General features: G+C 69.2%; 101 protein-coding genes, 1 tRNA gene, 6 pseudogenes and 1 riboswitch (2 of these 109 cut by a window edge). Of the genes and pseudogenes, 39 read left to right on the top strand and 69 right to left on the bottom strand.

What is annotated here, in order from left to right; genetic code table 11:
• Window positions 1–1,578, top strand: partial view of an amidohydrolase gene (locus tag AC07NG_RS05355; protein ID WP_494592635.1) — the 3' portion only. It extends 69 nt beyond the left edge of the window; only the last 1,578 of its 1,647 coding nucleotides appear in the window; its start codon lies beyond the left edge, outside the window; it ends in the stop codon at window positions 1,576–1,578.
• A 36-nt stretch (window positions 1,579–1,614) separates the two neighbouring features.
• Here the strand turns inward: AC07NG_RS05355 and AC07NG_RS05350 are convergent, their stop codons facing one another.
• From AC07NG_RS05350 to AC07NG_RS05335, 4 genes are all read right to left on the bottom strand, one after another.
• Window positions 1,615–4,773, bottom strand: a complete 3,159-nt coding sequence (locus AC07NG_RS05350) for a TonB-dependent receptor (RefSeq protein WP_494592634.1) — start codon at window positions 4,771–4,773, stop codon at window positions 1,615–1,617.
• Between the two features lie 575 nt (window positions 4,774–5,348).
• Entirely contained in the window at window positions 5,349–6,116 is a 768-nt protein-coding gene (locus tag AC07NG_RS05345) for a sulfite exporter TauE/SafE family protein (protein WP_494592633.1), read from the bottom strand.
• 4 nt (window positions 6,117–6,120) lie between these two features.
• Complete coding sequence (locus tag AC07NG_RS05340; protein ID WP_492853770.1) at window positions 6,121–6,654, bottom strand: rhodanese family protein; 534 nt, start codon at window positions 6,652–6,654, stop codon at window positions 6,121–6,123.
• Window positions 6,623–6,982, bottom strand: a complete 360-nt coding sequence (locus AC07NG_RS05335) for an ArsR/SmtB family transcription factor (protein WP_199228528.1) — start codon at window positions 6,980–6,982, stop codon at window positions 6,623–6,625. The genes AC07NG_RS05340 and AC07NG_RS05335 overlap by 32 nt, the downstream gene beginning before the upstream one ends.
• A gap of 72 nt (window positions 6,983–7,054) precedes the next feature.
• Between AC07NG_RS05335 and AC07NG_RS05330 the strand changes: the two genes are divergently transcribed.
• A complete protein-coding gene (locus AC07NG_RS05330; protein ID WP_494592632.1) occupies window positions 7,055–7,909 on the top strand; it encodes an MBL fold metallo-hydrolase in 855 nt (284 codons plus the stop codon).
• A gap of 3 nt (window positions 7,910–7,912) precedes the next feature.
• Here the strand turns inward: AC07NG_RS05330 and AC07NG_RS05325 are convergent, their stop codons facing one another.
• Both AC07NG_RS05325 and AC07NG_RS05320 read right to left on the bottom strand, forming a co-directional pair.
• The gene (locus AC07NG_RS05325) at window positions 7,913–8,437 is read right to left on the bottom strand and encodes a hypothetical protein (RefSeq protein WP_494592631.1); all 525 of its coding nucleotides are present in this window, start codon (window positions 8,435–8,437) and stop codon (window positions 7,913–7,915) included.
• A 208-nt stretch (window positions 8,438–8,645) separates the two neighbouring features.
• Window positions 8,646–10,481 carry a beta-L-arabinofuranosidase domain-containing protein gene (locus AC07NG_RS05320; protein ID WP_494592630.1) on the bottom strand — a complete coding sequence of 612 codons (1,836 nt, stop codon included), beginning with the start codon at window positions 10,479–10,481 and terminating at the stop codon, window positions 8,646–8,648.
• 134 nt (window positions 10,482–10,615) lie between these two features.
• On the opposite strand from AC07NG_RS05320, the gene AC07NG_RS05315 reads away from it, so the two are divergent.
• The 3 genes from AC07NG_RS05315 (at window position 10,616) to AC07NG_RS05305 (ending at window position 14,448) form a co-directional block, all read left to right on the top strand.
• The gene (locus tag AC07NG_RS05315; protein ID WP_494592629.1) at window positions 10,616–13,189 is read left to right on the top strand and encodes a helicase-related protein; all 2,574 of its coding nucleotides are present in this window, start codon (window positions 10,616–10,618) and stop codon (window positions 13,187–13,189) included.
• Window positions 13,186–13,503, top strand: coding sequence for an RNA-binding S4 domain-containing protein (locus tag AC07NG_RS05310; protein WP_494592628.1), 318 nt, complete (start codon window positions 13,186–13,188; stop codon window positions 13,501–13,503). The genes AC07NG_RS05315 and AC07NG_RS05310 overlap by 4 nt, the downstream gene beginning before the upstream one ends.
• A gap of 117 nt (window positions 13,504–13,620) precedes the next feature.
• Window positions 13,621–14,448 (top strand): hypothetical protein, encoded by an 828-nt coding sequence (locus AC07NG_RS05305; RefSeq protein WP_494592627.1) that lies wholly within the window; start codon window positions 13,621–13,623, stop codon window positions 14,446–14,448.
• A 150-nt stretch (window positions 14,449–14,598) separates the two neighbouring features.
• On the opposite strand, the gene AC07NG_RS05300 is transcribed toward AC07NG_RS05305, so the two are convergent.
• On the bottom strand, window positions 14,599–14,904 hold the full coding sequence (locus AC07NG_RS05300) for a hypothetical protein (protein WP_494592626.1): 306 nt from the start codon (window positions 14,902–14,904) through the stop codon (window positions 14,599–14,601).
• Between the two features lie 121 nt (window positions 14,905–15,025).
• Between AC07NG_RS05300 and AC07NG_RS05295 the strand changes: the two are divergent.
• A pseudogene (locus tag AC07NG_RS05295) lies at window positions 15,026–15,164 on the top strand (hypothetical protein); the annotation flags it as partial.
• 25 nt (window positions 15,165–15,189) lie between these two features.
• Here AC07NG_RS05295 and AC07NG_RS05290 read toward each other — a convergent pair.
• A complete protein-coding gene (locus tag AC07NG_RS05290) occupies window positions 15,190–17,268 on the bottom strand; it encodes a putative bifunctional diguanylate cyclase/phosphodiesterase (RefSeq protein ID WP_494592625.1) in 2,079 nt (692 codons plus the stop codon).
• 273 nt (window positions 17,269–17,541) lie between these two features.
• On the opposite strand from AC07NG_RS05290, the gene fdxA reads away from it, so the two are divergent.
• Both fdxA and AC07NG_RS05280 read left to right on the top strand, forming a co-directional pair.
• On the top strand, window positions 17,542–17,883 hold the full coding sequence (gene fdxA, locus AC07NG_RS05285) for a ferredoxin FdxA (RefSeq protein WP_487288018.1): 342 nt from the start codon (window positions 17,542–17,544) through the stop codon (window positions 17,881–17,883).
• A gap of 316 nt (window positions 17,884–18,199) precedes the next feature.
• Complete coding sequence (locus tag AC07NG_RS05280; RefSeq protein WP_487288017.1) at window positions 18,200–18,706, top strand: CarD family transcriptional regulator; 507 nt, start codon at window positions 18,200–18,202, stop codon at window positions 18,704–18,706.
• 42 nt (window positions 18,707–18,748) lie between these two features.
• On the opposite strand, the gene AC07NG_RS05275 is transcribed toward AC07NG_RS05280, so the two are convergent.
• Complete coding sequence (locus tag AC07NG_RS05275) at window positions 18,749–18,949, bottom strand: hypothetical protein (RefSeq protein WP_494592624.1); 201 nt, start codon at window positions 18,947–18,949, stop codon at window positions 18,749–18,751.
• A gap of 95 nt (window positions 18,950–19,044) precedes the next feature.
• Between AC07NG_RS05275 and AC07NG_RS05270 the strand changes: the two genes are divergently transcribed.
• Complete coding sequence (locus AC07NG_RS05270; protein WP_494592623.1) at window positions 19,045–19,458, top strand: DUF1801 domain-containing protein; 414 nt, start codon at window positions 19,045–19,047, stop codon at window positions 19,456–19,458.
• Between the two features lie 4 nt (window positions 19,459–19,462).
• On the opposite strand, the gene AC07NG_RS05265 is transcribed toward AC07NG_RS05270, so the two are convergent.
• Both AC07NG_RS05265 and AC07NG_RS05260 read right to left on the bottom strand, forming a co-directional pair.
• Complete coding sequence (locus AC07NG_RS05265; RefSeq protein ID WP_492853780.1) at window positions 19,463–20,788, bottom strand: PepSY-associated TM helix domain-containing protein; 1,326 nt, start codon at window positions 20,786–20,788, stop codon at window positions 19,463–19,465.
• Window positions 20,789–20,905: 117 nt separating this feature from the next.
• A complete protein-coding gene (locus tag AC07NG_RS05260; RefSeq protein ID WP_494592622.1) occupies window positions 20,906–22,999 on the bottom strand; it encodes a TonB-dependent siderophore receptor in 2,094 nt (697 codons plus the stop codon).
• Between the two features lie 287 nt (window positions 23,000–23,286).
• Between AC07NG_RS05260 and AC07NG_RS05255 the strand changes: the two genes are divergently transcribed.
• Complete coding sequence (locus AC07NG_RS05255) at window positions 23,287–25,497, top strand: WD40/YVTN/BNR-like repeat-containing protein (protein WP_494592621.1); 2,211 nt, start codon at window positions 23,287–23,289, stop codon at window positions 25,495–25,497.
• A 178-nt stretch (window positions 25,498–25,675) separates the two neighbouring features.
• Here AC07NG_RS05255 and AC07NG_RS05250 read toward each other — a convergent pair whose 3' ends face one another.
• From AC07NG_RS05250 to AC07NG_RS05240, 3 genes are read right to left on the bottom strand one after another with little or no spacing between them, the layout of a single operon-like run.
• Window positions 25,676–26,593, bottom strand: coding sequence for an alpha/beta hydrolase (locus tag AC07NG_RS05250; protein ID WP_494592620.1), 918 nt, complete (start codon window positions 26,591–26,593; stop codon window positions 25,676–25,678).
• Window positions 26,594–26,639: 46 nt separating this feature from the next.
• Entirely contained in the window at window positions 26,640–26,999 is a 360-nt protein-coding gene (locus AC07NG_RS05245; protein WP_058349276.1) for a response regulator, read from the bottom strand.
• The gene (locus AC07NG_RS05240) at window positions 26,996–28,138 is read right to left on the bottom strand and encodes a sensor histidine kinase (RefSeq protein WP_487288010.1); all 1,143 of its coding nucleotides are present in this window, start codon (window positions 28,136–28,138) and stop codon (window positions 26,996–26,998) included. Before AC07NG_RS05240 ends, AC07NG_RS05245 begins: the two co-directional genes overlap by 4 nt.
• 297 nt (window positions 28,139–28,435) lie before the next feature.
• Here AC07NG_RS05240 and AC07NG_RS05235 point away from each other — a divergent pair.
• From AC07NG_RS05235 to AC07NG_RS05200, 8 genes and pseudogenes are all read left to right on the top strand, one after another.
• A tRNA-Arg gene (locus tag AC07NG_RS05235) sits at window positions 28,436–28,512 on the top strand.
• A 242-nt stretch (window positions 28,513–28,754) separates the two neighbouring features.
• A complete protein-coding gene (locus AC07NG_RS05230) occupies window positions 28,755–29,234 on the top strand; it encodes a hypothetical protein (protein ID WP_494592619.1) in 480 nt (159 codons plus the stop codon).
• A gap of 5 nt (window positions 29,235–29,239) precedes the next feature.
• Window positions 29,240–30,625, top strand: a complete 1,386-nt coding sequence (locus AC07NG_RS05225) for a metallophosphoesterase (protein ID WP_494592704.1) — start codon at window positions 29,240–29,242, stop codon at window positions 30,623–30,625.
• A complete protein-coding gene (locus tag AC07NG_RS05220) occupies window positions 30,622–31,644 on the top strand; it encodes a GTPase-associated system all-helical protein GASH (protein WP_494592618.1) in 1,023 nt (340 codons plus the stop codon). The genes AC07NG_RS05225 and AC07NG_RS05220 overlap by 4 nt, the downstream gene beginning before the upstream one ends.
• A gap of 29 nt (window positions 31,645–31,673) precedes the next feature.
• Window positions 31,674–32,750 carry a TRAFAC clade GTPase domain-containing protein gene (locus AC07NG_RS05215; RefSeq protein WP_494592617.1) on the top strand — a complete coding sequence of 359 codons (1,077 nt, stop codon included), beginning with the start codon at window positions 31,674–31,676 and terminating at the stop codon, window positions 32,748–32,750.
• The gene (locus AC07NG_RS05210) at window positions 32,747–33,619 is read left to right on the top strand and encodes a TRAFAC clade GTPase domain-containing protein (protein ID WP_494592616.1); all 873 of its coding nucleotides are present in this window, start codon (window positions 32,747–32,749) and stop codon (window positions 33,617–33,619) included. Before AC07NG_RS05215 ends, AC07NG_RS05210 begins: the two co-directional genes overlap by 4 nt.
• A gap of 2 nt (window positions 33,620–33,621) precedes the next feature.
• A complete protein-coding gene (locus AC07NG_RS05205) occupies window positions 33,622–36,183 on the top strand; it encodes a GAP1-N1 domain-containing protein (RefSeq protein WP_494592615.1) in 2,562 nt (853 codons plus the stop codon).
• Window positions 36,184–36,243: 60 nt separating this feature from the next.
• Window positions 36,244–36,414 (top strand): annotated as a pseudogene (locus AC07NG_RS05200) (integrase); the annotation flags it as partial.
• A gap of 310 nt (window positions 36,415–36,724) precedes the next feature.
• Here the strand turns inward: AC07NG_RS05200 and AC07NG_RS05195 are convergent.
• Entirely contained in the window at window positions 36,725–37,087 is a 363-nt protein-coding gene (locus AC07NG_RS05195; protein ID WP_494592614.1) for a hypothetical protein, read from the bottom strand.
• Window positions 37,088–37,115: 28 nt separating this feature from the next.
• Window positions 37,116–37,826, bottom strand: coding sequence for a hypothetical protein (locus AC07NG_RS05190; protein ID WP_494592613.1), 711 nt, complete (start codon window positions 37,824–37,826; stop codon window positions 37,116–37,118).
• Window positions 37,827–37,918: 92 nt separating this feature from the next.
• Here AC07NG_RS05190 and AC07NG_RS05185 point away from each other — a divergent pair, with 92 nt between their 5' ends.
• From AC07NG_RS05185 to AC07NG_RS05165, 5 genes are all read left to right on the top strand, one after another.
• On the top strand, window positions 37,919–38,350 hold the full coding sequence (locus AC07NG_RS05185) for a hypothetical protein (protein WP_494592612.1): 432 nt from the start codon (window positions 37,919–37,921) through the stop codon (window positions 38,348–38,350).
• Window positions 38,350–39,333, top strand: a complete 984-nt coding sequence (locus tag AC07NG_RS05180; RefSeq protein ID WP_494592611.1) for a serine hydrolase domain-containing protein — start codon at window positions 38,350–38,352, stop codon at window positions 39,331–39,333. Before AC07NG_RS05185 ends, AC07NG_RS05180 begins: the two co-directional genes overlap by 1 nt.
• Window positions 39,334–39,839: 506 nt before the next feature.
• Window positions 39,840–43,484, top strand: a complete 3,645-nt coding sequence (locus tag AC07NG_RS05175; RefSeq protein WP_494592610.1) for a TonB-dependent receptor — start codon at window positions 39,840–39,842, stop codon at window positions 43,482–43,484.
• Between the two features lie 105 nt (window positions 43,485–43,589).
• Window positions 43,590–45,764: a galactocerebrosidase gene (locus AC07NG_RS05170; RefSeq protein WP_494592609.1), complete on the top strand. Its 2,175-nt coding sequence runs from the start codon at window positions 43,590–43,592 to the stop codon at window positions 45,762–45,764.
• A complete protein-coding gene (locus AC07NG_RS05165; protein ID WP_494592608.1) occupies window positions 45,761–46,480 on the top strand; it encodes a FadR/GntR family transcriptional regulator in 720 nt (239 codons plus the stop codon). The genes AC07NG_RS05170 and AC07NG_RS05165 overlap by 4 nt, the downstream gene beginning before the upstream one ends.
• A 244-nt stretch (window positions 46,481–46,724) precedes the next feature.
• Here AC07NG_RS05165 and manD read toward each other — a convergent pair whose 3' ends face one another.
• The gene (gene manD, locus AC07NG_RS05160; RefSeq protein ID WP_487288180.1) at window positions 46,725–47,933 is read right to left on the bottom strand and encodes a D-mannonate dehydratase ManD; all 1,209 of its coding nucleotides are present in this window, start codon (window positions 47,931–47,933) and stop codon (window positions 46,725–46,727) included.
• 137 nt (window positions 47,934–48,070) lie between these two features.
• On the opposite strand from manD, the gene AC07NG_RS05155 reads away from it, so the two are divergent.
• From AC07NG_RS05155 to AC07NG_RS05145, 3 genes are all read left to right on the top strand, one after another.
• Window positions 48,071–48,814, top strand: a complete 744-nt coding sequence (locus AC07NG_RS05155; protein WP_494592607.1) for a FadR/GntR family transcriptional regulator — start codon at window positions 48,071–48,073, stop codon at window positions 48,812–48,814.
• A 214-nt stretch (window positions 48,815–49,028) separates the two neighbouring features.
• A complete protein-coding gene (locus AC07NG_RS05150; protein WP_492853788.1) occupies window positions 49,029–49,574 on the top strand; it encodes a hypothetical protein in 546 nt (181 codons plus the stop codon).
• A gap of 122 nt (window positions 49,575–49,696) precedes the next feature.
• Window positions 49,697–50,644 (top strand): polysaccharide deacetylase family protein, encoded by a 948-nt coding sequence (locus tag AC07NG_RS05145; RefSeq protein WP_492853789.1) that lies wholly within the window; start codon window positions 49,697–49,699, stop codon window positions 50,642–50,644.
• 177 nt (window positions 50,645–50,821) lie between these two features.
• On the opposite strand, the gene aceB is transcribed toward AC07NG_RS05145, so the two are convergent.
• The 3 genes from aceB to AC07NG_RS05130 form a co-directional block, all read right to left on the bottom strand.
• Entirely contained in the window at window positions 50,822–52,402 is a 1,581-nt protein-coding gene (gene aceB / locus AC07NG_RS05140) for a malate synthase A (protein ID WP_494592606.1), read from the bottom strand.
• A gap of 268 nt (window positions 52,403–52,670) precedes the next feature.
• Window positions 52,671–52,901 carry a hypothetical protein gene (locus tag AC07NG_RS05135; protein ID WP_408611073.1) on the bottom strand — a complete coding sequence of 77 codons (231 nt, stop codon included), beginning with the start codon at window positions 52,899–52,901 and terminating at the stop codon, window positions 52,671–52,673.
• Window positions 52,902–52,954: 53 nt separating this feature from the next.
• The gene (locus tag AC07NG_RS05130; protein WP_487288003.1) at window positions 52,955–54,568 is read right to left on the bottom strand and encodes an isocitrate lyase; all 1,614 of its coding nucleotides are present in this window, start codon (window positions 54,566–54,568) and stop codon (window positions 52,955–52,957) included.
• Between the two features lie 160 nt (window positions 54,569–54,728).
• Between AC07NG_RS05130 and AC07NG_RS05125 the strand changes: the two genes are divergently transcribed.
• Entirely contained in the window at window positions 54,729–56,153 is a 1,425-nt protein-coding gene (locus AC07NG_RS05125; protein ID WP_494592605.1) for a helix-turn-helix domain-containing protein, read from the top strand.
• A 140-nt stretch (window positions 56,154–56,293) separates the two neighbouring features.
• On the opposite strand, the gene AC07NG_RS05120 is transcribed toward AC07NG_RS05125, so the two are convergent.
• From AC07NG_RS05120 to AC07NG_RS05110, 3 genes are all read right to left on the bottom strand, one after another.
• Window positions 56,294–56,848 carry a hypothetical protein gene (locus AC07NG_RS05120; protein ID WP_494592604.1) on the bottom strand — a complete coding sequence of 185 codons (555 nt, stop codon included), beginning with the start codon at window positions 56,846–56,848 and terminating at the stop codon, window positions 56,294–56,296.
• Between the two features lie 77 nt (window positions 56,849–56,925).
• On the bottom strand, window positions 56,926–57,834 hold the full coding sequence (locus AC07NG_RS05115; protein WP_487288000.1) for a M56 family metallopeptidase: 909 nt from the start codon (window positions 57,832–57,834) through the stop codon (window positions 56,926–56,928).
• On the bottom strand, window positions 57,824–58,192 hold the full coding sequence (locus tag AC07NG_RS05110) for a BlaI/MecI/CopY family transcriptional regulator (protein ID WP_110120712.1): 369 nt from the start codon (window positions 58,190–58,192) through the stop codon (window positions 57,824–57,826). The genes AC07NG_RS05115 and AC07NG_RS05110 overlap by 11 nt, the downstream gene beginning before the upstream one ends.
• Window positions 58,193–58,288: 96 nt before the next feature.
• Between AC07NG_RS05110 and AC07NG_RS05105 the strand changes: the two genes are divergently transcribed.
• Complete coding sequence (locus tag AC07NG_RS05105) at window positions 58,289–61,177, top strand: bifunctional [glutamine synthetase] adenylyltransferase/[glutamine synthetase]-adenylyl-L-tyrosine phosphorylase (RefSeq protein ID WP_494592603.1); 2,889 nt, start codon at window positions 58,289–58,291, stop codon at window positions 61,175–61,177.
• Between the two features lie 148 nt (window positions 61,178–61,325).
• Here the strand turns inward: AC07NG_RS05105 and AC07NG_RS05100 are convergent, their stop codons facing one another.
• Window positions 61,326–61,703 carry a hypothetical protein gene (locus AC07NG_RS05100; protein WP_494592602.1) on the bottom strand — a complete coding sequence of 126 codons (378 nt, stop codon included), beginning with the start codon at window positions 61,701–61,703 and terminating at the stop codon, window positions 61,326–61,328.
• A gap of 214 nt (window positions 61,704–61,917) precedes the next feature.
• On the opposite strand from AC07NG_RS05100, the gene msrP reads away from it, so the two are divergent.
• Complete coding sequence (gene msrP / locus AC07NG_RS05095; protein WP_494592601.1) at window positions 61,918–62,838, top strand: protein-methionine-sulfoxide reductase catalytic subunit MsrP; 921 nt, start codon at window positions 61,918–61,920, stop codon at window positions 62,836–62,838.
• Entirely contained in the window at window positions 62,838–63,551 is a 714-nt protein-coding gene (gene msrQ, locus AC07NG_RS05090; RefSeq protein WP_494592600.1) for a protein-methionine-sulfoxide reductase heme-binding subunit MsrQ, read from the top strand. The genes msrP and msrQ overlap by 1 nt, the downstream gene beginning before the upstream one ends.
• 142 nt (window positions 63,552–63,693) lie before the next feature.
• Here msrQ and AC07NG_RS05085 read toward each other — a convergent pair whose 3' ends face one another.
• From AC07NG_RS05085 to AC07NG_RS05075, 3 genes are all read right to left on the bottom strand, one after another.
• Entirely contained in the window at window positions 63,694–64,938 is a 1,245-nt protein-coding gene (locus AC07NG_RS05085; protein ID WP_494592599.1) for a dipeptidase, read from the bottom strand.
• Between the two features lie 99 nt (window positions 64,939–65,037).
• Window positions 65,038–65,781 carry a RadC family protein gene (gene radC, locus AC07NG_RS05080; protein ID WP_494592598.1) on the bottom strand — a complete coding sequence of 248 codons (744 nt, stop codon included), beginning with the start codon at window positions 65,779–65,781 and terminating at the stop codon, window positions 65,038–65,040.
• Window positions 65,782–66,039: 258 nt separating this feature from the next.
• A complete protein-coding gene (locus AC07NG_RS05075; protein WP_492853797.1) occupies window positions 66,040–66,843 on the bottom strand; it encodes a MetQ/NlpA family ABC transporter substrate-binding protein in 804 nt (267 codons plus the stop codon).
• A 161-nt stretch (window positions 66,844–67,004) separates the two neighbouring features.
• On the opposite strand from AC07NG_RS05075, the gene AC07NG_RS05070 reads away from it, so the two are divergent.
• Complete coding sequence (locus tag AC07NG_RS05070) at window positions 67,005–67,460, top strand: hypothetical protein (protein WP_494592597.1); 456 nt, start codon at window positions 67,005–67,007, stop codon at window positions 67,458–67,460.
• 6 nt (window positions 67,461–67,466) lie between these two features.
• Here the strand turns inward: AC07NG_RS05070 and AC07NG_RS05065 are convergent, their stop codons facing one another.
• The 9 genes from AC07NG_RS05065 to AC07NG_RS05025 form a co-directional block, all read right to left on the bottom strand.
• Window positions 67,467–67,829, bottom strand: a complete 363-nt coding sequence (locus AC07NG_RS05065; RefSeq protein ID WP_494592596.1) for a hypothetical protein — start codon at window positions 67,827–67,829, stop codon at window positions 67,467–67,469.
• A gap of 36 nt (window positions 67,830–67,865) precedes the next feature.
• On the bottom strand, window positions 67,866–68,348 hold the full coding sequence (locus AC07NG_RS05060; protein ID WP_494592595.1) for a GNAT family N-acetyltransferase: 483 nt from the start codon (window positions 68,346–68,348) through the stop codon (window positions 67,866–67,868).
• Window positions 68,345–69,007 carry a methionine ABC transporter permease gene (locus tag AC07NG_RS05055; RefSeq protein WP_487287991.1) on the bottom strand — a complete coding sequence of 221 codons (663 nt, stop codon included), beginning with the start codon at window positions 69,005–69,007 and terminating at the stop codon, window positions 68,345–68,347. Before AC07NG_RS05055 ends, AC07NG_RS05060 begins: the two co-directional genes overlap by 4 nt.
• Window positions 69,004–70,005: a methionine ABC transporter ATP-binding protein gene (locus AC07NG_RS05050; protein WP_492853802.1), complete on the bottom strand. Its 1,002-nt coding sequence runs from the start codon at window positions 70,003–70,005 to the stop codon at window positions 69,004–69,006. The genes AC07NG_RS05055 and AC07NG_RS05050 overlap by 4 nt, the downstream gene beginning before the upstream one ends.
• Window positions 70,006–70,018: 13 nt before the next feature.
• Window positions 70,019–72,496: a S9 family peptidase gene (locus AC07NG_RS05045; RefSeq protein ID WP_494592594.1), complete on the bottom strand. Its 2,478-nt coding sequence runs from the start codon at window positions 72,494–72,496 to the stop codon at window positions 70,019–70,021.
• Window positions 72,497–72,599: 103 nt separating this feature from the next.
• Window positions 72,600–74,117, bottom strand: coding sequence for an esterase-like activity of phytase family protein (locus tag AC07NG_RS05040; protein WP_494592593.1), 1,518 nt, complete (start codon window positions 74,115–74,117; stop codon window positions 72,600–72,602).
• A 76-nt stretch (window positions 74,118–74,193) separates the two neighbouring features.
• Complete coding sequence (locus AC07NG_RS05035; protein WP_494592592.1) at window positions 74,194–76,542, bottom strand: TonB-dependent receptor; 2,349 nt, start codon at window positions 76,540–76,542, stop codon at window positions 74,194–74,196.
• 141 nt (window positions 76,543–76,683) lie between these two features.
• A complete protein-coding gene (locus AC07NG_RS05030) occupies window positions 76,684–77,961 on the bottom strand; it encodes a Xaa-Pro dipeptidase (RefSeq protein ID WP_494592591.1) in 1,278 nt (425 codons plus the stop codon).
• A gap of 90 nt (window positions 77,962–78,051) precedes the next feature.
• Window positions 78,052–78,888, bottom strand: coding sequence for an alpha/beta fold hydrolase (locus tag AC07NG_RS05025; RefSeq protein ID WP_487288178.1), 837 nt, complete (start codon window positions 78,886–78,888; stop codon window positions 78,052–78,054).
• Window positions 78,889–79,196: 308 nt separating this feature from the next.
• On the opposite strand from AC07NG_RS05025, the gene AC07NG_RS05020 reads away from it, so the two are divergent.
• Entirely contained in the window at window positions 79,197–79,667 is a 471-nt protein-coding gene (locus AC07NG_RS05020) for a hypothetical protein (RefSeq protein WP_494592590.1), read from the top strand.
• A 7-nt stretch (window positions 79,668–79,674) separates the two neighbouring features.
• Here the strand turns inward: AC07NG_RS05020 and AC07NG_RS05015 are convergent, their stop codons facing one another.
• The 6 genes from AC07NG_RS05015 to AC07NG_RS04990 form a co-directional block, all read right to left on the bottom strand.
• Window positions 79,675–81,081: a sensor histidine kinase gene (locus AC07NG_RS05015; protein ID WP_492853808.1), complete on the bottom strand. Its 1,407-nt coding sequence runs from the start codon at window positions 81,079–81,081 to the stop codon at window positions 79,675–79,677.
• A gap of 4 nt (window positions 81,082–81,085) precedes the next feature.
• A complete protein-coding gene (locus AC07NG_RS05010) occupies window positions 81,086–81,382 on the bottom strand; it encodes a type II toxin-antitoxin system RelE/ParE family toxin (protein WP_494592589.1) in 297 nt (98 codons plus the stop codon).
• Between the two features lie 10 nt (window positions 81,383–81,392).
• Window positions 81,393–81,608, bottom strand: a complete 216-nt coding sequence (locus AC07NG_RS05005) for a hypothetical protein (RefSeq protein WP_492853810.1) — start codon at window positions 81,606–81,608, stop codon at window positions 81,393–81,395.
• A gap of 33 nt (window positions 81,609–81,641) precedes the next feature.
• Window positions 81,642–82,313: a response regulator transcription factor gene (locus tag AC07NG_RS05000; protein WP_487287981.1), complete on the bottom strand. Its 672-nt coding sequence runs from the start codon at window positions 82,311–82,313 to the stop codon at window positions 81,642–81,644.
• Between the two features lie 190 nt (window positions 82,314–82,503).
• Window positions 82,504–84,081: a Do family serine endopeptidase gene (locus tag AC07NG_RS04995; RefSeq protein ID WP_487287980.1), complete on the bottom strand. Its 1,578-nt coding sequence runs from the start codon at window positions 84,079–84,081 to the stop codon at window positions 82,504–82,506.
• A 146-nt stretch (window positions 84,082–84,227) separates the two neighbouring features.
• Window positions 84,228–84,668, bottom strand: coding sequence for a cytochrome c-type biogenesis protein (locus AC07NG_RS04990; protein WP_492853999.1), 441 nt, complete (start codon window positions 84,666–84,668; stop codon window positions 84,228–84,230).
• 21 nt (window positions 84,669–84,689) lie between these two features.
• Here AC07NG_RS04990 and AC07NG_RS04985 point away from each other — a divergent pair.
• Window positions 84,690–84,820: pseudogene (locus AC07NG_RS04985) on the top strand (hypothetical protein); the annotation flags it as partial.
• Here the strand turns inward: AC07NG_RS04985 and AC07NG_RS04980 are convergent.
• From AC07NG_RS04980 to AC07NG_RS04950, 7 genes are all read right to left on the bottom strand, one after another.
• Window positions 84,818–86,800, bottom strand: a complete 1,983-nt coding sequence (locus tag AC07NG_RS04980; RefSeq protein WP_494592588.1) for a heme lyase CcmF/NrfE family subunit — start codon at window positions 86,798–86,800, stop codon at window positions 84,818–84,820. The pseudogene AC07NG_RS04985 and the gene AC07NG_RS04980 sit on opposite strands and share 3 nt — an antisense overlap.
• Window positions 86,797–87,291: a cytochrome c maturation protein CcmE gene (gene ccmE / locus AC07NG_RS04975; protein ID WP_494592587.1), complete on the bottom strand. Its 495-nt coding sequence runs from the start codon at window positions 87,289–87,291 to the stop codon at window positions 86,797–86,799. Before ccmE ends, AC07NG_RS04980 begins: the two co-directional genes overlap by 4 nt.
• Window positions 87,288–88,409: a c-type cytochrome biogenesis protein CcmI gene (ccmI, locus tag AC07NG_RS04970; protein WP_494592586.1), complete on the bottom strand. Its 1,122-nt coding sequence runs from the start codon at window positions 88,407–88,409 to the stop codon at window positions 87,288–87,290. Before ccmI ends, ccmE begins: the two co-directional genes overlap by 4 nt.
• Window positions 88,410–88,482: 73 nt before the next feature.
• The gene (locus AC07NG_RS04965; protein WP_494592585.1) at window positions 88,483–89,817 is read right to left on the bottom strand and encodes a hypothetical protein; all 1,335 of its coding nucleotides are present in this window, start codon (window positions 89,815–89,817) and stop codon (window positions 88,483–88,485) included.
• A 173-nt stretch (window positions 89,818–89,990) separates the two neighbouring features.
• Window positions 89,991–91,382, bottom strand: a complete 1,392-nt coding sequence (locus AC07NG_RS04960) for a sensor histidine kinase (RefSeq protein WP_492853815.1) — start codon at window positions 91,380–91,382, stop codon at window positions 89,991–89,993.
• Window positions 91,383–91,404: 22 nt separating this feature from the next.
• Complete coding sequence (locus tag AC07NG_RS04955; RefSeq protein ID WP_487287973.1) at window positions 91,405–92,082, bottom strand: response regulator transcription factor; 678 nt, start codon at window positions 92,080–92,082, stop codon at window positions 91,405–91,407.
• A 126-nt stretch (window positions 92,083–92,208) separates the two neighbouring features.
• Window positions 92,209–92,526, bottom strand: coding sequence for a PepSY domain-containing protein (locus tag AC07NG_RS04950; protein WP_110133196.1), 318 nt, complete (start codon window positions 92,524–92,526; stop codon window positions 92,209–92,211).
• A 156-nt stretch (window positions 92,527–92,682) separates the two neighbouring features.
• Window positions 92,683–92,897: riboswitch (cobalamin riboswitch) on the top strand.
• A gap of 114 nt (window positions 92,898–93,011) precedes the next feature.
• Between AC07NG_RS04950 and metE the strand changes: the two genes are divergently transcribed.
• The gene (gene metE, locus AC07NG_RS04945; protein ID WP_494592583.1) at window positions 93,012–95,354 is read left to right on the top strand and encodes a 5-methyltetrahydropteroyltriglutamate--homocysteine S-methyltransferase; all 2,343 of its coding nucleotides are present in this window, start codon (window positions 93,012–93,014) and stop codon (window positions 95,352–95,354) included.
• Window positions 95,355–95,477: 123 nt separating this feature from the next.
• On the opposite strand, the gene AC07NG_RS04940 is transcribed toward metE, so the two are convergent.
• The 6 genes from AC07NG_RS04940 to AC07NG_RS04915 form a co-directional block, all read right to left on the bottom strand.
• Complete coding sequence (locus AC07NG_RS04940) at window positions 95,478–95,762, bottom strand: hypothetical protein (protein WP_494592581.1); 285 nt, start codon at window positions 95,760–95,762, stop codon at window positions 95,478–95,480.
• A gap of 129 nt (window positions 95,763–95,891) precedes the next feature.
• Window positions 95,892–96,815: a DnaJ C-terminal domain-containing protein gene (locus tag AC07NG_RS04935; RefSeq protein ID WP_492853818.1), complete on the bottom strand. Its 924-nt coding sequence runs from the start codon at window positions 96,813–96,815 to the stop codon at window positions 95,892–95,894.
• An 88-nt stretch (window positions 96,816–96,903) separates the two neighbouring features.
• Window positions 96,904–100,659: a baseplate multidomain protein megatron gene (locus AC07NG_RS04930; RefSeq protein WP_494592579.1), complete on the bottom strand. Its 3,756-nt coding sequence runs from the start codon at window positions 100,657–100,659 to the stop codon at window positions 96,904–96,906.
• The gene (locus AC07NG_RS04925; protein WP_494592577.1) at window positions 100,659–101,090 is read right to left on the bottom strand and encodes an NlpC/P60 family protein; all 432 of its coding nucleotides are present in this window, start codon (window positions 101,088–101,090) and stop codon (window positions 100,659–100,661) included. Before AC07NG_RS04925 ends, AC07NG_RS04930 begins: the two co-directional genes overlap by 1 nt.
• Complete coding sequence (locus AC07NG_RS04920; RefSeq protein ID WP_494592575.1) at window positions 101,087–101,737, bottom strand: phage/gene transfer agent baseplate hub protein; 651 nt, start codon at window positions 101,735–101,737, stop codon at window positions 101,087–101,089. The genes AC07NG_RS04925 and AC07NG_RS04920 overlap by 4 nt, the downstream gene beginning before the upstream one ends.
• Complete coding sequence (locus AC07NG_RS04915; protein WP_494592573.1) at window positions 101,737–102,369, bottom strand: phage distal tail protein, Rcc01695 family; 633 nt, start codon at window positions 102,367–102,369, stop codon at window positions 101,737–101,739. Before AC07NG_RS04915 ends, AC07NG_RS04920 begins: the two co-directional genes overlap by 1 nt.
• 69 nt (window positions 102,370–102,438) lie before the next feature.
• Between AC07NG_RS04915 and AC07NG_RS04910 the strand changes: the two genes are divergently transcribed.
• From AC07NG_RS04910 to AC07NG_RS04900, 3 genes are all read left to right on the top strand, one after another.
• Complete coding sequence (locus AC07NG_RS04910) at window positions 102,439–102,927, top strand: hypothetical protein (RefSeq protein WP_494592571.1); 489 nt, start codon at window positions 102,439–102,441, stop codon at window positions 102,925–102,927.
• Window positions 102,928–103,025: 98 nt separating this feature from the next.
• A complete protein-coding gene (locus AC07NG_RS04905; protein WP_492853824.1) occupies window positions 103,026–103,484 on the top strand; it encodes a DUF805 domain-containing protein in 459 nt (152 codons plus the stop codon).
• A gap of 169 nt (window positions 103,485–103,653) precedes the next feature.
• Complete coding sequence (locus AC07NG_RS04900) at window positions 103,654–103,995, top strand: endonuclease domain-containing protein (RefSeq protein WP_494592569.1); 342 nt, start codon at window positions 103,654–103,656, stop codon at window positions 103,993–103,995.
• 61 nt (window positions 103,996–104,056) lie between these two features.
• On the opposite strand, the gene AC07NG_RS04895 is transcribed toward AC07NG_RS04900, so the two are convergent.
• From AC07NG_RS04895 to AC07NG_RS04840, 12 genes and pseudogenes are all read right to left on the bottom strand, one after another.
• Window positions 104,057–104,554, bottom strand: a complete 498-nt coding sequence (locus tag AC07NG_RS04895) for a phage tail tape measure protein (RefSeq protein ID WP_494592703.1) — start codon at window positions 104,552–104,554, stop codon at window positions 104,057–104,059.
• Between the two features lie 14 nt (window positions 104,555–104,568).
• Entirely contained in the window at window positions 104,569–104,754 is a 186-nt protein-coding gene (locus AC07NG_RS04890) for a phage tail assembly chaperone (RefSeq protein WP_492853826.1), read from the bottom strand.
• Window positions 104,751–105,032: a GTA-gp10 family protein gene (locus AC07NG_RS04885; protein WP_492853827.1), complete on the bottom strand. Its 282-nt coding sequence runs from the start codon at window positions 105,030–105,032 to the stop codon at window positions 104,751–104,753. The genes AC07NG_RS04890 and AC07NG_RS04885 overlap by 4 nt, the downstream gene beginning before the upstream one ends.
• Before the next feature lie 14 nt (window positions 105,033–105,046).
• Window positions 105,047–105,463 carry a phage major tail protein, TP901-1 family gene (locus AC07NG_RS04880; protein WP_494592566.1) on the bottom strand — a complete coding sequence of 139 codons (417 nt, stop codon included), beginning with the start codon at window positions 105,461–105,463 and terminating at the stop codon, window positions 105,047–105,049.
• A 34-nt stretch (window positions 105,464–105,497) separates the two neighbouring features.
• Complete coding sequence (locus AC07NG_RS04875) at window positions 105,498–105,893, bottom strand: DUF3168 domain-containing protein (protein ID WP_494592564.1); 396 nt, start codon at window positions 105,891–105,893, stop codon at window positions 105,498–105,500.
• A complete protein-coding gene (locus AC07NG_RS04870) occupies window positions 105,890–106,162 on the bottom strand; it encodes a head-tail connector protein (RefSeq protein ID WP_494592562.1) in 273 nt (90 codons plus the stop codon). The genes AC07NG_RS04875 and AC07NG_RS04870 overlap by 4 nt, the downstream gene beginning before the upstream one ends.
• Before the next feature lie 18 nt (window positions 106,163–106,180).
• Window positions 106,181–106,357 (bottom strand): annotated as a pseudogene (locus tag AC07NG_RS04865) (hypothetical protein); the annotation flags it as partial.
• Complete coding sequence (locus AC07NG_RS04860) at window positions 106,354–107,577, bottom strand: phage major capsid protein (protein WP_494592560.1); 1,224 nt, start codon at window positions 107,575–107,577, stop codon at window positions 106,354–106,356. The pseudogene AC07NG_RS04865 and the gene AC07NG_RS04860, both read right to left, overlap by 4 nt.
• 161 nt (window positions 107,578–107,738) lie before the next feature.
• Window positions 107,739–108,149 carry an HK97 family phage prohead protease gene (locus AC07NG_RS04855; protein ID WP_494592702.1) on the bottom strand — a complete coding sequence of 137 codons (411 nt, stop codon included), beginning with the start codon at window positions 108,147–108,149 and terminating at the stop codon, window positions 107,739–107,741.
• On the bottom strand, window positions 108,146–108,394 hold the full coding sequence (locus tag AC07NG_RS04850) for a hypothetical protein (protein WP_492853832.1): 249 nt from the start codon (window positions 108,392–108,394) through the stop codon (window positions 108,146–108,148). Before AC07NG_RS04850 ends, AC07NG_RS04855 begins: the two co-directional genes overlap by 4 nt.
• Before the next feature lie 10 nt (window positions 108,395–108,404).
• Window positions 108,405–108,559: pseudogene (locus tag AC07NG_RS04845) on the bottom strand (hypothetical protein); the annotation flags it as partial.
• A gap of 13 nt (window positions 108,560–108,572) precedes the next feature.
• Window positions 108,573–109,770, bottom strand: a pseudogene (locus AC07NG_RS04840) (phage portal protein).
• Between the two features lie 51 nt (window positions 109,771–109,821).
• Between AC07NG_RS04840 and AC07NG_RS04835 the strand changes: the two are divergent.
• Window positions 109,822–110,265, top strand: a complete 444-nt coding sequence (locus AC07NG_RS04835; RefSeq protein WP_494592557.1) for an endonuclease domain-containing protein — start codon at window positions 109,822–109,824, stop codon at window positions 110,263–110,265.
• A 20-nt stretch (window positions 110,266–110,285) separates the two neighbouring features.
• On the opposite strand, the gene AC07NG_RS04830 is transcribed toward AC07NG_RS04835, so the two are convergent.
• Window positions 110,286–111,500, bottom strand: coding sequence for a DNA-packaging protein (locus AC07NG_RS04830; RefSeq protein WP_494592555.1), 1,215 nt, complete (start codon window positions 111,498–111,500; stop codon window positions 110,286–110,288).
• On the bottom strand, window positions 111,454–111,903 hold the full coding sequence (locus tag AC07NG_RS04825; protein WP_494592553.1) for a hypothetical protein: 450 nt from the start codon (window positions 111,901–111,903) through the stop codon (window positions 111,454–111,456). Before AC07NG_RS04825 ends, AC07NG_RS04830 begins: the two co-directional genes overlap by 47 nt.
• A 109-nt stretch (window positions 111,904–112,012) precedes the next feature.
• Between AC07NG_RS04825 and AC07NG_RS04820 the strand changes: the two genes are divergently transcribed.
• A protein-coding gene (locus AC07NG_RS04820; protein ID WP_494592551.1) for a DUF7684 family protein crosses the window boundary here: on the top strand, window positions 112,013–112,090 show its start. Its footprint extends 354 nt past the window's final position; 78 of the gene's 432 nt are visible here — the first part of the coding sequence; it begins with the start codon at window positions 112,013–112,015; the stop codon falls past the right edge of the window.

Here is a 112,090-nt window from a genome sequence, read left to right as displayed (position 1 = left end):
GCCGGCGACATCCTGGTGCACGGCGGGCCGATCCATACCGGGGTCGCCGCCGCGCCTACGGCCGAGGCGGTGCTGATCCGCGACAAGACCATCGCCTTCGTCGGCCCACTGGCCGCCGCCCGCGCCAAGACCGCCCCCGGCGCCCGCGATATCGACCTCAAGGGCGCCGCCGCCTATCCCGGCTTCGTCGACGCCCACGCCCACCTGACCGGCATCGGCCTGCGCGAACTGACCCTCAACCTCGACCAGACCGACTCCGTCGAGGCCCTGGTCGCCGCCGTCCACGCCTACGCCCAGGCCCATCCGGGCGACGCGCCGATCTACGGGCGCGGCTGGATCGAAACCCATTGGCCGGAGAAACGCTTTCCCGCCCGCGCCGACCTCGATCGCGCCGCCCCCGGCCGCATCGTCGTGCTGGGCCGGGCCGACGGCCACGCCGTGGTCGCCTCCAGCGCCGCCCTGGCCAAGGCCGGCGTCACCCGCGACACCGCCTCCCCGGCCGGCGGCCAGATCCTCAAGGACGAGACCGGCGAGCCCACCGGCATGCTGGTCGACCACGCCCAGGCCCTGGTCGAGGGGGTCATCCCGCCGCCCTCCCCCGCCCTCAAGCGCCAGGCGCTGGAGACGGCCGGCAGGCTTTACGCCAGCCGCGGCTGGACGGGCCTTGGCAACATGAGCGTCGACGTCGAGGACCTGGAGATCCTGCGCCAGCTGGCCGCCGAGGGCCGCTTTTCCCTGCGCGTCGACAACTACATGGACCCGTCCGGCGCCGCCCAGGTGCTGAAGACCGGCCCCAGCGCCGATCCCACCGGCCTGATCCGCCTGCGCGGGATCAAGCTCTACATGGACGGCGCCCTGGGCTCGCGCGGCGCGGCCCTGCTGGCGCCCTACAGCGATGCCGAGGGCCAGGGCCTGATCCTCACCCAGCACGACCAGGGCCTGGCCCTGATGCGACGAGCCAAGGCCGTGAACGCCCAGGTCGCCATGCACGCCATCGGCGATCGCGGCAACCGCATGGTGCTGGACTGGTTCGGCGAAGTGCTGGGCAGCGACGCCGACCGCCGCTGGCGCATCGAGCACGCCCAGGTGGTCGACGCCGCCGACCTGCCGCGCTTTTCCAGGCTGGGGATCATCGCCTCGATGCAGCCCAGCCACGCCATCGGCGACCTCTATTTCGCCCCCGCCCGCCTGGGCAAAGACCGGCTGAAGGGCGCCTATGCCTGGGCCGACATGCTGAAGAGCGGTGCGGTCGTCGCCGCAGGGTCCGACGCGCCCGTCGAGGTCGGCGACCCGCGCATCGAGTTCTACGCCGCCGTCTATCGACACAGCCTCTCGGGCTTCGCGGGCGCCGACTGGCATCTGGAAGAGGCCGTCAGCCGCGACCAGGCCCTGCGCATGCTGACCTGGGCGCCCGCATACGCCGCTTTCGCCGAGCAGCAGCGCGGCGTGCTGGAGGCCGGCAAGGCCGCCGACCTCACCGTCTTCGACCGCGACCTGATGGCCATCGCCCCGGCCGACATCCTCAAGGCGCAGGCCCTGCTGACCATCGTCGACGGCAAGGTGGTGTTCGAGAAATAGGCCGCCCCGCCGGAGCGGAGCGGCCTTGGCCCAACCCTAGTACTTGTAGGTGAAGCCCATGAAGAAGCGGCGGCCGAAATAGCCCTGCTCGATCAGGCGGATGTCGCCGGCCGTCGAGACCTCTTCTTCCTTGGTCAGGTTCTTGCCTTCGACGAAGAACTGCAGGCCCTGCGGACCCGGCTTCCAGGTGATCTTGCCGTCCAGATAGCCGGTCGGCTCCTTGAACACCGGCTGGCCCGAGGTGTCGGCGGCCGAAGACAGGTACTTGGAGCGGTAGTTGTAGGCCAGGCGGGCGTTCACCGGGCCCTTGTCATACCAGACCGTCAGGTTGGCGCTGCTCTTGGACAGCCCCGGGAACGGCAGCGGCGAGCCGTCGAGGGTGGAATAGAGCTCGACGTCCTTGGCCTCCTGGTAGGTGTAGTTGGCGTCGACGCCGAAGCCGGAGAACACCCCCGGCAGCCAGGTCAGGGCCGTCTTGCCGGTCAGCTCGACGCCCGAGATCTTGGCCCCATTGCCGTTAATGTAGGTGTTGTAGTTGTAGAGCACCCCGTCGCCATAGACGTCGACCTTGCCGATCAGGGTCCGCGACGACAGGTAGAACGACTTGATGTCCTTGTAGAACAGGCCGAGCGACAGCTGGGTGTCGTTGTTCGGGTACCACTCGAACGACAGGTCGTACTGGTTGGCGCGATACGGTTTCAGGTTCGGGTTGCCGGCCGTGCAGCTCGGCTCGTCGAACTCGCCGTTGGCGTCGGGCGAGTTGTCGGTGGTGCAGCTGACCGTCGGCATCAGGTAGTCCATCCGCGGACGGGCCATCAGCTGGGCGAAACCGGCGCGGGCCGACAGCTTGTTGGGCTGCAGCCACAACCCGATGTTGAAGCTCGGAAGCCAGACCGTGTAGTCCTTCTCCATGCTGGCCTGGGTGTTGCTCAGCACATAGGTGGTCGAGGTGCCGCCGTTGGTCGAGGCATAGGTCTCGCTGCGCGTCTGGGCGCCCGAAGCCACGGTCTTGGTATGCACCCGGCGCCAGCCGAAGTTGCCGTTCACGTCGTAGTCGAACAGCGGGAAGGCGTAGTTGAACTTCAGGTACAGCGCGTCGGTCTGCTCGGCGATCCGATAGGGGATCTGCTCGTAGGTGTTGCCGTCGCTGCCGGTGGTGGTCACCAGGTTGTTCAGGTTGAAGTGCGAGGTGTCGAGGTACTGCGCCACCTTGGCGAAGTTCGGATAGAGCCAGGTCGAGGGCAGCGACCCGCCGCCGTAGTAGAAGGCGCTGGGCAGGGCCGTCATGGCGTTGGCGAACACGGCGTTGGAGAACGCCCGCGACCAGGTCTCGGTCGTCGACCAGTAGCCGGTGGTATAGGCGGCCGAGGCGGCGGTCGCGCTCGTCTGGTCAGCGGTCTGGCTGTTGCTGACCGTCGCCGTCGAATTGACCGCGTTGCTGTAGATCACGACGTCGTCGGTGGTCGAATAGAGGTTGTCGCCGCCGTCGATGATGTAGCCGCCGTAGCCGTAGCCCGAGGTCGAGAAGTCGGTGGCGCGGCCGCCGAACTCGATCTTCTTGAGGAACGGCAGGTCGGTCTCGTAGTCGAAGTCGAGCTTGTACTGCTTCTCCTCGGACTGCGAGTTCGACGGGCGGTACTGGATCTGCCACTGGCGGATCGCCGAGGCGTCCGAGGGGCTGTAGCCGCTGGCGAAAGTGAACGAGGGCGCGCCCGTGGTCGGGTTCAGCGTCACGGTCATGCCGGGGGTGTCGAAGCTGACGCTGACGTTGTTGGTCTGCGAAACGGTCGAGGTCTCGGCGTTCGAGCCCTGGAAGTCGATCTGCAGGCGCTCGCCGCGATAGGTCCCGCCGAAATTGTAGTAGTCGCTCGACGAGTCGTAGGCGAAGTCGCGCGAGCTGATGCTGAAGCCGTTGTAGCCGCCGCTGCCCGACGTGGTGAGGCAGTTGCCCAGGGTGTACTGGATGACGTTGTGGTTCTTGTCGACCACGACGGAGCTGGCCGTGGTGTCGGTCGACGAGCACGACGCGCCGCTGGCGGCGGTGTTGCGCAGACGGGTCGCCGAGGTGAAGTCGGTGCCGTAGTTGATGTCGTTCAGGCGCTGGCTGCGCTCATTGCGGTTGTAGCTGGCCCAGATGTCGATCCGGTCGCTGACCTTGTATTGCACCGTGAACTCGGCCGACAGGCGCTCGTCCTCGCGGGTCCAGACACCGTAGCGGGCCACGCGCGGGGCGTAGTCGTACCACTGGCTCTGGCAGGCCGTGCGCAGGTTGCTGGTCGAGATCTGGCTGGTGTCGGGCGAGGTCAGGCTGGAGCAGCCGGCATAGGTGCTGACGCCGCTGGCCAGGTCGTTGATCTCCTGGCTGTAGGCGGTCGAATAGTAGTCGACGGTCTTGTCGGCCGAACCGTCGAAGTCGGCGAACCGGCCCCACGACGAGTTGCGGACGTAGTCGCCGCGGGTGTTGACCTTGTCGTAGGTGACATTGGCCATCAGGCCCAGGCGCCCGTCGAACAGCTGGGTGGCGGCGAACAGGTTGCCGCGCGGCTTCCAGCCCTTGGCCGTGTCGAGGTTCTGCATCGAGCCGGTCAGCGACAGAGTCGGCTTCTTGAAGTCCAGCGGCTTGCGGGTGGTCACCGAGACCGTGCCGCCGACGCCGCCTTCGGTCATGTCGGCCGTGAAGCCCTTGAACACGTCGATCGACTTGACCAGCTCGGAGGCCAGCTCGCGGAAGTCGTTGGCGCGGCCGCCGCCGCCATAGACGTTGATGTTGCCGGCCGTCGACAGCGTGCTCATGCCGTTGATCTCGACCCGGTTCAGGTCGGGCTCGACACCGCGGATCGACACCGCGTTGCCTTCGCCGAAGTCACGGGCCAGTTGCACGCCGGTCACCCGGCCCAGGGCCTCGCCGACGTTCTTGTCGGGGAACTGGCTGATATCCTCGGCGACGATCGAGTCCGAGATCGTGCCCGCCCGCTTCTTGCGGCCCATGGCCGACTGCAGGCTGGCGCGGGTGCCGACGACCACGATCTCCTCGACCTTGTTCTCGACCGTGCTCTCCGGAGAGGCCTTGGCCGTTTCGGTCGTCTGGGTCGCTTGCGCCAGGGCGATCGACGAGCTCGAGCCCAGGATGGCGGCGGCCAGGCCCGTGGTGATCAGCAGCCGGTTGTCCCGGCGCGCTTTGTGGTTGGTCGACATGGTTTCCCTCCGAGAGACAGGCGGTGACCGCCCTTGTCGTCGCGGCGCGTGGGCCGCGGTTTGTTGACTGAAGATGCGGACAAGCCCGTCGCGGCGGCGGTCACGACCAGCGACCTGGCGTGGCGAGACGATCTGGGCGGGCTTGCAGGGGACGCCGAAGAAACCCGGGCCGAAGACCCCGCGCAGAAGCGCGGCGGGCCTCAGGCCAGGCGACGGTCGCCATGAAGCGGCGCCGGCGTTTCGGTGTCGTCGCCCAAGGCGCGGGGGTTGCGCGCCACGGCGAATGTTCGAGCGATCTTCAATAGCGCCGCGGATCTTTGATCTCTGCGACCCTGAAAAACTTCATCGAGACGACGATGTTGTCAACATGAGTCGAGGCAATGAAGGCAAAATAACGCCACATTCCAAAGATGTTACATCCATCTCTGATTTGTATTTGAACATACGGTCGAGCTTATCGACGATCACAACAATAACGATGTTCAAGATTTCGATATTTATCTTCTAACGGCGATATCTTTCATGCTCGCCATCTTGCACCACCCAGGCGCGCCGCGCCGTGACCGCTCGCCTGTTCAGGCAAGCGCGCGCCACAGCACATAGGCGGCCGTCGCCACAACCATGGCGGCGAACAGCCGGCGCGCCAGCAGGACCCGCGAGGCCAGGTGCGGCGCCAGGCGCGTCCCCGCCAGCACCCCGACGCCGCCGCCCGCGACCAGGGCCAGCAACAGGCGCCCGTCCACGAGGCCCGAGGCGGCGTAGCTGACGCTGGTCGCCGCGCCGAACAGCGCCACCGACACCAGGGACGAGGCCGCGGCGTTGGCCAGGGTCATGCCGGCCGCCGCCATCAGGCCCGGCGCGATCAGGAAGCCGCCGCCGATGCCGAAGAACCCCGCCGCCAGCCCGGTCGCCGCCCCGGCCGGAACCAGCCGCGCGGCCTTGCCCGGGTCGATGCGGACGTCCGGATCGCCCGGCGAGCGCGGGGCGCGGAACATCGAAAGCCCGACGGCCGCCATGGCCAGGGCGAACCAGGCCAGCAGGTGGCCGCCCGGCAAGGCCTTGGCCACATGGGCCCCGACCAGCGAGCCGACGAGGCCGGGCGCGCCGAAGGTCAGGGCGCAGGGCCATTTCACCCGGCCGGCCCGCGCCTGGGCGGCCAGGCCGACGGCGGCGTTGACCGCCACGGCCGCCGCCGAGGTGCCGATCGCCACATGGGCGTCGCTCACCCCGACGACATAGAGCAGCAACGGCGTGGCCAGCACCGAACCGCCGCCGCCGAACAGCGTCAGCAGCAGCGCGACCACCGCCCCGCTGAGGGCGGCGGCGACAAGGCTCGCGTCCATGACTTCACGCCGACGCCGGACGGTTCCAGGGCGCCAGGGCCAGGAGTCTCGCCATGCCGCAGAAGCCGGTGACCCCGGCGAAGGTCAGCCCCGCCCCGACGAAGCCCGCCACGCCCAGGAGCCAGGGCGAGACGGTCAGGCCCAGGACCACGCCCGACAGCACCAGCAGCCCGGCGACGATCTGCACCTGGCGCATCATCTCCAGCGGCGCCTTGCGGTCGGTCTCGACGGGCAGGCCGGCCCGGTCCCAGGCGTCGAGGCCGCCCTCCAGCACGTGCGCCGCCCCCGCGCAGGCCGCCGCCAGGCGCTGGCCGTTGGCGGCCGTGCGCAGGCCCGAGCGGCAGGTGAAGATCACCTCGCGCCCGTCGGCCGGGTCGAGACCCGCCGCGTCCAGCGTCGACAGCGGGCGCGACAGCGCGCCCCTGGCCCGCCGCCGGGCGAATTCGTCGGGTTCGCGGATGTCGATCAGCACGGCGCGGCCCTGCGCCAGGCGCCGGGCCGCCTCGTCAGGCGTCAGGGGATCGAGGATCGTGGTCATGGGCGGCGGTCTCCGCTGGAGGGCAGAAGATCTCCGCGAGCGTGCCGACCACCTTGAGGGCGGCCGGATCGGCGATCCGGTACCAGAGGCTCGTGGCTTCGCGGCGCGCGGCCACGATCCCCTCCTCGCGCAACACCGCCAGGTGCTGCGAGAGGGCCGACTGCGACAGGCCGACCAGGGGCTGGATCTGCCCCACCGACCGTTCGCCGTCCGCGAGCTGGCACAGGATCATCAGCCGCCGCTCGTTGGCCAGGGCGCGCAGGAGCTTGGCGGCCTGCGCGGCGCTGGCCTCGAACTGGCTGACGTCGAAACGCGAGAGATCGAACATGACCGCCATATATTAGCTTGATCTAATTTAGCAAGCACTAATATAAAACGCCTGCCACCGGAGGCTCCAGCCATGCGACCCGACGTTCAAGCGTTTTTCGATCCCGCCACCTTCACCGTCAGCTACGTCGTCGCCGATCCGGCGACGCGCACGGCCGCGATCATCGACCCGGTGCTGGATTTCGAACCCAAGGCCGGCAAGCTCTCGACCGGTTCGGCCGACGCCCTGCTGGCCGCCGTCGAGGCCCGGGGCCTGACCCTGGCCTATGTGCTGGAAACCCACGCCCACGCCGACCACCTGTCGGCCGCAGACTACATCCGCGGCAGGAGCGGCGCCAAGATCGTCATCGGCGCGCGGATCGTCGAGGTGCAGAAGACCTTCATCCCCGTGTTCGAGGCCGACCTCGCCGCCGACGGGGCGGCCTTCGACGTGCTGATGAACGAGGGCGACGTCCTGCCCCTGGGCGACCTGTCGATCGGCGCGCTGCACACGCCCGGCCACACCCCGGCCTGCCTGACCTATCTGATCGGCGACGCCGCCTTCGTCGGCGACACGATCTTCATGCCCGACTACGGCACCGCCCGCGCCGACTTCCCCGGCGGCGACGCGCGGACCCTGTACCGCTCGATCCGCAAGGTCCTGGCCCTGCCGCCGGAAACCCGCGTCTTCGTCGGCCACGACTACCTGCCGCAAGGCCGGTCGGACTATCGCTGGGAAACGACCGTCGCCGAGGAGCGGGCCCGCAACATCCATGTGCGGGACGGCAAGGCCGAGGACGACTTCGTCGCCCTGCGCGCGGCGCGGGACGCGACCCTGCCGGCCCCGACCCTGATCCTGCCGTCCCTGCAGGTGAACATCCGCGCCGGCGCCCTGCCCGCGCCGACCGCGGCCGGGAACCTGTTCCTGAGGATCCCGGTCGCGTCCTGACCGTCAGGACCCGCGACGAACGAGTTCCGGCAGCGACAGGCCGCTGACCCGGTGGTCGCCGGGCAGGCGGCAGGCGTGGTCGGCGATGGCGATCGCCGCCGCGTCGGCCCGGCGCAGCTTGCCGTCGGCCGTGCCCAGGTGGGTGAAGTCCTTGTCGAAGTCGCGCGCCTGGACGACCAGTTCGCCGGTCTTCGAGCAGTCGATCCGCGAGGTCACCTCGGTGAAGCCCTCGTTCCGATCGGACCAGACGAAGTACGTAACCCGCAGCGCCTTGCCGACGCGGTCGATCGAGTTGATGTCCACGGCGACCTTGGAGCGCCCGGCGCGCCCGATGCCGGAATAGTGCTGCGTCGGCCCCGACAGCAGGGGATTGGGCGGCGCCCAGCCGGTGGCGTGGGCGTCCAGCACCCGCAGCTGCTCGGTCGAATAGGGCACGTCGAACACATACCAGTCCTGCTTGCCCCACGGCTCGGCGAGGGCGGGTCCAGCGGCCGCCAGGGCGGCCAGGGCCAGAAGGGTCGCGCGCATCCATTCCTCCACTTTTGGTTCTTTGCTGCCTAAAAGCGTATGAGACGATCAGAGCGCGATCAATACGTATTCACGAGTCCATATTAAGAAATCGCCTCGACCCCCCATCGAACAAGTCTGGAAATATTTGGAAATAATCCAGATCATGGGACGACAGCGCTGACAGTTTGCTTTGATAGCGAACCTATAGACTTGAAATACCAACCATCTAAGCCAGCCGCCCGTACAGCCGGTAGCGCTCGTCGCCGATGGCCATGAACGGCTTGAACACCACCTCGCCGCTCGCCGAGGCCGCCGTCCAGTCGTCTCCCCGCCGGCGCGCCGCCAGCCACTGGGCCTTCGTCAGCTTCACCTCGCCGGGACCGATCGGCAGCAGCACCAGCGGCCCGGTCAGCAGCGCCACCACCTCGGGATGGGCGGCGTTCAGCGGCTCCAGCCGCGGGGTCATGTCGAAGGCGACCTCGACCTTGTCGCCCGGCCGCCACAGGCGCTCCAGCGCCACGAACGTCCCCGGCCGCGCCGCCACCTCCGCCGGACGGCCGTTGACCAGGATGCGGGTTCCCGCCCACGCCCACTCCGGAACCCGCAGCATCAGCGAAAACCGCGTCGGACGGGCCGGATCGACGGCGATCGCGATCGTCGGCTCCAGCGGATAGCGGGTCTCCTGGCGCAGCGACACCGCCGAGCCGTCCACGCTGGCCGACAGGGTCGAGGGGACGTAGAGGTTCACATAGAGCTTCGCCCCGTCCTGCAGATAGGCGCTGATCCCGTAGTCGGCCGCCAGCTGGATGAAGGTCCCCGAGCAGCAGGGCCACAGCTCGTCGCGATAGAACTTCGAGGCCGCGTCGCTGTAGTCGGAATAGTAGAAGGTCTCGCCCTTCGGCGTCGTGTCGCGCGCGCCGAGGATGGTGTTGTAGAGCACCCGCTCCATGCTGTCGCCGTAGCGGCTGTCCTTGGTGATCTGCAGCAGCGAGCGGGCGATCTTGAAGTGGCCGTAGGCCCCGCACGGCGTCTCGAAGCTGCGATGGGTTTGCGTCAGCGACTTCAGCAGGGTCTCGCTGTCGCCCGCGCCCAACAGCTCCTCATTGGGACCCCAGCCGCCGGTGGCGAACGACTGGGCGAGCACGAAGTCGAAGCCGTTGCGGGCGGCCTTCAGGTACTTGTCCTGCCCTGTCGCGTACCAGGCCTGGATCGCCGAGTTCAGGGCGTTGACGTGGCTGTAGGCGTGCTTGCCGGCCAGCGGGCTCTGCCCCCGCGCCAGCGGATCGAACAGCGCCTCGTCCTGCATGTAACGCAGGGCCAGCGTGCGGTAGCGCTCGCCCAGGCCCAGCCGCCAGGCCAGGAACAGGTTCTCGGGCAGGGTGTAGGGCTCGTCCCAGATCTCGGCCTCGCTGGAATAGGGCCGCTGCCGGCGCTCCTCCCGCGTCAGGGCCTTTTCCGGCAGCACCGGCAGGACGGCGTCGGTGACGCTGTCCAGCGCCGGGCCCGCCTCCTTCACGCCGGCGTAGCGCCAGGCGTCGATCAGGCCGATCACCACCTTGTCGTAGGTGTAGGCCGGCAGGGTGTAGCCTTCGAAGAACCGCGGCGAGATCGTCTGGGCGTACTTCACGACCAGCCCCCGCACCTTCTCCCGCGTGGCCGCATCGTCGGTGATGGCGACATAGCGCGACAGGCCCGAGACGTACTGGCCGAAGCTGTGGCCGGGGATGTAGCCGTGCCAGTCAGCCGTGCTCCAGTCGTTGACGTCGATGTGGAAGTCGGCGCTGTCATCGTACCAGCCGCCCATGTCCTCGCCCGGCGCGGGCAGGCCGGCGCGCTGGCGGAACGGCTTCAGCAGCCGGTCGTCGTCGAGCCCCATGAACAGCCGGTGCTGCCAGTCCAGCTGGTCGCGCATCTTCCCCGGCCCCAGCCGCACGCGGTCGTAAGGGAAGGTTTCCAGCGCCGGGCCTCTGGCCGGAGCGACGCCCTTGCCCACCCCTTCGGCCCAGGCCGTCGGCGCGCAGGCCGCGCAGCAGCCGGCCATGAACATGCGGCGAGACACCATGGTCGCGTCACCTCCCCCGGGAAACGCCTCTTTCATCCTACAATTCGCCGGCGGCGGGTAGGGCGCATAGCCGCGCCCACAATTCCAAGCCCACGCTTGCCTCGCCCCGAATCCCGTCCCACTTTCGGGGGGTCATGAGCGACCGTTCCACCGGCCTCGCCCCGTCGCGGCTCACCGCGGTCCTGGGGCCCACCAACACCGGCAAGACCCACCTGGCGGTCGAGCGCATGCTCGGTCACGCCTCGGGGATGATCGGCCTGCCGCTGCGCCTGCTGGCGCGCGAGATCTACGACCGCATCGTCAAGCTGCGCGGCAAGGCCAGCGTCGCCCTGATCACCGGCGAGGAGAAGATCGTCCCGCCGCGCGCGGCCTATTTCGTCTGCACGGTCGAGGCCATGCCGCTGGGCCGCGAGGTCGACTTCGTGGCCATCGACGAGATCCAGCTGTGCGCCGATCCCGAGCGCGGCCACATCTTCACCCACCGCCTGCTGCACGCCCGGGGCCGGTTCGAGACCATGCTGCTGGGCGCCTCGACCATGGCCCCGCTGGTCCGCCGCCTGCTGCCCGACGCCGAGATCGTCGGCCGCGAGCGGTTCTCCAACCTGTCCTACGCCGGCTCCAAGAAGCTGACCCGCCTGCCCCGGCGCACGGCGGTCGTGGCCTTCTCCACCGACGCCGTCTACGCCATCGCCGAGCTGATCCGCCGCCAGCGGGGCGGGGCGGCCGTGGTCATGGGGTCCTTGAGCCCCCGCACCCGCAACGCCCAGGTCGCCCTCTACCAGAGCGGCGAGGTCGATTTCCTGGTGGCCACCGACGCCATCGGCATGGGCCTGAACATGGACGTCGACCACGTGGCCTTCGCCGGCCTGCGCAAGTTCGACGGCCGCCGCACCCGCTGGCTGCACCCGCAGGAGGTGGGCCAGATCGCCGGCCGCGCCGGCCGCTACACCCGCGACGGCACCTTCGGCGTCACGGGCGACTGCGAGGAAATGGACGAGGATCTCGTCCAGGCCGTCGAGGAGCACGCCTTCCAGCCGGTGATGGCCGCCGAGTGGCGCAGCGCAAAGCTCGACTTCGGCAACCTGCCCGGTCTGCTGCGCTCGCTGTCCGAGCCGCCGAACCGCAACGGCCTGACCCTGTCCCAGGAAGCGCTGGACGAGCGCACCCTGCGCAAACTGGCGACGCATGAAGACGTCGTCGCCCGCTGCAAGTCCGACCGCTCGGCCCTGCTGAAGCTGTGGGACGTCTGCCAGACCCCCGACTTCCGCAAGACCACCGACGACGACCACCAGCGGATGGTCAAGACGCTGTTCGACGACCTGACCACCGGTCGCAAGCGCCTGCCGGAAGACTGGATCAACGGTCAGTTCAAGGCCCTGGACCGCACCGACGGCGAGATCGACAGCCTGGCGGCGCGCCTGTCGGGCGTGCGCACCCTCTCCTACATCGCCAACCGTCCCGACTGGCTGGCCAACCCCGTCCACTGGCAGGGCCGCACCCGCGAGCTGGAAGACAAGATCAGCGACACCCTGCACGAAAAGCTGATGGCGCGGTTCATCGACCGCCGCACCAGCGTGCTGATGAAGCAGCTGGGCGAGCGCGAGACGATCCTGGCCGGCGTCGCCGCCGACGGCGAGATCAGCGTCGAGGGCCATGTGGTCGGCCGGCTGACCGGCGTCACCTTCATCGCCGAGAAGGGCTCCAGTCCGCTGGAGGAGAAGGCCCTGCGCAACGCCGCCCAGCGCGCGGTGGGGCCGGAGATCGCCCGCCGCCTGGGTCTCTTGGCCGCCGAGCCGGACGAGGCCTTCGCCCTGACGCCCGACGGCATGATCCTGTGGCGCGGCGAGGCGGCCGGGGCCGTGCGCGCCGGCGGCGACCTGCTGTCGCCCCGCGCCCGCCTGCTGGGCGAGCTTGGTCCCCTTCCGGCGCGCGAGCGGGCCGAACGGCGGCTCGACGCCTTTCTGGCCTCCGAGGTCGACCGGCATCTGGCGCCCCTGCGCAAGCTGCAGCAGGCCCTGGCCGGCGGCGAGCTTCGCGGCCTGCCGCGCGGCGTCGCCCACCGCCTGCTGGAGGCCGGAGGCGTGCTCGACAAGCGTCCGCTCGATCCGGAACTGAAGGCGCTCAGCCAGGCCGAGCGCCGCACGCTCAAGAGCCTGGGTGTCCGCATCGGCGCCTTCTCGCTCTATTCGCCGGGCGTGCTGCGCTCGGAAGCCATCGCCTGCGCTCGCGCCCTGGACCCCGGCGGCTGGCGCGGCCCGCTGGTCGGCCTGAGCGCCCTGCCCTCGCCCCTGCCGCCGCCGCGCACCCTGGCGGCCAGCGGCCTGCGTATCGCCGGCAAGCACCTGGTTCCGGTCGAGACCCTGGAAAAGCTCGACGCCCTGCTGCGCGCCGAACAGCGCCCGGGCGGCGTGGTGCTGACCCCGGCCGCGCTCGAAACCCTGGGCTGGAGCGCGGCCGAGGCCTCCTCGGTGCTGCGCTCGCTGGACTACACCCCGGCCGTGCGCGCCAAGCCCGACGCTCCGATCGTCTGGAAGCGCCGCGGCGCCCAGCGGCTGGAACCCAAGCCGGTCCAGGCCCGCCCGGACTCGCCGTTCGCCGCCCTGGCCAAGCTGACCGAGCCGCCGCCTCCGGCCCCGTCGGCGCGCCGTAAGAAGCCCCGCCGCCGCAAGCCGGCGATCGCCGTCCCGCGCGACCAGATCGCTTCATGAACCACGCGCACCACGACGCCCATCACGGGGAGCACCATGCGGAGCACTGCCGCGCCGACGTCTGGCTGTGGCGCGCCCGCTTCTTCAAGACCCGCTCGATGGCCGCCCGCTTCGTCGACGAAGGCCGCATCCGCCTGACCCGCGCCGGCTCGCCCGACAGCCGCGTCGACAAGCCCTCTCGAACGCTGAAGGCCGGCGACGTCCTGGTCTTCGCCATCGGCGGCCGGTTGGTGAACGTCCGCGTCCTCGACTGCGGCGAACGCCGCGGCCCGGCGACCGAGGCCCGGGGGCTGTACGAGGCGGTGGAGGGGTAGCCCAATGTCCCCTCTCTCATAGAGAGAGGGATCAAACCAACGCCCCCAACCTTCGCCATAGACGCCGCCGCGCCATCCGCTACCTTCGGTGGAGTTTCATCCGGGGGAGTACATCGCGTGGCGTCGTTCCGTTCGGCCGTGGCCGTCAGCCTGGCCCTGTTGCTCACCGGCGTCGCCCACGCCCAGCCCCCCGCCCCGCCCTCCGGCAAGCCCGCCAAGCCCCCGACGCCGATCCGCGCCTTCGACCTGCTGCAGATCGAGGCCTTCGGCCGCGCCATCTATCGCCAGGACATCGCCGCCTGGCTGGCCAGCGACGCCCTGGGCGACAAGGTGCCCGACCTGCAGGGCGCGGGCCTCAAGGGCTGGCTGGTCGAGGACGACGGCAAGACGGCCACGGTCCGCTTCCTGCGCGACAAGGGCGCCGGCCTGGAGATCGGCTACGACGTGGTGGTCGACGGCAAGGGCGCCGGCCCCGTCACCGAACCGGCCGACCGCAAGCTGACCGACGAAGAGCGCCTGAGCTTCTCGGCTCGCGCGGCCGCCATCGCCGCCCAGCCCGCCGCCTGCCGCCCCGGCTACAACACCGCGATCGTCCGCGATCCGCAGGGCGACGGCTTCATCGTCTGGCTGCTGGCGCCGTCTCCGGCCGCGGGCGCGATCCCGGTCGGCGGCCACTACCGCGTCAGCGTCGCCGCCGACGGCAAGACCGTCACCCGGGTCGACGCCCTGTCGATGTCGTGCCTGCTGATGGAGCGGCCCAAGGCCAAGGCCGGCCAGCAGCCGGTCATGGTCTTCGCAACACATCTGGTCTCGCCGACGCCCGTCGAGACCCACGCCTTCCTCAGCCTGCTCTACAAGCTGCCCATCGCCGTCGGCACGGGCCCGAACGAGGTCTGGGCCGTCGACCAGGGCCGGATCAGCAAGATGGACCTGGGCAAGAAATGAGGACCGCCCCGAAACAACCCTCTCCCTGAAGGGAGAGGTGTCGGCGAAGCCGACGGAGAGGGAAGCGGCTGCGAAGCCGGCTAGCGCGGCGGCGGCTGAAAACGGCCCCCCTCCGGCCCTTCGGGCCACCTCCCCCAGAGGGGGAGGATCTCATAGCCGTCCGCGCGCCCCACCTTTCAGCGCATCGATCTTCCGCTCAGGCCTCGGCGGGTCGGTCTCGGGCTCCAGCGCCGACAGCCAGCCGCCCGCCGGCCGCGCCGCGCGCTCGGGCGGCAGGGCGACGACGATCTTCCTCACCGTCGCGGCCATCTGGCCCAGCAGCCGCACCTTCTCGGACGCCTTGCGGAAGGCTTCGCGATCGAGGCCGTCCTCCATCGCCGCCCACAGGTCATCCATCGCCGCCATCAGCCGCTGCTGGATCTTCGCGCACCAGGCGCGGGAGGTCTGTTCGCTCATGACCAACAGCATGAGGCCGGCCCGGAGGCCGGGGACAGGAAACGTGCGTTTTCTTGTAGGGCTTTGAATTCGTTGGGAGCGATCCGGCCAGACACGGGGATAACCCTCTCCCGCCCCCTTACTCCCGTCATTCCCGCCCTTGTGGCGGGAACCCCTCTGTCAGCCGCAAGGGCGGGAGGGGCGGCGTGCTCAGCACGCCGCTCGCATCTCACGTGTCAGCGGAACCAGGGTTTCCCGCCACAAGGGCGGGAATGACGGGACGAAGAAGCATCCCTGTGGATAACTTCAGATCGAAAACCCGTCCACGAAACCCGGCACCTTCTCGGGCGGCATCGGGCGGCTGAAGTGGTAGCCCTGCACCTGGTCGCAGCCATAGGTGGCCAGGGCTTCCAGCTGGGCCAGGTCCTCGACGCCCTCGGCCACCACCTTCATGCCCATCGACGAACCCAGGGTGATCACCGCCTTCACGATCGCCGCGTCCTCGGCGTTCTGGACGAAGCCCTTGTCGATCTTCAGCCGGTCGATCGGGAACTGCCGCAGGTTGGCCAGGCTGGCGTAGCCGGTGCCGAAATCGTCGAGCGCGATCATCACCCCGGCCGCGTGCAGCTTGCGCACCGTGTCGCTGACCACGTCCGAGGCCCAGCCCATATAGACGTGCTCGGTGACCTCGATGGTCAGGCGGTCGCACGGCACGCCCCAGCGGGCCAGGCGCTCCTGCACCTCCTCGGCCAGACGGCCGGAGCGGAACTGGGCCGCCGAGATGTTGACCGCCACCCGGCCGAACTCGATCCCGGCGTCCAGCCAGGCCCGCATCTGCTTCAGCGCCGTCTCGAAGGCCACGTCACCCAGCTTGAGCGACAGGTCCTGGTCCTCGAAGGCCGGCATGAAGCGGTCGGGCGTGAGGATTCCCTGCTCGGGGTGAGCCCAGCGCATCAGCGCCTCGAAGCCGGCCACGCTGCCGCTCTCCAGGTCGATCACCGGCTGGTAGTAGAGGATGAACTCGTCGGCCTCGATCGCCGCGCGCACGTCGCGCAGCAACTCCAGCCGCTGCTCCAGGGCCGAGCGCATCGACGGGTCGAACAGGATCGAGCGGTTGCGGCCCTCGTCCTTGGCCCGATAGAGGGCGATGTCGGCGTTCTTGAAGATGTGACTGGGGTCGGCGTCCGGGTCGCCGTGCAGCGCCGCCCCGATGCTGGCGCTGACCGAGAAGCTGCGGCCAGCGTGCTGGATCGGCTGGCGCAGCAGCTCCTGCAGGGCCTTGATCGGCCGCAGCATGTCGCCCTCGCCGTGCAGGCCGCGCAGGATCACCGCGAACTCGTCGCCGCCCAGGCGGGCCACCGTGTCGCCGGCCCGGAAGGCGTGGCGCAGCACGTCGGCCAGCCGCCGTAGCAGGGCGTCGCCCGCGTCGTGGCCCAGGGTGTCGTTGATGTCCTTGAAGTGATCGACGTCGATCATGATCAGGCCGAAGATCTCGCCGGCCATCTCCGAGGCGTCGACCGCCTCCTGGAACTTGCGCTGGAAATAGGCGCGGTTGGGCAGGCTGGTCAGCGGGTCGCGGAAGGCCAGGTTCTCGACGGCCTCGGTCTGCCGGCGGCGGTCGGTGATGTCCTTGAAGAGGTTGACCAGCCGCTCGGGCTTGCCGTCGCCGCCGACGAAGCGCTTGCCGACCGAGCGCACCCAGGTCTCGATGCCGTCGTCGCGATTGAGCCGGAACTCGAACACCGCCGCCTCGCCGTCGCGGCGGGCGCGCATGATCTGGGCCATGCGCTCGCGGTCCTCCTCGTGCACGATCTCCAGCGGATCGGCGTCGAACAGGCACCACTTCTCAAGCTCGGGGCAAGTGCCCGAGACGTAGACCTCGCCGGTCTTCAGATCGACCTCGCGCACCATCAGGTCGTCGAGCTCGAGCGCCAGCTTCAGCCGCTGCTCGTTGCGCTCGGCCCGCAGCGCGGTCTGGGCGTAGCCGGTGACGTCGCGGGCGGTGACGATGACGGCGAAGATGATCCCCTCGTCGCTGCGGCAGGCGGCGAACTCGCTGCGCCAGATCCGCTGGGCGCCCTCCACCACCTGGGCCCTGTAGCGCGAGAACGGCTCGCCGGACGACAGGCAGCGCTCCAGGCTCTCGACGTCCTCAAGGTTCATCAGGCAGCGGGCGAAGGGCTCGCCCGGCGCCAGGTCGGGGGTCAGGTCCTCGTCGCGCCATTCGGCGCTGACGGCGGCCAGCCGGCCCGAACGATCGATCAGCGCGGCCGCGAACGGCGCATGCGCGACGAAGGCCTCGAACGAGGCCATTCGAAGCCGCAGCTGCGCGTTGATGTCCTCCGCGCTCGCCGGCGGAGCGGTCTTCAGGGCCATGCTGGTCATTCTGGTGTCGGCTTCCCGACGTTGTTGTGCGGCGTATCCTCAACTACACAGTGAAACGCCTTCCATAAGAATTGGTATCTTTCGACGAACCTCGTTCTTCATTGTCGGAAGCCCGACAAAGCGTGCTCAAAGCGCCGCTCGCGGGCGCCCGTCTGTCGGCGTCGTCAGAAATCCTGGCCCCGCCGCGCACCGCGCCGCATTGACATTCACGCCCGTCGCTCCGAAAACGCGGCCGCGTTACGTCCGTCCGTCCCAGAAAGCCGCCAAGTTCCGATGACCTACATCGTCACCGACGCCTGCATCCGCTGCAAGTTCATGGACTGCGTCGAGGTGTGCCCGGTGGATTGCTTCTACGAGGGCGAGAACACCCTCGTGATCAATCCGGACGAATGCATCGACTGCGGCGTCTGCGAGCCGGAATGCCCGGTCGACGCCATCAAGCCGGACACCGAGGACGAGGCCGACGGCAAGTGGCTGCGGATCAACTCCGACTACGCCAAGGTCTGGCCGAACATCACCGTCAAGGGCGAGCCGCCGGCCGACCGCGCCGACTTCGAGCGCGAGACCGGCAAGTTCGAGAAGTACTTCAGCGAAAAGCCCGGCAAGGGCTCCTGATCCGGGGCTGAATCCCCGTTTCCACGGCTGGTTTACAGCCGTCGCGACCCCATGCCGGGTCGCAAGCCTTTCATGAGGCTGAATTTTATGCTATTGTCGCTTCCGACGTGACGGATGCGCCCTCGCACCCGCATGTCTGGTGGAAGACGACAGCCGTTCAACGGCTCGCCCGATCGAAGGCGAAGGGTGACTTAAGAGACACTCCAAATCCTGATCCGACTTGGCCCCGCCTCTCCGACGGACGGGTTGCTATCGCTTTTTGGGATGCTTGGAAACGGCGTTTTGGGCGCGAGCCCAATTTTATGAGGACGAACGAATGAGCAAGAGCGGTCTGGAATTCTCGGTCGGCGATCACGTCGTCTACCCCGCCCACGGCGTGGGGACGATCCAGGGCATCGAGACCCAGGAAGTGGCCGGGATGTCGCTCGAAGTCTACGTCATCACCTTCGACCACGAAAAGATGACCCTGCGCGTCCCGACCAAGAAGGCCAAGGCCGCCGGCCTGCGCCCGCTGGCCGAAGGCGACGTCGTCAATCAGGCCCTGACCACCCTGAAGGGCCGCGCCCGCGTGAAGCGCACCATGTGGTCGCGTCGCGCCCAGGAATACGAAGCCAAGATCAACTCGGGCGACCTGGTGTCGATCGCCGAGGTGGTCCGCGACCTGCACCGCGCCGAAAACCAGCCGGAACAGTCCTATTCGGAGCGTCAGCTCTATGAATCGGCCCTGGACCGCATGGCCCGCGAAGTCGCCGCCATCGAGCGCATCGACCGCGAAGCCGCCATCGGCATCCTGACCAAGTCGCTGATCAAGACCGCCGCCTGAGGCTTCCGCCTCAACGACGACGTCTTCGAAGACGCCCCCGGTTCACCGGGGGCGTTTTTCGTTGGGGGCCGGACCAGGGCGCGGCTTGGGCACGCAGATATTGGCGACGATGGTGGCGCCGCCGTCGTCAGCGAACGTCTCGTAGCCGACGATGCGGCTCACCTTGCGCTGTCCGGGCGGACAGCCGTCGGAGGCGCACGCCGAAAGCACCAGGCCGGCCAGCGCCACAGTCGCCCATCGCATCAGCATGAAGCTCCCCTTGCCGCTCCGCCTCATGGCCAGCTTGGCAGCAGATCCGATCGCGCTCAATCTCGATCGGCAGCACCGGAGTCTTCGCCATGGCCGAACCCAAGACCCGTCCGACGGACGCCAGCGTCGATGACTTCCTGGCCGCCTCGCCCGAGGCCCGCCGGGCCGACGCCGAGACCGTCCGCGCCTTGCTGGCCGAGGTGGCCGGCGCGCCGGCGGTGATGTGGGGGCCCTCGATCGTCGGCTTCGGGTCCTATTCGACCGGCGGCCCCAAGCCGATGGACTGGCCGCTGCTCGGCTTCTCGCCGCGCAAGACCGAGCTGGTGCTCTATTTCGCCTCGGACTTCCCCGAGCGCGAGGCCCTGCTGGCGAAGCTGGGCAAGCACCGCTCCGCCGTCTCCTGCGTCTACGTCAAGCGGCTGGCGGACATCGACCTGGCCGTCGTCCGCGCCCTGGCCGAAGCCTCGGCCGCCTGGACGCGGAGCGGCCACACGGCCTGCTGAGCCCTTACGCCGGCTTCCTGCGCAGCACCCGCGCCCGGCGCTTCTTCAGCCAGATGACCACGCCCGTGACGCTCAGCGCGGCCACGACCAGGCCGGTCAGCGAGATCAGGATGCGGCCCGGCAGGCCCAGGATCCGGCCCGAGTGCAGCGGGAACTGGGCCTGGACGAAGATGTCCGCGGCCGTGCCCTTCCAGGGCAGGCGCTCGCCCAGATAGCGGCCGTCGGCGCCGTCGTAATAGAGGTAGGGCGGGCCCACGCCGCCGGCCCCGTGGTCGTCGCCCACCTTGTGGAAGGCCACGCCGTAGACGCCGTAGTGCGGCGAGTAGAACGCCCCGCCCACCGGGGCGGTGAAACCGCGCGCGGCCGCGTCCGTCCTAGCCTTGGCGATGATCGCCTCATAGGTCTGCTTGGGCAGGATCGGGTTGTCGTGGCTGGTCGGCACGCGGGTGTCGAACGGGGTCGGCGAGACCTTCGAGATCTTCGACATCACCGGATAGAACACCTCGCTGTAGAGGTTCAGCGAGAAGGCCGTGAAGGCCACCACGAACAGCACGCCCCACAGCCACAGGCCGAAGGCCCGGTGGATGTCGAAATTGATCCGGTAGGCGCTGGCCTTGGTCTTGATCTGCCAGGCCGGCTTCCAGCGGCTCCAGAAGCTCTTGGCGGGCTTGCGGCCATTGGTCGGGCTGGCCGGCAGGGTCAGGTAGAAGCCGACGAAGCAGTCCAGCGTCCACAGCACCGCGACCCCGCCCAGCAGCCAGACGCCCCAGCGGTCGATCCCCCAGAACTCGGGAATGTGCAGGGTGTAGTGCAGGATGTAGAGGAACGAGACGAAGGTCTCGGTGGTGATCGGCCACACCGCGCCCCACTCGCGCCGGCCCTGCTCGACGCCGGTCGCCGGGTCGATGAAAACCTGGTTGTAGCCGAGTTCGTAGTGCTTGCCGGTCTTGGGGTCCTGGCGGGCGTCTACGCCGATGGCCAGGGTCTCGCCCGGCTCGGCGGTCAGCGGGAAGTAGGAGACGATCACCCGCGGATCGCGGGCCTCGACCTGCTTGACAATGTCGAGGGTCGGCAGGGCCGGACCATCGGTCCTGGCGTGCATCAGGTGCGGATTGAGGACGTCGTCCAGCTCGTGGTCCCACGAGATCACCGCGCCGGTGACGCCCGAGATGAACAGGAAGCCGGCGATGAACAGGCCCACCCAGCGGTGTACGAAGGTCAGGGTCGGCCGCACGGCCGCGCGAACGGCCTTGGCCACCGAGGCCGCGGGCGGCTGCGGGACCGGCGTGACGTCCGGCGCGTAAGGTGTTTCCAGATTGCGCGCGTCCATCCGGCCTCCCGGAGCCCTTCGGTTCCGCGCCATGCGAGGCGGTTGAAAGGCTCGAAAACAAACATCAAGGGCGTGGCGACGGGCGAACCGCCGCCACGCCCCTCTTAATAACGATTATTAGAAGCGATAGTCCAGGCGAACCGACACGCTGCGCGGGGCGGCGTAGTAGGCCTGCCCCCACATCAGGCTGTTGAGGTACTTCTCGTCGCCGACGTTCTTGAGGTTCAGCGTGCCGCGGATGCGGTCGGTGACGTCGACGCCGGCCATCAGGTCGACCACCGCATAGGCGTCCTGGGTGACGTCGGCGGCGTCGGTGGTGATCTCGTCCTGCCAGCGCACGGCGGCGCCGAGCTTGAGGTTGCGCAGCGACGGCACGCTGTAGGTGGTCGAGGCCTTCAGCGTCTTGCGCGGCAGGAAGACGCGGGCGTCGGCGCCCGTCGCCGTGTCCTCGATCTCCAGCGACGTCCAGCCGGCGCCGACGCGCCAGTTGTCGGTGATGCGGCCGCTGGCCTCGATCTCGTAGCCCTTGGATTCGGTGTCCTGAGCCGAATAGTAGCTCTTGCCGTCGGTGAAATAGCCGGCCCAGGCGGCCAGGCCGTTCTGCACGGCCTTGAACACCGAGCCGGTCACGTAGAGGCGGCCGTCGAACCACTCGCTCTTGACCCCGGCCTCGTAGCTCTTGCCGTGCACGGCGGCGAGCTTGGCGCGGGTGGAGTCGACCTCCGACTGCGGATTGAAGATGTCGGTGTAGCTGGCGTAGAGCGAGACGTTCTTGTTCAGGTCGTAGACCGCGCCGAGGTACGGGCTGACCTTGCTTTCGTCGCGGGCCATGTCGGCGCCGTACGAGAAGCCGTAGGCCTTCAGCTTCAGGGCGTTGAAACCGGTCACCAGCTTCAGCTTGTCGGTCACGCTGAGGTGGGCGCCGGCGTAGAAGCGGGCCAGCTTGGTGGTCTCGTTGGCCGACAGATAGGCGCCGGGGAAGCTCGGCTCGGCCGGCTGGGTCGAGCCCCAGCTCGAGACCGACGAATAGACGATCGAGTCGCTCGAGAAGTCCTCGTACTCGTGCCCTTCCGAACGCGAGACCTGGCCGCCGACCACCAGCTGGTGCTCGCGGCCGAAGGCCTGGAACGGACCCGATGCGTAGGCGTCCAGGGTGTAGCTCTCATAGATCGACGGATAGACGCCCGCCATGCCGTAGACGCCCAGGCCCGTCGTCGGGTCGATGCCGTCCGCGCCGGTGTAGGCGTAGAGCAGCTTGGCGTGCTCCTCGAAGCGCTTGGCCGTGGCGATGGCCTTGATCCGCCAGCCGTTGTCGAGGCGATGCTCGACCTCGGCGAAGGCGGTCTGGTCGCGAACGTCCCAATAGGTCCAGTCGGCCGAGGTCGAGGACGAGACGTCGTAATTGATCAGGCTGCCGTCGCTGTAGGTCAGCGGCAGGGCGCCCCACAGCACGCCCGAAGCCCGGTTGTCCTGCATCGACCAGCCGAAGGTGGCCGTGGTGTTGTCGGTCACGTCCCAGGCCAGCAGGGCGGCGTAGACGTTCCGGTTGACCTTGTAGTGGTCGAGATAGGAGTCGCGGTCCTCGTTGGCATAGATCAGCCGGCCGCGCAGCGTGCCGCTCTCGTTCAGCGGGCCCGAGACGTCGGCCTCAAGGCGCTTGGAGTCCCACGAGCCGTACTGCAGGGCGGCGTTGGCCTGGAACTCGGCGGTCGGGCGCTTGCGCACGTAGTTGACGGTGGCCGACGGGTTGCCGGTGCCGGTCATCATGCTGTTGGCGCCGCGCACCACTTCGACGCGGTCGAACAGCACGGTGTCGAGCTCGCCGAACTGGATGCCCCAGATCAGCGGCAGCCCCACGCCGTCGACCTGGAAGTTGGTGATGTCGAAGCCGCGCGAGTTGTAATAGGTGCGGTCGGTCTCGACCTTCTCGACGTTGACGCCGGTGGTCAGGGCCAGCACGTCGTTGATGTTGGTCAGGGCGAAGTCGTGGATCGTCGCGCCGTCGATGATGGTCACCGACTGCGGCGTCTCGCGCAGGCTCATGTCCAGACCCGTCACCGCAGAGGTGCGGGTCTTGGCGCCGGTCACCACCACGCCGTCCAGGTTGTCGGCCGCGCCGTCGGCGGCCGGGGCCTCGGCCGCGTGGGCGGCGGCCAGCAGGGCCGGGCTCATGGCCGCGGCGAGGAGGAAGGCGCGAAGGGATCGGGACATCTGGGGCGCTCGTGCAATCAAGAATAAGTCGCAAGAGCGCATAGGAGCCGGGTCCGGAGCTGTCAAACCTCAGGATGCAATAGATTCGCATTTGCGTTCAGGCTGCGTCCTTTCGGCCACGGCGCGCGTCGGCAGAGCTTGGTTAGCGCTAACAATTGTGGCTGGCGAAACGGCCTCGGCTCATGCGAGATCACGGGAAAACTACGCTTCGCATTAGGGTCGCCATGTCGTTCACTTCAGCCCCGAGCCGCCGCGAAACCCTCCAGGGCCTGCTTCTCGGCGCGACGATGACAGCGCTGCCTTTTGGAGCGACAGCCTACGCGGCGACGCGCGCCCTGCCCTATCGCTGGCGCAACGTGCGGGTCGGCGGCGGCGGCTTCGTGCCCGGCGTCGTATTCAGTCCGGTCGAAAAGGGCCTGGCCTATCTGCGCTCCGACATGGGCGGGGCCTATCGCTGGCAGGCCTCGGAAAGCCGCTGGATCCCGCTGCTCGACGATCAGGCCCAGGGCAGCTGGCAGGGCGTCGAGAGCGTCGCGACCGATCCGCTCGACGCCAACATCGTCTACCTGGCCTGCGGCATGGGCCGGCCCGATCCGGCCGCCATCCTGCGCTCGGAGAACCGCGGGACCGACTGGACCGTGATCCCCGTCCCCTTCCGCATGGGCGGCAACGAGGACGGCCGCGGCCTGGGCGAGCGCCTGGCCATTGATCCCAACGACACCCGCACCCTGTACTTCGCCTCGCGCCACGACGGCCTGCAGGTCAGCCGCGACCGGGGCGCGACCTGGGGCAAGTCCGCCAGCTTCCCGCTGCCGGGCCTGGGCCTCAACGCCCGCCCCGCCCCCACGCACGGCGGCCTGTCGTTCGTGATCTTCGATCCCCGCAGCGGCCAGCCGGGCCAGGGCAGCAAGACCCTGTTCGTCGGCGTCGCCGATCCGTCCGAGCATCACCTGTGGCGCAGCGACGACGGGGGCGCGAGCTGGAAGCCGATCCCCGCCCCGCACGCCTATCTCGCCTGCAAGGCGGCGCTGGATCGCGAAGGCCGGCTCTACGTCACCTATTCCAGCGGTATCGGCCCGTCGAACGTGGCCGACGGCGCGGTCTGGCGGCTCGACACGGCGACCAACGCCTGGACCGAGGTCACGCCCGCCAAGCCGCAGGCCCAGCGCGGCGGCGGCTTCATGGGCGTGGCGGTGGACGGAGGCGGCGCGGTGGCGGTGACCAGCCTCAACCGCTGGAACCCGCACGACACCCTGTGGCGCTCCACCGACCACGGCGCGACCTGGACCGACCTCTATCCCGACGCCCGCCGCGACGTGACGACCACGCCCTTCCTGCACTGGGGCGAGCCGGAGGCCGACTTCGGCTGGTGGATGGCGGGTCTGGCCATCGATCCGTTCGACCCCGACTTCGCCTGCTACACCACCGGCGCGACCATCTACGCCACCCGCGAGTTCACCAAGGCCGCCGCCGGCCGCCCGACCACCTGGTTCCCATGGGTCGAGGGCATCGAGCAGACGGCGATCATCACCCTGGCCAGCCTGCCCGAAGGTCCGCAACTGCTCAGCGGTTTCGGCGACATCTCCGGCTTCGTGCACGACGACCTGTCCGTCTCGCCGACCGACCAGTTCACCACCCCGGTGTTCGGCAACACCAACTTCATCGACTACGCGGGCCGCAAACCCGCCATCGTCGTCCGTAGCGGCACGCCGCACCAGCGCCACGGCGGCCCGACCCTGGCCTGGTCCGGCGACCACGGGCGCAGCTGGGCGCCGATGACCGCGCCGCGCATCGGCAGCGCTCCGCCGCCGCCCGGCCAGGGCCGGCGCGGTCCCGACCCGCACGACGACGCCGCCATCGTCGTCAACGCCGACGGGAGCGTGTTCATGGTCATGACCGCCCAGGCCCAGATCACCCGCGACCAAGGCGCGACCTGGCAAGCCAGCAAGGGCCTGCCGGCCTGGGTGCGCCCCGTGCCCGACCGCGTCGATCCCAGGCGCTTCACCGCCATCGACCTTCAGACCGGCAAGCGCTTCCTCAGCACCGACGCCGGCGCCAGCTTCGTCGAAGCCCCGGTGCGCGGCCTGCCCGCCGACCTGTCGGCCGACCAGGTGACCTGGCGCGAGATCCCCTGGCCGCTGAAGGCCGTGCCCGGCCAGGCCGGCCATCTGTGGTTCGTCTCCACCCAGGGCCTCTTCCGCTCCACCGACGGCGGCGCGCGCTTCACGCGGATCGACGGCGGCGTGCAGGTCGACCAGCTCGACCTCGGCGCCTCGCCGCCCGGCAAGCCCTGGCCTGCTCTCTTCGCCATCGGCCGCAAGGACGGGGTGAAGGCCATCTGGCGCTCGGACGACGAAGGCAGGAGCTGGGTCCGCGTCAACGACCCCCGCCACGAATACGGCCGCCGCTTCCGCTGCCTGGCCGCCGACATGCGCGTCTACGGCCGGGTCTATGTCGGCACGGACGGACGCGGGATCGTCTACGGGGAGCCGGGCTAGAGAAACCTCTCCCATAGGGAGAGGGAGGGGCCCGCCGCGAAGCGGTGGGAGGGTGAGGGGTTACACCCTCATCGCATGGCCCGCGATCGAACCGGCACGCCGGCCGGCCTCGTAACCCCTCATCCTCCCACGCCTGCGGCGCGGGCCCCTCCTTCTCCCTCTGGGAGAAGGTGAACCATCAGCGCCCCGCCCGCTGCTTGATCCAAGCCTCCACCGCCTGCGTATAAGCCCCCGGCAGGCCCAGTGTCCGGTTGACGTCGGCGTGGCTGAGGTCCTGCGGCAACACCGGCATCGCCTGACCGGCCTTCTCCACCTGCGCCTGGAACGCCCTGGCGTCGTCGCAGGGCTTGTCGGGACGCTTCGTCGAGCAGACCACCAGCATCGGCACGGCCGCCGGCGTCCACTGGTCCATCGGCGAGACCTTGGCCCAGCCGGCCGGATCGCTGCCGAACGCCTCGTCGTAGAAACCCGGGTGGCGACCGTCCATCACCGACGCGACCTTCATCGCCGCCGAGTCCAGCACCACCGTGCCGGCCCAGGGCTTGCCGACCATCTCGGGCTTCGACGACAGCAGGGCCACGATGTGCGCCCCGGCCGAGTGGCCCATCAGCACGATCCGCCGGTCGCTGGCGCCCCACTCGACGGCATGGTCCTGCACCCGCCGCAGGGCCAGCGCCACGTCCTGCGCCTGCTCGTAGGCCATGGCCTCGGGCAACAGGCGGTAGTTGACGCTGACGAACACGTAGCCCTTGGGCAGCCAGTATTTCAGCTTGTTCTCGATCGAGCCGACATTGGCCTTGTCGCCGATCTTCCACGCCCCGCCGTGGACCATGACGATCACCGGCGCGTCCTGCGCGCCCGGCGGAATATAGACGTCGATCGCCTGGCCCTTGGCCGTCCCATAGGCCTCGGTGAGCTTGCGGGCGCCCGGCGCGATGGCCTGCAGGTCGACCGGCCGCTCCTCTTGCGCGCGCTTTTCCTGCAGGCGCTGGGCGATACGCTCGCGCATGTGGTTGCGCAGCGGCTGGGCCTCGGCGGCGAGCACGCCCATGCTCAGGGCGCCGATCACGGCGGCGGTAAGGATCTTGCGGGTCATGGCGAGCGATATCGGCTCGCCCAAGCGCGGCTTTTTCGGGGCGGCGTCAGGCCGCGTGGCCGAACCCGTGCACGGCGTCGCGCAGGTGACCGAAATTGATCGGCTTGGCCAGCACGGTGACGTCTTCGAAGCCTTTGCGCGGCAGGGCGCCGTAGCCGGTGGCGAAGACGAACGGCACGCCCTTGGCCCGCAGCGCCTCGGCCACGGGAAACACCATCTCGCCGCCGATATTGATGTCGAGCACGGCGCCGTCGAGGCTGGGCTTGTCGTCGTCGAGATAGGCCAGGGCCTCGCCCACGGCCCCGAACGAGCCGGAGACCTCGCAGCCGAGGTCCGTCAGCAGGTCCTCGACCATCATGGCCACCAGGGCCTCGTCCTCGACGATCATGATCCGCCGCCCGTTCATGCCGCCGCCAGCCTTTGCGACAGGGGGGCGCGGAAGGTGAAGACCAGGCCTTCGGGGGCGAAGTCCAGCAGCGCCGAACCGCCCAGATCGCGCGACAGGCCGCGCCGGATCAGCCGCGAGCCGAAGCCCTCGCCGCCGGGCGCCGGGGCCACGACGGTCGGGCCGCCGCGCTCGCGCCATTCCAGGGCGAAGGTCGGGTGCAGTCCGCCCGCGTCCTCGACGCGCCAGGAGACGAACACCTTTCCTTCCGGAGCCGACAGCGCCCCGTACTTGGCCGCGTTGACGATCAGTTCGTGCAGGGTCATGTGCACGGCCACCGCCGCCTCGGGCGTGATCTCGATCGGCGGCCCCTCGACCACGAAACGGCCGTCCTCCAGCCCGCCGAACGGGCGCATGGCGGCGGCCAGGATCTCGCGCAGGTGGGCCTTGCCCCAGGCCTGCTTGGTCAGCAGTTCGTGGGCCTGCGACAGGGCCAGCAGCCGCGACTCGAACGACTCGTTGAACGCCGCCGGCGAGGTCGCCGTGCGCAGGGTCTGGCTGGCGATCGACTGCACCGAGGCCAGGGTGTTCTTCACCCGGTGATCCAGCTCGCGCATCAGGAAGGTGCGCCGCTCCAGCTCCTTGTTGAGCGAGGCGTGCAGGCGGCCGCTCTCCAGGGCCGCGGCCGTGGCGCGGGCCATGACCTGCAGCTTGGCGACGATCTCCGGCGGCGGCGTATGTTCCTTGGCCCAGTAGGCGCCCAGGGCCGCGATCGGATCGCGGGTGCGCACCGGCGTCATCACCAGGCTTTTGACGAAGGTTGGCCGGTAGGCGTCGTGCGGGATCCGGTCGTCCTGGTAGATGTCGGGGATCACCACCGTCTGGCGGTTCAGCATCGCCCAGCCCGAGATGCAGGCGGTCAGCGGGAAGCGCTTGCCCTTCCACAGCGGGCCGATGGCGTCTTCGTCCAGGTACCAGCAGCAGTCGTTGTCGCGCAGCACGAAGGCCACGCCGTCCGCGCCGGAGATCCGGCGCGCGGACGAGCGGACCACGGCGGCCACCTCGTCGATCGTGCGCGTCGCCGACAGCTCCTCGATCGTCTCGACCAGAGTCAGCAGCGCAGAATCGTCTTCACCGCCCGACAAGTCGTGTTCGGCCATGTCCAGCATAAGGATTTGACGCTCGCGGGGCTACTTGCGCCCAAACCTAGCACGCGTCGGGGGGACAACAACAAGAGGCGTGGCGCCGCACAGGATTACTCCCGGTTGCCGGGAAGGTTAACAGAGTCCTTGCGCCGACCGACAGCCGAGGGAGATCAAGGCTTTGTAGCGCTACCGTTTGCCAAGGCCAGGCGCCCGCACACGCTCTACTTGCGACAATCAGCCGCGCCGTCGCCTCGCCCGGGCTTCGCACCCGCCGCAACATGCGCTATGCACCCGGTCCGCGCCATGCCGCACGGTCCAGTAGCTCAGCAGGATAGAGCAGCGCTTTCCTAAAGCGAAGGTCGGGGGTTCGAGTCCCTCCTGGACCGCCACCTATGTGTGGCGCCAACTTAGAACTGGCCGCGTTCCAACTTAAAGATGGCCATATGTGCGAGCGTCCCGCAACGGAGCGTTGTTGTAGCTCGCGCGGCAGAGTGCGCGCACCTGACTCATCGCCGCCGTTGGAAAGGTCCGCTTCCTGGCGGCAGCCCTAGGTGTTGACGACTTTGGCCCCACTAGCGCCGGACCTGACCGAGGTGAGTCTTAAAGGCTGTCGGGGGGCGGATTGCACTGCATGCGCACCACCCCGATTGATGTGTCCCTACACACGAGGTCTCAGCCGATCGGCAAACGCACGGCACCCGGAGCACTCAAGCGTTGCAACGCCGGTAAAGCTGAAGCTATTAGTTGTCCTTGGGGCGGATCAGACATGACGAATTTCATCCAGCGAACGATCCTTAGGAAGGCGCTTGTCGGGAATCCTCAGTTGCGTGACAACCTGCGAACACTGTTTAAGAGATTGAGCGATACTTCGCTAAGTGACGCGGACTTGAGTGCGATCGAAGCACAAATCGTCGACGTTCTCAGCATTCCAGAGGCGCTCAGCCTCCCGTCGGCCTTGCCCGCTGACGGAGCTCCTCTAGTAATGACCGACCAACAGTCCAAAACGGTACAGCGCGTAATTGCGCGCTTCAGCGACGTCCCGCTGCGAGCGCGGGTAGAGTCGGCGTTGGCCGACGCGAAGCGTTCAGGTCGCATCCGGATTGAGGCTTGACCCCAATGGCAAATGCTCCAGTCGCCCCCGCGCCATTTGTCACTCTGCACCTCTCCGACATCCACTTCGGTCAGGAGAAGGGCGAGGCAGTCGAAATCAATAGGGACGCGCGCGAGCAGCTCATCCGCAAGGTTCGCGCCATCGCTGCGGCGAGGCAAGTCGCGGGCAAGGCGCCAATTGGCAGCCTGATCATCTCCGGTGATATCGCCTACTCAGGTCAGAAGACGCAGTATGACGACGCCGTCGCCTGGCTCGCGCAGGTCAGCGATGCTGCGGGCTGCGATCCGCTTTCGGTCCAGGTGGTGCCTGGGAACCACGACATCGATCGCGGCAAGTCACTGATGGTCAGCGGTCTGATCAAGGACCTTTTCCGTTACGGGAAGGCTCATCTCACAAAAGCACTCGAAAGCGAGGACAGTCGCGCAGCCCTTTACAAGCGCATGGCTGCGTACGACGAATTCGCCAGCGGGTATGGATGCAAGCTCGATACGAATGGCGGGAATGCCGGGGTTAAAGAACACGTCTTCGCGCCGGGACGAACGCTGCGGATTGTCGGGCTGAACAGCGCCTTGATGTGTTCCGGCAAGGAGAACAACAAGAGGCCAAAGCTGCTCCTAGGCGCACGGCAGCGCATAATCCCCGAACTAGACGAAGTGGAATACGTCGTCCTTGTTCATCATCCGATGTCGTGGTTGCGCGACGGCGAGGAGACGCAAAAGTACATCGACAACCGCGCGCGGATTCTCATGTGCGGTCACGAACACCGGCCAAACGTTACGCTACGACCGGTCGCTGGCAATGCAGAGATTCTGATCATCGACGCCGGGGCTACAGTGCCCGATCAAATCAACGAGGAATACACATACGCGTTCAATGTTGTCGACGTGGCGCTAGCCGAAACGCAGGACGCGATCGACGTGACCGTCGACACCTATCGTTGGAAAGAAAGTGAAAAGCGCTTCCATCAGGACCGCACTGATCACGTAGATGGGGAACCACGACGGCGGCGGCTTGTATGTCCGAAGTTCCAATCACCGTCAGGCGCTCCGCGAATTCAAGCCCCAATGTCAGCGATTGCGGCTGAACCCGTGACCGAGCAGCCTGCCTCCGACGGGCTGCAGCCCGCGATCGAGCCGATTGAGCTAGCACCGACCGCCAATACCGCGGTCAGAGACGCGCATGTCTTTGCGAGCGTGCGCAGTGCGTTCTTTCACAAGCTCCGAATGGCGCAACGTCTGAGGGTGCTCGTCGAGCTTCGGGCGATTCCCGAAGGCATTGAGACGCTCACGTCCAACATGATGCTAATGCAGCTCGATCAACTTCATCGTGAGGGCAGAACCGCGGATCTCGTGGCCGCCGTCGAAGCTGCACAGGGGGATTCAAGCCAATGAGCCACGCCGCCACGAAACACTTTGCGATCATTGACGTCACGATCACCGACGATTTCATTGACCGACGAACCAAAGCAGCGACGACCACTGCAGTACGATGGCGCAAACTTTCGACCGCAGCGTCGGCGCTCGAGAAGGCGAGCATGCTGGCTGATGCGATCGTCAGCGCGGCAGCCGGTGGCCCTGTTCCGGCCGCGCTCCGGCAGGAGGTCGGCACTGATATCCAGAAGCATGGCCCGGCGCATGACCCCGCTGATGTTTCGCGCGACTTCGAGGTCGCGGTCGTGGCCGCGGTCGCTGCGATTATCGTTCTGGATGGAACAGCCCAGCGCACCGAGTACTGCACTGTGTTCGCCGAGGCCCTCTCGGCGGCGATGGACATGTCGGCAGCGAAGGTCCCGCCGCGGGTCGCCGCGCTTTGGGAAGATCTTGCACTCGCCGCGCGCAGTATGTCCGACGACGTTGCCGAGCGGCGTCGCGATCGCCAGCCAGTGGATACCGCCGATACCGCCGGGGCGCTCCGCGCGCTTGCGGCCAACAGTAGAAAGGACGCCGAAGAGATCGATACGCTTTGGTGGGCGCTGAACGACTGGAGCACCCTTGCGGAGGCCTCACTGAGCAAGCTTCCGTCAGCCGAGGGAATCGTGGTCGCCGCGACCGAGCTCAGCCACCTGCTAGCCTGGCCAGCTGTCCGCGCCCACCGCCAGCTTGCACACCGGAACCTTTCTGATCGCAATGGCCAGATCGCTTTATCGGAGTTGGGCGTCGAACGCGCCCCGCTGCGTGCGAGAATCGATTCAGCGCTTGCTCCCCTCGAAGCCCTCGTCACCGAACACCCGAGAGTGTTCGTCGCGTTGACGGCCGCAATGGCCGCGACACCGGCGCTCGCGGCGGCAAGACTTGGCGCCGCCCAGATCGACAGCTCGCAAAGCACGACTGCCTGGAACTGGTGTGAACGATTGGTTCGCGAGTTGAGTTTGGCCAGCTCAGCCGGCGCCAAGCCGGGCCCACTCGAATGAGCCTGAATTGTCCAAAGCCAAGCTGCACCGTGGCGGGGACCAGCCGGTGTTTCTTCAATATCGAGCCAGCCGACAACTGCCCCGTCTTGCGCGGCGAACTTCCGCCCGAGAGCGAGGAGATCGCGCTCGCCGCGCCGTCACCCGGATCTGAGTCGCCTACGGACGAGGCGCAGGACGAGGAGACTGGAGCGCCTGAGGTCGCGTCGGTTTTGGAAGCTCCGCCACCGGTGCCCGCGATGGGCGTGGTCGGCGACCTCGCCCCACCGAAGCCATCGACCGTTACACTTAGCCCGGGCCGAGAGCTCGGACTGGATGGTCTTTCCGCCCTCGCGCGCAAGCGACCTCTGCGTCTCATCGGGCTCCTAGGCGCGCCGGCGGCCGGCAAGACCATGGCGCTCGTCAGCACCTTCCTTCTCGCCGCGCACGGAAAACTCAAAGGCTATGAGTACCGCAACAGCGAGAGCGCGTTCGCGTTTGACGAGCTTTCGAAAGGGGCCCGTGCATGGACCGAGGACGGGGCTATGCTCGATCAACTCGTGCCGCACACCGAACTCGCCGATGAGAGACGGCCAGGCTTCCTTCATTTGCGGCTCTACGGCGATAAGATCGACACAGCGGTCGACCTTGCGTTTCCTGACCTTCCCGGCGAGTGGACCGAGACACTCATCAACAAGAGCGTTTATGATCGCCTGGCGTTTCTTCGCAACGCCGACGCAATCTGGATCTTCGTTGACGGCGCCTTACTTGCGGATCTGAATTCCGGGTATGACGTCGCGGCCAGGACCTGCAGCCTTATCGGGCGGCTGGCGGCGAAATTGCCCGCGCCTGTCCCTCTGAAGCTCGTCGTTACGCGCGCTGATCAGTACGACCAGATTCCACAGGTCTTGCGTGATCAGATCATGGAAGAGGCCGCCTCCAAGGGGTTCGAACTGGGTGTCCATGAGATCGTCTCGGTCGACCAGGCGAAACACGAACGGAGCGGCGACGGCATTTCGGAACTTCTGGATGCGAGCGTGTCCGTGAGGACCGTGGCCCGAGCGCCCGAGCGCCCGCGCCACGCGTCATCGCGGCAGATGCTGAGATATCGCGCGAGGCAAGACGCATGACCCTCTCGAACTCAGCTCCGATCACCGTGCTGGGCGGCCCCGATGCCGGAAAGTCAAACTACATCGGTGCGCTTTGGATGAAGCTGCGCCGGAATCGGGGCGTGTTTAGAATTCCGTTCGAGCCCGACAACATCGAATACGTCGAGCGGATCGTACGCCATCTGCGAGTCGGGCAGTATCCGCCCCGCACCGAGCCGGATGAGGGTGACGCAACATTCGTCGCCTCGATTTCTCGGGCGGACGATCCGAAGGTCGCCATCGCGCAACTGTCCGTTCCGGATATGAAGGGCGAAGTCTGGAAAGCCGCTTCCAAGGATCGTGAGATTGATCCGGCATGGATCCGCCAGCTCGGCCAGAGCGCAGCGGCGATGCTTTTCGTGAGACTGGGGTCGGAAGAGAACGTCGACATGATCGACTGGATCGCTTCAGCGCAACTCATGGAGCTCGACGCGGCGCGCGAAAACAACGCGAAAGAAGCGCCATCCACGCAGCTGTTCCTATGTGACCTTCTTAATCTGCTCGAGGACAACCTCGGTACTCAGACCCTGGCAACGCGACCTCGTGTAGCCCTGATGATTGCCGCCTGGGACCGCGCCGGCGCCGAAGAGCGCGAAAATGGGCCGCGCAGCTTCATCAGAAACGAATATCCGATGCTTTATGGTCGGATCGCCGACAACAGCCGGCTCGAGATCAAAATTTTTGGCGTCAGCGCCACGGGATACGATCTAAAGGTTCCCGAACAACGCGACGCGTACCTTAAGGCCGGACCAGCAGAAGCTGGTTTTGCTGAGGTCGACGTGGGTGACAAAATTGTGAAGGGCGACCTGCTCACGCCGCTGACGTGGGCGCTCGAAGGTGAGATTGCGTAGCCATGAACGGCTTGAGGATCGATCAGCAGCGCCACGGTTACGTCGGCGGCCACCAGCTGCTGGCGACCTCAATCCAGCTTGATCGCCAAGACCAGGACGTTGTCGATCGACTTTCCGATATTGGCGGCCAACCGGGGCCAAACGAATCCGTTCCGGATTACCTGACGGGCTACCCATTGCCTTCGGGGCGTTTCTTCGCGTTCGCGCGAACCTGGTACGATTTCAATGCGCCGCGGGCGGGTTGCGTGCTCACCCACACCCTGCTCGTTCCGACCGACGCCTGGTCTACGATCAACACGTTACTTGCGCTCGCCCATCACCATAGCTGGTTCGAGCGCGAAGGCTCGGTCCGATCGCTGCCCAAGCTCGACGTTGTGGTGGAAGGCCGCGAAGCTTATCCACCTACGCAGGCGACCGGTCTTGCTGAGGTTTGCGAAGCCCTGTTCCTGGAAGATCGGAAACCGATCGTTTGGCTTACGGACCCCGACAACGAGACGGTATTGCGGATTGTGGAGGCCCTGTGGCCAGCGCTGCGCAGCCGATTTGCGTTCCAAACCTTCGCATTGAAGCCGCGTTCGAAAGCCCAGGGCCTATTTGACTTGATGGTCGCGCCGCGAAGTGCTCGCGGTCGGTTCTCCTCGTGGAACGGACGGCGCATCGACGGTGACCCCGCGCCTCGACATAGCTTCACCACTTCGCTCGTCGCATCGATCTTCGGCACGCCGTTTCCCGATCTGAAGGCTGCAGATCCACTGGGCCTGCTGGCCCGCGATTCGGTCGGAGATCCCGCCAAGCTACGGCTCTCGATCCTATGGAACACCCTGCGTAGTGATAGCGAGGCGAATCCGAACAACACCCTAGGCATGCTGGATGTCCTGTCGGCAGCGGCGCTGCCCGCCCCTCAGCGTTGGAGCCTAGCCGAGCCTCTCTTCACCCGCATTTTCAAGCTAGCTTCCTCCGATGCAAGCCGTGCAATGACTCTGGCGTCGATCGCGCTGGGCAAACTCGAGCCCGGTGATGGCGAGCGCCTGGCGGACCTTATTCGGCGCACCGCTAATTTCGTCACCATCTCAGATCCCGAAGCCGGACTGCGTCTTGCCGGGACTTCTTGGCGCGATGTCGGCGTCAGTCCGCTCATTCAACGGTCGGTCGCCCAAGCGCTCTGCACTTTGCCGCCGGCGCTCGCCTGGCAAACGCTTGCCGGCGCGCCGATGACCCTGGTGGCCATTCTTGCGAACCGGGACCCATTGCTTCTCAGCCATCTAGCGGGTCGGGAAGAAGGTTCGCGCGCCGATTGGGCCTGGTTTGCATCACTGTTGGACAGTCTCCCTGCGAAGGCGCTGGATACGATCCGATTGGCGGTCATTGGCCACCTGAATCGACCTGAACAGTCGATCGTAGCCAGCCGTCTCTTCGACGGCATCGACGAACCGGTACTCCCCTCCGCGATCAAGCAACTCGATCGAGCGGGGGGACTCGCAGTCCCCGAATTGCTCGCCACCTTCGCTGAGTTGCGGCGCCCCGCGCGATCTGAAAAGCTCGATGCGCTAGTCGCGGCGAAGCTCACCGCATCACACCTTCGAGCTGCTCTATCGCGACTCCTTGCACCCAAGCCCTCAGACGTAGCGTGGTTGCTCGCGTCGGGCGTTCCGCCGCAGACCAAAATCCAACTGCTCGAAGATCTCCTTGGCCGCGCCGCGCGCGACGAACTGGCGGCGATCGCCAGGGCGAGCGATTTCGAGAATATCCTGAAGCTATTGTTCGGAGCGCCCCATGCGGACGAAATCGCCACTGCGCTAATCCTGGCGCGTGGGTCCCTGAGTGGCGGAAGCTTTAAATTGGTGCTCGACCATTACGGCTCGGTCGACACGCCCGCCGCGCACCAAGTGCTAGGGTGGATGATAGATAAGCTGGTCCCGCTTCGCCGTCGCTCCGACGCACAGCAGCTGGCGGAGGTTCTTGCGAAGGAGTCAGCGTTGGGCGCTATCGAGCTTGTGGCGCCCTCGATCTTCGAACTCCTCGTTCCACAGCATGGCCGCGATCCTGAGGAGACCTACTCACTCGGACTTCAGCTCGCCGTGGATTTACCCCCCCCACTAAAACAGGATTTCATCCGCGACCTCCCAGCTTTGGCAACCCGCGCGTCGGCTCGTGGCGTCTATCGCCTCGAAGGCACCGCATACGAGGCGTGGGCGACGCTCGTCCAAGAAGCCATCAAATTAGACGAGCGGACCGGTGCGATTGCAGCTGATTGCGCCCTTGAATATATTTTCAAGCGCGAATACCAAGCGTTGCTTTCTCTGACCTGCGTTAGCTTTGGGCCTAGTTTTGAACTTACGCTTCGTGAGCCACGTCTCGGCAGAAAGAATGCGGAAAATCTTGTAAAAGCTCTCATTCGAATTTTCGATCGAAACAATTGGAGCAACGACATTCTACTAAGGGTTCTGCTTCACACCGTCGACCAAGATCTGGCAATCAAAGCGGCGACAAGCAATTGGTCGGGAGAACGAATGATCCGCGACGCGCTTAGCCGCGTCGACCTTAGCCAATTCGACAGCAACTAAGTCATGTGCAAATCAGCGATATATTTGCAGCGAAGTCTGTCTTATGGCCGGTACTTAGGTTACGGAACGCACAGCCTGAGACGGACCAAGGTGGCGCTGATCTACAAGAAGATCGGTAACTTTCGCGCGTGCCAACTTCTACTCGGACACCCGAAGCTCGAGAGCACGGTCCGATGCCTCGGCATGGAGGTCGATGACGCGCTGGAGATGTCCGAGCAGATCGATCTGTAGCTTACCAGTCCATCACAAGTGGGGGCCCCGAACTGCACGACGCGCCTCCAACGAAGGTCGCGTCCCTGGAGGCCTGCCAATGTCGGCTCCTGGCGCAGCCTGGCAGCTCGGCCGCCTTTCTCGAGGCGTGCCAATGCCCCTTCCTGACCATCAAGATTTTCAGATGGTGGACAAGAAAAAGCAGGTGCCAGGTTCCCTCGATCGGTGAGATAGGCGTGGCGTGCATAGTTAGTTGGACACATGCACTTATGTAGAGGGGCCAGGTGATTATCCGATTGGCCCTACGTGGCCCGACTACGCCGGCTCCGTCTCAAGCAAAGTCCGCAAACCGTATCTCGCTCTCGAGAAAGGTATAAAGGATCGGTGCCCAGTTGTAGCCGTACGGGTAAGGTTGCGAGTTGGCGCTCGCGAGACGCTCCGCAATCATGGAATCGCTCTCTGCGGGCAGGATGGCGCGCAGGCGACGCGCCATGTCCTCGCCGGTCTTGACGGGTACACGGTCATCAACATGGTGATAGATCGCGCCGAGCCTTCGCCCAGTCTCGAGCACGTTGCCTTCGGCGACGGGAATGGATGCAAGGCCCATCAGCCTTGTGGCGATCCGTTTACACCTCATTTCGACCTCTTCCCATCCAGGCTTAGTGTGCTTCGCGGGATCATCGACGACTGACATGATCTCGGTCAGGTTCGATAGAATTGCGTCAGCGTCGGCCGGGGGGCAGTAGTTGCTGTGTGCGTTGCTCGATTATCCTGGCGATTACGTGGACATTGTCCGGATCCGAGTTTGCCATCAGGCCGATCTGGCCAAGAGTTAGCTCGATGTAGTCCCAGAAGTAGGGCCCGTAGTAACCGAGTTCGAGGGCGGCTAGCAGCCGGTCGCGGTCCACCGCCCGGGCAGCCGGAAGCTGCATCGTGGGATAGTGAACCTTGAAGACGGCCGGGTTAAGCGCGAGCCCGCCGATCACATCTTCCCAGAAAATGATGCCCACTGCGAACTTCCCGGCCGCGACCCGCGTGTCTGAGTAAAGCCGAACCTGCTGCTGAAGTTTGGCGTCATAGTCATTCGTGGTGGCGACGTAGAGAGTGGTCAGCTCGGGCTGAAAGGTCTCGGCGTTGTTGGCCTCCTCCTCCACGACGGCGAGAGTGAGCGCTGTTGCATAGCGCTTACACTGTACCCCCGTTTTCCGACCGAGGTCGTCAGGTCCGAATATATCGACTCCCTGCTGCGCTTGGCCTGGACGGCCGTTCTTTTGCAGGGACGACGATTTCCAGCGGAGGCGCTGAGCATCGAGCACGATAGACTCGAAGTCCTGCCAGTTCTTAGGCTTAGGAATATGGAGGCCATGCGCGCCAAGGCCAGCCTTAAGTTGGGACCGCCAAGTTGGCAAAAATGCCGTGCCGAAGGATTTCAACGCCTTAGCCGTCCGGCGTTGAGTTGGCCCCACACTATGGACGCACGACCACCTCCAGGCGAACCTCGGCTGTTCCCGCGGAGCCTCCCCCGATGAGTCGCCTCTTCCTCGCCGCCGCCTTGGCCGCGCTGATCGCCCCCGCGACGGCCCTCGCCCAGGCGTCCCTGCCGGCGACGCCGGCCGGCCAGGCGACAGAGGCCTATATCGAGGCGCTCAACGCTGGCGACGAGGCCAAGGCAGCCGCCTTCATCAAGGAGCGCTTCCCAACCTCGCCGATCGACGCCGCCGGCCTGATGGGTTTCGAGCGCCAGACGGGCGGGTTCGAGCTGGTGCGGATCGAGGAGCAGACCCCGGCCGCCCTGACGGCCCTGGTGCGCGAGCGCTACAGCGACAGCTATGCCCGGCTAAAGGTCGAGACCGATCCGGCGACGCCCAGGCAGATCCGCGCCCGGCCGACATTCCCGCCCCCGCCCGGCTCGACGACGCCGCCCTGGCCAAGGCCGTCGCCGGCCGGCTGGCCCTGATGGGCGAGGACTATTCCGGCGTCGTGCTGGTCGCCCGCAAGGGCCGGCCCTTCGCGACCTTCGCCCAGGGCTGGGCCGACCGCGACGGCAAGATCTCCAACAGCCTGAAGACCCGGTTCCGCGTCGGCTCGATGGACAAGATGTTCACCGCCGTCGCCGTGCTGCAGCTGGCCCAGGCTGGCAAGCTCGACCTCCAGGCCCCGCTGATCACCTACCTCAAGGACTATCCCAACGCCGACTGGGCGCGGAAGGTCACCCTGCACCAGCTGCTGACCCACACCGGCGGAGCGGGCGACTTCTTCGGACCGGAGTACGACGCCAATCGCGACCGGCTGCGCACGCTGGACGACTATGTACGCCTCCTGGGCGCGCGCGCTCCGACCTTCGAGCCCGGCGCGCAGTGGGCCTACGCCAACTACGGCTTCATCCTGCTGGGACGGGTGGTCGAGGTCGTCTCGGGCCAGAGCTATTACGACTACGCCCAGGACCACATCTTCGCCCCCGCCGGCATGACCGGCAGCGGCTTCGAGCCCGAGACCACGCCCGTGCCCGACCGCGCCGTCGCTTACGAGCACCAGGCTGAGGGCTACGCGCCCGCCAGCGGCCTGCCCTGGCGCGGCACCTCGGCCGGCGGCGGCTATTCGACGGCGGAAGACTTTCTGAAGTTCGCGACCGCCCTCTATGACGGCCGCCTGCTGGACGCCGCGCACCGCACGATGATGACCGCCGGCCAGGTCGACGACCCGCGTGGCGGCAAGTACGGCTATGGCCTGTCCATCCTCAATGCGACCCCAAATTCGGGCCCAAATTCGGGCCCCAACGCCACCATCGTCGGTCATGGCGGCGGCGCCGCGGGGATGAACGGCGACCTGCGGATTCTCGGCGGCGGCGAGGGCGTGGTCGTCACGCTGAGCAACGTCGCCCCGCCGTTCCTGGCCGGACGCCTCAGCCAGTTCGTCGTCGAGCGCTTCCTGCTGCCCTGAGATTTCACCGGCGCGGGTGGTCAGGCCGCGAGTCGTCGCGCGCGGCGCGAATACGTGGCGTTCATGAAACATGCGGCGACAATGCGGCGGATTTCGCGTCCGCCGCCGCGTCGCGCAACGCGTCGGGCAGCGGCTCCGACCCGATGCTCAAGTTCTTAATTTTCAAAGGAAAAGCTCTCGGCGACCTGTGGCGACGGCGTTCTGGAACGCGCCCTTTCGGCCACAGTTCTCGTCACATTGATAATATCAATTCTTGCCAAAATATCTCCGGTATGTAATGAAGTGGTCATGCCACATAGTGGAACTGGCCCGAACATATTGGGACTGGCCAAGTTCACCCACTAGGGCTGGGGAGAGGGAACAATGGCTTTCAGACCAAGGGCGGGACCGCCCTAGGCCGGCCCGGTCGCGTGCAGGCGTGACCGCAGGGGGCATGAACGGACTTGCAAAGTCCGGCGAGGGCTGAGGGGCCCTCGACCAAATAAAATACATCGGGAGGAAATCTAATGGAGCGCCTAAGCGCGCGCGGCCAGATGGCCGCTGCTGTGTCCGTCATTGCCTTGAGCGCGGCTATCGCGCCGCAGATCGCCGGGGCGCAGGAAGTCATCAAGACCGCGTCGTCGGCCGGAGCCCCGACCGCCGCGCAGCGGGAAGAGCCCACGCAGGTCGAGACCATCGTCGTCGGCGCCCGCGCCTCGCAGCAGTCGTCGATCTCGCGCAAGAAGCGCAGCGTCACCGCCCAGGACTCCATCGTCGCCGACGACGTCGGCTCCTTCCCTGACGGCAACGTCAACGAAGCCATGTCGCGCATCGCCGGCGTCGCCATCGAGCGTAACGGCTGGGGCGAAGGCGACGGCGTGGTCGTCCGCGGCAACGGCGCCGACCTGACCCGCGTGGAACTGGACGGCATGGGCGTGGCCGCCTCGGGCGCCAACCTGGCCGTGGGCGGCGGCGACGGCCGCAGCGCCGACCTGCGCGAATTCCCCGCCGAAATGATCAAGAGCCTGGACGTCATCAAGGGCCAGACGGCCGACATGACCCCGGGCGGCCTTGGCGCCACGATCCAGATCCAGACCCGCACCGGCCTCGACTTCAAGAAGCCCTACATCTCGGTGCGCGGCGCGGCCGCGGGCAACACCCTGTCGCAGAAGGCCTCGCCGGAAATCGGCGTCGTCGCCTCGCGCAAGTTCCTCGACGACCGCCTCGGCGTCATCGCCAACATCAGCTACAGCAAGCGTCTGAACGACAGCCACTCGCTGAACAACGGCGGCTCGAACAACGCCCAGGGCTACACGCGCTTCGCCGACTTCGACAACTCGCCGGACAAGACCTTCACCTACAACCCGGCCACAGCCAACGGCACGGGCGCCACCGACCCGATCGGTTCGTGGGCCCTGACCGGCGGCGGCTTCTGGAACGCCCCCACCCCGACCGACGTGCTGACCAAGTCGGCCGCGGCCAAGACCAAGGCCGAGTGTCTGGCCGCCTTCCCGCTGCTGAACGACGCCCAGCTGGGCACGATCGTCGCCGGCTCGAACGGCGCCAACCGCCTGGCGGCCCAGCAGGCCCAGATCAACTCGCAGATCAGCTGCCTCAACCAGTGGAACGACTATACGCCCAACCTGGTGCGCGACCAGAACTGGTCGCAGTACGAAGAGCGCCTGTCGTGGGACATCCGCCTGGACTACCGCGTCAACGACGACCTGACGATCTTCGCCAAGTACCAGGTCTCCAACCGTGACCAGCTGGAAGAGAACCGTCAGCGCACCCGCGGCGGCATCGCCACCCTGTACGGGGCCTCGACCGGCCAGACGACCACCTCGCTGACCACCAACACCTTCTATCCGGCCGGCACGCCCAACGTGCTGAGCGCCGTCAACGGCGGCGGCTACTACATCTACATGCCGGGCCTGCCGACCAGCGCCTTCACGATCGACACCACGCCGGGCACGGCGGTCACCAACAACGCCTTCCCGCTGTACGGCGTGGCGGCCAACATCGTGCCGGGCTCGATCCAGGTCGACGGCAACCACCACCTGACCCAGTTCGACATCACCAACGCCGGGGTCAATATCGACCACATCAACAACCAGCAGGACTGGCACACCAAGTACTGGTCGGGCGGCGCCAAGTACGAGCACGGCCCGATCACGGCCGACCTGACCTATGGCCACAACGAGAGCAAGTACAGCCGCCAGGACATCCGCCTGACGCGCTCGTACAACTACGGCAACGCGACGATGCGCGTGCTGGAGAACGGCATCTGGACCATCGACACGCCGGCCTCGTACGACGAGACCAACATGTCGAACTTCGTGCAGATGCTGAACCCCACGGCGGTCGGCATGCCGTCGTACAGCAACGCCTATCGCCTGTCGTTCACGCCGCGCCTGGTCGAAAGCGCCGAAGACCAGGTCAAGTTCGACCTGACCTACCTGCCGGACATGCCGCTGTTCACCCGCTTCAAGGTGGGCGCCCTGTACCGCAACGCCACGGCTGAATCCTGGGGTAACGGCGGCTACTCGCCCTCCACCGGCGTCTTCGTGCCGACCCTGACCCTGCGCAGCGACGTGCGGGCCTGTCAGAACGTGGCGACCACCACCGCGGCCAACGCCTGCGTCTACGGCTACGCCCCGAACCCGACCACGGGCCTGAACTTCCTGTACGGCATCGAGACCCTGACCCAGGCGCAGCTGATCTCGATCTACCAGAACTCGCTGGAAGAGAACTCGGGCCCGTTCATGAAGGGCTACGAGGGCACTTCGGGCCTGGAGCTGTGGGACAGCATCGACGTGCCGAAGGCCTATTCGCAGCTGGCCAGCGCGGCCAACTACAACCTGGGCTGCATCAAGTCGTGCACGGCCAGCGACGGCAAGGTCTACGACCAGCCCTTCAACGCCACCGAAGAGACCATGAGCTCGTGGTACTGGATGGCCGACCTGGCGTACGACCTGCCGTTCGGCATGGAGCTCAAGGGCAACCTGGGCAGCCGGATGTTCAAGACCGAGGTGGCCGGTTCGGGCTACGTCACGCTGAACTACACGCTGAAGAACAGCAACTTCAACCCGGCCGATCCGAACAACGCCCTGGGCGTCAGCACCGGCGCGATCACCAAGCAGGTGACCCTCAACAAGTCCTACACGGGCTGGCTGCCGTCGTACAACGCCGTCCTCTGGACCATCCCGGACAAGGTCGCGCTGCGCTACAGCTGGGCCAAGACCGTCGCCCCGCCGGCCATGAAGTACCTGTGGCCGGGCGGCTCGTGCACCTATGACGAACGCCGCCTCGACGTCATCGAGACCGACGGCTCGTCACAGGACATGAGCTGCGGCACCTTCGGCAACGCGGACCTGAAGCCCTACCAGGCGACCAAGAACAACACCTCGCTCGAGTGGTATCCCAACAAGGACACCTCGTTCAGCGTCGCCTACTACCGCCAGAAGGTCCGGGTCGGCGGCGCCATCGCCGTGCCGCTGAAGAACAACCGCACGATCTTCGACGGCAGCGACACGGTGGTGCCCGGCACCGACCGCCAGCTGTCCGACGTCGACTTCGCCATGACCACCTACCAGAACGGTCCGGGCTACGTGCAGTCGGGCTGGGAGTTCGTCGCCAAGACCGCCTTCACCTTCCTGCCCTGGAAGTTCAGCAAGACCGGGATGGACTTCAACGTCTCGACCACCAAGTCGAACAACTCGGTCACCTACATGGACCCGCTGACCGGCGAGGCGCTCGATCCGATCGGCCAGTCCAAGTACTTCGCCAACCTGGTGTTCTGGTACGACGACGGCGTCACCAAGGCCCGCATCGCCTATCAGACCCGCGACCGGGTGCTCTCGTGCATCTCGCCGTGCGGCAACACCAGCGCCTCGCCGGTGCGTAACGCGCCGAACACCAACATCGGCAACTTCGTCGGCTTCCCGTACAACCCGAGCGAGCCCTTCTACTCGGAGAAGTACGAGTACCTCGACGCCAAGATCTCGCGTCGCCTGAACCGTAACTTCGAGATCTACGCCGAGGCCCGCAACATGCTGAACGCCGCCCGCCTGTCGGTCGGCTCGGACAGCCGCGGCTTCGACGGCAAGCCTAACCCGTGGTCGGTGTCCTACGGCGGCGCCCGCGTCGCGGTGGGCTTCACCTACCGCAACTAAGCCTGCCTTCCGCCCCGGCGTCCGCGCCGGGGCGGAGCCCTCCGGGCCCCCTTTGCTTGTACCTGCGACCGGCCCCCGCCGGTCCGCGACCGACAGGGCTCACCGATGGCGATCTGGAAGTCTCGCGGGCCCCGCCCGCCGTCCGGCCGACCGGACCTCTCGCGCCGCCTGCACCTGCTGGGCGCGACCTCGATCCTCTGCCACGCCTTCGCCGGCCGCGCCCTCGCCGCGCCAGCCGCTCACACCATCACGCTCCATGGCGACGCCGGCGGTCCCCGCTTCGACGGGATCGGCGTGGTCAATGGCGGCGGCGCCACCTCGGTGCTGCTGAAGGACTATCCCGAGCCCCAGCGCGGCCAGATCCTCGACCTGCTCTACAAGCCGAAATTCGGCGCCTCGGTCAGCGCCCTGCTGGTCGAGATCCCCGGCGACGGCAACTCCACCCAAGGCTCGATGCCCAGCCACATGCATGCCCGCGGCGACCTCAGCTACGAGCGCGGCTACACGTGGTGGATCCTGCGCGAAGCCAAAAAGCGCAACCCCGCCCTGAGCCTCGACGGCGCGGCCTGGAGCGCGCCCGGCTGGCTGGGCGGCGGCCAGTTCTGGTCGGCCGACACCATCGACTACTACATCAAGTGGCTGGAGGGCCTGCGCTCGGTCCACGGCCTGGAGATGGACGCCGTCGGCTGCCGCAACGAGAAGGGCGCCGACTATCCGTTCGTGAAGGCCTTCCGCCAGGCGCTGAACCAGCGCGGCTTCGCCAAGGTCAAGCTGCACGCCTTCGACAACTGGCCCAAGGACAAGCTCGACTTCGTCGCCGACATGGCCGCCGACCCGCAGCTGCGCAACGCCATCGACGTCATCGGCGCTCACGTCTTCTACGCCAACGGCCACGCCTCGGCCGAGGTGCAGGCCATGGCCAAAGCGATGGGCAAGCCGATCTGGAACACCGAGGACCACGTCTATCTGAAGGGCTTCGACTGCACGATCGGCATCGTCCGCGCCTTCAACCACAACTACGTCCTCAGCGGCGCGACCAAGGTGGTCAACTGGTACGACATCGCCGGCGTCTATCCGATCGAGCCCTATCCGGAAGACCCCGCCGCCGTCCTCGCCCACCAGCCGTGGAGCGGCCACTACAAGGTGCGCGAGGCGCTGTGGGGCTACGCCCACTACGGCCAGTTCAGCCAGGTCGGCTGGACCTATCTCGCCGGCGGCTGCGGCATGCTGCCCAGGGGCGGCTCCTACGTGACGCTGAAGTCGCCGGGCGAGGACTGGAGCCTGATCGTCGAGACCAAGGACGCGCAGGGTCCGCAGACGCTGCGCATCGCCGTCGGCGGCGGGCTTTCCGACAAGCCCCTGTGCGTCTGGCGCAGCGACGCGGCCGAGCAGTTCATCCGCCAGAGCGACCTGGCGATCGAGGACGGGGCCGTCACGATCACCCTGGCGCCCAACGCCATCTATTCGCTGTCGACCACGCGCGGCCAGCGCAAGGGATCGTTCGAGGCCGTCCCGCCGCCGGCCCGCTTCCCGTTCCCCTATCGCGAGACCTTCGCCAGCTACGCCCGGCCCGCCGCCCACGGCTGGCTGCCGCGCTACACCGCCGACATCGCCGGCGCCTTCGAGCTGGCCGACCGGCCGGACGGCAAGGCGGGCCGCTGCCTGCGCCAGGTCGTCCCGATCCCGACCATCTCCTGGGCCCCGGACTGGCGGCCCTACACCATCCTCGGCGACGCCGAATGGACCGACTACGAGGTCTCGGCCGCCGTCTGGCTGAACCCCGGCGACACCGCCGCCGTGATGGGCCGGATCAACCATGTCGGCACGGGCTACGGCTTCACGCCCAAGGGCTATTTCCTGGAGCTGGCCCACGACGGCCGCTGCCGGCTCGTCGCCATCCGCGGCAAGAAGGATCCGAAGAAGGCCGTGGGCGACGCCGAGCAGCAGGCCCTGATCAAGGCCGGCAGGTTCGAGGGCGAGGGCGGCGAGCTGGTGCTGGGCGACACCGTCCTGGCCGGCGCCGGACCGGGCCGCTGGCTGCGGCTGGCCTTGCGGTTCCAGGGGCCGCGCATCACCGGCCTGGTCAACGACGCCCCGGTGCTGACCGCCGAGAACAGCCTCTACCCCGCCGGCATGGCGGGCCTGCTGGCCGGCGCCGACAAGACCCGGCTCTCCACGCCCTGGTTCGACGACCTGACCGTCAAGACGGTGGGCGCGCCGACGCCGCGCCCCTCCCTGCCCTCGCCCCGCCAATCGCCCATCTACGGAGCCCGCTCGTGACGCGTTCGCTGACCACGGCGGGAACCCTCAGCCAGACCCTGGCCAACGACCTGGGGCAACTGATCGTCACCGGCGCCTTCGCCGTGCGGGCCTTCCCGACCGAGACCGAGATCTGCGATCGCTACCAGACCTCCCGCACCGTCGTGCGCGAGGCGGTGAAGATGCTGATCGCCAAGGGGCTGGTGGCCAGCCGCGCGCGGCGCGGCACCACGGTCAACGCCGAGGACGACTGGAACCTGCTGGACCCCGACATCCTGTCGTGGATCCGTACACGGAAGTTCTCGCTGGACCTGCTGATCGAGTTCACCCAACTGCGGCTCAGCGTCGAGCCGACGGCTGCGGCCCTGGCCGCGCGCGAGGCCGACGCCCGCCGCCGGGCCGGGATCGAGCAGGCCCTGGCCCGCATGGCCGCCGCCGAGCAGGGCGACGAGGATCCGCTGACGGCCGACATCGCCTTCCACGTGGCCGTGCTGGAGGCCAGCGGCAACCGCTTCCACCGCCACATGCGCGACGTCATCGAGGCGGCCCTGCGCTTCGGCGCCCAGCGGCCGGGGATCGAGCAGCAGGCCGACCAGCACCTGCCCGCCCACGCCCGCATCGCCGACGCCATCCTGGCCCGCCGCCCCGCCGACGCCGAAGCCGCCATGCGCGACCTGCTGCTGCGGATCCTGGAGCCGCTGGACCTGACGCGGATGCAGCGGCGACGGCCGACCTGAAACCCTCTCTCAGAGAGAGAGGGAGGGGCCCGCCGCGAAGCGGTGGGAGGGTGAGAGGTTTCACCGCTTCCGGTAATCGCAAAAAGGGCCGCCCCTTTCGGGACGGCCCCTTATTCCCAGGCTTAAGATCAGGGGAGGCGGATCTGGTCAGGTCCGCGCCTCATTCGGAGAGAGTGTAACCTCTCACCCTCCCACGCCTGCGGCGTGGGCCCCTCCCTCTCTCAAAGAGAGAGGGGTCCAAGGATCACCAGTTCCACATCGTCCCGTCTTCCAGGCGCGCCACCGGCAGTTGGCGCGGCTCGTAGGGGTACTTGGCCGCCAGGGCCTCGTCGATGTCGACGCCGTGGCCGGGGGTGTCGCCGACGTAGAGCAGGCCCTTGTCGAAGCGGTAGTCGTGCGGGAACACCGCGTCGGTCTCGGGCGAGTGGCGCATGTATTCCTGGATGCCGAAGTTCGGAACCCAGGTGTCGAAGTGCAGCGCGGTTCCCATGGTCACCGGCGACAGATCGGTGGCTCCGTGGCAGCCGGTGCGCACCTGCCACAGCGAGGCGAAGTCGGCGATGCGGCGCAGGTGGGTCAGGCCGCCCGCCCCGACGATGGTCGTGCGGATGTAGTCGATCAGCTGTTCCTGGATCAGGTCCTTGGCGTCCCAGATCGTGTTGAACACCTCGCCCACGGCCAGCGGCGTGGTGGTGTGCTGGCGGATCAGGCGGAAGGCCTCCTGGTTCTCGGCCGGGGTGGAGTCCTCCAGCCAGAAGAGGTCGTAGGGCTCCAGGCTCTTGCCCAGCTGGGCCGCCTCGCGCGGGGTCATCCGGTGGTGGCCGTCGTGCAGCAAAGCCACGTCGAAGCCGTGCTCCTTGCGCAGCGCCTCGAACAGGGTCGGCAGGTAGCGCAGGTACTTGCGGGTGTCCCAGGTGGTCTCGGTCGGCAGGGTGGCGTCGGCCGGCTCGTAGTACATGTCGCCGCGACCCACGCCGTAGGCGAGATCCAGGCCCGGCACGCCCGACTGGGCGCGCACGGCCTTGTAGCCGGCGTCGATATAGCGGCCGACGGCCTCGACGGTGTCTTCCAGGTCGCTGCCGTTGGCGTGGCCGTAGACCAGCACGCCGTCGCGCGAACGCCCGCCCAGCAGGTCGTACAGCGGCGCGCCCAGCGCTTTCGCCTTGATGTCCCACAGGGCCACGTCGACGGCGGCGATGGCCCGCATGGTCACCGGACCGCGACGCCAGTAGGCCCCGCGATAGAGATATTGCCAGATGTCCTCGATGCGGCGCGCGTCGCGGCCGATCAGCACCGGGATCACGTGGTCTTCCAGATAGGAAACCACCGCCTTCTCGCGCCCGTTCAGGGTGGCGTCGCCGATGCCGTAGACGCCCTGGTCGGTCTCGATCTTCAGGGTGACGAAGTTGCGGCCGGGCGAGGTGACGATCACCCGCGCCGCCGTAATTCGCAGCGGCGGCAGACCGGCTGCCTTGAACGGCTGGGTTTGACTAGTATGCACGTCGAGATTCCCGTGGTCTTCCATGGGAGTTCAATAGTCCCAGCGGTTCGGCCTGTCCATATTGGCCTGACCAATTTATAAGGTCGCTTATGTCCACCAAGGTCGAAGGCCGTCTTTACGAACGCGTCGCCCGCGATCTGGCCGGCCAGATCGCCGAGGGCCGCTACGCCGTCGGCCAGCGCCTGCCGTCCGAGCGCGACCTGGCCCAGACCTATTCGGTGTCCCGCCCGACCATCCGCGAAGCCATCATCGCGCTGGAGCTGGACGGGCTGGTCGAGGTGCGGCTGGGCTCGGGCGTCTACGTCAAGGCCCAGCTTCCCGCCCAGGGTCAGGCCGGCGACACTGACATCGGCCCGTTCGAGCTGCTGGAGGCCCGCCGCGCCATCGAGGCCGAGGCCTGCGCCATGGCCGCCAAGCGCATTGATGACGAGGCCCTCGACGAACTCGACCGCCTGGTCATCGAGATGCAGGCCGAGAACGCCCGCGACGTCGATCGCGCCGAGGACGCCGACCGCCGCTTCCACATGCTGATCGCCTCCTCGACCCAGAACAGCGCCATGATCGCCGCCGTCGAGATGCTGTGGGAGGCCCGCGCCCGCTCGCCCCAGACCAAGCTGATGGGGCAGAAGGCCCACGCCGCCGGGGTGATCCCGCGCATCGACGAGCACACGGCCATCGTCACCGCCCTGCGCGCCGGCTCCTCGGAAGACGCCCGCGACGCCATGCGACGCCACCTCACGCGCGTGCTCAACTCGCTGCTGGCGGCGACCGAGGTGCAGGAGCTGGAAGAGGCCAAGGCCCGCATCGCCGCCACCCGCGACCGCTACACCTGAGGCCAGCCCCGCGCGGCGGGGCCGGAACGATTGGCCGACCGGGGCCGTTCAGCGAGCAACAGGCGCCGCCTCGAAAGGGGCCTCGCCCTCACCTCGCGCAGGGATGACCCGGCCATGCGATCGATCCTTCTGATGCTGCTCGGCGTGCCCCTGCCGATCATCCTGTTGCTCGCCTTCTGCACGCATCATTTCTGAGCCGGCGGGAGCAGATCGGATGTCGGACCTCGTCCCCGAAGAGCACCAATCCGCCGTCAGCTGGGACGCCGTCCTGGCCGGTGCCGCGGCGAGCGTGGCCCTGCTGTTCGTGCTGGTGTCGCTGGCCGCCGGCCTTGGCCTGAAGATGGCCCCGCGCTGGCCGACCGGGCTGACCGCGGCCGACTTCACCCCGCTGGTCGGCGCGGTCTTCGTCGCCTGCCAGGTGGTGGCCAGCATGCTCGGCGGCTACCTGGCCGGACGGCTGCGGACCAAGTGGCTGCACGTCCATGACCACGAGGTGCATTTCCGCGACACCGCCCACGGCCTGCTGGCCTGGGCGACCAGCGTCGTGGCCCTGCTGCTGCTCGGCGCCCTGACCGCCTCGCCGCCGGTGAGCCCGCCCGACACCCTGGCCCCGGCCGAGGTGATGCGCGCTGGCCAGATCGCCGCGCAGATCTCGCTGTTTTTGGGCATAGGCGCCTTGACCAGCGCCTTCGCCGCCAGCGTCGCCGCCGCGATCGGCGGGCTGCGGCGCGACGACATGCACCGGCTTCACCGCGCCTGACGGAGCGATGCAACCTGCGGACAATTGGCCATACCAATTGAACGCATCGCGCCCCATCGCCCTGGCCAAGGCCGCTGGCGACCTGATAGGGACGGAGCCCAGGACAGTCCGGGGGAAGCTTCATGACGCCCAGCCGCCGCCAGATCGTGCGCGAGATCGCGACCGCCTTGCCGTTGCTGCTGGCCCTGGTCGCCGCCCCCGCCCTCGCCGCTCCGCCTGAACGCTTCGACGTCGCCGTCACGGTCGACGACCTGCCCGACCACGGCGCCCTGCCACCCGGCATGACGCGGCTGTCGATCACCCGGGACCACATGGCCCTCTTCAAGGCCCACGGCGTGGTCGAGGCCTTCGGCTTCGTCAACGGCGCCAACGCCGACGATCCCGACAGCCTCGCCGCGTTCGACGCCTGGCGCGCCGCCGGCCATCCGCTGGGCAACCACACCGCCACCCACCTCAACATCGACAAGGCCGCCAGCCTCGACGCCTGGATCGCCGACCTGCAAGCCGGCGAGCCGGCCGTGGCCTCGCGGATGCCGGGCCAGGATTGGCGGTATCTGAGGTTTCCCAACCTTTCGACCGGCGCGACGCGCGAGCGCCACGACGGCGCGGCGGCCTGGTTGAAGGCCCACGGCTACAAGGTCGCTCACGTCAGCGTCTCGTTCGACGACTGGGCCTATACCGACGCCTACGCCCGCTGCGCCGCCAAGGGCGACACCGCCGCGATCAAGCTGATGGAAGACCAGTACCTCAAGGGCGTCGACGACGCCCTGGTGCGGATGCGGGCCGTCTCGCTGAAGGTCTACGGCCGGGTGATCCCGCAGGTGCTGCTGACCCACGTCGGCGGCTGGTCGGCGCGGATGCTGCCGCAGGTGCTCGACCGCCTTGATGCGGCCGGCGCCCACTACGTGACTTTGGAACAGGCTCAGAAGGATCCGGCCTATGCCCAGGCCGAGCAGTGGCTCGGCGGCGACGGCATCATGGAGCGCACGGCCCGCAACACCGGCGTCGACCTGTCGGCCCTACCGCCGCCGCTGAGCAAGCCGGTGGATCCGAAGGGGCTGTGTCGGTAGCCGGGTCCCTCTCCCCTTGCGGGAGGGGGCGGCCTCCGAAGGAGGTCGGGTGAGGGGTCTCTCAGAAAGATCCGCCGCGCCAGTCCGGCCCGACCGGACGCAACCGTTCAGATTTGAGAGACCCCTCATCCGTCGCCTTTCGGCGACACCTTCTCCCGCAAGGGGAGAAGGATAACGTCAGGCGATCAGCTCGTACGCCGGCAGGGTCAGGAACTCCTCCATCCCCTCCTCCAGCACCATGCGGGTGAAGAGGTGCGCGGCTTCCTCCAGCTTCGGCGAGCCGTGCTCGCGGCGCAGGTCGCCCATCTCCTGGGTGAACAGGCCGATGAACAGCTCCGAGGTCAGCACGCGGCCGTCGTCGAGTTCGGCGGCCAGGCGCACCCACTGCCACAGCTGGGTGCGGCAGATCTCGGCGGTCGCCGCGTCCTCCATCAGGTTGTAGAGCGGCACCGCGCCCCGGCCTTCCAGCCAGGCCTGGGTGTAGCGGACGCCGACGCGAATGGCCTCGCGCACGCCGGTCTCGGTGCGGGCGCCGTCGTGCAGCTCCAGCATCTGGCCCTGCGTGATCTCCAGACCCTCCAGCGTCTTGCCGAGCTGGTTGGGGGCCGGCATCAGGCGGTCGAAGACCTCCATGGCCACCGGCACCAGGTCGGGGTGAGCGACCCAGGTGCCGTCGTGGCCGGCCCCGGCCTCGCGCTCCTTGTCGGCGCGGACCTTGGCGAAGGCGGCCTGGTTGGCGGCCTCGTCGCCCTTGACCGGGATCTGTGCGGCCATGCCGCCCATGGCGAAGGCGCCGCGACGGTGGCAGGTCTGGATCAGCTTCAGCGAATAGGCGCCCAGGAACGCCTTGCCCATCACCATGGCCGAGCGGTCCGGGGTCAGGAACTCAGGCCGGCGGCCCAGGCGCTTGATGAACGAGAAGATGTAGTCCCAGCGACCGCAGTTGAGGCCGACGATGTGGTCCTTCAGCTCGAACAGGATCTCGTCCATCTCGAAGGCGGCCGGGATCGTCTCGATCAGCACCGTGGCCTTGAAGGTCCCGACGGGCAGGCCCAGGGCCTCCTGGGCGCGGACGAACACCTCGTTCCACAGCCGGGCCTCGAGATGGCTCTCGAGCTTGGGCAGGTAGAAGTAGGGACCCGAGCCCTTGGCGATCGCGGCGTGGGCGTTGTGGAAGACATAGAGGCCGAAGTCGAACAGCGCGCCGGCGACAGGCGCGCCGTCGACTTCGAGGTGGCGTTCGGGAAGGTGCCAGCCGCGCGGCCGGACCTTCAGGACGGCCGGGTTGGCTCCCAGCGCGTAAGCCTTTCCGGACTTCGGATCGACGTGGTCCAAGACGCCGTTCCAGCGGTCCTTCAGGTTGACCTGACCCTCGACGACATTGGCCCAGGTGGGGGCCGTGGCGTCTTCGAAGTCGGCCATGAACACCTTGGCCCCGCAGTTGAGGGCGTTGATGATCATCTTGCGGTCGACCGGACCGGTGATCTCGACGCGGCGGTCCTGGAGGTCGGCCGGGATCGGCGCGACGGTCCAGTCGGCGGCGCGGACATGCGAGGTCTCGGCCAGGAAATCGGGCAGTTCGCCGGCGTCGAACCGGACCTGTCGGGCTTCGCGGGCCGCCAGCAGGGCGCGGCGGCGGGCGTCGAAGCGGCGGTGCAGGTCGGCCACGAAGGCCACGGCCTCGGGCGTCAGGATCTCTACCGCGCGACCCTCGATCGGACCGAGGATCTGGACGTTGGCGGCGATGTCGAGGGGCATGGCGTGTTCCGTGGTGTGGTGACGCGGACTTTGGAAGGTTTATCGGATACGCACCGCGCACCCAATGATCGTCATCCCGGCCGTAGCGCAGCGAAGAGCCGGGACCCAGGGGCGACCGCATTGCGTCGGCCACCGCGAAGAAGCCTCGACGACAGTACGTCGGCCCCTGGGTCCCGGATAAGCGCTTAGCGCTTTCCGGGATGACGATTTGAGGGAGCGGGTGAAGGGAGGAAGCAGGCGCCTCCTTCCCCGCTACACATCGAGCGTCTTACGCGCTCTTTTCGGTGGCCCGGATGGTCGGGACGATCTGGTCGCCCCAGTTGCCCGAGCCGTCGTGGTGGCGCGAGGTGCGCACCAGTTCGACCGAGTAGCCGGCCTCGATGGCGCGGCGGACGGCTTCGTTGAGGCGGTGAGAGGCCTCGGCGAGGCGGTCCACGGCGCGGTCCTGGGCCGACGAATCCGGCATGGCGGCGGGAGCGAATTGCGTGACGTTGGTCATGACGTTTCTCCTCAGTTCGGGCTTTGGGGGACGGGAGGGTTTGAAGCTCGCCGCTATTCGGCGGCGAACTGGTTCATGGTGTTGGCGCCGCCGCCGGCCTTCAGAGCGCGCTCGCCGGCGACCATTTCCTTGAAGCTGTCGCCGAGGTCGGAGCCGACCTCGTGCTGGTGCTTCACGGCCGACACGCCGCGGCGGATTTCCTCGCGCTGCACCGTGTTGACGTAGGCCCGCATGCGGCCCTCGCCGAAGTAGCCGCGCGACAGCTCGTCCATGCTCTTGGCGGTCAGGTGGAAGGTCGGCAGGGTGATCAGGTTGTGGAACACCCCGGCCCGGGCGGCGATGTCGACCTGGAAGCGCGCCAGGCGCTCGTCGGTCTCACGACCCAGGTCGCTGTCGTCCAGGTCGGCCGACATCAGGGCCGCGCCTTCCGGATAGCTGTCCGCGTGGATCTTGCCCTCGGCGATCCACTGGTCGCGCACCTGCTTGCGCAGATTGAGCGTCCAGTTGAACGACGGCGAGTTGTTGTAGGTCAGCTTGGCGTTCGGCACGGCCTTGCGGACCTCGGCCACCATCGAGGCGATCTCGTCGACATTGGGGGTGTCGGTCTCGATCCACAGCAGGTCGGCGCCGCCCTGGGTGAGCGAGGCGATGCAGTCCTCGATGACGCGAGCCCGGCCGGTGCCGTCCTGGAAGGCGAACAGGCCGTTGGGCATGCGCACCGGCTTCTGGAACTCACCGTCGCGGTACAGGGCCAGTTCGCCCGGCTGGATCGGGTTTTCCGGCGTGATCGCCTCGGTCTTCAGCCACTTGATGTAGTCCGAAGCCAGGTCGCCCGGCTCCTGGCTGACCGGAATCTTCTGGGTCAGGCCCGCGCCCAGGCTGTCGGTGCGGGCGACGATGACGCCCTCGTCGACGCCCAGTTCCTCGAAGGCCAGGCGGCAGGCGCGCAGCTTCTCGATGAAGTCCTCGCGCGGCACGGTGACCTTGCCGTCCTGGTGGCCGCACTGCTTGGCGTCGGAAACCTGGTTCTCGATCTGCAGGCAGCAGGCGCCGGCCTTGATCATCTCCTTGGCCAGCAAGTAGGTGGCGTTTTCGTTGCCGAAGCCGGCGTCGATGTCGGCGATGATCGGAACGACGTGGGTCTCGAAGCCGTCGATGGCCTTGATCGCGGCCTGTTCGGCGACCTGGTCGCCGGCCTTGCGGGCGGCGGTCAGGGCCTTGAAGAGGTCGTTGATCGCCACTTCGTCGGCCTGGCGCAGCGAGACGTAGATCTCTTCGATCAGATCGACGACCGAGGTCTTCTCGTGCATCGACTGGTCCGGCAGGTGGCCGAAGCGGTTGCGCAGGCCCGCGACCATCCAGCCCGACAGATAGACATAGGCGCCCTTGGTGGTGCCGCGCAGGCGCTTGACCGACTTGATCATCTGCTGGGCGTGGAAGCCCGACCAGCAGCCCAGCGACTGGGTGAACTGGCTGCTGTCCTTGTCATAGGCGGCCATGTCGGCGCGCATGACGGTCGCCATGTCGCGGGCGATGTCCAGGTGCGTCGAATAGGTGTTCTGCAGCTTCAGCTGGATGATGTCGTCGATGGCGACGCCGCCCGGCGTCAGGCCCTGCGGGTAGCGGGCGAGGAGGTCCTGGCGGTGCTCGGCGTAGGTCTTGCGCATGGTCGTCGTACTTCCCCGTTCGGGGCCCGCTGATTGGGAGGCGGGCGTGATTTCGTCTTGGGGAGCTAACGCGGCGGGGCCGATACGGTCGAACCTATTGAAGACGATTTGTCATGAATTGACTTTGTGTAATTTGTAAATCCGTGACAACGTGACATCCATGGTCACGACGACGGACAAGAAGCTTTTCCTGGGCGGCCGGCTCAAGCGGCTGCGGCGCGACATCGGCGTCACCCAGGCCCGCATGGCCGAGGAGCTGGGCGTCTCGCCCAGCTACCTGAACCTGCTGGAACGCAACCAGCGGCCGGTCACCGCCCAGATGCTGCTGCGGCTGGCCGAGGCCTACGATCTGGACCTGCGCACCCTGTCGGCCGACGATCCCGGCGGCGGCGCGGGCCTGGAAGAGGTGCTGGCCGACAAGATGTTCGCCGACCTCGGCATCGGCCGCCATGAGGCCGCCGAGGTGGCCGAGCTGTCGCCCGCCCTGGCCGAAGCCGTGGCCCGCCTCTACCGCGCCTATCTCGACCGCGGCCGGATGATCGACCTGGGCGCCTTCGAGCGACCGGACGGAACGCCGGCCGTCTCGTCCTCGCCCACCGACTGGGTGCGCGATCTGGTGGGCTCCCAGCGCAACCACTTCGCCGAACTGGAGACGGCGGCCGAGGCCATCGTCGCGGCGCTGGACGCCGACCCGCAGGACCTGGGCCCCGCCGTGCGCGAACGCCTGCTGGAACGGTTCGGCATCCAGGTGCGGGTCATGCCGGTCGAGGTGATGGCCGGCTCGCTGCGCCGCTACGACCATCACCGCAAGCGGCTGATGGTGTCGGAAACCCTGGCCCCGGCCAGCCGCATCTTCGCCATGTGCTATCAGCTCGGCCTGATGGAGGCGCCGGACGCCCTGACCCGCCTGGCCGACCGCTTCGCCGCGCCGGACCGCGCCACGCGCCAGCTGCTGAAGGTCTTCCTCGACAACTACCTCGCCGCGGCGATCATGATGCCCTACGAGCCGTTCCACGCGGCCATGGAGGCGACCGGCTACGACATCGAGCGGGCCCGCTCGCGGTTCGGCGTCAGCTACGAGCAGGCCGCCCAGCGCCTGACCACGCTCAGCCGCCCGGGCGCTCGGGGCGTGCCGTTCTTCATGATGCGACTGGACGCGGCGGGCAACATCTCCAAGCGCTTCGCCGCCGGCCCCTTCCCGTTCTCGCGCTTCGGCGGCGCCTGCCCGCGCTGGAACGTGCACGACAGCTTCAAGACCCCCGGCCGCATCGTCACCCAGGTGATCGAGACCCCCGACGGCGCCCGCTACTTCACCCTGTCGCGCACCGTGCGGCGGGTGTCGGGGCTGCAGGCGGGGCTGGAGGACGAACTGGTCATCGGCCTGGGCTGCGAGCTGAAATACGCGGCCAAGCTGGTCTACGCCCGGGGCCTCGACATCGCCTCGCCGGTGACCGTCGAGATCGGCCCCTCCTGCCGCATCTGCGAACGCCCCGCCTGCCCCCAGCGCGCGGCCGCGCCGATCAATCGGACGCTGCTGGTGGAGGAGGCGTCCAAGTCGGTGACCCCGTTCCCGTTCGCGCGGTGAATTGATCTGAACCCCTCCCCCTTGATGGGGGAGGGGCAGGGGTGGGGGTGACTACGACGGTTGAGGCCACGCACGGCCGCCAGCTCGGCAGGTCACCCCCATCCCCGACCCTTCCCCCATCAAGGGGGAAGGGAGAAGGCCTAACGCGGCATCGTCGTCGCCTGCCGGCGCACCACATGGCACCGCGTCGCCCCGAACTTCGTCGCGCAGAAGCCCGTCTCGTCCGAGCCCTGACGGATCACCGCCCAGCGGTCGCGATCGCACTGATGCCAGTGCTCGCGAAAAGCCCCCCGGTCGTCATAGGCGAACACCGGCGTATCGCCGTCGGTGTAGAACCGCGTCATGCCGGTGAAGCCGCCGAAGCTGGTCTTGCCGTTGACCACGCCGCAGACCCGGCCGCCGCGCATCATCCACACCCCGCCCAGCTCCAGGTCCCGAGACTGCTTCAGCCGCGCCACCAGGGCCGGATGCACCACCGACCAGCGCCGCATGGCCTGCGCCCGCGCCGGTTCCAGCGCCTCGCCCTTGGCCGGCGGCAGCGCGCCCATGGCCCGCTCGAAGCGGATGAAGTCGAAGACGGCGTAGGCCAGGGCGGCCAGCAGGCTCACGGCCAGCGCGGCGCCGAGAATGCGCCAGGCCAGGACGGCGCGCTTGCGGCCCGCATTGGCGTCGGGGACGGGCAGGACGAACGACACGGGCGAGCTCTCCTTGAGGGCAAGGAAAGATTACACATGTAGTTTTATTCTATGCAACCCCGCATCGTCGTCACGCCCTACTGCGCCAACGCCTCGACATGACGGCTCAGCGGCGGCGGGGTGACGCCGTCGACGAACACGCGGGCTTCGCCGCCCGGCACGCGGAAGGGCGGAACGTCCAGGCCGCGCGGGGTCAGGGTCCAGACCGCCAGGATGGTCACCGCTGTCAGGGCCGCGATGGTGACCGTCAGTCCCTCGGCGGCGACCGGTCCGGGTCCGGCCAGCACCCGCACGCGGGCGACCAGCGGGTGGCGGCCGAAGGCGCAGGCCAGCGGCGAGGCGGCCGTGCAGGCGTGGGCCTTCATCAGGGTCTCGGCGTAGCGCTTGCGGGCCTTGGGCGTCAGGGCCACGACGTCGGCGTCGCAGGCGATCTCCTGATCCAGGCGGGCGATGGCCGCGCCCAGGTGGACGAAGGGATTCAGCCAGCCCAGCACCTGGCAGGCGGTGATGATCAGGTTGCCGCGCGGGTCGCCGCGCCGCATGTGGGCCCGCTCGTGGGCCAGAACGAGCTCGCGCTCGGCCGCGTCGAACCGCTTGGCGAAGTCGTGTGGAATGACCAGGCGCGGACAGAAGACGCCCATCACCGCCGGTCCCTCCAGCCCGGCGCGGGCCCGGGCGCGGAAGGCGCGCTCGGCCAGGGCGATCAGGCCGGCCAGGCCGACGACGCCGACGACCCACACCGTCAGCATGGCCACGGCCAGCAGGCGCTCGGGCGGCTGGGCCGCCGCGCCCGCCTTCAGGGCCTCCGACAGGCTGGGGAAGATGCTGACCAGGGCCGCGATCGGCGCCAGGCGCCACAGCTTGTAGACCGCCTCGGGGCCGACCAGGCGGCGCACCGGAACCCGCAGCGCCAGGACCAGCAGCACCCCGGCGGCGGCGGCGAACTGAACGCGCAGCAGGGTCAGGGCCAGCAGATCAACCAGCATCGTCCAGCTCCGCGATCAGCTGTTTCAGCTGCTTGACCTCGTCGGGCGACAGCGAGCGGTGCTTGGCGAAATGCGCCACCAGGGGCGTCAGCCGGCCGTCGAACAACCGGTCGAGCAGGCCCTGGCTCTCGCTCTGCAGATACTCGGCCCGGCTGACGATCGGCACATAGCGCACGCGGCCGTCGATGCGGCGCGACTCGATGGCCTTGCGCTTGAGCAGGCGGTTGATCAGCGTCTTGACCGTGGCCTCGCCCCAGCTCTGCGGGGCGGCGACGGCCTCGAGGATCTCCTCGACGGTCAGAGGGCTCTGGGTCCAGAGCGCCTCCATGACGTGGCTTTCGGCTTGGGTGATGCTCATGACGGCCCGCTACTCTGTTGCGGGAATGATTACGCCCGTAAAAGACATCGTCAAGCGATGCTTGGCGCTCGGGGCCGGGCAGGTAAGAGTGCGACCATGACTCGCCCCCTCTCCCCCTTGCTCGACCACCTCGCCCCCTGCGGCCCGATCGTCGATCCCAAGGCCGCCGAGCGGGCCCACGAGGGCATCGCCCGCCGGGCCGGCGAGAAGCTGGCCACGGTCGACGCCGCCTGGCCGGCCCTGGCCCCGGTGTTCGCCGCCTCGCCGTATCTCGCGGGCCTCGCCCGTCGCGACGGCGCGCGCCTGCCCACGATCCTGGAGAGCGACCCGCAGGCCCGGCTGTCGGACATCCTGGCCGCCGCCGAGGCCGTCGCCGCCGAGCCGGACTTCGAGACCGCCCGCAAAACCCTCCGTGAGCTGAAGGCCGACCTGCACCTGCTGACCGCCCTCGCCGACCTGGGCGGCGTCTGGGACCTGGACGCGGTGACCGGCGCCCTCACCCGCTTCGCCGACGCCAGCCTGCACGCGGCTCTCGCCCAGGCCGCCCGGGTCGAGGTGGCGCGCGGCGCCCTCACCCATGTCGGTGAAGGCCAGGACGGCCCGATCCCGGGCCTCTTCTGCATCGCCATGGGCAAGCACGGCGCCCATGAGCTGAACTATTCCAGCGACATCGATTTTTCGATCTTCTACGCGCCCGAGGCCCTGCCGGTCAGCGAGGGGACCGAGCCGCAAGGGGTCGCCGTGCGCCTGACCCAGCACCTGGGCCGGATGCTGGCCGAGCGCACCGCCGACGGCTACGTCTTCCGCATCGACCTGCGCCTGCGCCCCGACCCCAGTTCGACCCCGCCGGCCATGCCGATCGACGCGGCCTTGGACTACTACGAGAGCGTCGGCCAGAACTGGGAGCGGGCGGCCCACATCAAGGCCCGGATCGCGGCCGGCGACATCGCGCGCGGCGAGGCCTTCCTGGCCGAGCTGCAGCCCTTCATCTGGCGGCGCAACCTCGACTTCGCCGCCATCGCCGACATCCATTCCATCAAGCGCCAGATCCACGCCTACAAGGTGGACGAGCGGCTGGAGGCCAAGGGCGCGGACCTGAAGCTGGGTCGCGGCGGCATCCGCGAGATCGAGTTCTTCGTCCAGACCCAGCAGCTGATCCTCGGCGGTCGCCACCCGGACCTGCGCAGCCCGCGCACCCTGGACGCCTTGGCCGCCCTGCGCGACGCCGGCCACGTGACGCCGGAGGACTGCGCCTATCTGACCGCCGCCTATCACGACCTGCGGGCCCTGGAGCACCGGGCCCAGATGATCGCCGACGACCAGACCCACAAGCTGCCCGAGTCCGACGCCGACCGGAAGAAGGTCGCCGCCCTGTGGGACCACGGCAACCTGCGCAGCTTCGACGCCGCCGTCGGCAAGATGCTGAAGGGCGTCAACCAGCGCTACGGCGCCCTGTTCAAGGGCGAGGAGGAGCTGTCGTCGCGCTTCGGGAGTCTGGTCTTCACCGGCGTCGAGGACGATCCGGAGACCCTGGCCACCCTCAAGCGCATGGGTTTCTCGGCCCCTGATCGCGTCGCCGCCACCATCCGGGGCTGGCACCACGGCCATATCGCCGCCACCCGCACCGAGCGCAGCCGCGAGCTGTTCACGCGCCTGGCCCCCCGCCTGTTGGACGCGGCCAACGCCACGGGCGCGCCGGACGCGGCCTTCAACCGCTTCGCCGACTTCTTCGCTTCGCTCAGTTCGGGCGTGCAGATCCAGTCGCTGTTCCTGGCCCAGCCGCGGCTGTTCGAGCTGGTGGTGCAGGTCATGGCCTTCGCCCCGCGCCTGGCGACCACCCTGGCCCGCCGGCCGACGGCGCTGGACGCCCTGCTGGATCCGGCCTTCTTCGGCCCGATGGAGGTTCCGGCCGACATCCCGTGGGATCCGGCCGAGTTCGAGCCGTCGATGGACGCGGCCCGCCGCCTCTTCCGCGACCAGTCGTTCCGGATCGGGGTGCGGGTGATGAGCGGCACGGCCGACGCCCGCGACGTGGGCCGGGCCTTCGCCGACCTGGGCGACCTGATCGTCGGCGGCCTTGCGCCGGCCGCCCTGGCCGAGGTCGAGCGGCTGGGCGGCGCCTTCCCCGGCCAGGTGGCCGTGGTCGCCCTGGGCAAGGCCGGCTCGCGCGAGATGACCGCCAAGTCCGACCTCGACCTGATGACGCTCTACGCGGCCGACGATGCGGCCGGCGCCTCGGAAATCAAGGGCTGGAGCGCCGACGTCTTCTACGCCCGCTTCACCCAGCGCCTGACCTCGGCCCTGTCGGCCCCGACGGCCGAGGGCACGCTCTACGAGGTGGACCTGAAGCTGCGCCCCTCGGGCAGCAAGGGGCCGGTGGCCGTCAGCTTCACCGCCTTCGAGGACTATTACGAGCGCGAGTCCGAGACCTGGGAGCTCTTGGCCCTGACCCGCGCCCGGGTGATCTGGGCCAGTTCGCCGGACTTCAAGGCGCGGGCCGAGGGCGCGATCGAGGCGGCCCTGCGCCGGCCGCGCGACGTGGCCAAGACCGCCGCCGACGTGCTCGACATGCGCGACCTGATGGAGCGCGAGCGGCCGGGCAAGGGGCCGTGGGACCTCAAGCTCGAACCCGGCGGCCTGGTCGACATCGAGTTCATCGCCCAGTTCCTGCAACTGGCCCACGGACCAGACGGCGGCCCTCTGGCGCAGAACACCGGCGAGGCCCTGTCGGCCCTGATCGCGGCGGGTCTGGCCGACAAGACCTCGCTCAACGCGGCCCTGTCGGCCTGGCGGCTGGAGCAGGACCTGTCGCAGCTGATCAAGGTGGCGCTGGAGGACGGCGGCGATCCGGAGAACGAGCCCAAGGCCTTCCGGGCGCTGCTGGCCCGGGCGGGCCACGTGACCCAGTTCCGCTCGCTGAAGGCCAAGCTGCTGAAGGCCAAGGCCGAGGCGCGGGCGGCGTTCGAGGCGGTGGTGAAGGCGTAGCAAGCTCCTCCCCCGCAAGGCGGGGGAGGTGGTGCGGCGCTATCAGCGCCGTGACGGAGGGGGCGACGGCCGGCACTGAGCCCAGTCTCGCCCCCTCCACCGCTTCGCGGTCCCCCTCCCCCGTTTCACGGGGGAGGAGCAGGTAGGATCAGTACGCCGGCTCGGGCTGTTTCGCGTCGCCCTTCACGAGGGCCAGATAGGCCTCGTCGGTGGTGAAGGGGATCTCCTTCACGTCGATCAGCACGCTCTTGTTGGAGCCGACGATCAGGATCTTGGGCAGGTAGAAGCCCTTGAACGTGTTCTGCACGGCGTAGGGCGTCGCGCCCGGGGCCTGGGGGCCGGTCCAGCCCATGACCTCGATGGCCAGGCCGCCGACGAACTCGTTGTCGCGGACCAGCTGGATGCCGCTGGTGTAGTTCGGCGCCGCGCCCTGGACCTTGACGCTGAAGAAGCCCGGCGTGCGCAGGCCGGTCCAGACGTAGGTCGCCTCGGCGGTGTCGAAAGGTTCGGGACCATAGAAACCCATCACGTGTCTCCTCTGGTTGTTGATCGCCTCGCTGGGCGACGCCCGATCGATACGCGCCCCGGAAAACACAATCTGTGCGCGCATTCACAAGATAACCATTTGAAGCTGTACCATAGCGACCTTTGCGCGAAACGGTCGTGAAAAAGGCGCGCGGCCTCGTAAACCTTGGCCTCGTCCCATACGTATCTTCCAGGCCAAGCCCGGAGACCCCGCGATGCTGATCCGCCACCGCCCTGACCTTACCGAGAACGACGTCACCGACCGGGGCCTCTATCTGCGACGGCGGGAATTCATCGCCGGCGCGGCCGGGCTTGGGCTGGCAGGGCTGGGCGGAGCGGCGGCCGCCGCGCCCCTGGCCTTCACCAAGGGTTTCTCCACCCAGGAAAAGCCGACACCGAAGGACGACGTCACCAGCTACAACAACTTCTACGAATTCGGGGTCGACAAGTCCGACCCCGCCGAAAACGCCGGCAAGCTGAAGACCCGCCCCTGGACCGTCCGCGTCGACGGCGCCTGCGAGGCCCCGCGCACCTTCGACATCGACGAGCTGATCAAGGGCCAGAAGCTGGAGGAGCGCATCTATCGCCTGCGCTGCGTCGAGGGCTGGTCGATGGTCATCCCCTGGGTCGGCTTTCCGCTCAAGGACCTGATCGCGGCGGTCAAACCCACCTCGAAGGCCAAGTTCGTCGCCTTCGAGACCCTGATGCGGCCCTCGGAAATGACCGGCCAGCGCTGGGACGTGCTGCAATGGCCCTATTGCGAGGGCCTGCGCATCGACGAGGCGACCCACCCGCTGGCCCTGATCGCCGTCGGCCTCTACGGCGAGACCCTGCCCAACCAGAACGGCGCGCCGCTGCGGCTGGTCGTGCCGTGGAAGTACGGCTTCAAGAGCATCAAGTCGATCACCCGCATCAGCCTGGTCGAGCGCCAGCCGCCGACGGCCTGGAACCTGTCGGCGCCGCGCGAATACGGCTTCTATTCCAACGTCAATCCGGCCGTGGACCACCCCCGCTGGTCGCAGGCCTCCGAGCGCCGCATCGGCGAGTTCCGGCGTCGTGAGACCCTCGCGTTCAACGGCTATGGCGAGTGGGTGGCGGACCTGTACCGCGGCATGGATCTGAAGAAGTTCTACTGATGGCGCAGCCCCCTCAGTCGCTCCGCGACAGCTCCCCCAGAGGGGGAGCATCTTTTGCGCCGACCAGATCCTCCCCCTCTGGGGGAGGTGGCCCGGAGGGCCGGAGGGGGTCGGCGCGGAAGCCCTCCCGCACCCGCGACAACCTCGTCTACGCCGCCGTCTGGCTGACCTGCGCCGCGCCGCTGGCGTGGCTGGCCTTCCGCGCCTTCACCGGCGACCTGGGGGTCAATCCGATCGAGACCCTGGTGCGGCAGCTGGGCGTCTGGGGCCTGCGGCTGCTGCTGGTCGGCCTGGCGATCACGCCGGCGGCGGTGATCCTGAAGAAGCCGCGCCTGGCGCGCTTTCGTCGCACCATCGGCCTGTTCGCCTTCGCCTACGTCACGCTGCACCTCTCCAGCTACATCGGCGTCGATCTCTTCTTCGACTTCGGCCAGCTGGTGAAGGACATCCTCAAGCGGCCGTTCATCACCCTGGGGATGGCGGCGTTCGCCCTGCTGATCCCGCTGGCGGTGACCTCGACCAACGGCTGGGTGGTGCGGATGGGCCGCGCGGCGTGGAACCGGCTGCACTGGCTGATCTACGTCATCGTGCCCCTGGGCGTGGCCCACTACTACCTGCTGGTGAAGGCGGATCATCGTCCGCCGCTGGTGTACGCGGGCATCCTGGCGGTGCTGCTGGGGTGGCGGGTTTGGCGGAAGGCGACCGCCAAATAGGAACCTCCCCCTATGGGGGAGGCGATCGCGCAGCGATCGGTGGGGGGCGTAGCTTCAACCTCCTCGGAAGCTGAAAACGTCCCCCCTCCGGCCCTCCGGGCCACCTCCCCCAGAGGGGGAGGATCCTGAAAGGCGGGAGCGGCTACTTCACCGCCGTCTTCGCATAGGCCTGCGCCTGCCCCAGCAGCCGCAGCACATTGCCGCTCCAGATCGCCTCCACGTCGGCGTCCGAATAGCCCGCCGCCTTCAGGCGCGCGGTGATCTTGGGCAGGTCGGCCACGTCCTCGAAGCCTTCCACCCCGCCGCCGCCGTCCCAGTCGGCGCCGACGCAGACGGCCTTGGCGCCGCCGATCTTCAGGACGTGGGTCATGCTGTCCATGAAGATGTCGAAGTTGGCGCGGATCGGCGGGTACTGCTTGTCCAGCTCGCCGCGCTTCTTGGCGTAGGCCACGACCTCGGCCTGGGTCGCCTCGTCGCGCGGCGGCTTGCCCAGGGCTTCCAGGGCGGCCTTGCGCTCGGCGCTGGGCGGGGCGGCCTTCAGATAGACCGAGTTGATGCAGATCGCCCCGCCGCTGTCGGCGATGCGCTTGATGTGGGCGTCGTCGAGATTGCGCGGATGATCGAAGACGGCCTTGGCGCCCGAGTGCGAGGCGATGATCGGAACCTTCGACAGGGCCACGGCCTGGTCGACCACGTCGTCGGAGGCGTGGCTGACGTCGATCAGGATCCCCAGGCGGTTGGCCTCAGCGATCCAGCGCAGGCCCAGCGGCGAGAAGCCGTTCCAGATCTTGCCCTTGGGATCGGTCGAGCTGTCGGCGAACTGGTTGTTGCGGAAGTGCACCGGCCCGGCCATGCGCACGCCGGTCTTGTAGAAGGTCTGCAGCAGGGTCAGGTCTTCGCCGATCGGCCAGCTGTTCTCGATGCTCTGGAAGACGAACTTCTTGCCGGCCTTGTTGATGCGGACGGCGTCTTCGGGCGTGTAGGCCAGCTCGAACTTGTCGGAATGGGCCGCCACCATCTCGCGGATCTCGGTCGCCCGGGTCAGGGCGAAGTCGCGGGCGTAGCGATAGCCCTCGGCGGTCAGGTCGCCCTGGCCGGTGTAGATGACGAAGAACCCGCCATCGAGGCCCCCGTCGTTCATTCGCGGCAGGTCCACCTGGGTGAAGTCCTGCCCCACCGTGTGACGGTCGGTCATGCTCCAGCCGGGGCGCGAGAAGTGCTCGGGCGTGTCGAGGTGGGTGTCCAGCGTCAGGATGCGCTCGTGCAGGGCCCGATCGGCTTTCGAGACTTCGCTCTTGCCCCCCTCATTCTTGGGCGCGTCGGCGGCGTTGGCGGAAGCGCCCAGCAGGGCGGTCGAGGCGAGCAGGACTGACAGCAGGCGACGCATGGGACACTCCGGAACAGCTGATCCGGTCAAGCTCGGGGGCGCCGCGCCCGGCGTCAAGGATATTAGATTTTCTTCGCGCCCACTTTTCGCGGGTGAGCGTCAGATCAGCCCCAGCGCCTTGAAGCTGGCCACGCCGTCGCGGCCGACCACCAGGTGGTCGTGCACGACGATGCTGAGCGCCTTGCCGGCGGTGATGATCTGCTTGGTCATCTCGATGTCGGGCCGCGAGGGCGTGGGGTCGCCGCTGGGGTGGTTGTGCAGCAGGATGATGTTGGAGCTGGCCAGCTCCAGCGCCCGGCGCATCACCTCGCGCGGATAGACCGGGGCGTGGTCGACCGTGCCGTGGTTCATCACCTCGTCGGCGATCAGCTGGTTTTTCTTGTCGAGGAACAGCACCCGGAACTGCTCGCGGGACTCGTTGGCCAGGGCGACGCGCACATAGCCCAGCAGCGCCGTCCACGACGAGATCACCGGCCGCTTGGCGATGGTCTCGCGGCCGGCGCGCAAGGTCGCCTCGTGCAGGATCTTCAGCTCGACGGCGGCGGTCTCGCCCACGCCGGAGACGGTCTTCAGCTCCTCGACGCTGGCCCCCAGCACCCCGGCGAACGAGCCGAACCTGGCCAGCAGGGCCTTGGCCAGCGGTTTGACGTCGCCGCGCGGCAGGCTGCGGAAGAGATAGAGTTCGAGCAGTTCGTAGTCGGGCAGCGCGGCCAGGCCCGCGGCCCTGGCCCGCTCCCGCAGGCGCTCGCGATGGCCGGTCTGGTGCGCCAGCGCGGTTTTAGCCGGCGCTCTGGGCGCGCGCGGCGCGGCCTCCGACACCTTCAAGGACTTGCCGCTAACCATCGCACCCCCTTGCGAGGGAAGGATTAGAGCTTAGCAATCTGGAGTTGTCGAGAGGGCGTCATTCGCCCCCGCATCAACAGCCGTCATCCCGGCCGAACGCCCGCGAAAGCGGGCGGCAGAGCCGGGACCCATGGGCCGCCGCACCGCATCGGCGACCGCCCGGGTGGACGACCTCGCCGCCGAGCCCAGTCCCCTGGGTCCCGGATAAGCCCTGCGGGCTTTCCGGGATGACGACCTCTAGGATCTAGGGAAGCGAAATCAGAACGCCGGAACCACCGCGCCCTTGTACTTCTCGGCCAGGAACGCCTTCACCTCGGGCGAAGTCAGAGCCTTGGCCAGCTTCTGCACGCGCGGATCGCTGGCGTTGTCCGGACGGGCGACCAGGAAGTTCACATAGGGGCTGGTCTTGTCCTCGATCAGCAGGGCGTCCTTGGACGGGTCGAGCTTGGCGTCCAGCGCGTAGTTGGTGTTGATCACCGCCAGGTCGACCTGGTTCAGCACCCGCGGCAGGGTCGCCGATTCCAGCTCCTTGAACTTCAGGTTCTTGGGGTTGGCGGTGATGTCCTTCAGGGTCGAGACGGGGTTCTTGAGATCCTTCAGGGTGATCAGGCCGTTGCGGGCCAGCAGCAGCAGGGCGCGGCCGCCGTTGCTGGGCTCGTTGGGGATGGCCACGGTCGCGCCGGCCGGCAGGTCGGCGATGGCCTTGATCTTCGAGGAATAGGCGCCCAGCGGCTCGATGTGCACGCCGGCGACCTTCACCAGGCCCCAGCCGTGGTCGGCGTTGACGGTGTCGAGATAGGGACCGGTCTGGAAGTAGTTCACGTCCAGATGCTTCTCGGCCAGCTGGGTGTTGGGCTGGACGTAGTCGTTGAACACCTTGACGTCGATCTTCAGGCCTTCGGCCGCCAGTTTCGGCTTGATGAACTCCAGCACCTCGGCGTGCGGCACGGCGGTGGCGCCGACCACCAGGGTGTCGGCGGCCGACGGCGCGGGCTGGCGGCTGCAGGCGGCCAGCAGGGCGAGAGCGGCGAGGCTGAGGAGGGCGGCGCGGCGGGCGACCATGAACGGCTCCGGTAAGTCGATAATTCCGGATGGGTATTGCGCGAAAACGCCGCCGGGGCGGAATCAGTTTTCCTGAGGCGGGGAAGAGGGTGACGTGGCTGGCGCGGCGGCAGCTTGACTATGGGTTGCGAACCGGCGTCTCGCAGTCATAAGTACGGCCGATGAATACGCCCCGCCTTTACGCCATCGCCATTATCGCCACGATGGCGATGGCCAGCGCCGCCCTAGCCGTGGAAGGCCCTGTGCGCATCGCGCGGGACATGCAGACGGTGCGGATCGGCGAGGACAACTACCCCATCGACTGGGCCGAAGGTCCGGTTCTGGATGAGGTGACCCGAGCGCTGCAGGGCGGCATGACCTTCAATAAGCTGACGACCACGGTCACCGACTGCGACACCGGCTTTTCCATGCCGACCAGCACCACCAGCCACCACGCCGGCAAGATCTATGGCGGGGTCTGCACGCTGTCGACGGAGGGCGTCACCCAGCGCGCGCTGGTCTGCCACGACGCCATGGTGGGCGACGTCGCTGTCGAAGGCGCCCGGGACGCCGTCGGCACGATGCTGGAGCGACGCCGCCTGATCGAACTGACCGTGCGGCGCTGCTTCGGAACCTGACAGTCCTCAGGCCTCGTTGGCCGGATCCTCGGGTCCCTGGATCGTCCAGTTCGACACGAAGTCGGGGTTCTCCAGCACCTCGCCATTGGCCAGGGTGTAGGTGCCCGGCTGGGCGGCCTGGATGTTCGAGGTCTGGGGCGGCAGCAGATAGGTGTCGCCGTCGTCCTCCTCGCCCAGCAGGTCGACCAATATGCCCTCGTCGGCCTCGGCCGACAGGATGACGCCGTGGAACTGCTCGACCGCTTCGATCTCGCCGTCGGCGTCGAGGAAGGTCAGGCCCACCAGGATGGTCTTGCCCGGCATGGTTTGCGCCATGGCCTCGTCCCAGTGCTCGGGCGGCGGGGCGGGAAGGATGATGTCGTCGCTCATATTGGGGGTTTTAGGCGCCCGGAACGGCCGCCGCAATCACCCCAGCCGCTTGGCGCGCGTGATGTTCAGCGGCCCGTAGCCGGCGGCGGCGAAGAAGGCCTGGGCGTCCGCGTTGTCGGCCCAGGCGTCGAGGACCACGCTGGCCAGCCCCGCCGCGCGGGCCTCTTCCTCGATAGACGCCAGCAGGGCCGAGGCGACGCCCTGGCGGCGAACCGCCGGATCCACCGACAGGTGATGCAGGTAGAGCCGCCGGCGGGCCAGGGCGAACGGCGTCTCGGGCCGGTCCTGGACCTCGGCCCAGGCATAGCCGACCGTCGCGCCGTCCAAGGCCGCCACCCGCAGGCGATGGCTCGGCTGATCGAGAAGCCCGCGCAGTAAGGCGGCCAGCTCGACCGGATCCACCTTCGGCTTGAAGACCTCGGGCGACAGCGCCGCGTGCAGGGCCTGGACCACGGCGTTCAGCGCGACCAGGGCCGGGATGTCGTCTTCGACGGCGGGCCTGATCGCAAGCGCGCTCACCGGTGCGAGACCCGCCGCACCACCGCGTCGCCGACCATCTGCAGCACCTGCACCAGGATCAGCAGCACCACCACGGTCACCACCATGACGTCGGTCTGGAAGCGCTGGTAGCCGAAGCGGATGGCAAGGTCGCCGAGGCCCCCGGCCCCGACCACCCCGGCCATGGCGGTGTAGGAGACCAGCGCGATGGCCGTCACCGTCGCCCCGGCGATGATCCCGGGCATCGCTTCTGGAAGCAGCGCGCCCAGCACCACCTGCCGGCGCGAACCGCCCAGCGCGAAGCTGGCCTCGACCACGCCCTTGTCGACTTCGCGCAGGGCGGTCTCGACCAGGCGGGCGTAGAACGGCGCGGCGCCCACCACCAGCGGCGGGATGGCCCCGGCCACGCCCAGCGAGGTGCCGACCAGCAGCACGGTCAGCGGGATCATCACGATCAGCAGGATCACGAACGGCACCGAGCGCAGGATGTTGACCAGCAGGCCCAGCACCGTATGGGCGGCCTTGTTCTCCAGCATCTGGCCCTTGCCGGTCAGGAACAGGATCACGCCCAGCGGCAGGCCCAGGATCACGGTCAGGGCCATCGAGCCGCCGAGCATGGTCAGGGTGTCGAGCGTGGCGAAGCCGATGTCGCTCCAGTCTATGTTGGCGAACAGGCTCATCGGGCGTCCTCCAGGCGATCCACGCGCACGTCGGCGGCCTCGAAGCGGGCGATGGCGGCCTCGATGTCGCCGCCGGTCAAAGCCAGGGTCAGTTGGCCGTAGGGGGCGTCGCGCAGCTTGTGGATGCGGCCGCCGAGGATCGAGTAGTCGACGCCGGTCTCGCGGGCCACCGCGCCCAGCACCGGCTTGTAGGTGGCCTCGCCCTTGAAGGTCAGCCGCACCAGCACCCCGGCCGGCAGGGCGACCTCGGAGGCCTCCTCCGCCTCGCCGACGAAGCGGCGGGCCGTGCCGCTGGCCGGATGCAGGAACACCTCCTCGACCGGCCCTTCCTCGACCACCCGGCCGGCCTCCAGCACCGCCACCCGGTCGCAGACGCGGCGCACCACGTCCATCTCGTGGGTGATCAGCACGATGGTGAGGCCAAGCTCGCGATTGAGGTCGGAGATCAGGGCCAGGATCTGCTCGGTGGTCTCCGGATCCAGCGCGCTGGTGGCCTCGTCGCACAGCAGGATCTTGGGGCCGGTGGCCAGGGCGCGGGCGATGCCGACCCGCTGCTTCTGGCCGCCCGACAGCTGGGCCGGATATTTCGTGGCGTGGTCCGACAGCCCCACCCGCGCCAGCAGCTCGGCCGTGCGGGCCTTGATCTCGGCGGGCGCACGGCCGGCCAGCTTCAGCGGGAAGGCGACGTTCTGCTCGACGGTCTTGGACGACAGCAGGTTGAAGTGCTGGAAGATCATCCCCACCCGCCGGCGCAGCGCCCGCAGGCCGGCGACGTCCAGCGCGGCCACGTCGTCGCCGTCGACCACCACCTTGCCGCCGGTGGGCAGCTCCAGGCCGTTGATCAGGCGGATCAGGGTCGACTTGCCGGCCCCCGAGGCGCCGATGACCCCGAACACCTCGCCCTGGGCGACCTCCAGCGAGGCCTCGCGCAGGGCCGCATGACCAGATGCGCCGCGCGAGGCGGCGTAGGTCTTGGAGACGGAGTCGAAACGGATCACCGGCGGTTGGTCCTTACTGGGCGGCGGCGGGCGCCGCGGCGCGCGGCGGGGCGTTCTTGACGTAGCGGTCCATCCAGTCGGTCATCTCCCACAGGGTATGCATCACCGACTCCCGGGCGCGATAGCCGTGGGCCTCGTAGGGCAGCACGGTGTAGCGCACGGTGGCCCCCGCCCCCTTCAGCGCGGCGTAGAAACGCTCGCTCTGGATCGGGAAGGTGCCGGAATTGTCGTCCGCCTGGCCGTGGATCAGCAGGATCGGCTCGTTGATCTGCTTGACGTAGGTGAACGGGCTCATCTTCGTATAGGTGTCGGTCGCCTGCCAGTAGGTGCGCTGCTCCGACTGGAAGCCGAACGGCGTCAGGGTGCGGTTGTAGGCGCCCGAGCGGGCGATGCCGGCCCGGAAGAGATCGGTGTGGGCCAAGAGGTTGGCGGTCATGAACGCGCCGTAGCTGTGGCCGCCCACGGCGATGCGGTCGCGGTCGGCGACGCCCATGGCCACCACCGCGTCAACGGCGGCCTTGGCGTCGGCGGTCAGTTGCTCGACATAGGTGTCGTTGGGTTCGGCCCCGTCCTTACCGATGATCGGCATGCCCGGACCGTCCAGCACCGCATAGCCCTGGGTCAGCAGGAACAGCGGGCTGGCGCCGCCCGGACGGGTGAAGCGGTTGCCCGCGTCCACCGTCTGGCCGGCCACCGAGGCGTCGGTGAACTCTTCGGGATAGGCCCACATCAGCATCGGCAGCGGGCCGTCCTTGGCCTTGTCGTAGCCGGCCGGCAGATAGAGGTCGCCCGACAGCTTCACCCCGTCGGGGCGGCTGTAGGTGATGGTCTGCTTGGTGACGCCGGCGAACTGCGGGGCGCGGTCGGCGAAGCTGGTCAGGGCCTTGCCGTTACCGCCCTTCAGCGGCTTGACGAAGTAGTTGGGAACCTCGTCCTTGCTCTCGCGGCGGGTGATCAGGGTCTTGCCGGCCTCGTCGGCCAGGGCGACCGGCGCCTCGTAGTACGGGGCCTTGGCCTGCCACAGGCGCGCGGTTTTGCCGTCGGCCAGGTTCATGACGCCGACGAACGGATACTCGCCCTTGGCCGTGGCCCCGGCGCCGGTGACGAACACGCCCTTGCCGTCAGGGGTGAAGTGCAGCACCGCCTCGCCCTGGGCGTTGCGGCGGCTGACCGCGTCGCCCGGATCGCCGTAGCGGTCCTGGTAGTTGCGCTCCAGCAGCAGGCGGCCCGCGCCCGGCTTGGACGGATCGACCGCCAGGCGCTTTTCCTTGCGGTTGTCGAACCAGCGGCTGGTGACCAGGGCGAAGTCCCCGCGGCCCCAGTCGATGCCGGCATAGCGAAGGTCGAGGTCGATCAGGGTGGCCGGGGCGGCGTCGAACGGCGCGGCCTGCATCAGCACCCGGTCGTGGATCTCGACCTTCTTCTTCGGATCGCCGCCGTCCTGGGCCTCGGCCCAGACCAGGGTGGCCGGCGCGTCGGCGCGCCACTCGGCGCTGCGCGGACCGGCGACCACCGCGTCGAAGGCCGACGAGAGGTTATCGGCCAGCGGGCGGTCGGCCAGGGTCTTGACCAGTTTGCCGTCGGTCGCGTCCAGCACCTGGATCTGCGTGGGGAAGCGGCTGGCCGGCACGAGGTAGCTGTAGGGACGCTTCAGGCGGGTGACCAAAAGGTAGCGGCCGTCGGGCGACGCAGAGAAGCCGTTGATCACGCCGGGCGCGCCCACCGGGGTCGCCGCGCCGTCGGCCAGGGCCACGCGGGTCAGCTGGCTGGTGAAGTAGTGGTCGAACAGCGCCTCGTCATGGGCGTCGGCCAGCAGGTCCTGATAGGTGCGGATGGCGGCGGTGCGGCCGGCGGCCTGCTGCACGATCGGGCCTTCCGGGGCGGCTGGTTCGGCGGGGGCCGCGCCACGACCGGCCGGGATCTGGCGGACCAGGAAGCCGCTGTCGTCGGGCAGCCAGTCGTAGCCGGCCCCGAAGGCGGCGTTCAGCACCGGGCCGGTCAGCTTGCGCGCCGTGGCCGTCTTCAGGTCGGCGACCCACAGCTCCAGGCCCGTGGGAGCCTCCATCACGAAGGCCAGGTTCTGGCCGTTCGTCGACCAGCGGGTCTCGATGAAGCGCGCGCCGTCCGGCAGGGCGACCTTGCGCACCGCGCCGGTCTTCACGTCCTCGAACGACAGGCTGTTCATCCAGGTGGTGCGGGCCTCGATCGGGCCGTTGGTGCGCGGGTTCAGGCGATAGCCGCCCAGGCGCAGGATCGGGTCGGCCACGGCCCGGATCGGCGGCAGGTTCTCTCGGCCCAGTATGGCCAGGGTCTTGCGCTCGGGGCTCAGGGTCACGCCGGGCGTCGGAGCGGCGTCGAGGATCTGGGCGATCGGCGCCGGCGGCGTGCGATAGGCCTCGCCGGCCAGGGCGGACCCGCCGCCGATCAGGGCCGCCAGGACGGCGGTGGAAGCCAGGGCCGCGGCGCGGCGACGGAAACGCGTATCGAACATGAAGCCCCCGGAACTCTCAGGAAGGGGCAGCAATAGGCGTACGAACGGCTCAGGTGAACGAAAAATCGAGCCTGACTGGCATATCGGCGATCGTTCCTGCCCGTCAGTTCCGTCCCGAGGCGCCCGCCGGCAGAGTCAGGCGATAGACCAGGATGACGCTGTCGTTGTCGCCCGCGCCGGCGCCCTTGTCGTTGGTCAGGCCGGCGTCGAAGGTCTGGCCGTTGACGTGGCCGTCGGCGGTGGCGAAGTCGTTGTCGTTGCCGACCAGCAGGAAGACGTCGTTCGGCGCGGCCGGATCGAGCGCCGGGGCCAGCGCCATGGCCTCCCACTTCTCCGACAGGCTGAAGCGGTCGGACGGCGCGGTCGACAGGTTCATGCCGAACTTCGCCAGCTGGACGGGATTGAGCAGATTGACCAGCTCGGCCTGGCGCACAGGCGTCAGGCCGGCGACCAGCGCCCCGTCCTTGGCCAGCGACGTCGCGGCCTGTTCGTAGGGCGTTCCGGCGAGATTGGTCGCGCCGTCGGTGTCGACCAGCAGCACGCTCTTGAACACCGGCGCCTTGGTCGAGCCCTTGCCCCGGCCGTTGGCGTCGCGCGACAGCACCAGGAACTGGTGGTCGTTCAGGGCCAGCATCTCCGACTGGGCGGCGGTGACGTTGGCGGGCTGACCGTCGCCGGCCTCGCGCACCGTCGGCAGTTGCAGCACGTAGTGGCCGATCGGCGCGGCGGGCGTGCGGGTCTTGCTGATGTCGTAGACCAGAACGCGGGTGTTGTTGCGGGCGGCGGCGCTGGCCCCGGCGCTGTCCTGCATCGTGGCGCTCTGCAGGATGGCGATCAGGCGCTTGCCGTCGGGGCTGACCGCCAGGGCCTCCAGGCCCTGGTTGTTGCGCCGCCCCGTGGCGGGGGCGCTCTCGGCGGTGAAGTCCGCCTGGCCGTCGCGCGTCGGCAGCAGGGCCGGCGGAGCCTGGACCGCGCCGATCTGGCGGCCCGAGGCGTCGAACAGATAGATCCCCGCCGCGTACTCGTCGGAGACGTAGAACGACCCGTCCGGCAGGTAGGCCACGGCCTCGGAGTCGAGACTGATCTTGCCCGCGCCCTCCCCCGCCTCGGGCGAGGGATAGCGGATGTCCTTGCGGGTCAGCACGTTGGACCCCGGGTCCTTGCCGGTGAACGGCTGGCCGGTCTGGTCCTTCAGCAGGAAGCCGCCCGTGGGCGTGATCGTCAGCTTGCCGTCGGCCAGGGTGATGCGATGGGCGTGCAGGCGGTTGGCGTAGTCGAGCGTGCCGGCCACCGAGCCGACGCCGTTGGGACCGCGGTCCGGCAGGGTCAGCAGTTCGCCCTCGTAGGTCCCGTCCGGCAGGCGCCGCCACGACCGCAGGGCCATGCCGGAGAACGAGCCCAGGGTGTCGCCCTTGAAGTCCCGCGTCGCCGCGTCCAGCCGACCCACCGCGACCAGGCCGTGATTGACGAAGGTCCGCCCCTCGAAGACGACGGTCTCGTCGCCGGCCGCCTCGCTCCAGTGCTTGACCACATGGGTCTGGGATTGGGCGTGAGCGGCGCCGGCGAGGGTCGCGGCGGCCAGGGTCTGGGCGGCGAGGGCCAGCAGGATCGAACGGCGCATCGTGATGTTCCCGGGGTCGATCGGCGGACGGCCCCGAGCCGCCCGCCGTTGAGAGGTCTGCGTCAGGCGACGGGGCTTAGAAGTCGAAGCCGATCGTCGCGAAGATCTGGCGCGGCGCCGACGAGTGGAACACCACGATGCTGCCGGTCGCATCGTCCGGCGCGAACACGCTGCTGTCGAAGTTCGAGGCGTAGCGCTTGTTGGTCAGGTTGGTGACGTTCAGCGCCACCTTCGCGCCCTTCACGAAGCCTTCCTCGCTGAAGCGATAGCCCAGGCCCAGGTCGAAGGTGGTGTAGGCGCCGAAGCTCTGGTCGTTGGTGTAGGTGTAGTAGCGGCGGCCGGTGTACTTGCCCTGCAGCGAGGCCGAGAAGCCGCCGCGCTTGAAGCTGACCACGCTGGAGAACATCTCCTTGGGCGTGTCGACCTGCTGCTTGCCGGCCGTCTTCTTGACCACGCAGGTGGTCGTGCACCAGTTCAGGTCCTCGTCGTAGGTGGACTCGTTGTACGAGGCCGAGTTGTACCAGTTCAGCCACGACAGCGGCTTCCACAGCACCCCGATCTCGGCGCCCTTGCTGGTGACGCTGCCGGCGTTGTGGAAGGAGTTGCCGCAGCCGGGGTTCTGCTGCTGGTTGGTCGGGCAGGGATTGTACTGCAGCAGGCGGTTGTCGAAATCGACCTCATAGGCCGACACCGAGACCTGCAGCGCCTCGCCCACATAGCGATAGCCGACGTCGACGCTCTTGGAGGTCTCGGGCTTCAGGTACTTGCCCTGGGCGTCCCAGACGGTCTGCGACACCGACTGCGGGCCCAGTTTGAAGCCGCCCTGGAACATGGCCATGTTCTCGGCGTAGCTGGCGAACACCTCGTGCCCGGGGGCGATCCGCCAGCGGGCGCCGGCTTCCGGCAGGAAGCTGTCCGAAGCCTTCAGCGAGCCGGTCGCGAACTGGGTCGAGGCCGCCGCGGCGGTCTTGGCGATGCCCGGCAGGGCCGTGGCGTTCGACTTGGCGTTGGTGCTCTTGAAGCCGAAGTCGATGCTCAGCGCGTCGTCCAGCAGGGTGATGGTGTCCTGCACGTAGAACTGCTGGGTGTTCCAGTCGGTCTTCTGCACCCACTGGGCGGTGTCCGGGCGGCCCTTCAGGTACTGGGCCAGGTCGATGGGGCCGGTGACGGTGGTCCAGATGTAGCGCGCGGCGCTGCTGGTGTTCTGCTCCAGCCAGAGGCCGGCCTGCAGGTGGTTGAAGCCGTAGGTCCAGGCGAGGTTCGCCACCACGCCGTCGCGGTCGATGGTGTAGCGGGTGTCGCGGATCTGCACCGGCAGGTCGTCGGCCGTCGAGGTCGTGCCCTGGTTCGACAGGCCGGTGATGAAGTTGTTCCCGGCGCCCTTGTTCTCGTGCTTGTAGACCTGCGCGTGGGCCTTGAGGCTCGAGGTGATGTCGAAGTCGCCGGCGATGTAGAACAGATTGTCGTCGCGCAGGATCTGGCCGTTGGTGAAGGTCACGTCCGACAGCTTCTCGGGCGAGGTCGAGGTCACGCACTTGGAGGCCAGCGACGCCACCGAGCAGGCGGCGCGGGAGACGTAGGCGTCCCAGTTGGGCGCGTAGCCGGCCCAGTCCCAGCCCAGGCGGCTCTGCATGTCCTTCGACAGATAGGCGTCGTCGGCCTGGTTGGTGCGCGAGATGTCGGCGAAGGCCGTCAGCTGGCCGCGCTCGCCCTGGTAGGTGAGCTTGCCGTTGAACTGCTTGCCGGTGGAGGTGTTGTAGGCGGCCTGGTTCACGAACAGGTCCTGCTCGCTGTACTGGCCCGAGACGTAGGCCGACCAGCCGTTGTGCTCGCCGGTGTCGAAGCGGATGAAGGTGCGGGCGGTGTCCTCGCTGCCGAAGCTCTGGCTGACCGACAGGCCCATCTGCTTCTTCGGGTCGCTGGACACGTAGATCAGCGCGCCGCCGAGATTGCTGGTCGAGGGGATCGAGAGGCCGGCGATGCCGGTCGCCAGGTCGGCGCGGCCCAGGTTTTCCGAGATCAGCGCCCGGCTGATCGTCAGGCCGTTATAGTTGTTGTAGGCGCCGTCGCCGAGCGGCATGCCGTCCAGCGTGTAGCCCAGGTGGGTGGTGTTGAAGCCGCGCACCTGCAGGGTCAGCGACTGCTCGTTGACGCCCAGGGCGTCGATCGACTGGGCGCTGACGCCGGGAAGGAAGTTCAGGGCCTTCTGCACGCTGGTGCCGGGCGGCAGGACTTCCAGGCTGGCCGGCGTCAGGGTGGTGACCGAGCGGGTCTGGCCGGCGCCGACGACGATGACGCCGTCCAGTTCGCTGCTGTCGGCCGCCGCCGGAGCGGCGTCGGCTGCGGGGACGTCGGCCGCATGCGCCTGGGCGGCGAGCATGAGACAGGCGGCGATCGCGATCGCGCTAGCGGACCGTTGCAGCATCTAGGCATCCCCCGTGACGGCGCCGCCACGAGACTCGTGCCCCCAGCGCCGTTTGTTTTCAGCGCCGCGTCTATTTCACAGGTTGATGACACTTTTTCCGCAACAGCCCCTGCTGCGGGAAAAGTGGGCCGGGCCCGGCCTCTACTTCCGCACCACCTGGCCGCCCTTCATCACGAACACCGGATGCTCCAGCACGGTGACGTCGGCCAGCGGGTCGCCCGAGACGGCGATCAGGTCGGCGTAGTGGCCGGGGGTCGCCTGGCCGACGTCCTTCTCGCGACCCAGGGCCTGGGCGGCGTTGACCGTGGCGGCCTGGATCGCCTGCAGGGGCGTGGCGCCATAGCGGACCATGACGGCGAACTGCCGGGCGTTGTCGCCGTGCGGATAGACCCCGGCGTCGGTGCCGTAGATCATCTTCACCCCGGCCTTCAGGGCCTTGCGGAAGTTCTCGCGCTGGACCTCGGCGATGTCGCGGTCCTTGCGCAGATTGTCCTCCAGCACGCCGTTCTTGGCGCCCTCGGCCTGGGTGTAGTCGGTGTTGTAGATGTCCATCGAGAACCAGGCGCCCTTCTGGACGGCCAGCTTGATGCCCTCGTCATCGACCAGGCTGGCGTGCTCGATGGTGTCGATGCCGGCGCGGATGGCGTCCTTGATGCCGGCCGCGCCGTGGGCGTGGGCGGCGACCTTCAGGCCGGCCATGTGGGCCTCGTCGGCCACGGCGGTCATCTCGGCCAGGGTCAGCTGCTGCTGGCCCGGCTCGTCGCCATGCGAGAACACCCCGCCGGTGGCGCAGATCTTGATCACCTGGGCGCCGTACTTCTTCAGGGTCCGCACCGCCTTGCGGGCTTGGTCGGGGCTGTCGATGTTGTAGGGAGCCTTCTGGTCCATCGAGGGCGGGAAGAAGGTGCTGTCGCAGTGCCCGCCGGTGGCCCCGATGGCGTAGGTGGCCGTCACCACGCGCGGCCCGGGCACGATGCCCTCGTCGATCGCCTCGCGCAGGCCCACGTCGTTGAAGCGGTCGGCGCCGACGTTGCGCACGGTGGTGAAGCCGGCGTTCAGCGTGGCCTTGGCGTTGGCGGTCTGGGTCACGCTCCAGAAGGCGTCGCTGAACTGCAGGGAATTGTAGCCGCCATAGACGGGCGAGGCGTCCAGGTGCACGTGCATGTCGATCAGGCCCGGCAGCAGGGTCGCGCCCGGCAGGTCGACGGTCTCGGCGCCCTGCGGGATGGCCACTTCGCCCGCCTTGCCGACGGCGGTGATCCGGCCGCCGACCACCAGCACCACCGGGTTCTCGACATAGCGCCCGCTGGCGACGTCGAGCAGCCGCGCGGCGGTGACGACCTTGGTCTCGGCCGCCTGGGCGAGGCCCGCGCTCAGCGCCAGGGCGATCGCCAGGGTCGAAATCTTCAGTCCACGCATCCGGTCGCCTCGCTGATTTGCGAAACCGACGCTAGAGCGTGGCCTTGACCGTGGAAAGGGCGACCGCGCGTTGCGGCCGCCCCTTTTTCGTCACGCCTTGAAGAAGGCCAGCAGGTCGGGGTTCACGATCTCCGGGTGAGTCGTGCACATGCCGTGCGGCAGGCCCTTGTAGGTCTTCAGCTCGCCCTTCTTGAGCAGCTTGGCCGAAAGCGGAGCGCTGTCGGCGTAGGGCACGATCTGGTCGTCGTCGCCGTGCATCACCAGCACCGGCACATCGACCTTCTTGAGGTCTTCGGTGAAGTCGGTCTCGGAGAAGGCCTTGATGCAGTCGTAGTGGGCCTTGATCCCACCGGCCATGCCCTGGCGCCACCAGTTCCAGATCACGCCCTGGTCGACCTTCGCACCCGGACGGTTGTAGCCGTAGAACGGGCCGGCCGGCACGTCGAAGAAGAACTGGGCGCGGTTGGCGGCGGTGGCGGCGCGGAAGCCGTCGAACACCTCCAGCGGCAGGCCGCCCGGGTTCTTGTCGCTCTTGACCATGATCGGCGGCACCGCGCCGATCAGCACGGCCTTGGCCACGCGGCCCGGCTTGGCGCGGGCGACGTAGTGGATCACCTCGCCGCCGCCGGTCGAGTGGCCGACGTGGATGGCGTTCTTCAGGTCGAGGTGGTCGGTCAGGGCCGCGACGTCGGCGGCGTAGGTGTCCATCTCGTTGCCGTCGTCGGTCTGGGTCGAGCGGCCATGGCCCCGGCGATCGTGGGCGATCACCCGGTAGCCCTTGGCGTAGAAGAACATCATCTGGTTGTCCCAGTCGTCGGCGCTCAGCGGCCAGCCGTGGTGGAACACGATCGGCTGGGCGGTCTTGGGACCCCAGTCCTTGTAGTAGATCTGCACGCCGTCCTTGGTCGTGACGTAACCGCTGCTCATGGTCATGGCTCCATGGGAGGAAAGAGGCGCGGCCGTGGCCGCGGCGAAGGGCGGCGCGAGCGCGAAGGCCGCCAGGCCAAGGCCCGCGGTCAGCACGTCGCGGCGGGAGGCGCCGTCGTCGGTGGAAGGATTGGTCATCGGTCGCCCCTCTGGATCGAACAGTCGGGACGGCGTGTCGTCGCCTCCCCGAACGAGGCGCACAGTGGCCCACGGCCCGGGAGCGGGCTTGAACATATCGGGCGACGCCTGGGACGAACGCGCTTCGACGTCGACTTGCCGATCGAGCGCTGCTCGGCCACGATCGGCCCATGCGTGAAGCCTACGAACCCGCGTCCGATTTCCTGAAGGCGGTCATCGCCGAGACCGCCCCGCTCCTGGGCGATGCGACGGCGGAGGAAAACCTGCGCCGGGTCGTCGATCTGACGGGCGACGCCGACGCGTCGAACCGCGACTGGGCGGTCTTCCTGCTGGCCCAGGCGGAGATCGACACCCCCGCCGTGCGCGAGGCGCTGTTGCAGGCTGCGCGGCATGACGACGACGGGGTCGTCCGGGCCGAGGCGATGCTGGGTCTGGCGCAACGCGATACGGGTCTCGCCCTGCCCTTGGTGCGGGAAGCGCTGGCCGGCGAGGCCGCAGCCCTGCCGCTGTTCGAGGCGGCCGCGCTCTGCGCCCATCCCTCGCTGATCGCGGATCTGAAGGTCTGGGCCGAGCCGTCCGACGAGCCCTATATCGACCAGCTCGCCGCCGAAGCGCTGGCGGCCTGCGAGGCGGCCGCCTAGGCGCCCCCTACTCCACCCGGGGCAGCACCAGGGCCACCCGCAGGCCGGGGCCCATGCCGTTGTATTCGCCCGGCCCCTCGGCCAGTTCCAGACGGCCGCCGTGCGAGGCGGCCACCGCCTGCACCAGCGACAGGCCAAGGCCCGCCCCCGGCTCGCTGCGGCTGTTCTCCAGGCGCACGAAGCGCTGGACGACGCGGGCGCGGTCGGCCTCGGGCACGCCGGGGCCGGTGTCGGTGACCGAGAACTCCAGTTCGCCCGACGAGCGCCGGCGCAGGCGCATCATGATCGCCCCGCCCTCGGGCGTGTACTTGATGGCGTTGTCGAGCAGGTTGGCCAGGGCCTGGGCGATGAACTCGCGATTGCCCCGCAAGCTGAGGGCCGGCGTGACCTCGGACTTGAAGTCCAGCCCCTTGTCCTCGCACGACAGCTCGTAGAGCTCGGACATGTCGGTCGCCAGTTCGCTGGCGTCGAAGGGCTTCTGGTCGGGGGCCTGGCCGGCGGCCTGCAGGCGGGCGATGGCCAGCACGGCGTTGAAGGTCTTGAGCACGCCGTCGGCGTCCATCAGCGCCGTCTCCAGCGCCGCCACCGGATCGCCCTTGCCGTTCTCGGCGTCGATCAGGGCCACCTCCATGCGGGCGCGCAGGCGGGTCAGGGGACTGCGCAGGTCGTGGGCGATGGCGTCGCCGGCGTGGCGCAGGCCGCCCATCAGGCGCTCGATGCGGTCGAGCATGTCGTTCAGGCCCTCGGCGAGTTCGTCATACTCGTCGCGGGTGCCGCGCAGCTTGGCGCGGGCGTGCAGGTCGCCCGAGCGCACGGCGTTCACGACGTCCACCAGGCCCTGCATGCTGCGGCTGACGTTGCGGCTGATCAGCACCCCGCCGGCCAAGCCAAGGATGATGACCAGCGCGCCGGCGCCCCACAGGGCCCGGACGATCTTCATCACATAGCCCTGGGACTCGGCGACATCGGCCCCGACGAACAGGATCTCGCCGCCGCTCAATCGCTCCTGCACCCCGCGCGCCGAGCGCCGCACGGTGGCGCCGTCGAGGTCGGTCTCGGTCAGGGTGAAGGTGCGCCAGGTCGGCCCCGTGCCGGTGAAGTCGTCGATCGGCGACTCCTCGATCGAGCCGGTGATCCGCTTGCCGTCCTTGCCGGCCAGGTAATAGAGGAACGGCCGCTCGCCGATCGCCCGCTCGACCAGGGTCTGGTTCAGGGCGTTGACCCCGCCCTGGCGATAGGCCGCCTCCAGGCTCTCCATCTCGCGGGTGATCTCGGCGTCGGCGCGGCGGTCCACCTCGCCGGCGGTGGCGATGTAGATATAGCCGAGGAAGGCCGTCGCCGCGGCCGCGAACAGGGCCAGGAACAGCAGGGTCAGCCTGAACGGCGTGGATCGGACGAGGCGCGGCAGGCGCATGGCTTCAGGTCTTCTTGCCGATCAGAACGTCGAGGTCGCGCCGGCCATCCAGGACCCGCAGCACCTCGACGCCGCCCGATATCGGACGATAAACGATGATCCACGGCTTGACGCTGTGAACGCGCGCGCCGCGGCGTGTGGCCCGGCCAAGGTGCGGAAAAGCCGCCAGGTTTGGCAAGGCCGCCTCCAGTCTCCTCAGCACCGACGCCGCAACCGAAAGTCCGTTGTCGGCGGCGACTTGACGAAAGATGTCGCGAAGGTCCGCCTCAGCCTTGGCCGTGGTGACGAAACGCGGCGGCACGGTGGACGGGTCAGGCCTTGCGCTGGACTTGAAGAAACCGCGAGGTTTCCTCTGCGATCAGCTTTTCCACGTCGAGCACCGAGCGCTCACCGTCCTGGGCGTCCGCCTCCGCGACGAGCACTTCCAGCGCATCGCCATTGCGCGACAGCCACGCGTCCAGATCCGCTCCGGAAAGCTCCGGATCAACGGGAGCGCCTTTCGCAACGGGCTTGGACGGCTTGTTCATGGCGCTCAGCCTAACACGGGTCCGGCAGGCCGCCTACGGATCGAGCCGGTAGCCCGCCCCGCGCACGGTCTGCAGCATGGCCCGGTCGAACCCCTTGTCGATCTTGCTGCGCAGGCGGGAGATGTGCACGTCGATGACGTTGGTCTGCGGGTCGAAGTGGTATTCCCACACCTTCTCCAGCAGCATGGTGCGGGTCACCGACTGGCCGGCGTGGCGCATCATGAATTCCAGAAGCTGGAACTCCCGGGGCTGGAGATCGATCTCCTTGCCCTGGCGATGGACCGTGCGGTTGATGAGGTTCATCTCGAGCTCGCCGACCTTCAGGGTCGTGGCCACCGCGCCCGTCTCGCGGCGGCGCGACAGGGCCTCGACGCGGGCGATCAACTCGGGGAAGGCATAGGGCTTGACCAGATAGTCGTCGGCGCCGGCCTTCAAGCCGTCGACCCGGTCGCCCACCTCGCCCAGGGCCGACAGGAACAGCACCGGCGTCTGGTCGCCCTCGCGGCGCAGGGTCGAGACCACCTCGACGCCGTTCTTCTTGGGCATCATCCGGTCGACGATCAGCACGTCGAAGCCGCCCTTGCCGGCCTCGGTCAGGCCCGCCTCGCCATCCGGCGCGTGGACGCATTGATAGCCGGCCTCGGTCAGGCCGTGGGACATGGCGGCGGCGGCCTCCAGATCGTCCTCGATGATCAGAATACGCATCAGCCAACCCCTCGTGCGCCGTCCGGATGGAGAAACAACCCACGTTCTCCCGATTCTGTCGACCGGAGCGATAGCGAGCGGTCTGATACCGGCTTTACGCGCGAGCGTACCTTAAACCTTGGTCACATACGAAAAATCCCGCCCCGGAGGTTTCCGGGGCGGGATCGATCGGTTGACGCGGGGAGAACGCTTACGGCGCGATCTTCAGCGGCACGATGGTCGGGCGGCCGGCGCGGACGATGCGCAGGTTGACGCTCGGACGCTGCAGCTTCTTGGCCGCCTCGACCGCGGCGTTGACCTCGGCGACGGTCGCGACCGGCTCGCCGTTGACGCTGGTCACCACGTCGCCCTTGCGCAGGCCCTTCTCGCCGGCGTCGGACGAAGCCTTGACGCTGTCGATCAGCAGACCCTTCACGGCGGTGTCGATGCCGTTGGCCTTGCGGGCCGCGTCATCGAGAGGCGACAGGCTCATGCCCAGGGCCTCGACCTTGGGCGCCGCCGGCTTGGCCGGAGCGGCCTGATCGCCGCCGTCCTCGTTGTCGTTGTCGGCCAGTTCCTTCTCGGTCGGGCGCACGCCCGAACGGATCTCGACCGTGCGGGGCTTGCCGCCACGCAGGACGGCCAGCTTGATCACCTCGCCCGGACGAGCCTTGGCGACTTCGCGGGTCAGTTCCGAACCGCTCTTGATGGCCACGCCGTTGACCGAGGTGACCACGTCTTCCGGCATCAGGCCGCCGCGCTGGGCGGGGCCGCCCGGCACCAGGTCGGCGACGATGGCGCCCTTGACGTCGGCCAGGCCTTGCGCCTCGGCCATCTCGCTGGTGAAGGGCTGGATCTGGGCGCCGATATAGCCGCGCACCACCTTGCCGCCGTTGATCAGTTGCTTGGCGGTGGCCTCGGCCACGTCGGCCGGGATCGCGAAGCCGATGCCCACCGAGCCGCCGGTCGGCGAGAAGATCGCCGTGTTCACGCCGATCACCCGGCCGTAGATGTCGAACGACGGACCGCCCGAGTTGCCGCGGTTGATGGGGGCGTCGATCTGGATGTAGTCGACGAACTGCGAGGAGTTGTCGCCCAGGTCGCGGCCATAGGCCGAGATGATGCCGGCCGTGGCGGTGCCGCCCAGGCCGAACGGGTTGCCGATGGTGATCACCCAGTCACCGACGCGCGGACGAGCCTGGTTCTCGAAGTTCACGAACGGGAACGCCGCGCCCTTGGCCTTGGGATCGATGACCTTGATCACCGCCAGGTCGGTGCTTTCGTCGCGGCCGACGATGGTGGCCTTCAGCTCGCGGCCGTCCTTCATGACGACGTTGATGCCGTCGGTGTCGGCGTCGGCCACCACGTGGTTGTTGGTGACGATGTAGCCGTCGGCCGAGATGAAGAAGCCCGAGCCCGAGGACTGCTGCTTGGGCGCCTGGGCGGCGTCGTCGCCGTCCTCGCCGGGCTTCTGGCCCTTGGGCACGATGTCGAACGGCAGGCCTTCCAGGCCCGGGATGCGCAGGCGGGCCTTGGGATCGGCCTTGGACGTCACGTCGATCTGCACGACGGCCGGCGAGACCTTCTCGAAGATGTCGGCGAAGGACAGAGGCGCGCCGGGCGGCGGCGCGAACATCGGGGCGGCGGTGGCCGAGGCGCGCACCAGCTGCGGCTCCTGCTCCGCGGCGCCGGCCGGTCCCATCCGCATGCCCACGCCCGCCAGGGCGGCGCACGCGACGCCCGCCCCCGCGACGGCGCCAACAATGAATCCTGACTTCCGAGCAGCCATCTTTCGTCTTTCCTCAACCCACGGCGCTTTGCGCCGGGTTCTGTCGAACAGAACCTAGTCGCACCAGCAATTCGTGCAACGGTTCCAGGATTATCTTTCCTTCACCCACGCGGCGCTTCTTGCGGCGTCATCGCGGCGCAATCGTGTCATTCTTTCCCGAGCAGACCGCGCAGCCGCGCTTCCTCCTCGGCCGACAGCGCCTCGGGCGGCGCCTCCGTCTCCCGCCGGCGCCGCAGCAGCGCGACCATCAGCCCGCCGCCGGCCAGCAGAACCGCCAGCGGCGTCAGCCACAGCACGGCGTTGCCGGGCGAGAACGGCGGCTTCAGCAGCACGAACTCGCCGTAGCGCTCCGTCAGGAACGCACGGATCTCGCCGTCGCTCCGGCCCTGCTTCACTTGGTCGCGCACCAACACCCGCAGGTCGCGGGCCAGATCGGCCTCGGAATCGTCGATCGACTCGTTCTGGCAGACCAGGCACCGCACCTGCTTGAAGATTTCTCGCGCCCTGGCCTCCTGCCCCGGATCGGCCAGCCGCTCGGACGGGTCGGAGGCCGCGGCCATGCAGGCGACGGCGGCCAGGGTGATCATCAACACGCGCCCCTTCTCCCCTTGCGGGAGAAGGTGTCGGCGAAGCCGACGGATGAGGGGTCGCACGGAGGGTTCTGAGAGACCCCTCATCCGACCCGCTGCGCGGGCCACCTTCTCCCGCAAGGGGAGAAGGATCGCTTGGAGCACACTCACACCTGCGCTCCCTTGGCCTTCCGTCCGACACCCAGCCGCAGCCGGCGATCCGACAGCGACACCGCCCCGCCCAGGGCCATGATCAGCGGTCCCAGGAAGATCAGCCGCACCCACGGATTGACATAGGCCCGCACCAGCCAGGCCGGCTCGCCCGCCGGACCCGCCCGGCGCTCGCCGATGACCACGTAGAGGTCGTCCAGGCCGCGCGGGCACAGCGCCACCTCCGAGGTCGTCTGGCCGCCGACCGGGAAGAACCGCCGCTCGGGCTCGGCCGTGCAGACGAAACCACCGGCCTTCTTCTCGATCCGCACCACGCCGCGCTCGGCCAGGTAGTTGGGACCGTCCAGCGTGCCGACGTCGGTCAGGGTCAGCACATAGGCGCCCAGCTCGATCTTGCCGCCGACGCCCAGGGCCTGGGCGCTCTCGACCCGCCAGGCGGTCTCGAAGCTGGCGCCCAGCGCGAAGAGGCCAAGGCCGGCATGGGCGATGGTCATGCCCCAGGCCCCGCGCGGCAGGCCCGAGAGGCGGCGGCGCACCTCGGCCCAGGGGGCGCGGAAGGCCTTCACCCGCTCGGCCAGTTCAGCCAGCGCGCCGCCGATCAGCCAGAAGCCCAGCACCAGGCCCAGGCTCGCCAGCGCCTTGCGCGGGGTGACAAGGGCGTAGGCGGCCAGGCCCAGCACCGCGGCGATCACCAGCGCCAGCCATAGCCGGCGCACCACCAGCCGCGCGTCGCCGCGCTTCCAGGCCAGAAGCGGTCCGGCCGGCAGGATGGCCAGGGCCAGCACCAGCAGCGGCGTGAAGGTCAAATTGAAGAACGGCGGCCCGACCGAGACCGCCTCGCCGTCCAGCGCCTCGCGGATCAGCGGATAGAGCGTGCCCAGCAGCACCGTCGCCGTCGCCGCCGACAGGATGATGTTGTTGAGCACGATGGCGCTCTCGCGGCTGACCGGCGCGAACAGGCCGCCGGCGTTCAGGCTCGGCGCGCGGATGGCGAACAGCACGAAGCCGAAGCCGGCCGCGATCCCCATGATCGACAGCAGCAGCACGCCCCGCGTCGGATCGACGGCGAAGGCGTGGACGCTGGTCAGCACGCCCGAGCGCACCAGGAACGCCCCCAGCATCGAAAAGCCGAAGGCCGCCAGGGCCAGGAACACCGTCCAGCCCGGCAGGGCGCCGCGCTTCTCCAGCACGATGGCCGAGTGCAGCAAGGCCGCGCCGATCAGCCAGGGCATGAAGCTGGCGTTCTCGACCGGGTCCCAGAACCACCAGCCGCCCCAGCCCAGCTCGTAATAGGCCCAGAAGGCGCCCAGCGTGATGCCGACGGTCAGCAGGCTCCAGGCCGCCAGGGTCCAGGGCCGCACCCAGCGGGCGAAGGCCGCGTCGACCCGGCCCTCGATCAGGGCGGCGATCGCCAGCGAGAAGACCACCGAGAAGCCGACATAGCCCGAATAGAGGAACGGCGGATGCACGGCCAGGGCCCAGTCCTGCAGCAGCGGATTGAGCGAGCGGCCCTCCACCGGCGGGTCCGGCAGGCGGGTCATCGGGTTCGAGGCGAAGACGGTGTAGGCAAGGAACAGCACGCCCAGCGCGCCCTGCACCGCGATGGCCCAGGCCCTAAGGCGCGGCGGCAGACGCTCGCCGAACACCGCCATGGCCGCGCCGTAGCCCGTCACCACCAGACACCACAGCAGCATCGAGCCCTCGTGGCTGCCCCAGGCGCCGGCCACCTTGTAGAGCAGCGGCTTGGCGGTGTGGGAGTTGGCCGCGACGTTGGCCACCGAGAAGTCGGAGGTCACGAAGGCGTAGATCAGGGCGGCGAAGGCGCAGGCCAGGGCCGCGAAGGTCGCCACGGCCGCGCCGCGTCCCGCCCCCGCCAGAGCGCCCGACCGCCGCATCGCCCCGACGGCGGAAAGACCGCTCTGGGCGACCGACAGCACCAGGGCCAGGACAAGGGCGAACGCGCCGAACTCGACGATCATCGGGCGGTCTTTCCCTCACCGTAGGACGGCGGAGCCGCGCCCTCGCCGCGCCACTCGCCCTGCGCCTTGATGGCCTTGGCCACCTCGCGCGGCATGTAGCGCTCGTCGTGCTTGGCCAGCACCTGCTTGGCGACGAAGACGCCGCCCTCGTCAAACGATCCGGAGGCGACGATCCCCTGCCCTTCGCGGAACAGGTCGGGCAGGTCGCCCTGGTAGCGCACCTTGCTGGTCGCCTTCTGGTCGGCGACGACGAACTCCACCAGGCCGTTCGGGTGCTTGACCACGCTGCCGGCCTGGACCAGCCCGCCCAGCTGCACCTTGCGGCCGGCCGGCACGTGGGCCTCCTGGGCCTGGGCCGGGGTGTAGAACAGCGAGATCGAGTCCCGCATGCCGTACAGGGCTAGGCCCGCCGCCAGGGCGGCGACCGGCGCGATCGCCAGCAGGATGGTCAGACGCCGGCGCGCCTTGCGGGACTTGGGCAGGAAGCTCATCGGGGAACCGAAGTGGCGGCGGGCGCATCGGCGGCCTGGCGCAGGGCGGCCAGCACGCGCGGCTGATCCTTGAAGCGCTCGGTCGCGGTCTTCAGGGCGGCGTCGCGGCGGGCGACGTCGCCCAGCACGCCATAGGCGCGCACCAGCCGCACCCAGCCGTCGGCGTTGTCGGGATCGGCGGCCAGCTTGGCGGCCAGGCTGTCGACCATGCCCTGGATCATCTCGGGGGTGACGCCGCCGTCAGCGGCGGCCTGGGCGGCCTGCGAATTCGGCTCGACCAGCCGGCCGGCCTTGGCCGTGCGATCGATCTCGCCGGCCAGGATCGCGCGGCGCTCGTCGGCCGGCGGCAGCGAGGCCAGCAGCGCCCGCCAGCCGGCCAGGCCCTCGTCCAGCTTGCCGTCGGCGATCAGGGCCTTGGACAGGTGATAGCGGGCGGAAAGGTCGGCGGGATCGCGCTTCAGCGCCTCGGCGAAGGCCATGCGGGCGTCGGGACCGACCTGGCCGTTGTCGCCGGCCACGAAGGTCTCGCCCAGGGCGGTCCACAGGTCGGCGCGCTGCGGGGCCAGCCGCACGGCGCGGCGCAGGGCCTCGCCGGCCCCGACGGCGTCGCCGCCGGCGATGCGCACCAGGGCGAGGTTGCGATAGAGCTCGGGATCGTTGGGTCGGGTCTTGGCCGCCTGCTCCAGCACAGCGGCGATGCGCGGCGGGTCCAGCATCGACGGGTCGGTAGACTTCCACTCGGCCACCCGGCGGGCGAACGGCTGGTCGGCCGCGCCGGGCGCGCCCACCAGCACATAGACCACCACGGCCAGCAGGGCGGCGATCGCGGCGACGGCCACCACCGCGCGGCGCGGACCTTTCCCGTCCTGGGGCCAGTCGGCCGCGCCCTGGTCGGCGGCGGCCAGCAGCCGGCGGCCGGCCTCGGCGCGGGCGGCCTTCAGCTCGCTGTCGGCCAGCAGGCCGCGCTCGGCCAGGTCGTCGATCTCGGAAAGCTGCCGGCGGTGGACGGCCAGGGCCGGGTCGTCCCCGGCGGGCGCGAGCCCGTGCGCGGCGCCCCGCAGCACCAGGGCGGCGGCGGCGGCGGACAGACCCGCGGCGGCGATCCAAAAACCGATCATGGTTCGCTGTTAGCCGCAGATCGACCTGCGCGTCAGTGAAAAAAGCACGTAAGGCGCAGATTGCGCGGAAGCGCTAAGCCGCCATCGCCGCGACGGCCCGTCGGCGGACGATCTCGGCGGTCTTCTCGTCGCGGGTGTGGGCGATGTAGGCGGCGGCGATCTCGAGATAGGCGCGGGCCACCTGAGGGTCGCCGCCCTCGCCGGTGCGGGCCACGTGCAGGCTGTCCTCGATGTACTGGTCCAGCCGCTGGTTCAGCTTCTCCAGCACCTTGGCGCGGGTCGAGCCGTAGCCGGCCTGGGCCGCGCAGGGCCGCAGGTCCTCGATGAAGGCCAGGGCCGAGGCGGCGCGGCGCACCAGGGCCGCATCCGGCGCCTCTTCGAGCCTCGGCACGCCCTTGCCGCCGCCCATCTTGCCCATCATCGAGATCGGCCGCAGCGGCAGGGCCAGGCCCAGCTCCTTGTCGGCGGCGTTCATCCGCGTCTCGGCCGCCTGGGCCGCCGCCTGCTTGAACTTGGCCAGGCGCTTGCCCCACGGGCCGTCCTTGGCCACGTCCACGGCCTGCTCGAACTCGGTCAGCTGGTGGGCGATGCGCTGGGCCGAGGCCGCCGCCGAACGGCCCGAGGCCTCGCCGCCCTCCAGGTCGAAGCCGCGCACGTGCTCGATGCTGGCCTCGATGTCGGCCAGCATCCGCTCGCCGAATTCCTTGACCTCCGACGAGGCCAGGTAGCGGTCGTTGGGACGGTCCATCACCGCCGAGATCACCCGCAGGATCCGCCAGGGCTCGGGCAGGTGCGCCGCCAGCATCTCGAACATCCGCGGACCGGCGTCGTCGCTGATCGCGCAGGCGTCGCGATAAGCCAGGCGCGCGGCCGCCGCGCGCTCGCCGCTCATCCGGCTGACCCACTCCGACAGCCGCGGCAGGGCGTTGCGGACGATCACCGACAGGTCGAGATAGTCGGCCAGCTCGTCGGCGTCGCAGATCTGGGCGATCGCCTCGTACTCAGGCCGCTCGGCCGCGCGCAGGCCGCGGGCGGCGATCTTGCACAGCTCGTTGAAGACGTCGGGCGCGCCGTTGTCGAGATCCCAGGGATTGCAGCGCGCCGCGCCCTCGGCGACCTGGCGCGGGGCCTCGACCTTCAGCGCCTTCCACAGCAGGGCCAGCGCCCGGCGCGGAAACTGCGGCAGGTCCTCGGCGCGCGGCTGGCACAGCGGCGCGATGGGGGAAAGAATGGTGTTGCGGACGTAGCGATCGGCGGTCTCGTCCTCGACCATGGCCCGCACGGTCGCCAGCGCCCCCTGCCCGCCGGCGTTGGCCAGGGCGAGCTCGAGACTGCGCAGGGCCGCATCGGGCGCGGTCTCGACCAGCGTCCTGAGGATCTGCAGTTTGTGCGCGGCGATTGCGGGCATCGATCTCCGCCGGGGACGGGACATGTCCAGGCAGCGTCAACCATGTTGCCAACGAGGTTAAGACTTTCCGAAACCGCTGCTTTTTCAACACCGCAAGGCAAGGCGAAGTGTCGCGGCGCCGAAAGCTCCACCTTGACGACAGCGCGCTATCGCCAGAGTGGCGCGCGGTAGCGTTAACCCTCCGCGCGCGGCAGCGACAGCACCACCCGCAGGCCGCCCAGCGGCGAATCGTCCAGGGTCACCGAGCCGCCATAGGCCCGCGCCAGTTCGTCGACGATCGACAGGCCAAGCCCGGTGCCCGGCGTGTGCTCGTCCATCCGCTGACCGCGCTTCAGCGCCTGGGCCCGCTGCTCGGCCGGAATGCCCGGGCCGTCGTCGTCGACGGTCAGCAGCATGCGGCCCTCGCCGTCCGCCTTGGCCTCGGCGCGGATGCGGGCCTTCGACCACTTGCCGGCGTTCTCCATGACGTTGCCGGCCAGCTCCATGAAGTCCTGCCGCTCGCCCTGGAAGCACAGGTCTTCCGGACAGCGCCAGTCGATCTCCACGCCCCGCCCGTCGTTCTTGTCCTGGAAGATCCGCTCCAGGGTCACGGCCAGTTCGTCGAGGATCGGCTCCACCGGCGTGCGCTCGCCGCTGGTCTGCGAACGCGCCGCCGCCCGCGCCCGGCGCAGATGGTGGTCGACCTGCTCGCGCATGGTCTGGGCCTGGCGCTCGACGACTTCCGCCAGCGCCCCGCCCTGCTGGCTGGCCTCGGTCAGCATCACCGACAGCGGCGTCTTCAGGGCGTGGGCCAGGTTGCCGACGTGGGTGCGCTGGCGCTCGACGACTTCCTGGTTGTGGGCCAGCAGGCCGTTCAGCTCGCCGGCCAGCGGCTCCAGCTCCTCCGGATAGGGCCCGACCAGCCTTTCGGCCTTGCCGCTGCGCACCCCGGCGATCTCGCGACGCAGGCGGAAGATCGGCTGCAGGCCAAAGCGCACCTGGACGACGATGGCCACGATCAGGCCCACGCCCAGCAGCAGCAGGGCGAAAGCCGTGATCCGGCCGAAGCGGTCGGCGTCGTCGTCGATCGGGGATCGGTCCTCGGCGGCGATGAACACCACCGGCGCCGGATGCCCCGGCAGCCGCGTCAGGATCGCCGCCGCCCGCAGCGGCTTGTCCTGCGGCCCGCGCATGTCGAAGTAGAGGGTCTTGCCCGGGTCGGCCGTCAGCCGGTCGATCTGGGCGGTGGACAGCATCAGGTCGCTGTCGAACAGCGAGCGCGAGCGCTCGATCGCCGAGAGCCCGCCGCCGCTCTTCTGGGCGAAGATCGCCCAGTAGCGGCCGGAATAGGCCCGCGTGGCGCGGATGTCGGTCAGGAACGGCGCCTTGACCACCCCGTCCTCCACCGTCGAACCGGCATAGAGGTCGTCGGTCAGCACCGCCAGCGACTGATCGAAGCGGCGGATGGCCGCGTCGCGGAACTGGGCGGTCAGGAAGGCCCCGGCCGCCAGCAGCACGAACAGCGTCCAGATCGCCGCCAGCAGCACCAGCCGCCGGACGAGCGAGCGCTTGCGGAAGTCGAGCATCAAGCCTCGCCCCCGCGCGCGATCACCCCGCGGTCTCGCCTTCCAGCGGGATCAGGCGGTAGCCCAGGCCCCGCACCGTCTCGATGCGGTCGGCGCCCAGCTTCTTGCGCAACCGGCCGATGAACACCTCGATGGTGTTGCTGTCGCGGTCGAAGTCCTGGTCGTACAGGTGCTCGACCAGCTCGGTGCGGCCGATCACCCGGCCCTGGTGCATCATCATGTAGTGCAGCAGGCGGTATTCCAGCGAGGTCAGGCGCAGCGGCTCGCCGTTGACGCTGGCCCGCGCCGCGCGCGGGTCCAGGCGCAGGCCGCCGCAGGTCAGGCTCGGCGCGGCGTGGCCGGCCGAGCGCCGCAGCAGCGCCCGCAGGCGCGCCAGCAGTTCCTCGGTGTGGAAGGGCTTGGTCAGGTAGTCGTCGGCCCCGGCGTCGAAGCCGGCGACCTTCTCGCTCCAGGCGCCGCGGGCGGTCAGGATCAGCACCGGAGTGGCGACGTTTCCGCGCCGCCAGCGCTCCAGCACCGACACCCCGTCCACCTTGGGCAGGCCAAGATCCAGGATCACCGCGTCATAGGGCTCGGTCTCGCCCAGGAACTGGGCCTCCTCGCCGTCGGCGGCGTGGTCGACGGCGTAGCCCGCGTCGGAGAGGGCCAGCTTCAGCTGGCGCGACAGGTCGGGATCGTCTTCGACGAGCAGGATGCGCATGTCTCGGGGAACTCCCTAGAGCCTGTCCGGTTCGGACGGTCCCGCCGGAAACGGATAAACAGGCTCGCAATCAAAAGGTAGAGCGTGACGAACGCCGAAATCGCTCATGGTCTCAGCCGTCACGCTCTACCCGCCGCTGAGGATGCGACCGCTCTCGGCGTCGACGATGAAGTCGATGCGGCGGCCGTCCGTGGTCGCCCAGCGGATGCGGTAGTTGCGACCTTCCAGCCCTGCGTCGAGCAGGCGGCCGGGGGTGCGGCGGGCGATGCTGTCGATGACCGCGCTCAGCGGCACCAGGCGGCCCGACTGCACGCCGCCACGCGCCTGGTCCTGCCGGGCGCGCCAGTCGGCGCCCAGCGAGTCCGGGCCGCGCTGGGCCAGAGCCGCGCCCGGGAGGGCGGCGACGATGGCGGCTGCGGCGAGTATGGCGCGGATCGGCTTCATGTCGTCCGGTTTAGAGGAGCACGGCTGAATGGAGACTGAACGCGGGGTTTATGAACGGTGTGCGACGTCCTGTCACGGGCCAAGCCCCGCTCGACCACAATCTGAAATCACATAAAGATATCTTTATGTCCTTATTGACAACGCCGACCGGCCCAGGCTTGATAAGCGGGTCGTGGTCTGCGGACGTTTTGCGTCCAAAGCTAAGAGGGAAGCCGGTGTGAAACCGGCGCTGCCCCCGCAACTGTAAGCGGCGAGCGGCCGTCCGATACGTGTCACTGATGCGCCGAACTCGACTCGGTGGCGCATCGGGAAGGCCAGGACGGCGGCGTCGACCCGCGAGCCAGGAGACCTGCCTCGACAGATAACGTCCTCCGGCGGGGTGCCCGGTCTGGTCGCTAGCTCCAGGCGCGGGTCGGCCAGCCCGTTCGCGCGCCTGCGCCTGCGCCCCGTCCAGCCTCCGTCACCATCGAGACAGAGGCTAAGAAATGACCGTCACCGTCGCCGCCCTCGGCTTTCCCCGCATCGGCCCCCAGCGCCGCCTGAAGACCGCCCTCGAAGCCCATTGGGCCGGCCGCCTCGACGCCGAAGGGCTGGAAACCGAAGCCGCCGCCCTGCGTGCGCTCGCCTGGCGCCGCCAGGCCGACCTCGGCGTCGACCACGTCCCCAGCGGCGACTTCTCGCTCTACGACCACGTGCTCGACACCGCCGTCATGGTCGGCGCGATCCCCGCCGCCTACGGCTGGACCGGCGGCCCGGTCGACCTGCCGCTCTACTTCGCCATGGCCAGAGGGACGCAAGGCGGCGGGAGGCAAGGCGAGCCCGAGACCTGCAACCACGGCTGCTCGCATCAAACCGGAACCGGCCTGCCGGCGCTCGAGATGACCAAGTGGTTCGACACCAACTACCACTACCTCGCGCCTGAACTGGCCCCCGGCCAGGCCTTCACCCTGGCCTCGACCAAGGTCGTCGATCAGTTCCTCGAGGCCAAGGCCCAGGGGATCCACACCCGCCCGGTCATCCTCGGCCCCGTCACCTTCCTGAAGCTGGCCAAGTCGAAGGATCGCCACTTCCAGCCGCTGTCGCTGCTCAGCGCCCTGCTGCCGGTCTACGCCGAGTTGCTCCAGCGCCTGGCCGCCGCCGGCGCCGACTGGGTGCAGATCGACGAGCCCTGCCTGGCGCTCGACCTCACCGACTTCGAGCGCGCCGAGATCCGCCGCGCCTACGGCGCCCTGACCCACGCCGCCCCGCGCATCAGCATCCTTCTCGCCAGCTATTTCGGGACCTATGGCGACAACCTCGCCACCGCCGCCAACCTGCCGGTCGAGGGCCTGCACCTGGATCTCGTCCGCGCCCCGGGCGATCTCGACGCCGTCCTCGCCCTGGCCCGCGACAGCCTCGTCCTGTCGCTGGGCGTCATCGACGGCCGCAACGTCTGGCGCGCCGACCTCGAAGCCATCCTCGACCGCGTCGAGCCCGTCGTCTCCGCCCGCGGCCCCGACCGCGTGATCCTGGCCCCATCCTGCTCGCTGCTGCACACCCCGCTCGACCTGTCGATCGAGACCGGCCTCGACCCGCGAGTCAGCCAGTGGCTGGCCTTCGCCGTCCAGAAGCTGGAGGAGCTGGCCGTCCTGGCCAAGGCGCTGAACCACGGCCGCGCCGCCGTCCGCGACCAGCTCGCCGCCTCCAGCGCCGCCGTCGCCTCACGCAAGACCTCGCCGCTGATCCACGACGCCGCCGTCCAGGCCCGCGCCGCCGCCCTCGTCCCGGCCGACGCGACCCGCGCCACACCCTTCGCCGAGCGCATCGCCCTACAGCAGGCCAGGCTCTCCCTGCCGCCCCTGCCGACCACCACCATCGGCTCGTTCCCGCAGACCGCCGCCGTCCGCCAGGCCCGCGCCGCCCACGCCAAGGGCCAGCTGCCCGACGCCGACTACCAGGCCTTCCTGCGCGCCGAGACCGCCCGCGCGGTCGCCTGGCAGCAGGAGATCGGCCTCGACGTGCTGGTCCACGGCGAGTTCGAACGCAACGACATGGTGCAGTATTTCGGCGAGCGCCTGACCGGCTTCACCTTCACCAAGCACGCCTGGGTCCAGTCCTACGGCTCGCGCTGCGTGCGCCCGCCGATCCTCTACGGCGACGTCTCGCGCCCCGCGCCGATGACCGTCGAATGGTGGGCCTACGCCCAATCCCTCACCGCCCGCCCCATGAAGGGCATGCTGACCGGCCCGGTCACCATCCTGCAGTGGTCGTTCGTCCGCGACGACATCCCCCGCTCGCAGACCTGCCGCCAGATCGCTCTGGCCGTCCGCGACGAGGTCGTCGACCTCGAAGCCGCCGGCGCGGCGATCATCCAGATCGACGAAGCCGCCCTGCGCGAGGGTCTGCCCCTGCGCCGCGGCGACTGGGACGCCTACCTCGCCTGGGCCGTCGAGGCCTTCCGCATCGCCGCCTCGGGCGTGGAGCCCCAGACCCAGGTCCACACCCACATGTGCTATTCGGAGTTCAACGACATCATCGCCGCCATCGGCGCCATGGACGCCGACGTTATCTCCATCGAGACCGCCCGCTCGAAGATGGAGCTGCTCGACGCCTTCGAAGCCTACGCCTACCCGGCCCAGATCGGCCCCGGCGTCTACGACATCCACGCCCCCCGCAGCCCCGCGGCCGCCGAGATGCTCGACCTCCTGGAAAAAGCCGGCCAGCGCCTGTCGTCGTCGCAGCTCTGGGTCAACCCCGACTGCGGCCTGAAGACCCGGCGGTGGGAAGAGGTGGAGCCGGCCCTGGCCAACATGGTCGCGGCGGCCAAGGCGGCGCGGGCGCAACTCTGATCCCTCTCCCCTTGCGGGAGAGGGAGGGACCCATGCGCAGCATGGGAGGGTGAGGGGTCTCTCAAACGCAAAACGCCGCGACAGCCGATCAGCTGTCGCGGCGTCCAAAATCTGAGAAACCCCTCATCCGTCGGCTTCGCCGCCACCTTCTCCCGCAAGGGGAGAAGGACCTCCCAGCGCCGCCTCCCACTCCGTCAGCCCCGGCGCGTGCATCCAGGAATGCAGCCGCCCGCCGTGCGCATCCGCCAGCACCAGCGCCTCGCGGAACATCAGCCGCAGGGCGCGGTTGGTCAGGGGTTGCTCGCGCCGCAGGAACAGCATTTCGCGCCCTGTGTCAGCGCGGGCGATCCGCCAGCCCTCGATCTGCGTCAGCGCCGCGATCGCTTCGGCGGGCAGATCGAGCCGCACCTCCACCGTGTGCGGCTTTCGCCGGTCCAGGCCATGCGACGCGCGGAAGCACCAGAACAGCGACCGGGCGCGCCAGACGTTCAGGACCCTGGCGCGCAGCTCCGGAGGATAGAGGGACGGATCCAGCCCCTACCGCCGCTTCGGCGTGTAAGGCTTCTGGTCCCGCCAGGCCTGGGCGAACTTCTCCAGGTCCTCGTCGATCGTCTCGGGCAGGGTGACGATGAGCCGGGCGTAGAGGTCGCCGCGGTGGCCCTTGGCGTCCGACAGGCCCCGGCCCTTCAGCCGCAGCTTGCTACCGCTGTTGGCGCCCTTGGGCACGGTGACGTTCACCGGGCCGTCGGGCGTCGGGGCCTCGACCTTGCCGCCCAGCACCGCGTCGGGGATCGAGACGGGCAGGTCCATGACCAGGTGCTCGCCTTCCTTGCGGTAGATCGGGTGGGCCTTGACCGCCAGTTCGATCAGGGCGTCGCCCGGACCGCCGCGTCCCGGGCTGCCCTGCCCCTTCAGGCGAAGGGTCTGGCCTTCCTGGGCGCCGGTCGGGATGGTCACGTCGATGGTGCGGCCGTCGGAGAAGGCCACGCGCTTCTTGCCGCCCTTGATCGCCTCTTCCAGGTCGATCTCCAGCTTGGCGCGCACGTCCGCGCCCTTGGCCGAGAAGCCGCCGCCAAAACCACCGCCGCCGCCGCGATTGCGGCCCAGGATGTCGCCGAACAGGTCGTTGAGGTCGACTTCGGGCCCCTCGCCGCCGCGACCGAAACCGCCGCCCCGGTTGAAGCCGCCGCCGCCGAACGGATTGCCGCCCGCCCCGCCGAAGCCGCGCATGGTCTCGCGCCCGTCGGCGTCGATCTCGCCGGCGTCGAACTTCTTCTTCTTCTCGGCGTCGCCGAGGATGTCGAAGGCCGCGCTGACCAGCTTGAACTTGTCCTCGGCCTTCTTGTCCCCCGGGTTGGTGTCGGGGTGATACTGCTTGGCCAGCTTGCGGAACGCCTTGCGGATCTCATCGGCGCTCGCGCCGCGGGAAACACCAAGCTCCAGATAGGGGTCGCGCGCCAAGGAAGGCCCTCGAAGGACTAGGGATAAAAGCCGAAGCCCCTCACTTAGGCCGTTCCGCGCCGGGCGCAAGCCAAATGTTGCATTAATATCACAGACCCGTTGCCGCAGGCGCGCCCCAGCCCCAGGTCGTCGAGCCCTGCCGCACCCGCGCCGACAGCATTCCGGACGGCCCAGACGGCAGGTCCGCCGCCCGCATCGCCGCCGTCCAGACGAAGCTCGCCGCCTCGACATCGACCGTCCGCACCACGGTCTCGCCGTCCAGGATCTCGACCCGCCACAGCGCCTCGCCGGCCGGAACCTCGGCCTCCCAGCTGTCGCCGCCGACCCGCGCGCGGGCGATCCACGACAGCCGCACATCGCCGTCCACCGTCCTGGCCCGCAGGTGCGCCGGCGACCACGGCCGCAGGGCCAGCCCTCGCCACGTCGCCGCCACCTGCGCCATCGCCGTCCCCGCCGCCGGACCGCCGGCCGGCGCCGCCCGCCAGACCAGCGGCAAGCCGCGCTCGGCCAGCGCCAGGTCGGCGCGGACCAGCGCCGCATCCACCAGCACCACCTCGGCGCCCGCCGGAACCAGCGCCGCCACGTCCGATCCGCCCTGCCCGCGCAGCAGGCCGCCCAGGGCGAACACCTCGCTCCCCACCGCCTCGGCGGTCAGGAACTGCAAGAGCTCCCAGCCCTCGCCCCCAATGGCTTGCGAGCGCACGGCCAGCAGGTTCTCGCCGGCCAGCACGGCGGCCCGGCTGCGGCTCTGCGGAACGCCGCCCTCCAGTCGCACGACCAGCCGCGTCGCCCGGTCGAAGCGATGGCGCGGCCCGGCCGGCAGGTCGCTCAAGGTCACGCCCACCACCGCCGGCGCCGTCGCGGCGGCCCGCACGCGCAGCGCGTCCACCGCCACGCCGGCATGCACGTCGAAGGCCCGCCAGGGCTGGGCCGACACCGCCACCAGCGGCCGCGCGTCGTCCTCCGCGCCCGGCAGCGGCGGCAGGTCCAGCACCACCAGGGCCGGCGGCCCGGTCACCGACGCGGCCGGCGCCGGGCTCCAGTCGATCGCCCCTGCCGCGCCCGCCTCGGGCAGGACCGGCAGCAGACGCGCCCTGGGCCGCTCGTCCAGGTCCACCCGCGCTGCGCGCCAGGTCTCGCCGTCCAGCGCCAGCCGATCCCCGGCCCGCCAGCGCAGGGCGGCCAGCGGCGACAGGTGCACGATCCGCTCGCGCCGCACGGCCGCTTCGGCGTCCAGCCGTCGCCCGGCGACCACCGCCGCCTCGGCCGCCGTCAGCACCAAGGGCGCGTCGACATCCAGGGTCTCGCCCTCACCCTCTCGCCGCACGATCAGCGCCCCGGCCTGGTAGTCGCGCGCCAGATCGACGAACCGCAGCCGCACCGCGCCCGCCGCCGGCTCCAGGATCCGCGCCGCGCTCTGCGCCGCCTCGCGATCCTCCGGCCAGGCCAGGTCGTCGCCGGCCAGCATCCCCACCGCCGGCCCCGAGCGCGACACCAGCCGCACGCCCGCGCCGCGCTCCACCACGTCCAGCCCGAAGGCCTCGGTCAGCGGCGCCAGCGCATCCCGCAGCCGCATCGGCCGGTCGATCACATAGCCGGCCACCAGGCCCGAGGCTTCGCCGGGATCGATCTCGACCCCGCCCCGCGCCGCCACCGCGAGCGCCAGTTCGCCCACGCCCATCGATCCGGCCCGGCCGTTCAGCCAGTGGCCCAGGCTCCAGTTCCCGGCATCGGCCCAGACGCCCGACCGCGCCGGAAAGTCCGGAAACGGCCGCGCGTCCCAGCACCAAGCCGAAGCCTGCTCGATCATCGGCCCGCCATAGACCGGCGAGAGCGGATTGGCCGCCGGCTCGGCGATCCAGCCCAGCACCGCCTCCAGCGCCCTGCGCTGCCCCAGCTCGTCGCGCGTTCCGTCCGAGAACGGCGGCAGCGCGCTCTCGGCGCTTTTCGCATCGATGAACAGGTTCGGGGCGTTGCCCCCCTTGTCCACCGCCCCGCAGCCGAACTCGATCAGCCGGATCGGCTTGGACATCGGAACCCAGGCCGTCGGGCTAACCGAGCGCACGCCCAGCGGCCGGTCATGATGCGGATGGCTCCACCAGGCCAGCAGATCCTTGGGCCGAAACACCCAGGCCTCGCCATGCGTCCCGTCGGTGATCGGCGTGCGCGCCTGCGCGGCCCGCGCCGCGTCGGAGGCGTAGAACCAGTCGAAGCCCTCGCCGCCCGTCAGCCCGTGACGCAGATAGGCCCCGTCATGCGGCCCGCCCCAGCCGGCGACGGCGTCCAGATGATCCTGCCCGTCCCGCCAGTCGGTGATCGGCGGATAGTAGTCGATCCCCACGAAGTCGATGTTGGCGTCGGCCCACAGCGGGTCGAGATGAAAGTGCACGTCACCCGAGCCGTCGGCCGGCTGGCTGCCGAAATACTCGCTCCAGTCGGCCGCGTAGCCGACCTTGGTCGCCGGTCCGACCAGCGCCCGCACCTGCCCCGCCAGCGTCTTCAGCGCGCCGACCGCCGGAAAGCCCGCCCCGTCCCGCAGCCGCGTCAGCCCGACCAGCTCCGAGCCGATCAGGAACCCGTCCACCCCGCCGGCCTGCGCCGCCAGGGCCGCATAGTGCCGCACGAACCGCCCATAGCCCCAGGCCCCGTCGAAGAAGGCGCTCACCTGGCTAGCCGCAGCCGCCGTCTTGTGCGCCGTGCCCCGCCGTCCCGGCCCGGGATGGCAGGTGATCCGCCCCCGCCACGGATAGGCCGCCTGCTCGGCGCCGCCGTAAGGATCGGCCAGGCCGTTGCCGGCCGGCACGTCCATCAGCACGAACGGATAGAGCGTCACCGCCAGACCCCGCCGCTTCAGCTCGACGATCGCCTGCACCACCGCCGCGTCCGCCGGCGTGCCGCCATAGGCGACCGCGCCGTCGCTCGACGAGATCAGGCGCGCCGCGCCCCGCTCGACGCCCGCCACACTCCAGGCCACCGGCTCGGTCGGCTTGTCGGCCAGCTCCACGCCCGGCCGGATCTCGCACGCCCCGCAGCGCAGGTCGGTCCCGAACCAGGCCACCACCAGGTTCACGTGCCTCACCTTGGGCAGCTGCGCCTGCAACTGGTCCAGCGACACCAGCAGGTCGGCCCGCCCCTCGGCGTTGTTGAGGTTCTCCGCGCTGGTCCGCGTCAGGCCCGAGCGCCGCAGCACCACGTCGGTCGCCAGCACGAACTCGCCCGCCCCCGGGATCAGGCAGACGCTTTCCAGCCGGTCTTCCAGCGCGCTCCCGTCGCCCGCCGGCCGGCGGAACACCTCGAACGACAGCTGCGGCGGCCGCCCGCCGAAGTCGTCCAGCATCAGGTCCTCGAACACCACATAGGCGACGCCCCGAAAGGCCGGCGCGGCGTCCTCGCCCTCCACCGCCACGATCAGCGGGTCGGCAAGCTGGTCCTCGGTTCCGCGATGCACCCGCATCGTCACCCCGTCCATGTCCAGCGCCTTGCCGTCGGCCCACACCCGGCCGATCCCGTCGATCGGCCCCTCGCCCACCGCCAGGGCGAACGACAGGCTGTAGCCGTACGACCGCGTCCGCCCCGCCTTGCTGCCGCTGGTCGTGCGATGCTCGCGAAACCTGGCGGCCCAGATGACCTGGCCCGCCACCCGCGCGCGGCCGAACACGCACGGCATGGCCGCGCCCTCGGCCGCCGCCGTCAGCTTCAATTCGGAAATCCGCGGCCCGACCTGCCGGGCCGGGCTCAGCGAGGCGATCAGGCTCTGGTCGATCGCCGCCCCGATCGTCGCGCCGATGGCGCTCCCGGCCGGGCCGAACTGCGCGCCGACCGACTGCAGGATCATCTGGGCCATCAGACATGCTCCGGAAAGGAAAAGGCGGCCGCCAGCCGGGGCCGCCACCAGGCGCCCAGCCAGGTCTCGACGCAGGCCCGGCCCCAATAGGCGTGGATCATCCGCGTCCCCTCTTCGGAGAGGATCGCGCAGTGCTTGGCCGGCGCGCTCCGAGCCATGCGGAACACCAGCACGTCGCCGGGCCGCGCCGCCGTCGGCTCGACCGGGATCAGCACGCTCGCCAGCCCCGCCAGCAGCGGCTCGCCCTCGCCAAGTTCCGCCCAGTCCGGGCGATAGGGCGGCGGCGTGATCTCGGCCCCGCCCAGCCCCCGCCACACCCCGCGCACCAGCCCCAGGCAGTCGCAGCCGACGCCCTTCAGGCTGGCCTGATGCTGATAGGGCGTGCCGATCCAGCCGCGCGCCTCGGCGAGCACCAACTCCCGGGCGCTCATCGCCGCCCGCCGTCGTTCACGTCGCCCTCGACCGGATAGAGGGTGAGAAAGTCCTCGCCCGGCAGGGTCGGAAAGCCCCGGAAGTTGACGCCGTTGGAAAACACCTCGCGGCAGGTCGCCCACCGCCGGTCGCAGGTCGCGCCCGGAAAGGCCGCCAGATCCACGCCGCAGCGCGCATCGCCCAGGCTGGCGTCGCAGTTGCGGGCGTAGGTCCGCCCGACCACCCGCTCCAGCGCCGCCGCCGGCCCCTCCAGTTCGGCGGTGAAGGCCCCGCCCGTCCACGACACCCGCGCCACCCTGGCCCGCCACAGCTCGACGAAAAGCGCCGGCGCGCTCCAGTCCACCCGCAGGCAGGCCACGATCGCCCCGTCATAGAGCCCGGCCTCGACATCCGCCGCCGTGATCGCCGCGTCGTCGAACGCCCCCAGCGCCGCCGCCAGGCCCGGCGCGAAACCCGCCTCGTCCTCGACCGCCCCTGCGCCCCAGCCGCTGGCGGCCCGACACGTCGCGCCCTCCACCACCAGGTCCCGGTCATGGTCGGTGAAGCCCAGCACCACGCCGTCCGCCCGGGTCAGCACCCAGGCATGGCACAGGCTCGCTGCCCCGCTCTCGATGCGCTGGGCCAGCGCCTCCGGAACGGCGCGCATCAGACCCGCACCTCGACCAGCGACACCGCCCCGACCCTGGCCGCGCCGAACCCCTCCAGGGTCACGTCCAGCCGGTCGAGGTCGAAGCGCACCGGGGTGTCGAACAGGAAGCCGGCGCTCACCGTCGCCCCCGCCGCCGGCGCGGCCGTCAGGGTCACCAGACCCGTCGCAGCATCCACCGCGAAGGCCCCGGCCGCCTGCTCGACGCCCGCCACGGCCACCCGCACGCTGCCCGCCTGCGGCTTGGCGATCGTGCGGACCACCGCCTCCTCGCCGCCGCCGTACAGCTTCACCAGCTGGAACGCCGTCCGTGTCCCGTCGCCGGTTCCCAGCATCTGATCGGACGGGGCCGGCGCCGCCGACGGCGCGCACGACTTGAAGTCGGCCGGATCCCGGAACCGGAACCCATGCAGCCGCCCCCGCCGCGCCTCGAAGAACGCGACCAGCTCGGCCGCCTCGTCCAGGCTGCGGCTCGCCGTGCCGATCAGGAACCGCCGCCGCCCCTGCGCCCAGGGGCTCGACCGCCGCTCGAAGCCGGACGCCAGGCCGACCACCTCGGTCCGCCGCTCGATCCCGCTGGTCCCGCCGAAGGCCAGGCGCAGCGGCAGGCGCGTCTCGTGAAAGGCGCTCATGCGAGCCCTCCTTGACAAGGATATGGAATGTGAGTGATCACTTACTTACATTTGATCGGAGACCGACCCGTGCCCCTTCTCGCCCTGCTCCTGTCGCCGCGCGGCGCCGTCGGCCGCCGCGACTTCTGGCTGGGGCTGTTCCTGCTGGCGGCGATCGACGCGGCCATGGGCCTGGCCGCCATGCCCTACGGCGCACGGGCCTTCTTCGCCGCCCCGGTGCTCGGACCCTGGTTCGGCGACATGGACGCCGACGCCGCCCTGCCCGGCCTCGTCGAGGTCTGGGGGACGGGCGCGGTGATGATGCTGTTCCAGGCCTGGATCAGCGGCGTGCTCTGCCTCAAGCGGCTGCGCGACATGGGCCAGACCCCGTGGATCCTGGTCGCGGTCTGGCTGCTCAATCTGGCCCTGCAGGGCGGCGGCCGCGTCTGGATGGCCGGGCTCGACGGCATGGCCGTCATCGTGCCCTTCTTCGTCGCCCTGCCGACGATCGCCATCGTCTGGCTGGTCTTCCTGGCCTGGCTCGGCCTCGCGCCCAGCCGGGCCTCGCGCCTGGGTTAAACCCCACCTGGTTAAACCCTTGTCATGACGCCCATTTCACTTAAAGCGCGAGCCCGCCGAGCCTAGTCTCCTCCTCAAGGTTGGGAGACTGAAAAGACATGGACTGGAAAACCCTGATGTTCACCGCCGACGGCCGCATCGGTCGTCAGGCGTTCTGGATCGCCTGGCTGATGCTGCTGGGCGTCAACGTGGTCGCCGGCTGGATCCCCTTCATCGGGTGGGCCGCCTCGCTGGTCACGCTGTTCTGCTTCGTCTGCATCTACGCCAAGCGCCTGCACGACATGGGCAAGAGCGCCTGGTGGCAGCTGCTGCCGATCCTGCTCGGCCCCGTGCTGCTGATGGGCTCGGTGATGTGGCTGGTGTTCGGCTCGGCCGCCATCGCCCTGGGCGGCGGCGACCCGGAGATCTTCGCCCTGGCCAGCGTCGGCGGCATGGTCGTCGCGGCCGTCCTCGGCTTCCTGGTCACGGTCGGCTTCACCCTCTGGGTCGGCTGCGCCGAAGGCCAGACCCGCGACAACCGCTGGGGCGACCCGCCCCTGCATGCTTTGGCCGTCTAAGGATCCCAAGGCCCGCCGAGCAATCGGCGGGCCTTTCGCGTGACCCCTCTCTCATAGAGAGAGGGAGGGGCCCGCGCCGAAGGCGTGGGAGGGTGAGAGGTTTCACCCTCACCGGAAAACCCCCATTCCTTCCGTTGCGCCTTTTCGCGGGCCATGTCCGGCTTCCACCATGGACGCGACCACCAACGCCCGCCGCCTTCGACGCAACCAGACGCTGGCCGAGAAGGCGCTCTGGGCGCTGGTCCGCAATCGCCGCCTCGGCGGCTTCCGGTTCCTGCGCCAGGTTTCGATCGATCGCTACTTCGCCGACTTCGTCTGCGAAACCGGCAAGCTGATCGTCGAACTGGACGGCGCCATGCATGAGGACCGCGAGGACTATGACGAACGCCGCACCCAGGCGCCAGAGTTGTTCGGATACACCGTCCTGACGCTTCCCAACGCACGGGTTCTGGCAGACCCCGGCGGCACAACCGACGACATCCTGACCGCTCTGCGAACCGGCCGGCGGTGAAACCTCTCACCCTCCCACCGCTTCGCGGCGGGCCCCTCCCTCTCTCTATGAGAGAGGGATTTTAAAGCCGCCTCGCCCCCAGACTCACCGCCCGCGCCAAGGCCTGCGCCAGCTGAGCGTCCGACCGCGCCAGGCCGCCGACGTCGCCGCCGCTGACCTGCACCGTCACGCTCATGCCGCCGCCCAGCGGCTCCACCGTGCCCGCGCCCGCCGGACGGAACACCTCCGGCCCGCGCTCGCCGACCAGATAGGCGCCGCCGCCGGTCACCGCGCCGCCGTCGGCCCGCGCGCCCGAGAAGGCCGAGGTCAGCGCCGACCCCAGCGCCTCGCCCAGGCCGCTCCCGCCGCTGCTTCCGCCGGCCACCGCCTGCACGGCCGCCAGCACCGCCCGCGCCAGCTCGGCCAGCGACACCTCGCCGTCGGCCGCCGCTCGCGCCAACGAGCGGGCCAGACTCGACCCCGCCGCCGAAAAGGCGTCCTCGATCGAGCGCGCCGCCGCCCGCGCCGGGGCCTCCAGCGCCGCCAAGGCCTGCCCCGCCTCGCCCGCCTGGATCGTCATGTCGTCGAAGCCGCTCACGCCGCGTCCTCCTCATCGGGAAACCGCGCCATCAGCGCCTCCAGCGCCGGACGCGGCAGGGCGGGCGAGGCCGGCGGACCGGCCAGCGCCCGCCACTCCGGCAGCGACAGCCGCCAGAACGCCGCCGGCGGCACGCAGAACTCCCGCGCCGCCCGGGCCAGCATCTCGCTCCAGCCGGTCACGCCGCGGCCGCCAGCGCCTTGGCCACCGCGGCGGCGGCCTCGCGCACGTCCAGGCGCGCCACGTCCAGCGGCGGGCCGTCCTCGTCCAGCAGCGCCTGCAGCACCGCCAGCAGGTCGCGGGCCGACATCCTGGCGATGCGCCCCGGCAGCTGGCTCCAGTCCTCCAGTCCCAGCGCCTCCTCGATCCGCGCCAGGGCGCCCAGGGTCAGGCACAGCGTCCGCGTCGTCCCGGCCAGCACGGCGGTGACTTCGCCGCGCCCCGGATTGTGCATGGTCATCTTCAGTTCCCTCCCTAGATCGCCGTGAAGCTCACCTGCCCGGCCGAGGCCAGGGTCAGGGCGAAGGCCGCCTCACCGTCGTGCTGGCCGGCGTATTCCAGCGCCGAGACCAGGAACGGCCCCTCCAGCTGGGCGAAGTCGGGGATCACCAGCCGCCAGGTCCTGGCGGTCTGGGAAAAGAAGCTGTCGCGCACCGCCGCGTCCGAGGCCACGTCGCGGAACACGCCCGAGCCCGACACTGAAGCCGAGCGCACGCCCGCCCCGGCCAGCAGCTCGCGCCAGCGGCCGGCGCTGTCGCCGTCGGTGGCGTCGACCGTGCGGGCGTTCAGGCTGATGGTCCGGGCCCGCAGCCCCGCCACCGTCACGAAGGTCTGGGGCGATCCGCCGTCGCCGATCTTCAGCAGCATGTCCTTGCCGGCTTGCGCGGCCATGGACGCCTCCATCGTTTGAGAAAAAGGGAAAGGGTCAGGCCGGCTCGCTGACGGCCCGCACGCGCAGGATTCCCAGCGTCAGCTCCTCGTCCGAGGCGGCGAACACGTCGGCGTAGCGCACCCGGCACGAGGCCAGCCGGCGCCCCGGCGCGGTCAACACCGCGTCGTGCAGCGCCAGCCGCGCCGCCGCCGTCATCGCCCGCGCCTCCTCCGGCCCGCCGAACCGCGAGGCGCAGGTGATGGTGACCACGTGCTCCAGCAGGTCCTCGCCCACGGTGCGGCTCTCGATCCGGCCGACGCTGATGCAGGGATAGGTCAGCATGCGCGGCGGATCGGCGTGGATGCGACCGCCGACGATGGCGCTCACGGCCGGCGCGGCCGCCAACGCCCCGGCCAGGGCGGCGGCCAGATCGCTCTCGAGCCCACTCACAAGCGCGCTCGCCGATAGGGCGCGAGCCAGGGCTCGACCAGCGACAGCGGCGGCGGCTTCTCGCCGTCACGATGCTCGTAGGCGTGGCAGGCCAGGACCAGCACGGCCAGGCGCAGCGGCGCGGGCGCGGCGAAGGTCAACGCCACCCCGGCCGCCTGCCCGACCCGCGCCTCGGCGGCGTCGATCAGCAGGGAAACCAGCGCGTCCTCGCCGCTCCCGCCCACGCGCAGAAACCCCTTGGCCTCGGCCAGGGTCACGGAATTGGGCATGGGTTTTTCCTTGGGAAAAATCCCCTCTCCCCTTGCGGGAGAGGGTGGCCCCCGAAGGGGGTCGGGTGAGGGGTCGAAAACCCTCGCCGCCGCGACAGCGGTCGGGCCGGGCGCGGCGGCTCGGATCTGAGAGACCCCTCATCCGTCGGCTTTCGCCGACACCTTCTCCCGCAAGGGGAGAAGGCTCGTCGTCAGCTCGCCGCGAACTTCAGCAGCTTCACCGCGTCGAAGTTCTGCACGCCGCCGCCGACGCGCTTGGTGGTGTAGAACAGCACGTGCGGCTTGGCCGAATAGGGGTCGCGCAGCACCCGCACCCCGGCCCGGTCGACGATCAGGTAGCCCTTCTCGAAGTCGCCGAACGCCACGGCCAGGCTATTGGCCGCCACATCCGGCATGGCCTCGATCTCGGTCACCGGAAAGCCCAGCAACGACGCCGACTGCCCCGGCTGCAGGGCCGCGTTCCAGATGTAGTTGCCTTGCGCGTCCTTGAACTTGCGCACGGCGCTGACCGTGCGGCGGTTCATCACGAAGCGGCCGTTCTGGCGGTACTGGGTCTTGGCCGCGTAGATCAGGTCGATCAGCTTGTCGGTCGGGTTGCTGGCCGGCCAGGCGCCGGCGACGCCGGTGGCGAGGTAGCCCAGCTGCCCCCAGGTGTACGAAGCGTCCGCCGCGGCCGTGTACGACAGCAGGCCCTTGGGCTTGTTGACCCCGTCGCCCGAGACGAAGGCGCTGGTCTCCTGGGCGGCGAAGGCGTCCTGCACCTCCTCGGCCAGCCATTCGTCGATGCTGACATAGGCGTCGTCGAGCAGGGCCTGGGTCGCGGCCGGGCTGGCGTAGAGCTCGCCGGCCGGGAAGTCGATGACGTCCAGCGTCGGGGCCGTGGTCTCCGGACGGGCGGCCGTCTCGGCCACCCAGGCGGCCGCCAGGCCGGCGGGGCTCACCGGCTTGCGGAACGTCCCGCCGCCGATCGTGCGCACCTGGCAGATCTCGCGCATCGGGCTGGTGGCCGCCAGGCGGCGCAGGATCTGCCGCTCCAGCTCCGGCGGCGCCACATAGCCGCCGGCCGTGGCCGTGCCTTCCGACAGCCCCTTGGCCTCGAGCAGACCAGCGGTCTCGCCGGTCTTCACATAGCGGTCGAAGGCGGCCTTGCGCTCGTCGACCCGCGCGGCCGGGGCCTCGCCGGCCAGGGCCGGACGCCGGCTCTCGGCCAGGATGCGGTCCAGCCGGTCCTGGGCGCTGGTCAGGGCCGCGTCGATGCGCGCGGCCTTCTCCTCCAGCAGCACGTCGGCGCTCTTGGCCTCGATCGCGGCCAGCCGCTGGTCGTTGGCCGTCTTGAAGCCCTCGAACGCCGCCAACACCTCGGCGAACGCCGCCCGAGCCTCCGGCGAGGCCGGAACCTGTTTGGTTTCCTTCATGGAGTTCTCCGTCACGGATGACCTTCTCCCCTTGCGGGAGAAGGAGGGGCCCGCCGGCCACAGGCCGGTGGGAGGATGAGGGGTCGCGCGGAACGTCCGGCGAGACCCCTCATCCGGCCGCTTTCGCGGCCACCTTCTCCCGCAAGGGGAGAAGGGAAACTTCAGCCGACCACCTTCAGCCGCGCCCCCGGCAACATCGGAAAGGTGACGATCGACACCTCCCAAAGGTCCACCCGGCTCAGCACCCGCAGCGGCCCGTCCGTCCGCGCCTTGACCTGCCGGAAGCCGATCGACAGCCCGTCCAGCGCCCCCGCCGAGACCAGCGCCGCCACCAGCCGACCCCGCGGTGTCGCGGAAATTATCCGCCCACGGACGAATAGGCCGCGCGCATCCTCGAACGCCTCGTCCCACACGCCCACCGGCTCGGCCTCGTCATGCTGGTGCAGCATGCGGATCGCGCCCGCTCCGCCCGCCTCCAGGCTCTGCTTGAAGGCCCCGGCGGCGGTGACGTCGTCATTGAGGTCGCGGGTCCAGAACAGCGAGGCGTAGCCCTCGATGCGGAGGTCCTTCATCGCTCCCCTCCGTCCAGCTTGGCCTCGATGCGCACCAGCGCCGCGCGCGTGGCGTCGGCCTGGGCTTCCAGCCGCGCCAGCCGCTCGGCCACCGGCGCCTGGGCCTCCAGCCGCCGCGTCAGATCGTCGATCCGCGCGCTGGCCCGCCCGGCCCACATCAGGGCGGCCGCCGCCTGCAGCACCACCGCCACCAGCACGGCGGCCGAGATCTGGCGGTCCAGCCGCCAGCGGTTTGTCGTGGTCATCAATCCTCCTTCCCTCTCCCCTTGCGGGAGAGGGTGGCCCCCGAAGGGGGTCGGGTGAGGGGTCGAAAGCCGGCGCCGCCGCGATGGCGGATCGACCGGATGCGGAGGTTGAAGGGTCTGAGAGACCCCTCATCCGTCGGCTTTCGCCGACACCTTCTCCCGCAAGGGGAGAAGGAAACTAACCCTCCACCCCCGCCAGCCTTCTCCGCTCCGCGTCGGTGAGAAAACTCGCCGCCTCCAGCCGCGCCCACAGGGCGTCCCGCTCGGCGCTCAGCGCCGGCACGGCGTCCAGGTCGCACGCCACCCGCGCGCCGGGGAACTTCACCCCCAGCCACGCCGTCAGCGCCCGCGCCGCCCGCTCGGCCAGCGGCGCGACCGTGTGCCGCCAGAACGCGCCATTGGCCTCGCGATAGTTGGCGTAGGTGTTGTCCCCCGGAATGCCCAACAGCTGCGGCGGAACCCCGAACGCCAGGGCGATCTCCCGCGCCGCGGCGTGCTTGCCCTCGACGAAGTCCAGGTCCGCCGGGGTCAGCGACATCGGCTTCCACTCCAGCCCGCCCTCCAGCAGCAGCGGCCGGCCGGCGTTGTCGGCGCCGGCGTGGGCGCCCGCCAGTTCGGCCTTCAGCCGCTCGAACTGCTCCTCGGACAGCCGATCCCCGTCGCGCCCGCCATAAACGAGCGCCCCCGACGGCCGCGCGGCGTTGTCCAGCAGCGCCTTGTTCCACGCCCCCGAGGCGTTGTGCACGTCGATGGCGAAGGCCGCTGCCTCCAGCGGCGAGGCCCCGTAATGGTCGCTCGTCGGGTTGAACAGCTTCAGGTGCAGCACCGGCAGCCAGCCGTCGGCGTCCCGCGCGATCCGCGCCGTCCGCCCGCCGGCCTGGTAGTCATAGGCCGCCGGCCAGCCGCGCGGCCCCGGAACCACCGCCATCCGGTCGGGCCGCAGCGCATAGAGTTCCTCCGGCTGATCCCCAGCCGCCTCCAGATAGCCGTTCCCCGCCACCTGCAGATGCCCGAAGAACTGCTCCATCAGATCCGGCCCGCCCTGCTCGGGATTGGGCCGCGCCAGCAGTTTCGCCAGCGGATGATCGTCGCTGCGCCGCCCGTCATGGAACACCACCAGCGGCACGGCGGCGGCCGCCTCGGCGATCATCCGCACGCAGCGATAGGCCACGGGGTTCTTCCCGAACCCCTCCGCCGCCAACGCCCCATAGTCCCGAGGCGTCCACTGCGCCCGCCCGCCGCTGGTCAGGGCGACCAGCCTGGCGGCGCGGGAGTCCTTGATTTCCGGCGCGCGCCGGGATGCGAAGAGGGGCATGGCCGCTCCCGTGAAGGTTGAGAACAAATAGAGAACATTGTAATTTGAAAGTCGCAGCCAAAGATCCTCCCCCTCTGGGGGAGGTGTCGCGAAGCGACGGAGGGGGACCCCGGTGGACGCGCCCAAGCGCACCCGACGAAACGCCAAGACGCTCCGCCGCACCATGAGCCTCCCAGAGGTCCTCCTATGGATCGGCCTCAAGGCGCGTCGCCTCGAAGGCCTGCACTTTCGCAAGCAGCACCCTGTCGGGCCCTACGTGCTCGACTTCTATTGCGACGCCCTGAAACTGGCGGTCGAGGTCGATGGCTATGCGCACGACACTGGCGATCGCCCCTGGCGTGACGCCCGTCGCGACGCCTGGTTTGCCGCACGAGGCATACGCACGCTTCGTATTCCAGCCATTGAGGTGCTGGCTTCGGTCGACGACACCCTCGCGACGATCCTGGCCAACGCCGGCGCTGACCCCCTCCGGCCCTCTGGGCCACCTCCCCCAAAGGGGGAGGATCTTGGTGCTTCAGATGCTCCCCCTCTGGGGGAGCTGTCGCGGAGCGACTGAGGGGGTCGCCCGAAGGGCGCCTAAACCACCCTCAACCTCGGCTCCTTCCCCCCGCCCAGCATCAGTTCACTGAGCGCCCAGACCAACGCATCCGCCCGGTCCGGACTGTGCCCGAGATCCCCGTCGCCCAGCCCCATCAGTTCCTCCTCCAGCGCCGGAAACGCCCCGCAGTGCACCACCCGGCCCTGCTCGTACAAAGCCGCCACCGGTTCGGCCCGCGCCCGCTTGCCCACCGAGGCCCGCACCAGCTTGATCGGGCACGGCGGCGCGGCCTGGGCGAGCACCGAGCGGACCATTTCGCCGCCCTGGTTGGCCTCGGCCACCAGGGCGTCGGCGTCGAAATCCACGGCCGCCGCGACCGCCAGGCTGGCCCAGCCGTTGGGCGACAGGCCCCGCGCCGTGCGGTCGGCCAGCACATAGGCGCGGCCATCGCGGCGACCCGCGACCACCACCCCGCAGGCGTCGCCGCGCGCCGTGGCCGGCGGATCGACCGCCACCACCACCCGGTCGAACCGCGCCGGCGGCGCCCCACGGCACCGCGCCAGGTCCTCGGCCCGGAACAGGCCGCCGTCGGCCTCGACGACGATCCCCTCCAGCTCCTGGGCCGCCAGCCGCGTGCCGCCGTAAAGCGCCTCCAGGCTGGCCAGGAACCGGGGCGCGAGGTTGCCGGCGTTGGCCGCCGTCCCCGCCCGCGTCGTCGCCACTCCCGCTTCGGCCATCAGCACCTTCAACGCCCGGGTCGGACGCGGCGTGGTGGTCACCACCAGCCTCGGATCCTCGCCCAGCCGCAGACCGAACCGCAGCATGGCCAGGGTCTCGCTCGCCTTGGGCCAGGCGCAGAACTCGTCGGCCCAGGCCGCGTGAAACTGCGGCCCGCGCAGGCTGTCGGGATCTTCGGCGGAAAAGGCATAGGCCGCCGCCCCGTTCGGCCAGACCAGCCGGCGGCGCGAACTTTCCCAGCGCGGCCTGAAGGCCGGCCCGCTCGCGGCCCGCAGGCCCGACGCCCCCTCGACCATCACCTCGCGTACGTCGTGCAGGGTCGGCCCCACCAGGGCCATGCGCGGCACGGAGAGCGCCATCTGCGCCATCCACCGCGCCCCGGCGAAGGTCTTGCCCGACCCACGCCCGCCCAGCAGCAGGAAGGTCGACCAGCCTTCGACCAGTTCGAGTTCCTGGTGCGGCAGGGCCTCAACCAGATCGACGCTGAGAAACCTCCGCTTCTGATCGAAGTCCATCGCCGCGATCGCCACCGCCCTGTCCCTCGCTGCGCTTGCGCTCCAGCAGTTCAGCAAGCTTGGCGACCTTGGACTCAACTGCGGCTCGAAGCTCTTCGGGATCGTCGGGGATCTCGCCATGCATGTCGGCCTCGTCCTCTTCGCCGCCGGTCGCGGCGGCCTGCTTGGGTTCGGAAATCATGGCGACCACCGCCTTGGCCGACCGCGCGAAGGTCCCCATCATCCGGGCGCGCTTGTCGGCCAGGGCCACGACGGCGACATCGTCGCTGTCCTTCGCCCGGTTCCATTCGGCGTCCATCGACGCCATGAGGTCGCTCTGGAGCCTCTCGCCCCAGCGCTGCGCCTCGTCGCTTTTCTCGGCCATGACAGAAGTGTACGGCGCCAGCGAACGCGTCTGATCCACGACGCTGATAAAGTTGCAAACCGCCGGAATCGCCCGACTTTTTCCGCCACAAACCGGGGATCCACGACGCTCTATCCCCGTCGGCGGCGCGACCTGCTAGACCTTGGCCATGACCGCCGTCGCCTATCTGCACCTGCCGCCCGGCGCCGACCCGCCGCCCGAGCCGCCGCGGGCCCCCTTCAAGGCC

Source organism: Caulobacter sp. GW821-FHT10C03 (assembly GCF_059415485.1).
Note: the sequence above shows the minus strand (reverse complement) of the source record. Positions and strands in the feature narration are given on the sequence as shown.

Excerpts from the sequence above, each read along its gene's own strand:
- AC07NG_RS05205 (WP_494592615.1), top strand. The coding sequence starts at position 33,622 with ATGAACGGCTTGAGGATCGATCAGCAGCGCCACGGTTACGTCGGCGGC.
- AC07NG_RS05220 (WP_494592618.1), top strand. The coding sequence starts at position 30,622 with ATGAGCCACGCCGCCACGAAACACTTTGCGATCATTGACGTCACGATC.
- AC07NG_RS05075 (WP_492853797.1), bottom strand. The coding sequence starts at position 66,843 with ATGGTCGCCCGCCGCGCCGCCCTCCTCAGCCTCGCCGCTCTCGCCCTG.
- AC07NG_RS05070 (WP_494592597.1), top strand. The coding sequence starts at position 67,005 with ATGAATACGCCCCGCCTTTACGCCATCGCCATTATCGCCACGATGGCG.
- ccmE (WP_494592587.1), bottom strand. The coding sequence starts at position 87,291 with ATGAGCTTCCTGCCCAAGTCCCGCAAGGCGCGCCGGCGTCTGACCATC.
- AC07NG_RS04900 (WP_494592569.1), top strand. The coding sequence starts at position 103,654 with ATGGACGCGACCACCAACGCCCGCCGCCTTCGACGCAACCAGACGCTG.
- AC07NG_RS04950 (WP_110133196.1), bottom strand. The coding sequence starts at position 92,526 with ATGAAGCCGATCCGCGCCATACTCGCCGCAGCCGCCATCGTCGCCGCC.
- AC07NG_RS04895 (WP_494592703.1), bottom strand. The coding sequence starts at position 104,554 with ATGACGATCCAGGCGGGCGAGGCGGGGCAGGCCTTGGCGGCGCTGGAG.
- AC07NG_RS04990 (WP_492853999.1), bottom strand. The coding sequence starts at position 84,668 with ATGATCACCCTGGCCGCCGTCGCCTGCATGGCCGCGGCCTCCGACCCG.
- AC07NG_RS05115 (WP_487288000.1), bottom strand. The coding sequence starts at position 57,834 with ATGCTGGTTGATCTGCTGGCCCTGACCCTGCTGCGCGTTCAGTTCGCC.
- AC07NG_RS05225 (WP_494592704.1), top strand. The coding sequence starts at position 29,240 with ATGGCAAATGCTCCAGTCGCCCCCGCGCCATTTGTCACTCTGCACCTC.
- AC07NG_RS05240 (WP_487288010.1), bottom strand. The coding sequence starts at position 28,138 with ATGGCCGAACACGACTTGTCGGGCGGTGAAGACGATTCTGCGCTGCTG.
- AC07NG_RS04855 (WP_494592702.1), bottom strand. The coding sequence starts at position 108,149 with ATGAAGGACCTCCGCATCGAGGGCTACGCCTCGCTGTTCTGGACCCGC.
- AC07NG_RS05270 (WP_494592623.1), top strand. The coding sequence starts at position 19,045 with ATGGCCGAACCCAAGACCCGTCCGACGGACGCCAGCGTCGATGACTTC.
- AC07NG_RS05130 (WP_487288003.1), bottom strand. The coding sequence starts at position 54,568 with ATGCGCAAGACCTACGCCGAGCACCGCCAGGACCTCCTCGCCCGCTAC.
- AC07NG_RS05195 (WP_494592614.1), bottom strand. The coding sequence starts at position 37,087 with ATGTCAGTCGTCGATGATCCCGCGAAGCACACTAAGCCTGGATGGGAA.
- AC07NG_RS05055 (WP_487287991.1), bottom strand. The coding sequence starts at position 69,007 with ATGAGCCTGTTCGCCAACATAGACTGGAGCGACATCGGCTTCGCCACG.
- AC07NG_RS05065 (WP_494592596.1), bottom strand. The coding sequence starts at position 67,829 with ATGAGCGACGACATCATCCTTCCCGCCCCGCCGCCCGAGCACTGGGAC.
- AC07NG_RS04960 (WP_492853815.1), bottom strand. The coding sequence starts at position 91,382 with ATGCTCGACTTCCGCAAGCGCTCGCTCGTCCGGCGGCTGGTGCTGCTG.
- AC07NG_RS05290 (WP_494592625.1), bottom strand. The coding sequence starts at position 17,268 with ATGACCAGCATGGCCCTGAAGACCGCTCCGCCGGCGAGCGCGGAGGAC.
- AC07NG_RS05325 (WP_494592631.1), bottom strand. The coding sequence starts at position 8,437 with ATGCGCGCGACCCTTCTGGCCCTGGCCGCCCTGGCGGCCGCTGGACCC.
- AC07NG_RS05015 (WP_492853808.1), bottom strand. The coding sequence starts at position 81,081 with ATGCGCCTGCCGCGCCTCGTCCGATCCACGCCGTTCAGGCTGACCCTG.
- AC07NG_RS05035 (WP_494592592.1), bottom strand. The coding sequence starts at position 76,542 with ATGCTGCAACGGTCCGCTAGCGCGATCGCGATCGCCGCCTGTCTCATG.
- AC07NG_RS04880 (WP_494592566.1), bottom strand. The coding sequence starts at position 105,463 with ATGGCCGCGCAAGCCGGCAAGGACATGCTGCTGAAGATCGGCGACGGC.
- AC07NG_RS04995 (WP_487287980.1), bottom strand. The coding sequence starts at position 84,081 with ATGGCTGCTCGGAAGTCAGGATTCATTGTTGGCGCCGTCGCGGGGGCG.
- AC07NG_RS05255 (WP_494592621.1), top strand. The coding sequence starts at position 23,287 with ATGACAGCGCTGCCTTTTGGAGCGACAGCCTACGCGGCGACGCGCGCC.
- AC07NG_RS05335 (WP_199228528.1), bottom strand. The coding sequence starts at position 6,982 with ATGTTCGATCTCTCGCGTTTCGACGTCAGCCAGTTCGAGGCCAGCGCC.
- AC07NG_RS05110 (WP_110120712.1), bottom strand. The coding sequence starts at position 58,192 with ATGAGCATCACCCAAGCCGAAAGCCACGTCATGGAGGCGCTCTGGACC.
- AC07NG_RS05135 (WP_408611073.1), bottom strand. The coding sequence starts at position 52,901 with ATGACCAACGTCACGCAATTCGCTCCCGCCGCCATGCCGGATTCGTCG.
- AC07NG_RS05310 (WP_494592628.1), top strand. The coding sequence starts at position 13,186 with ATGAACCACGCGCACCACGACGCCCATCACGGGGAGCACCATGCGGAG.
- msrQ (WP_494592600.1), top strand. The coding sequence starts at position 62,838 with ATGGCGCAGCCCCCTCAGTCGCTCCGCGACAGCTCCCCCAGAGGGGGA.
- AC07NG_RS04860 (WP_494592560.1), bottom strand. The coding sequence starts at position 107,577 with ATGAAGGAAACCAAACAGGTTCCGGCCTCGCCGGAGGCTCGGGCGGCG.
- AC07NG_RS05265 (WP_492853780.1), bottom strand. The coding sequence starts at position 20,788 with ATGGACGCGCGCAATCTGGAAACACCTTACGCGCCGGACGTCACGCCG.
- AC07NG_RS04885 (WP_492853827.1), bottom strand. The coding sequence starts at position 105,032 with ATGACCATGCACAATCCGGGGCGCGGCGAAGTCACCGCCGTGCTGGCC.
- AC07NG_RS05025 (WP_487288178.1), bottom strand. The coding sequence starts at position 78,888 with ATGAGCAGCGGTTACGTCACGACCAAGGACGGCGTGCAGATCTACTAC.
- radC (WP_494592598.1), bottom strand. The coding sequence starts at position 65,781 with ATGGTTAGCGGCAAGTCCTTGAAGGTGTCGGAGGCCGCGCCGCGCGCG.
- AC07NG_RS05210 (WP_494592616.1), top strand. The coding sequence starts at position 32,747 with ATGACCCTCTCGAACTCAGCTCCGATCACCGTGCTGGGCGGCCCCGAT.
- AC07NG_RS05185 (WP_494592612.1), top strand. The coding sequence starts at position 37,919 with ATGAGTCGCCTCTTCCTCGCCGCCGCCTTGGCCGCGCTGATCGCCCCC.
- AC07NG_RS05085 (WP_494592599.1), bottom strand. The coding sequence starts at position 64,938 with ATGCGTCGCCTGCTGTCAGTCCTGCTCGCCTCGACCGCCCTGCTGGGC.
- AC07NG_RS04830 (WP_494592555.1), bottom strand. The coding sequence starts at position 111,500 with ATGGACTTCGATCAGAAGCGGAGGTTTCTCAGCGTCGATCTGGTTGAG.
- aceB (WP_494592606.1), bottom strand. The coding sequence starts at position 52,402 with ATGCCCCTCGACATCGCCGCCAACGTCCAGATCCTCGGTCCGATCGAG.
- AC07NG_RS05300 (WP_494592626.1), bottom strand. The coding sequence starts at position 14,904 with ATGAGCGAACAGACCTCCCGCGCCTGGTGCGCGAAGATCCAGCAGCGG.
- AC07NG_RS04905 (WP_492853824.1), top strand. The coding sequence starts at position 103,026 with ATGGACTGGAAAACCCTGATGTTCACCGCCGACGGCCGCATCGGTCGT.
- AC07NG_RS04870 (WP_494592562.1), bottom strand. The coding sequence starts at position 106,162 with ATGCCCAATTCCGTGACCCTGGCCGAGGCCAAGGGGTTTCTGCGCGTG.
- AC07NG_RS05155 (WP_494592607.1), top strand. The coding sequence starts at position 48,071 with ATGTCCACCAAGGTCGAAGGCCGTCTTTACGAACGCGTCGCCCGCGAT.
- AC07NG_RS05345 (WP_494592633.1), bottom strand. The coding sequence starts at position 6,116 with ATGGACGCGAGCCTTGTCGCCGCCGCCCTCAGCGGGGCGGTGGTCGCG.
- AC07NG_RS05175 (WP_494592610.1), top strand. The coding sequence starts at position 39,840 with ATGGAGCGCCTAAGCGCGCGCGGCCAGATGGCCGCTGCTGTGTCCGTC.
- AC07NG_RS05100 (WP_494592602.1), bottom strand. The coding sequence starts at position 61,703 with ATGGGTTTCTATGGTCCCGAACCTTTCGACACCGCCGAGGCGACCTAC.
- AC07NG_RS05350 (WP_494592634.1), bottom strand. The coding sequence starts at position 4,773 with ATGTCGACCAACCACAAAGCGCGCCGGGACAACCGGCTGCTGATCACC.
- AC07NG_RS04980 (WP_494592588.1), bottom strand. The coding sequence starts at position 86,800 with ATGATCGTCGAGTTCGGCGCGTTCGCCCTTGTCCTGGCCCTGGTGCTG.
- metE (WP_494592583.1), top strand. The coding sequence starts at position 93,012 with ATGACCGTCACCGTCGCCGCCCTCGGCTTTCCCCGCATCGGCCCCCAG.
- AC07NG_RS04920 (WP_494592575.1), bottom strand. The coding sequence starts at position 101,737 with ATGCGCGCCGTTCCGGAGGCGCTGGCCCAGCGCATCGAGAGCGGGGCA.
- AC07NG_RS05180 (WP_494592611.1), top strand. The coding sequence starts at position 38,350 with ATGGGCGAGGACTATTCCGGCGTCGTGCTGGTCGCCCGCAAGGGCCGG.
- AC07NG_RS05040 (WP_494592593.1), bottom strand. The coding sequence starts at position 74,117 with ATGCGCCGTTCGATCCTGCTGGCCCTCGCCGCCCAGACCCTGGCCGCC.
- AC07NG_RS05145 (WP_492853789.1), top strand. The coding sequence starts at position 49,697 with ATGACGCCCAGCCGCCGCCAGATCGTGCGCGAGATCGCGACCGCCTTG.
- ccmI (WP_494592586.1), bottom strand. The coding sequence starts at position 88,409 with ATGATCGGTTTTTGGATCGCCGCCGCGGGTCTGTCCGCCGCCGCCGCC.
- AC07NG_RS05315 (WP_494592629.1), top strand. The coding sequence starts at position 10,616 with ATGAGCGACCGTTCCACCGGCCTCGCCCCGTCGCGGCTCACCGCGGTC.
- fdxA (WP_487288018.1), top strand. The coding sequence starts at position 17,542 with ATGACCTACATCGTCACCGACGCCTGCATCCGCTGCAAGTTCATGGAC.
- AC07NG_RS05250 (WP_494592620.1), bottom strand. The coding sequence starts at position 26,593 with ATGACCCGCAAGATCCTTACCGCCGCCGTGATCGGCGCCCTGAGCATG.
- AC07NG_RS05260 (WP_494592622.1), bottom strand. The coding sequence starts at position 22,999 with ATGTCCCGATCCCTTCGCGCCTTCCTCCTCGCCGCGGCCATGAGCCCG.
- AC07NG_RS05000 (WP_487287981.1), bottom strand. The coding sequence starts at position 82,313 with ATGCGTATTCTGATCATCGAGGACGATCTGGAGGCCGCCGCCGCCATG.
- AC07NG_RS05005 (WP_492853810.1), bottom strand. The coding sequence starts at position 81,608 with ATGAACAAGCCGTCCAAGCCCGTTGCGAAAGGCGCTCCCGTTGATCCG.
- AC07NG_RS05105 (WP_494592603.1), top strand. The coding sequence starts at position 58,289 with ATGACTCGCCCCCTCTCCCCCTTGCTCGACCACCTCGCCCCCTGCGGC.
- AC07NG_RS05150 (WP_492853788.1), top strand. The coding sequence starts at position 49,029 with ATGTCGGACCTCGTCCCCGAAGAGCACCAATCCGCCGTCAGCTGGGAC.
- AC07NG_RS05170 (WP_494592609.1), top strand. The coding sequence starts at position 43,590 with ATGGCGATCTGGAAGTCTCGCGGGCCCCGCCCGCCGTCCGGCCGACCG.
- AC07NG_RS04925 (WP_494592577.1), bottom strand. The coding sequence starts at position 101,090 with ATGAGCGCCCGGGAGTTGGTGCTCGCCGAGGCGCGCGGCTGGATCGGC.
- AC07NG_RS05045 (WP_494592594.1), bottom strand. The coding sequence starts at position 72,496 with ATGTTCGATACGCGTTTCCGTCGCCGCGCCGCGGCCCTGGCTTCCACC.
- msrP (WP_494592601.1), top strand. The coding sequence starts at position 61,918 with ATGCTGATCCGCCACCGCCCTGACCTTACCGAGAACGACGTCACCGAC.
- AC07NG_RS04915 (WP_494592573.1), bottom strand. The coding sequence starts at position 102,369 with ATGAGCGCCTTTCACGAGACGCGCCTGCCGCTGCGCCTGGCCTTCGGC.
- AC07NG_RS05275 (WP_494592624.1), bottom strand. The coding sequence starts at position 18,949 with ATGCGATGGGCGACTGTGGCGCTGGCCGGCCTGGTGCTTTCGGCGTGC.
- AC07NG_RS04965 (WP_494592585.1), bottom strand. The coding sequence starts at position 89,817 with ATGCCCGCAATCGCCGCGCACAAACTGCAGATCCTCAGGACGCTGGTC.
- AC07NG_RS04955 (WP_487287973.1), bottom strand. The coding sequence starts at position 92,082 with ATGCGCATCCTGCTCGTCGAAGACGATCCCGACCTGTCGCGCCAGCTG.
- AC07NG_RS04930 (WP_494592579.1), bottom strand. The coding sequence starts at position 100,659 with ATGGCCCAGATGATCCTGCAGTCGGTCGGCGCGCAGTTCGGCCCGGCC.
- AC07NG_RS05230 (WP_494592619.1), top strand. The coding sequence starts at position 28,755 with ATGCGCACCACCCCGATTGATGTGTCCCTACACACGAGGTCTCAGCCG.
- AC07NG_RS05280 (WP_487288017.1), top strand. The coding sequence starts at position 18,200 with ATGAGCAAGAGCGGTCTGGAATTCTCGGTCGGCGATCACGTCGTCTAC.
- AC07NG_RS05030 (WP_494592591.1), bottom strand. The coding sequence starts at position 77,961 with ATGCGTGGACTGAAGATTTCGACCCTGGCGATCGCCCTGGCGCTGAGC.
- AC07NG_RS05245 (WP_058349276.1), bottom strand. The coding sequence starts at position 26,999 with ATGAACGGGCGGCGGATCATGATCGTCGAGGACGAGGCCCTGGTGGCC.
- AC07NG_RS05320 (WP_494592630.1), bottom strand. The coding sequence starts at position 10,481 with ATGGTGTCTCGCCGCATGTTCATGGCCGGCTGCTGCGCGGCCTGCGCG.
- AC07NG_RS05020 (WP_494592590.1), top strand. The coding sequence starts at position 79,197 with ATGCGTGAAGCCTACGAACCCGCGTCCGATTTCCTGAAGGCGGTCATC.
- AC07NG_RS05340 (WP_492853770.1), bottom strand. The coding sequence starts at position 6,654 with ATGACCACGATCCTCGATCCCCTGACGCCTGACGAGGCGGCCCGGCGC.
- AC07NG_RS04850 (WP_492853832.1), bottom strand. The coding sequence starts at position 108,394 with ATGACCACGACAAACCGCTGGCGGCTGGACCGCCAGATCTCGGCCGCC.
- AC07NG_RS05330 (WP_494592632.1), top strand. The coding sequence starts at position 7,055 with ATGCGACCCGACGTTCAAGCGTTTTTCGATCCCGCCACCTTCACCGTC.
- AC07NG_RS05125 (WP_494592605.1), top strand. The coding sequence starts at position 54,729 with ATGGTCACGACGACGGACAAGAAGCTTTTCCTGGGCGGCCGGCTCAAG.